Genomic DNA, 115,343 nt, shown 5'->3' on the forward strand with positions numbered 1-115,343 from the left:
TAACGCATTAATCATACCAGGTATTGAATGCTGTGGTGTACATTCCACTAAGAGATGAATGTGATCGGAGTCGCTTTTAATTTCAGATATTGTGAAGTTGTTATCGGATGCAATCTGAACAACAATTTCTTTTAGTCTTACGTCGATTTCTTCCACAAGTATCTTGTGTCGGTACTTTACGCACCATACGATGTGGTACTGAATGGCATAGACGTAACCACGACCACGCTTTATTTCTGACACATAATCACCTCTGATTACAGGATAACATATGTCAGTGTTGTTCACCTATAGAAACCTTGACATTAAAGGGATTGTTGTAAAAGTCACCCAAACATGTATCGGATAGTTAACGTGGCATAAGCCACGCCCTATCCGATGTTTTCAAAAAAACTGTCATCACGCGGCCGTTTCAACACACGAAAAGCACCGCCCGGGCGTCACAGGGGAACGCCTTAGTGGACGGTGCCGGTTCAGCCTCATTCTCGCTGGCGCATCGGTGAGACAGCTACTCGGATTCGGTCCCGGAGGCGGGTTCGGCCGCTGACCGGAGGACTTGAACTTTGCTGATCCGCTTCTCGTCGACTTCCTCGACCTTAAAGATCAATCCCTCGTATTCCACGACCGGTCTCTCGTCCTCAAGCGGAATTCGACCCAGCTGGCCGACTACGAAGCCGCTGACCGTGTCGTAGTCTTCGACCGGCAAATGAACGTTCAGCACGTCCTTCAGCGTCCGCAGACTGAGACTTCCGTTGATGACGTACGTACTGTCGTCCATCTGCTCGAATTCTTTCTCTTCCTCGTCGTGCTCGTCGAAAATGTTGCCGACGATCTCCTCGAGCAGATCCTCGATCGTGACAATACCGGCCGTGCCGCCGTACTCGTCGATGACGACCGCCATATGCACCTTGTTTTTCTGCAGCTCCTTAAACAGCTCATCGATCCGTTTGGAGGTCGGAATGAAGTAAGGCGTACGAATAATGTCACGAATGACGAACGTCTCTTCGCTGCCTTCTTCGATATATTTCATGATGTCCTTCACGTGCAGAATGCCTACAATATTATCGATATTGTCTTCGAATATCGGATATCTCGAATATTTCTCGATATTAACCATCCCGGCCACTTCTTTCAGTGACAAATTCAGCGGAAGGCCGGTTACCGAGCTGCGGTGGGTCATAATATCCGAGACCGCCTTGTTGTCGAATTCGAAGATGTTGTTAATCATCATTTTCTCGGTTTCCTGAATCGTCCCGTTCTCGTTGCCGACATCGACCATCATCCGGATTTCTTCTTCCGTCACCTGTTCCTTGTTCTCATGAGGGTCGACCCCCATGAGACGGACGAGCAGATTCGTCGAGTGAGTCAGCAATTTGACGAACGGCGCCGATATTTTCAGCAAAAACGTAAGCGGTGTGACCGCAAACATGGAGATTGATTCCGACTTCTGCATCGCCAGCCGCTTCGGGACGAGCTCGCCCAGGACAAGCGTAAAATAAGACAGAAGCAGTGTAATCAGGATAACCGATATCGTCTCCAGCATGCTTTGCGGCAAAGGGACTCCCGCCGAGTACAAGTACTGCGCCATTCTGCCGGCAAAACTTTCGGCCGCGAAAGCGCTCGCCAAAAATCCGGCTAGCGTAATCCCGATTTGGATAGTGGCCAAGAAACGGCTCGGTTCGCTCAGAAGGCTCTGCAACAGTTTCGCTTTTTTGTGCCCCGCGTCGGCCATCGATCGAATCTTGTTATCGTTCAACGAGATCAAGGCGATCTCCGAGGCTGCAAAAAACGCATTCAGCACAATGAGTACAATAAGAACCAAAATTTCTGTAAACAAGCTGCTCCTCCTCCATCCCGGTAATCAGGTCATTGTCTTTCCTACAGCTCCATGAATAGACGGACGGAAAGTCAATCCCGAGGATAGTAACTTGTTTTCCCGTAAATTTTGATTTTATTATGCAACCTTGCCGACTGAATCCTATCGCCCGCTTCCTCTGGCTCATCGTCCATAATCTCAGTCACCTCCTTAAACCGTCGAAGTATACACCTATTCCTCATTATATGGAATTATTCCTTCGCAGGCAAAAGGCGGTTGATCGGCTTCCGGCAAAAAAAGGCGGCAGACCCGCCGTCTAGCGGAACCATTCAATCATCCACGGGGCGGCGCCCAGCGTAACGAATGCCGTCAGCAGCATAGCGACTCCCGCGATCGATCCGGCTGCCGTACCATACTCCGCCGCCCTGCTGATCCCGGCCGAATGAGCGCTTGTCCCGAACAAAATCCCTTGGGCGATCGAGCTCCGGATTCCGCACCATTTTACGATGAGCGGTCCGATCACTAAACCAAGCAGCCCGGTGATAAGTGTTGCTACAGCGGCAATAGTCGGGATGCCGCCGATCAGCCCGGTTATCGACACCGCTATAGGCGTCGTCGCAGAACGGGGAGCGAGGCTGCCGATCAGCTCCGAGGTCAGGCCGAACAGACGGGCCAGTCCCGCCGAGGTGACGATTCCGGTCAACGCCCCGCAGCCGACGCTGACTGCGATGACGAAGGCGTGCTTTTTCAGCAGATCGATATGCTTATACATCGTGACCGCCAAAGCGATGGTCGCCGGTTCTACCATGTTCGAGAGCCAGACGCCTCCCTCGTTGTACGTTTGGAACGAAGCTCCGCTAATCGCCAGCAGGCCGATCAGGACGACCGGCGTAAGAAGCAACGGCGACATATAGATTTTCGGATATTTTTTGTACAGCCGTTTGGCCGCCCAGTAAACCGCGATCGTGCAGCCCAGCCATAATACCGCGTCCATCATGACGCCTCCCCTTCCTTGCGCGCGGCGATCCGTTCGCCGATATAACCCGAACATATCATGACAGCCGCCGTACTGATCGCGATCGTGCCTATAATCCGAAGTCCGCTGGTCATAAACATGCTTTTATAGTTCATAATGCCGACCGTAGCCGGTATAAAAAACAGCAGCATCTGGGCAATCAGCCAGTTGGAGCCCTGCTCGATCCACCCGAGACGGACGATCTTCAGCTTCAGCAGAACAAATAAAAGAACGATCCCCACAATACTTCCCGGTACCGGGATAGGAAGGATCGAAGCGAGAACGTCCGCGATTTGGGCTATGCCGACAAAAAATAAAATTTGAAGCGCGATCCCCGCCATTTTTCTCATGCTGTCCAGCTCCTTTGTAAAAAGTATACAAGATCGCCTTTCATGCGTAAAATCAATATATAGAATGGTTTTCATTCCTTTTATCTATGGAAGGGAGCGACCGATTTGGACATCCGCCACTTGCAATACATTACCGAAATCGTCAGGCATAACAGCTTTACGAAAGCAGCGGAGGCGCTGCACCTGACCCAGCCGACGATCAGCAAAATCGTTAAAAATCTGGAAAATGAGCTCGGAGTCGAAGTATTCGTCCGGGAGGGCAGGCATATCAAGCTGACGGCCGCCGGAGAAACGATCGTGAGCCACGCCGGGCCGATTCTCCAGTTGTTCGACGGGCTGGAGGCGGCTCTGCATGATCTGACGTACCTGAATACGGGCAGCATCCGGCTCGGCATTCCGCCGATGGCGGGCTCGAGCTTTTTCCCGCAGGTGATCAAGAAGTTCCGGGAGCAATACCCGAACATAGCAATCAAGATGATGGAGAACGGGGCCAAGCGAATCGAGGAAAGCTTGTCCGAAGGCCTTCTCGATGTCGGGGTCGCGCTATGGCCGATCGACGAGGTCCTGTTCGATTCCTTCACCCTGGTCGAAGACCGGTTAAAGGTCATCCTGCCCCCTGCCCACCCGCTGGCGGATCGCGAGCAGATCCGGCTGGCAGAGCTTGCGGGGGAGCGGTTTATTTTGTTCAACAGCGACTTCGCTTTGCACGACCGGATCATCTCCGAATGCCGTACGGTCGGCTTCGATCCTCATATCGTCTATGAAAGCTCCCAGTGGGATTTTATCGGAGAGATGGTGGGAGCCGATCTGGGGATCGCTATGCTGCCCGAGACGATGTGCCGGCAGTTGAATCCGGGCAAGGTGAGAGCGGCCGTCCTGACGGACCCGGTCATCCCTTGGCGGCTCGATATGGCCTGGAGGCGGGAAGGGTATATGTCCCATGCGGCCAGGGAATGGATCAAGTTTACGAAGGAGCTGTTCACACGCGCCGCCAGGCGATGACAGTCGCAGGACCTGACCGGTGCGGGACAACGCCTGAATACGATGGGCAGCCGGGGCTTGCGGGAGAGCTTCGCGTCCATGGACTTGTGGGACCGGAATTAAGCCGAAGCGCCCGGCAGGAACCGTTTACAGCATGAATAATCTACGGTAATCTATGGGTACTGGAAGGCGGCGATTTGAGTTGAGTTTAATCAAGATCCTCTTGCACCAGCTTAAGCGCTATAAGCTGCTGAGCGGCATTTTCATATTCAGTATTTTTGTCGAGGTCGCCTATTCGGTTGCAGCCCCCCTGAGCCTCAAATATTTAGTGGACGAAGCGTTTACGCCCAAAGATTTTCAGGTTTTCCTTCTCATCATGAGCATCTTGATCGGCGGCGGGCTGTTCAACATCGCGGCGGGCCAATTCGGGGATTACTCGCTCGGGAAACTGAGCGGCGGAGTGATCCGTCAGCTCAGAACCGACTTGTTCGCGCATCTGCAGAAGCAGTCCCTCCCCTTCTATCAGCGCTATAAAGTCGGCGATCTGGTCACCCGCTTCTCGTCGGATATGTCGTCCATCGAAAACGCCATTCGGTTCACCAGTCCTTTCTTCCTGAAGGAATTGTTAAATATTATGCTCGGCCTGGGCATGTTGTTCTCGATCGAATGGAAGCTGACGCTGGCCGTGCTGGCCGGCTCTGCACTGATGTTTGTCGGCCCCCGGCTGCTTCAAGGACGTGCCGAAGCTGCCAACCGGAACTACAAGGAAGCTCAGGAGCGCTTCTCCAATACGATCGACGAGATGGCCAAGGGGCATCGGACCATTAAAGGACTGCATCAGCAGCAGCGGTTCCGGGAGCGCGCGCGCGGGCAAATTCTCGAGCTGTTTTCGTTCGGCCTGCGCTTGCACGTAACCAACTCTCTGATGGAACGTATGCCTTTGACCGCTTTGCTGATTTTGAACGGGATTATGATGGGCCTCGGCGGTTATTTCATTTTCCAAGACGAGATGACGATCGGCGGCTTTATGGCTTTTTTCACGCTGTTTATGAGCGTCGGGCAGGCCGGCTCCAACTTATCGTTTCTGATTCCGAATCTGATTGATTCGAGCACCAGCTTCCGCCGGGTCGGAGAATTGCTCGACCATCAGCCGGACATCCCTGAAGCGGCCGGAGCCGTAGAACTGCCCGCCTCCGTCTCTTCGGTCCGGATGGATCAGGTCACCTTCGGCTATACCGAAGAGTCCGATCAGCTCCGTAACGTCAGCCTGCACATCCCGGCCGGCAGCTACGTGGCCTTCGTCGGGCCGAGCGGCTCCGGCAAAAGCACCGCTTTGCAGCTGCTGTCCCGTTTCTACGATCCCGGTCAAGGGACGGTGACGATTAACGGTCACGACCTGCGCACGGTCAGCGAAGCTTCCTTAAGAAAGCTGGCAACGCTCGTTACTCAGGAAACGTTTCTGTTTAACGCGACGGTTCGCGACAACTTGCTGCTGGATAACCTGGATGGAGGCGAAGAAGCGATGATCGAAGCCGCCAAACAGGCGAAGATTCATGATGTCATTACCCGCTGGCCATCGGGGTATGAGACATGGATTCATCAGGAAGGCGGCACGTTGTCCGGCGGCGAACGCCAGCGGATCGCGCTTGCCCGGGCGCTGCTGAGAAAACCGAAGCTGCTGCTGCTCGACGAGGTGACGTCGGCGCTCGATCCTGCGACCGAAGCCGATATTAATGAGCTGATCCAGCAGATCCGCCAAGAGATGACGATTATCTCCGTCACCCACCGGCTGGCCTCCGTCGTTCATGCGGACCGGATCTACGTGTTCCACGAGGGCCGGATCGCGGAGTCCGGCACCCACGAGGAGCTTGTGCAGCACAGCGGATTGTACCACAGCCTATGGGAGAAGCAGCACGGCTTCCATCTGTCCAGCGACGGGCTTCATGCTACCGTGGAAGTTCAGCGGCTGGCGAAGCTGCCCTTCTTCGACGGCATCGACCGGCGGCTGCTCCAGAATATCGCCGGCTTGTTCTCGACCGAGCTTTGTCAGGAAGGGGAGGACGTCGTCCGCGAGGGCGAGGAAGCCAATAAGTTTTACATTATCGTCCGCGGCAAATTTGAGGTCCGGAAGCAGTTCCCCGGTGAAGGAGAGAAACAAGTTGCCGTTCTGCAGGACGGCGACCATTTCGGGGAAATTGCGCTGCTCAAAAACATTCCGCGCACCGCTACAGTAAGAGCGTTGGCGCCTTCCGTGCTGATTGCGGTGAGACGGGAGTCGTTCGATCGGCTGACGGCCGAATATCCTCAAATTCTCCAGGCGCTGGAACAAACGCTGAAAAAGCGATTATGACGGCTCGGCCGGAAAGGAAAGCACGATGTCTGCACACTTCCAACATTGCGTCGCTGATGACGATTATGCCAAAATCGGGTTGTTTTTACTGCAAAACAAACAAGACGTACCCCCTTCCTTTACAACGCTGGATGCAATCTCCCTGCTTTATTCCTATCTGACGGACGGGCATCTGTATCTGGCTCTCGATAGGGCAATCCCGAGGTCGAGCAGGTTCAGTTCTGGACTGCCGCGCACCGACGGATCCGGATAAGCTTTTCGCCAAATTCAGCGCGCTGCCTGGCTCGACCCGGTCGGTCGTGAACGAGCTGGCGTTTTATACGATTTCCTTCCGCGAGCTGGAGGCGTACTGTCGTCGATTCGAGAGACGCACGAAACTCGTGTGAGCGCATCAGGCGACGAATGAAACAGGAAAGACACCCGGGGGGCGGGTGTCTTTTTCGTTGAGATTGTCATTCCGACATCCCGGCATGCAAAAAGCACACTTGCGGGTGCTTTTTGGCGCTTCCGGCCGTTCCGATGAACGGTTGTGTGCGGGATGATCTTAATAATGATGGGATGCGGGCGGTTTGCTTTTCTGAGCGGCGGTAACCATAAGGAAAATCCCGGAGAGCAGGTGGAGAATCCAGCCTACAAGCGGAATCCAGGCTACCAGCGAGGTGATGATTCCCAGCACCGAACCGTATATGGGCTCGTTATTTTGCTTGGACAGGACCAGGGTCACAATATGGAGAACGAGCATGGCACCGAGTACCGTATAATAACTTCCCATCACCACCAGCGCTCCTAAAATGGGGATGGCCAGAAAAAGCTCCAGCGAACCCGAGACCCATTTCAACACTTTAGAATTTGTCAAAATTCTATTCCTCCTTAATCAGGTCGAACACTTGCTCATTGTAACAAATTCGACATATTTAGAATAGTACAATTTGCTTATATAAGAAATATTTATCATTCCTTCTACCGTTGAATACCCGCTCGGCCTCCCATGAGCCCTCAGCCTCTACTTTTTCGAACAGATCGTGATCAGCCTCGCCGAAAGCAGAATGCGTCCCTAAACAAAGAAGATGTCCATGCCGCAGGGCGGCACGGTAACAAAATGAAAATAAACGGGTGTCGAAGTAAGTCCATGCGGCTGGGGCTGGTGAAGGAAGGCCGTGACTCTTTGGAGCTTTCATCCTTCGTGAGGTGAATCCCGCAATAAGAGTCTCTGGCACCAGCTATTTTCGGCATATGGGGACGATAGAGACGAATAGAGGCGGTTTGCACCCCTTATTTCAACCCACTCGACGCGTCTGCACCCTTTTCGCCGATTTTAGCAGCTTCAAATCGCTCTTATTTCCTCGTCCAAGCGGGCTTTGGACAAAATAACGGCTGCAAACCGCTCTTATCCGGTTCCTCCCTTCCTGGAAGCAAGACAACAAGCCGAACAGCCGCGATGAGTGACTTGCGACCCATGCCGATTCGACAAAGAAGATGACGCTGCTCCGCTTTAGCTCGGCGGAGAACTTAACCATACTGATCTTAACAGGAAAAACCGCCAGGGAATCCCTGACGGTCCTTCGACGTGTGATGCTGTCCCGATCGCACTAGCGTAGCGATTAAATCAAAACCTTGATTACGATTTTTTTGACGGCTTGAGCCGCCTCCAGCTGGATGGCAGGCATATGCACGTCATGCGGAGCGAACACGGCAAAGTGTCCTTCCCGTAGCGTGAAGAAGTCGCCGGATGCCGAGAATAAAGCGTAATCCCCATCGCGATCATAGGGGCGGGTCACTTCCGTCCGGTCGATCGGGACGTACCCCAGCGCTTCGCAACCTTCCGCCATGTACTGGACGTCCAGATATTGCCGGTGCGCTTCCCACAGCCCCTTCTCCCTCGGCTTCGTCTCGTAGTGCTGGACGAGCGCGTATACATGGTCGCCGTCGATTTCGTATTTGCCCGGCTCAAGCGCCTTGCAGTCATGGGTTTCCAGAAACAACGCCGCCCGCTCCAATCTGGGGCTCACGCTCGAATATTGTCTGATATGCTGCAACGAATCTGTAATCATGCAAGTTCTCTCCCTCTATATAACTTGATGTTCGCGTAGTCGGCACTTTCCCCGGGACCGAGTTATTGCCCGTCCAGTTGGCTTGGCGACAATTCGTTCAGCAACGGTTCACCCTGCACCAACCTTCGAACATTTTCAAGAAAAATCGACCAAATTCGTTCCATAAAGTGCGTGCTCTGCGACGACCCGGATATATGCGGCGTCATAATCACATTCGGAAAATCCCACAGCGGGTGGTCCGGCGGCATCGGGTAATGATAGTGCGTATCCAGGGCCGCCCCGGCGATCCATCCCTCGCGCAAGGCGCGCAGCAAAGCGTCTTCGCGGATAATCGGCCCCCGTGACGGATTCAGGACAAAAGCCGTTTGCGGCAGCGCGCGAAGCTCCTCTTCCCCGATCATCCCCTCCGTATGCTTCGTCAAAGGGACAGCCACAACCAAAACATCCAAATCCCGCAAAAACGCCGCCTCTTGCCCGCTGGTGAACACCTGGTCCGGGAGCGTGCCGAGAGGATCACCGGTCCCGGGAACGCAGTACGTATGGCCGCGCTCCTTCACATGATCCCGTACGAGCACTCGAACGTTCATGCCCATCGTCTTGGCGAGACGAGCCGTCTCCCGGCCGATTCCTCCGTACCCCCAGATCCCGACCTTGAAGCCGCGTATTTCCGTCTGATACCGGGCCGAGCGGTCCCATATTTTCTGTTCCTGGTTGCGGAGCATCCCGCGCATGTCGCGCGCCAGTTGAAACATCATCGCCAGATTCCATTCCGCGATCGGAACGTCAAACACGCCTTGCGCGTTGCAGACCCGCACGCCTCTTTCCGCCAAACCTATGTTTACGACCTGGTTATAACCGACCGTACTGATCTGAATCATACGAAGCGCTTCGCAGTCTTCCATATTCGTCGGCGGAAACGTACAAAACAAAACGTTCGTGTCTTTCGCAAGCTCCTTTGGAATCGGCTCCGGCTTCTCGCGGGGAGGGACCGTTTGTACCCGGACGCCGGGTACGTCCTGCAGCTGCTTCAGCTTCTCGCGGTCTACCGGCATATCGACCAATATGTTAAGCATAAGTTCCTCCAACGGGTTCCCGAAAAGGTGGGGGGGCGTCGTCGATCCCGGCCTTGTTCGGGAGCCCTTCTTCATCTTCAAAACGATTTAAAACCGATTGCCGTGAACGGTAATGCGTCCCCGTTGAGGATTGTACAGGGATGGCGTTCCGGCCACGTTGCGCCACACCTGAAACGTTTCTCCGGAAGCGGTACTTCCGTTATGGCTGACCTTGATCCAATCCCCATTATTCAGATTTGTTGTCAGGTGAAGCGCACGCTCTCCCACGGGAAGATTACGCTTATACAGCAGTGTGAATGTTCCGTCGCTTACCTTAACCACTCTCTGCACATTATCCGATGCGGCCAGCATCGTTGCATCCGCGCCGTTGGCCGTAGTGTTTGCATCGAATACGGCCCAGGCCAGTGCGCCGTTCAGCGCCTCAATAGCGGTACCGCGGCCATTGGCACCGTGGATGGCTACGCGATTCGGCAACAGGATTTTGCGGGATAGTCCTATTTTGCCGCGAGGCAAATGAACCCTCATGCCGGAGGCCATATTCGCCGCTGCCGCCGCATACTGGATAGCAGCCTGCAACCCATCCGCATAATCGGCACTGTCATTGTCGACACCGAACCAGCCGGCATCCACCTCATAGTCGCTGTATTGTCGAATCCATTTTCCAACAGTCACGCCGTCGTCATCCGGTGCGGTACTCGAACCGACATACATGAAATTTCCCGCGCCGAGCGAACTTCCGCCCTGTCTCCCATTCAGATATACGACTTCTCCATCGAAGTCCGGGAGGAGCGTTCGTAATTCGGCGATGGAAGGAACCGTCCTCTTCACAGAAGCTGACATCATTTTCTTTTCCTCGCTTTCGGCACCCGAGGCGACCACGGATATTCCCGTTCCGATCGTAGCCGCCGTGACGCCGGCCGCACCCAGAGCGAATAACGCCTGACGCCGGCTCACTTTCCTTTTCGCATCGTTCTCCATAGGTGATCCAACCTTTCGTATAACGATATACTAGCGGGTTTGTGATCAGGTTATTGGTTCTGAAGTTCCTGGATTTTCTTCAACGCGTCCTCTTCAGCCTTGCGCAAAGCCGTATTCACATCCAGCTTGCCCTGCATGACCTGGGTGCCGTAACTGCCGTATATGGCCGCGATCTGCACATCATAAGGGCCTTTATAAGGAACCGGGGCCATTTGGTTGTAGAATACCGCTCCCCAATTTTTATTTTTAAATACCGTCTCCTGCCCGAGCTCTTTTCGCGTCGCTTCGCTCTTAATTACCGGGATGTTTCCCGTTCTGGCCAATCCCTTCTGGATCTCGTCCGAGAGCATGTAATTCAGAACTTTCATGGCGGCGTCCTTGTTTCTGGCCATCTTGGTTATACCGTAATAGACCGAATACGGCTGCGCACCGACCCCGGGCGTTTCCTTGAACGTGGGCAGCGATACGATGTCCCAATCCAGCGAACCCAGCAATTCCGTCCACGCCGGAATCAAACCGGATACATAGGGAAGCATGGCTACGTCCTTCTGGTACAAAAACTGGTTGACGATATGATCTTTCGCCTGCAGCAAGTAGTCCCTCACACCCGGTATTTCGGCAGGCGTTACAAAAAACGATTGGAAAAACTTTTTCCAGCCTTCATTTTGATTAATGGTCGGCAACGTGGTTTGCTTGTCGATATTCGGAATCGATAACGGATTCATATAGATCATATAATTCGGGAAAGGCGCGTATCCGATATATTGGACATCACCCTCCTTGCGGGTCATCTTGCGGGACAATTCGTTGATCTCGTCCCAAGTCATGCCGTCCTTCGGATACGGGACCCCGAATCTGTCGAAAATCGTTTTATTGTAATACAACACCATCGCATTCGTCATAACGGGCAAAGCGTAAATCCCGTGGGAAGATGCTTCGACGCCGCTAATCATCGACGGGTCGAGCCGATTCAAGTCGACTTTGTGCTTCTTGATCAATTCGGTCATATCGTACTGGAAATCGAATGGAAAAACGTCAAATTCATAGTGTCCGACCGATGCGAAGTAGATGTCGAAATGCGTTTTGGCCGCCATCAAGTCCGCCAAATACGTTCCCGTTCCGGTACGTTCAATGAATTTGAACGTATAGTCAGGAAATTTCTTCCTCAAACTGTCGCCGAAAAGTTCATTAAAACTTTTTTCCGTAGCCCCATTTTGCGAGTAAAATACAATCTCCGCCGCTTCCGTCTCAGCCGCATGAGTGAGAGCGATTTTTTCGGTGTCATTGCCGACCTTTTCTTTGCTGCCGCTGCTGCATGCGGAGAGAAGCGAAGCTGCAATGCAGATTACTCCGATTGCTTTTCCCATTTTCACCATGTACTTAGCCCCCTATCCAATTACTAAGCCCTCTCGATCGCAAACCGCATCCCCATAAGCAAATTAATTCGTACAAACTCCGTACACCGCGTATAAGCGGGGATTGATCCGTTCCGTCTTTTCAAGATGAACCCGAACCCGGACCTGCCGGCCGGACAACTGCGTCAGCTCTCCCCCCGGCCATTCGACCACGGAATCGAAACCGTCCTGCCGTACGATCCCGCTGTTGCTGCCGGAAAACTCCGGGATCAATTGAAAACGCTCGTCGGACAGCTCGATCCGGATTCCCGCCGCATCCTCAGCGTTGAGCCTCCACTCGAATTTCCCTTCCGGCAGCACCATCGGCACTGACCATACGGAGCCTTCCGTCTGATCCGGGTACACGTTCAGGGACCCCCATCGGTCGCGCGGGAGTATGGCCAGCGCTACTTCACCATAATAATCTTCCGTCAAGTCCCCCTCCGGACGCCAAGCGTTCCTCCATCGTCCATGGTAAATCCATGTCTCATCTCCGATATTCAAAATACCGTTCGACTGACACAGCACCGTTTGCAGCTGTTTGCCGGGCACCGGCGTCGCCGGCGACTCCCCTGCATGCAAATAAACATGCCCCTTGACTGGCTCGCGGTAGCGAATGCCATCGTCGCTTAGCACCAGGCCGAAGTCTCCGGAAATGTCCGCGAACGGTTCCCGATGGTGCCAAATGCAGTACAGCCCGACCGCCACATTGCCGTACACAAGAGGGGCCGTTCCGAGATGCACCTGGTCGTAGATTTTGGTCATTCCGCGCTGACGGGGATCTTGCGGTTCCGGAAGTGCGAACGACTCCGCGCTTTCCTGCAGCCAATGCTCGAAATCCGGCGATATATGAACGAAGCCCTGCCTGCCCCGGGGGGCCCCGCCTTCTCCTCTGCGGTATGGCTCTATAGACTGACCGTTTACGATGTAGTAGCCGTTGTAGGCATAGAAGGAGCAATGCTCGACGAATTCCCGGACAAGCCCTCTGGGGCCGGCGGTCCAGCGGATGCCGTCCGGACTTGTCGCCGTGCGCATCGTAGGCGCATTGCGGCTTGACTCGGTATGAATGTAATACTGATACACCATTTTGTATCGCCGATTCGGGTCCGGGTCCTGTTCATCTTTAATAATCGTCGGGCAATGAATGAGCGTATCGGGAAGATCGATCGCATTATGATGGACGCTGCCTCTAAATTTCAATTGGCCGAGATTCGGCTTCACCCAATGAAGGCCGTCATCGCTTTCCGCATAGCAGATCGGCCCCATCATCAACCGTTGCAGGGCGGGCCTTTTCTTCAACCACTCCCGGTCTTCGGAGGGCATGTCGGGATTCATCCCGAGGCTCATCCCCACGTACCACATTCGAAACTTCCCGCCATCGTGCAGCACGGTCCCGTAAAATTGCGCGGCAATCGAGTCCGGCGCATTGGGATCGCTCGAAGGAGCCAGCACCGGCTCTTTTCTTACTTGCGGCTTATTGAAATGGAGGGACACATTTTTGCGAAATGGAAAATAACTGTCATCCATTCCGAACAAGACGGCACGATCAGTTTTTATGCCCGTAGAAGGAAAAGTAAACATAGAATCGCTCCTTTTTTTGTTGCTCTATAAAGTTGAACTCATGCAAATGGAAGTCCCTTTTCTTTTCTCACGCTACATGGAGAGTTACCATCGAAGATATTTAGTTCAACTCACATAGGTGTAATTACCAGTTCAACTGCTGGAAGCTCCCGGTTTGCGCAGACTCCCTCGCCTTCAGACACATGTACGCGCTGAGCATTCCGTCATTCAAGGACGAAATCGATCGTCCCTCGCCGCGGATGACTTGAATAAAGTTGCGTGCCAATGCGGCGTCGCCGCCGGAGTGTCCGTTTTCGGCTTCCAGCTCATAAGTATCCACTCTTGGCTTATGATGCAGAAACACTCGAATTTTGCCGGAAAAATCAAATTCCAGCGTACCCTTGTACCCGATCAGCCGTGCTCCCCGCAATCCCGCTTTGCGGCGGACGAAGAAGTTCTGAGAGTAGGAAACGTGCATCCCGCTCTCATACCGGATCAAAGCGCTGCCCGAATCCTCGTTGCCCGTATCCTCGGCATAACAACACGACTCCCATTGCCAGGCCTGCCCTTCTTCGCAAGTATCGTTTTCGTCGCAATCCGCGCACTTGAGCCCCGCAGGCTTATTCCCTTTAAATACTTGCTTGGAGGTCATCGCGCAAATTTGGGTAGGCTTTGCCTGTAAAATGAAATTAAGATAGTCGAAATCATGCGTCGCTTTTTGCAAAAAAAGTCCGCCCGTCTCTCCTTCGTCCCGATACCAGCCTTTGAAACAAACGAAATGAGAAAGCGTTTTCATCATGTGATTAGCCAACCCGCTTTCATTCGCGACTGTTTCAACAAAAAAACGGAATGACCCCCTCGGTTTACCGAGCCATGGAACCAAAAACAGCATTGCCTCGCTCAACAGCAACTGGTATGACGATCTGCGAAGCCGTACCACCTCCTTGTATGCCGCACTCGCTTCGGCGACTCTCCTCGAATACGTGTAACACAAGTGTAGCGGACGTAACCGTCAGCCAACAACAAGATGAGCGGACATCTTTTCGCGGAAAGTGTCCCGATACAGGAACGAACGAAAATAAGAAAAGCTTCTAAACGACTAAACGAAGCTTTCCCACGTCGAATGACCCAGCGTAAGAGGTTGCTTTTCTAGAGAAATGATACCTTCTTTACTCTTAAGAATAACCGGAGCATCCGGACGTCCTTTGTCGCGCAGACCCACACGTTGATACGCGGGAGGGGATGGGTACCTTCGCTCCAGCCGCTCGTAGATGAGATTTTGCAGGAACAACTCGACTCCAAATGAAGCCTGTTCCCCTCCATTTTGTGAGCAGGTTGTGTTCCCCTTCGCCAAACCGTATGCACCGAGCTCTGAACAAAATAAGAGTCTTTGGCACCTCCTATTTTCGGCCTTTTCGACAAACCAAAGGGAATAGAGGCGGTTTGCACCCCTTATTTCAACCAACTGCTGGGGAGTAGACCCTTTTCGCGGATTTTAGCGGCTTCAAACCACTCTTATTTCTTGTCCAATCGAGGTTTCGGACGAAATAAAGGGTACAAACCGCTCTTACTGCGTTCGTTCGCTCCAGCCCAAAAAGCCAAAAGACACCTACCAGGGATAGGTGTCTTTCCAGATTCTCTCCCATAGGTTGGCGCCGTCACTTCCGCACCGCGCTCCGGTACATAAGCATAAGCAAATACGGCGTACCGAGCAGAGCTACGATTATGCCCGAGGGGATTTCTTTCGGCGCGATGACTGTTTTGCCGATCAGGTCGGCTGCGACGAGAAGCAGGGCGCCGATCAACGCGGAAAGCACGACGGCTCTGCGATGGTGGTGGCCGACCAGCAGACGGACCGCATGCGGCGCTAGCAGCCCGATAAATCCGATCGAGCCGACGGCGGAGGCCGCCGCTGCCGCCAGCAGCACGGCGATTGCGGTCGCAATCAGACGCGTGCTCTGAAGCTTCAGCCCTAGTCCCAGCGACACTTGATCCCCGAAGGCAAGCAGGTCCATTCTCTTCCCGAGCCGCCATGCGAACGGTCCGAGCAAGCCGACCGCGATAACGAGACGCAGCAATTCGTCGTAACCGCGCGCATAAGTGCTGCCAGCCAGCCACGCCAGCCCCGGCGCCGCGGCGATTCCGGATTTGATTACGAAAAACTGGATGCCCGCCGTCCCGATCGCGGAGACGGCAATCCCGACCAGAATAAGGACGATCGGATTAAATCCTTTCCGCCAGGAAAACGCGTATACGAGGACCGCCGCCATCACCGCGCCGGCGATGGCCCCTACAGGCAGCATCGCGGCCGAAGCCTGCGGCCATAACACGATGACGGCAAGCGCCCCGAAGCCTGCTCCCGAGGTGACCCCGATAACCGACGGATCGGCGAGCGGGTTGCGCACGGCGCCCTGCATCATCGAGCCGGCAATCGCCAGCGCCGCGCCTGCGAACGCCGCGACCAATATGCGGGGAAGACGCAGGTCCATCACGACGCTGCGCACAAACTCCTGGCCTCCGCCCGTCATCGCAAGCCATACCTCGCTTATGGACAGCCGCAAAGTGCCCACCATTAACCCGCCGGTAATCAAGACCGCCAGCAGGAGCAAAGCCCCAGCGACGAGTACCGGATACGGAATGCGCGCACCGGTTGCACCGATACTCATGGACGAGCCGTTTTCCTGAGTCTGCCGGTCCTTCATCACGCGTACGGTAAGCCAGATGAGCCACGGCGCGCCGATCAGGGCCGTAACCGCCCCCGCCGGCAGCTCGCCGATCGAGCTGCGGAACATCCGGGCGATCGTATCGGCGCCGACCAGAATTACCGCCCCCCATAAGGCGCTGGCCGGCAGCAGGTACAGATGGCGGCGCAGGCCCATCAGCCGGATCAGATGCGGCGCGATCAAGCCGACGAAGCCGATCGGTCCGACGACGCTTACCGTCACGCCGGCAAGCAGGACAGCGGCAGCGATGCCGGTGAAGCGCGCCGTGTCCACCTTCTGGCCGAGGGAACGGGCCGTCTCCTCCCCAAGCTCCAGCATGTCGAAAGCGCGTGCGCGAAACATCACAAAAACGATTCCGACGATAATCCAAGGCGCGGCATATTGTACGCCGCTCCAGTCGTTCTGTACGAGCGAGCCGGCTCCCCAGGCAAGCAGCTGGGACGCTTCGGTCTCGAACAGCAGCTGCAGCGCGCTCGTGAAAGAAGAGAGCACCAGGCCGACAATCATGCCGGCCACCGCCATTCGTACCGGCGTGCCCCGCTTGCCTCCCGCGATCAAATAGGTCATCGCCGCAGCGCCGAGCGCTCCCGCAAGGCCAAGCAGCAGCGGAGCGCCGGCCTTTAAGGCGGGCAGAAATATAGCCGCCGCCATAATCACAAAGTAAGCGCCGGCGTTTAAGCCGAACGTCGACGCCGATGCGAGCGGATTGCGCGTTACGGTTTGCAGCAGCGCACCGCACACAGCGAGCGCGGCGCCAGCGAGAAGTCCCATGACCGCTCTCGGCAGGCGTACGCCCCGCACCATATGATGCGCGGGATTGTCCTGCGGATTGGCGATCGCCTCCACCACTTGGCGCAGTGTAATGTCTGCTTCGCCGTACGTCAGACTGACGAAAAGAAGGGCGGCGAGTATAACGAAGCCGCCCCCGAATACGAATGCCGTCGTCCATCCCGCTGGCCGGGCGGCATCCATCATGATCGAATGGGTTCTCATGCTGGTCATTTGGTAAGGGAGTCGGTTACGAGATCAGCGATCGATTTGGCAGACAGAGGTCCGCCGAACGTCCACGTATTGCCCGGCAGCTTGTACGTGCGTTTCTCCTTGACGAACGTCAGTCCGTTCCAGACCGCATTATCTTTCAGCTGCTTGTCGAATATGTTGTCGTTGTCTTGAACGATATAGATGAAATTGGCGTTCTGGACCGCTGGCAGCGCTTCGACGCTGGTTGTCGAGAATCCGTTGGATTCGAACTTCGACGATTTGAACGCATTTTTCAGTCCGATCCGGTGCATAATCTGCGACAGCATCGAATTGTCGGTAAACATCCGCAGGACGGCGGCGTTTTGCTGCGAATACGCCTGGGTGACGGCAACCTCCGCCCCTTCCTTGCCTTTCGCTTTCAGCTTCGCCTTGGATTCGTCGAACGACTTCTGCAGATCGCTCAGCACTTTGTCGGCTTCCGCTTTTTTGCCGATCAGCTCGGCCACCGTCTTGAACGTTTTCTCCATCTCGTCGTACTGGTTGCCTGCTCCTTCCGCCGGATACGGATTGAAAGCAAGTGTCGGAGCAATTTTACTCAGAGCTTCATAACTCGACTTGATCCGGAAGTCCGGAGCGATGATCAGATCCGGCTTCAAGGCCGCGATCGCTTCCAGGCTCGGCTCCGTACGCGAACCCACATCAGCTACGCTTGCATCGAGCTGCGGGGGAATGTTTACCCACGTTTTGTATCCTTTAATATCGGCGATCCCGGCAGGCTGAACGCCTACCGCCAGCAAATGCTCCACAAGGGACCATTCCAGCGCAACTACGCGTTTCGGCGTTCCTTTGATCACCGTCGTGCCAAGAGCATGCTGGATCTCTCTGCTTCCCGACGAAGCTTCCGGAGCCGGACTTGGCGCGGGCGTCCCGGATTCCTTGGAAGCGCTGCTTCCCGCTCCGCAAGCGGCTGTCAGGAATACAAGCAGGACACAGGCAAAGACAAGTAGCGGCCTATTCAACCGGTTCATAAAATAAATCCCCCTAAGCGATATGAATAAATTCACTAACTTTACCGATCAATCTACTTACATTAAAATGATTTCTATTCAGTTGAAAATGATAATCGTTATCATATTTGATGTCAATACTTAAAATATTGGAATTTCATCCATCTCCAGGGCACTCCAGCCCACCCCCTGTTCCTGGCAAATCCGCATCCCAACCGCACCGCCGCACTTCTGACCCCAGCACGGTGAAAAACGTATGCGTTCTTCGGTTTTAGCCCTTTAAACCAAAAGACACCCTCGCGGGTGTCTTTTGGTTGTACATGAGATATGGCTATTCCGACGCTTTCGAACCTTTATACTCCAGCCCCCATGCAAAAATTTTGACTTCCGTATCGCTTTCCTTGCGCATCGACCAGTCCGAATCCATCGGTCCGCCCAGCAACGTGATCACGCTGCCGCTTCCGGCCCATTTCCCCTGGTACGTTTTGCCCAGATCCAGCCAGGAGTAAGTGCCGTCCTCGCGTATTTCGATCCAGTCTCCGGCGGCTCCCGGGGTGTACGAATGGGTGACCGTCCGGGACCCGTCCCCATGGGTAACCGAACTTGTCGGGGCGTATCCTCCGGGAATCCATAAGTTCCATGTGCCGTAGAAAAAGGATGCATCCTCCGTACCCGCGGCCGAAGAAGATTCGGGTTCTGCCGATGAAGGGGGCTTGAGATCCGCCCCGATTTCAAAATAGGGGTTCTCGGTGTCGGTAATCAAAAGATCGCCTTGATTAAAATAGACGAACATGTTCAAGTGCTCGCTCACAAAACGCAAAGGAATAACCGCAGACTCCTCGTGAATGACAGGCGCCACATCCAGCTCGTAGGTGTTGCCGTTGACGACGGCCTGCTTGTTGTTAATCCACAGCTGGATCGTTATGCCGGGATTGTTCAGCAGCGTGATCGATTGATCTTCCGCTCCCCAGACCACTTTGGCGCCAAGCGCCTCTCCGATGAAGCGAAGCGGAACCATCGTCCGGCCGTCCAGCAGAAACGGCGCGGTATGAAGACGGTAGTCCGTATTCCGGTTGCGCTTGTCGTGAACCGATGCTTCCTTGCTGTCCAAGGTCAAATAAATTTTGAGCGGATACGGGAGCTGCTCCGGCACCGGTACTTCGTAGCTGTCGGACCATCGCGTCCCTTCGCCCAGATCGGGGGCCGTTGTCTGTTTCGGTGCGCCGGCCCCCGAAGATTCGGGTGTTGTGCCGGGTCCGGACTGGCTTTTGCCGCCTTCCGTAGAAGGTGCTGGCGACGACTGCGATGCTTTTGCCTCGGTTACATAAGAGAAAGACGCTTTGCTTGCCGACAACGAGTCGATGCGGATTTTGGCAAGTTGGCCGTCGTGCAGCTTAATCAGATACAGCGCCTGTTCTTCGAGCGTGACCGAGTTCGTGAAGCCGGAGCGCGGACGGTCCGTCGCCTCCTCCAGCTTCTCTCCGGCAAGCTTTAAGATCCCTGCCGCTCCCATCGCGCCGTATTGGTTAATCACGATGTCCGCGTCCTTACTCGACGTAGTGGTTTTAAGCGTAGCTAGCGATAATCCCCCGCGGTCCAGCACATCCCCGCTCCAGTTCAACGTATACGGGTGCAGCCCCTCGTAGATGAACGTTTTCGCGGTGGACCAATGAACCCGATCTCCGGCTTGATCCGCGCTGACTGCACCGCACCACAACATGCTGATTAGACATAGGGCGCATATCGCTCCTACTAACCGTTTCCGTTTCAAGATACGTCCTTCCTCCTTCACTTATTTCTGCTTATTCGGTCGGCTTCTCTACAATTTTCAGGAAAAACTCATCATCCAAAAGCAGTACCCGATTGTTCGCGTCAAGCGTCATCCGGTAGTTCAGAAAATCCATAGGTTCTTTGGCCGCGATGTACCAGATTCCGTCGATGAACTGCGGTTTGGCCGACAGCGGCTTGACCGTGCCGGGGTAATTGATGAAAAACGTCGAATTGTCCACATGAATGGACAGTGCCTCCGTGCCTCTGGTAATTCTCATCGAGCTGGGGTTGCCGCTGAAGGACGCTTTCAGCGAACGGAGCGCGCCAGCGTTAATAAACAGTTGACCGTTCTCGATAAAGGCAGGCGTTTTCAAAGCGATTTCTTTCATGCCTGCGGGCGGAACAAATGGGGATTCGTTCGGCGTAAACCGTTTGAACCCGATAAACGTCATCGCATACCCGTAAACTTTCAACGTTCCATCCTCGATAAAGTCCAGGTTCCATCCGTAGTTATTAAATCCGTTCGTCGTCCTGGCCAATCCTTTCGTATCGGAGCTCATCATCCACCGGCCCCGGTTCACCTGGACGCGGTCATCCCATACCATCGTACCGTCCTCCCGGATCTCCAGCGTTCCCCAGCTCTCCTGCACCGTATCGGCCAATCCGTGACGGAACACATCCCACGTCCCGATATATTGGCCCCGCCATAACTGCTCCTGCCGGTTCCAGTGATCGTCGTATACTTTAAAATAGTACTTGGAGCCCAGCGTAACGACCCGGTCTTCCGGCCTCCATTCGGCCTTGTAGCCGAAATATTCGGTTATCCGGCTATCCAGGGGAACGTACCAGCACGAATAATGACCGCTGCACCCTTCGTTCTCGAATACCGGCTCAGTCAAGTCGAAACTCGTTCGGGTATAGTCGTAGGTCCAGCTGGAACGGTACACCTTGGGATCTCCATGCTTCAGGTAGAGGAAGTCCCTCATGTCCGTGCCTTTGTAATACCTTACGGCACTCTTCATGTCGTCTTCCTTTTGGTCGGATATCGCCCGGATGACGTAGGTTAACGGAATGTACACGGTGTCGTCCTTCTGATAAGCATGCCGGTACAGTTCAATTTCCGTCATGCCCGGCGGGGGAGTAAACGCGGCCCGGTCTCCCTGCTGGTTATTGTTCTGTTGGTTATTGTTCTGTTGGTTATTGTTCTGCTGGCCGCCTTGAGGAGCCGTACCTGATTGGGTGCCAATTCTCCACTCTACACCGAGACCGTTGCCGCCTCCGGTACCTGACGTACCGCCGTTCGCTGGCGTCGTTCCCGGATTGCCCGTCTGCCATTCTATTCCCAGTCCGTTCCCGTCTCCGGTGCTTGTCGTTCCCCCGTTCGCCGGCGTGGTTCCCGGGTTGCCCGTCTGCCACTCTATTCCCAGCCCATTGCCGCTTCCGGTACTTGTCGTTCCGTCGTTCGCCGGCGTTGTCCCCGGATTGCCCGTCTGCCATTCCAGATCCGACCAGATCCCGCTGCCAGTCGTGCCGCTCCCATAGTCCGACTCCGACCACAATCCGGCGCCATGAACCGGCAATGGCATCAGCAGCAGAGCGGCCAGCAATCCTTTCACGACCCGCTTCCTCGTAGCAGTCATTCCATCCTCCCCCAAACTCCATTTAGGAAATGCAAACTTTCTCCCATCTTACAACACCCGCTCTTACAAAAAGCTTACACGACACACCTTACGTCCAATGAAAAAGCAGCCCTCGCAGAACGGATCTGCAAAGACTGCTTCTTGATTAAGGACACTTACTACAAGCGGGTTTCAGTTCAACTTCTCTCCAGTTACATTATCGAATCCGCACCAAATTCCGCTGCAACATACGTGGCTCGTCTCGCTCTCACCTTCATTCCACCTTCCTACCGTCTACTAGTAGTAGATGCCGGACAAAGGAAGAAGTGAGAGCGGCTATCCCGCCCGAAAAGCCCTATTTCGGCGCCTCTGCTACGCCGTTCGTACACGTTCCATCAAGAGCGACACATAATGGCGCGTATCCGCTACGCTGGATAGGAAGGTGTCCATCAGAGCCGGGTCCTTCAGCTTTATTCGGTTATACTTTTCCAGCGCCTCGCTTTTTAACGCCGTGAGTCTGTACGCTAATTGCATAAGCTGCTCCGCCTCGAGACCGCCTTGTTGTTCAAGCGCTCCGATTTCTTTCTCGATAGCGGATACCAGGGCGATGTACTCCTTAAACTCCAGATCGTCGTCCAGCCTGCCGCCCTTCAGCCATTTCAGCACGATTAAGGAGGAGGAACCAAGCGTGAACAGCAGACCAAGGAGATTTTTCAACTGCTCCATCGTTTCCTGAGAGAAAAAGGATTCGTTTCTTTTTAAATACGCCACGGTTCCCTTGGAGATCGGATAACTGGCCGCCGTTGTTATGTTCGACTCGTCCACCTTCTGATTGATCCGGTTCACCACGGTTGGGCTGTACAGCACTTCCAGAAGCTTGGAGACCGCCTCGGGCTGTACATTCGAATTCGCGATCATCTGCAGATTGACGCCTACCGCAGCTATATCCGTTGCAGGCACCGGCGGGATCGTGTTGTACGTATAGGCCAAAATCTTCGCCCCGTCCCCCACCCAGCCGTAACGGAGAGCCAGAGACGGAGGGAACGGCAGCTCGAGCACCGTATACCCTCTTTCCTTCACCAAATAATCCGCCACAAAAGAGGGCGAGTAAGAAATGTTCACGATCGCGTCCGGAAGCTTGTCCGCCTTCATCTTCACCAGCTGCTCGAAGCTGTAGTTGGTCTCGATATAATCGACGCCGGCCTCCAGATTGGAGAAGTCGAGCACCTGCTTGGTCGTTAGCCGGGTGCCGTCCGATTTTGAGCCCGTATTAATCACTTTCCCCTTCAAATCCTCAATCTCCCGGATATCCGGCTTCACCAGAAAATGAGTAACCTCCGCAGGCAGTGTGGCCACATGCTCGACATTCGGCAGCTTATCCTCCAGCCCGCTCTGCACAAGGGCGATATCCAGCTTCCCTTCGCTTACGTTCCGGGTTGCCTCCACAGAACCTTCCGTCGGCTGAATGATCAAGTTCACTCCATACGAGGCCGCCTCATCTTTAAGCACCTTAGCGATCAGATGCCGGTTGCCGAGAATATCTCCCCCTGTAATGGTTAACGTGTACTGCTTCGGAATCAGGCCGTATACGAAATAACCCGTTAAGCCGAGAATCAGCACAATCAGAACGACGGCGACCGTTTTACGAAACCAGGCTTTCCGCTGAAATTTGGACATCGCTTCGCTGCTTAAAAGTTGTTCGGCTTCCATGGCTTTCCCTCATTATTCGGTCTATTTTCTAATCTAATGGAGAGGCAGCGCCCCTCCTTTCTGCAGCAACGCCTGTCCGTCCTTGCCCAGAACAAAGTCCACAAACTTGCGGGTCAGCTCCGACGGCTCCGATCTGACTACGAAGTAGATCGAGCGGGTCAACGGGTATCTCCCCGAATAGATCGTAGTCCGGTTCGCTTCGACGTTATTTACGGTCAGAGCCTTGATCTTAACGTCCAGATCCTTCGTTGCGACAATCCCGACAGCCTGCTTGTCCGCTGCAACGGCGTCCACGACTTCCTTGCCCGTAGCCTGGGTCGCCGCTTTGACGGCCATCTCCTCGCCATCCATCACCAGATCGCTGAGTCCCCCGTACGTATCCGATGCCGTCCCCGTAAAGACTAATGCAATCGGCATATCGGGTCCCCCGAGCTGCTTCCAGTTATCGGCCTTGCCGGTGAGTATACTTTTCAATTGGGCAATCGTCAGATCCGCGACCGGGTTGCCCGGATGAACGATCAGATGAATCGCATCTTTGGCGGCCAGATGGCTTTGCGTCCATTTATCGTCTTCATTCTCGTTCAGATCCCGGGAAGCGATCGCCACATCGATCGCGCCGTTACGGAGAGCGAGGATGCCGGGGGTCGTATCTCCTTCCTGAATGACAACCATCGTATGCTTGTGCGATTTGGTAAATTCCGTTTGGAACAAGCTCGAATAACCGGAGAACTGTTTCGTTCCGGCAACCAGCAGGCTGTTGTCTTCTTTGGCCGTATTCAGCAGTCCGCATCCCGCAGTGAACAGGGATATGCATAAGAGCATGGCGGCGCCCAGGCCCACTTTCCGTCCGATTGGTCCCATCTCGATCCGATCATCCTTTGGCCTTATAGTTTACGGTTTCGATTGATTAGCCTGTGTCTGCACGTATTTGACGAAATCTTGGACTTCCTGGGGAGCCCCCTCCAGCGTATACAAAGCCAACGAGCGCTTGATCTGAAAAGTCGAATCCCGAATCGTCCGCTCGTTCGCCTCGATTCCGTCGACAACAACCTTTTTGACCGATTGATTGCCGGTGATGTTCGTAAAACCCGAATACGCGATCGTCCCTTCGTTCGTCTCCGCAGATTTAACGGCGCTGACCGTATCCAGAAATGCGGCATTCTTTGTAACCATCGCCGTTCCTTCGAGCACAATTTTGCTCCACGTTTCGTACGCTCCCGTATTCCCCAACTGGGAGACGACATGGATCGGCATGTCCTTCCCTCCGACCTCGCTCCAATTGCGGATTTCTCCGGTATAGATCTGCTTGAGCTGCTTCAGCGTCAAGCCCGTAACCGGGTTACCGGCATGGATGATCGGGACGACCGCGTCATTCTGGACGATATCGCCAACGACCTTCACGCCTTTTTTCTCCATCAACTGAATATGGACTTCATCCGGCTCCGACGAAGAACCGCCGATGTCCGAAGTCCCCTCGATAATCGACTTGATCCCCCGGTACGACCCGCTCTGCGAGCCGGTTACGGAGATGGCGATATCCGGATGCCGCTCCATGTAGCTCTCCGCTGACGTCCGGAGCAGGGCAAGCATCGAGGATGCCGCTCTGACTTGGATGTATCGTGTAGCTTCCGCGCCTTCCGATTGAGCAAGAGCAGGAGTCATACTCAGGACGAGCGCGATTACCGCCAGCATCCGAAAAACTTTCATCCCGGGCAACCTCCCTTAGAAATTCCTCTGATCCGTAACACAGCCGGACGCTCTGATTAAGACGTCTTCTGACTGTTTAGGGCATAACGCCCATAGGCCCGATTCCGGTTTTGTGGCGTTTCCGACTTGGCGCCTCCCGGGTCCGGCTACACCGCTCGATCATGCCGATATTGCCGTTCTTCCAGCAGCAGCTGCTTCAATTCCTTCACTTCTTCCCGTAGCAGCGCGATCTCGGAGGAGTCCGCTTTGATCTCGTGAACTTCCTTCTCAATCTCTTGAACTTCGTTCTGGATATTGGCCGCGTTGTTGACAATCTCCCCGACGACCAGGTTGAGCATGACGAATACCGCGATGAAAATAAACGTCACGAAATAAAGGAGAGAGAGCGGCGTAGTCTCTGCGATCGGCCGGTAAATGTTGGCCCAGTCGTCAAAGGTCGCGATTTGAAACAACGTGATCAGCGACTTGCTCAAATTACCGAAATAATTCGGAGAAATCTCCGCAAAAAACGTAGCCCCGATCACACCGTATATATAAAACACGATGATCATAAGCAGCGCGATACTCCCGATCGTCGGAATGGCCATGAAGAGCGAGATAATAATACGGCGCAGCGAGCGGATCGAAGAGATCGTCTTCAAAATCCGCAGCACCCTCAAGATTCGAAGCACGCTTACAAATGGGGAACTGATGAAGAGTAAGCTTGCCGCAACAACGATAAAATCGAACACATTCCAGCCGTCCTTGAAATAGTTCGTCCGGTCTACGAATACTTTCAATATGACTTCCACCGTAAAAATCATCAAAAACACGAGATCCAAGCTTTGTAGCAGCGATCCATACGCCGCGTTCACTTGCGGGTAGCTTTGAAGTCCGATTACGATCGCGTTCAGGAAAACAACCGTCAATATGATGCTGGTGAATGCCTTGCCGTGAATGAAGGCCCCGAAACTAGATGGTTGATTGGTGCTCATACGATACAAACGACCTTTCCTTATTGGTTATGTACGAAAACTATCGTCAACCTGTCTTCTCAAAACCTTCGCCTGGTTTGGTCAAACTTCCAATCTCCCCTAACATGCTTTTAATCAATTCTTTCGATTAGCTGACATTGATTATAGAGAATAACCTGGTTCCAAAGTAGTGATCGGTGTCATGAGTTTGTCACATGACAAATTGCCGGAGCCTCATTTATGTATCCGGCTTATTGTTAATCGCCTGTACGGTTTATGCCATTAAGCAATCCGCTATTTGACAATTTATTAATTAGTACTGTATAGTTCTAGTATGATCAAAAAAGCGAAACGTTCCAACCGCGATATCGTCCTGCAAACGGCAACCGTCCTTTTTCTGGAGAAAGGCTACCAAGTGACCAGCATGGATGAAATCGTCACGGCCAGCAAAGTATCCAAAACGAACATTTATTACCATTTCAAAAGCAAGGAGGAGCTGCTGGCCGCCATCGTCCGCCAGATGACCGGGACTTACAACCAGATCATCGAAGACATCGCAGGCCAGACCGAGCTGACTGTGACGGAACGAATCGGCCGGTTCGCCGAGGTGCTTTCCGAGCAGCAGCCCCATAGCCTGGGCGGCTGTCCCTTCCTTACGATTTATGTCCAGACGTCGCATGAATCGGATTTCGTCAGAGAGGAGATCGCCCGTTTTTTCCAAAACCAAATCTTCACGCTGGAGAAGCTGCTGCAGGAAGGCATCCATAGACAAGAATTCAAGCCCGGGCTGCCTGTCTCGCGGATCGCAGAGCTGATCGTCTCCACGATCGAGGGCGGGTTATTTCTGCAGCATACCCATAGAGACTCCGCCTTCCTGCCCAACCTTTTACAAACTTTGGCCTATATGCTGAAGTAATTTTTTTACCCACAACTAGTACTAAACAGTACTATAAAAGGAGTGCATAATGATGAGTTCGATATTCATAACAGGGGGCAGCGGGTTTATCGGGCGGCGCGTGGTCGCGGCCTTGGCGAAAGCGAAACATCGCCTCTACGTGCTGGTCCGTTCTGAAGCAAGGCTGGCCGAAGCGATGAAGGAGGTCGGCTGCAGCGACATGTCTTCGATTACGGCGGTGCGCGGCGATCTGACGAAGCCTTCGCTCGGCCTCAGTCCGGAGGATCGGCAGTTGCTCCGCAACGTAGACACCATCATACACGCCGGCGGGCCGATGGATATTCTTCTGCAGGAGGAGGAAGCCCGTCAGCTGTTTGTCCACGCTGCTCAAGAAATCGCCGGTCTCGCCAAAACCGTTCACGATTCGAGCGGGCTCCGGCATTTTATCCACGTCGTCGGCTTCAAGTCGCCTTACTCGGATCGCGACAACGACAGCCATGCTCCCACATACGACGATCGCTCAGATCCTCCCTACGAGAAAATGAAGTTCGAGGCCGATCTGCTGATCCGCCAAAAGCTGCATGCTTGGGGAATCCCGCTATCCGTAGTGAACCCGAGCGTAGTGATCGGCGACTCCTATACGGGAATAACCGAACAGACCGGCGGGCTCGGCATCCTGGTGAATGCGGTGCGCCGAAATCTGATGGCTCTGGCTCCGGGCGGCCCGGACTACTGGCTTCCGCTCGTGCACGCCGACCATGTCGCGGCGTTTATTTCCGCCTTGGTGGAGGAAGCGAATCCGGTGAGCGACACCTATTATTTATTGGATGACAAGCGGAACAGCCCCGGCATCACCGAGCTGGTCCGGCTCATTGCCAGAGAGGTCCGGGCCGCCGCTCCAATCGGCTCGATTCCGCCCCGGCTCATCAAGAAGCTGCTGAACGCCGGCGCCGACAAACTAGTACAGCTTCCCGGACAGTCCGTGGATTTCATCGTGCAATCCGAGTTCCCGACGGCCTCCAAGCGGGCGATAGAGACGAAATACGACCTGAATCTGTCCGTAAACGAATCGGCCTTGCCCTTTGTCATCACCGACTTGGATTACCGGCTGTCCCATGGAGCTGTCCGTCTGCCCGAGCCGTTCCGATTCCATAGAAGGGCCGGTCTGGCCACGATCGAAAGCGAAGGAAGCGGAATCCCGATCGTGATCGTTCACGGCACGTTCAGCTCCTCGCTGGCTTTGCTGCCGATGGCGCAGTCCCTGGCCAAGCTGGGGCATCCGATCTATCTCGCCGATCTTCCCGGATTCGGCCGTTCTCCCTATCACCACCATAAGGGTTCCGGCCTGCAAGGCTTCGAGCGCGCTGTGGAGGAGCTGATACGCAGCCTTGATTCGAAAGTGATCATCGCGGGGCATTCGTTCGGGGGATATTTGGCCGCGAAGATGCTGGAGACCGTACCGGACCGCATCGAAAAAGCCGTGCTGCTTCAGCCTGTGCTGGAGTCCATAAGCTCCCGGTATCGTTCTTCATTCCGGACTCAAACCGGCTTGCAGTTCCTGTCCAAATCTTCATTAATGAGAAAAATGCTTCAAACCAAAAGCTTCGATAACGCCGAAGAAATTCCCGAAAGCTATCTTTCTTATGTGCATAATGAATGTAAGTCTACACGAGTAAGGAAAACGACCGCCGAAGTGATGAGCCGCCTGTCCAGACCTGAACATATAACCGTCCATCCGGCACGCTGGAATCCGAAGCAGGTTGCGATTTTGTGGGGAACAACCGATACGGAGCACGCGCTTCCCCGCTCCATGGATGCATTCCGGGTAACACCGCTGCCTTATGCCCACCAGTTCCCGATATCGCATCCGGAAGCAGCCGCACGTTCTATACAAATGGCCCTGAAGCAATAAGAAGAGAGACGGCACCGGATGAATCCGCGCTAAAAAACGCCAAACAGCGCTTCAGCATCAACTTCCTTCCATCCGGAAGTGCAGTTGATGCCGAAGTGCTGCTCCACTTAATCCATGCCTATGGACGGCCTGGTATCAAGGGAAAGGCGCCGCCGCGTAAGTTTGCGCCGTAAGCGGGATGCGGAACGCGCTGCCGGCGGCTATATCATACACGAAGCCTTGACTGAAATCCGCCGCGTTGACGTAGGAACGGACAAACGTCGCATCGCCCACGGACAGCCTGTACAAGCCGCCGCCAAGCGGCGTCACATCCTTGATTTCATACGCCGCGTTTCGGACGCCGTCGTTGTCGACGAATATCCATTTTCCGATTACATCCGGCACGCCGCCTCCGTATACCGCCATCTGAATGTCCATATGGTTGCTGACGGACAGTACGCGCGTGAAATCGATCACGGTCCCTTCCAGCCGGGCCGCGGCAGCCGGAACAGCCGGCGCGCTCACCGGGATCATATAGGCGCTGTCGTGGATGTATCCGTACACTTGCTCGCCATCCAACTCGGAATACACGCCGAGGAATCCTTTGAAGCGAATTTTGCCGTCAATCGTATATTCCGTATCCGGATTCAACGAATAGACGATATAGTCGGTTCTCCCGTCCGTAAGCTCCACCTTGACCGCCTTCACGTCAGGCGAATCGACGATCGCTCCCCCTTCGCGCACAACCGCGCTGCCGATCGAGTGAATGAATCGCTCGTTTTTGTACGGCTCCATGACGGAGGCGAACAGACTGTCCAGATTCGTCCCGCTTCGGCGGGCGATCAAGTAACGAAGCGTCTCGGGGTTGCCCGGTTTGTTTTGCGGCGGCACTCCGTCCGCCAGCGCTACTTCGTCCAGATCACCAAGCATCGTTAGACGCAGATGAATGTCTTCCGGCTCGGACAGCACGTTCCAGGTGTCCTCCACGGCCCAGTCCGCACTGAACGAACTTGCCGGATTTGCATCACGGGACACGTTTTTCAAATAGTGGAATCCGCTGCCCATATAGCCGCGCCCGTCGACGTCGTCCACCCGCTCGCCATAGCCGACATTCGGTCCCGCATACGTTCCGGTCGGCTGTCCGACCATCGCAAGCCCTTCCGTAGCGACCGTCCCTTCAGCCCCATGGAAGCTGAAATGGTGGTCGTTGCCGCCGCTCACCCGGAAAAAGTCGACGGCATATGAAGCTGTATCGTACACCTGAATCATGACCGTCGTCCGTTTGTACAGATCCGTCTGAGGGTACGCGTCGGGCGCTTCCACATCAATCAGCTTGACGCGCTCCGTGTCGTCGAAATGTTTCGGATCGGCTACCCACTGCGCTTCCTGCTTCCTTTGGTCGACAACTACGGTGTTGTGGCTGATCGTATTGTTCACCCATTGGTGCCGATGCTTATCGAGGTTGTCGGCGAATTCGGGATAGCCCAGATCCGGAGCCAGGTCGAGACCGAAGGCATGAACGCCCACATTCAGCGCGTCCCGGTGTCCGTGTCCGCTCGTCCGTCCGTAGTACATCCAGAAATCGCGCAGCGTATTGCCTTGCGCATTCGCCTGATCCCGCAAGGCGCGGGCTTGCTCGTCAAGCAAACTGAGCGTGCGGACGCCCATCTTGTAGTTGCCGGCTGCCGGGTTTTTGCCGATGCTTTCAAAGGTAATATGGTGCGTTCCCGCCGTCAGCGTCATCCTGACGATGGTCTCGAAATCATCCGTGCGGCCTCCGTAGAAGTCCAGTTCCTTCACCGGTTGCCCGTCGATCGAGATGCGGTAGATGCCGTACGTTGCCGCCTTGAACGGAAGCAGATCGATATCGTATTCGTCCGTCGCGGGCACCTGGAAGCCGAATGTGATCGTCGCTCCCGGAGCGGACGCTTCCAACTGGACCGTGCCCGATTCTGCAAACAGCTTGTGCGGCGTATTGCCCGCCGTCACGGGCATAAACGGAAACTCGTACGGTATGCCGAACCGCTGACTATGGCTTTGTCCGTCGCGCAAAGCGGCAAACCCGTAGCCGCTTAAATGGCTGCTCTTCAAATCAAGCGGCCCGTGCTCGGCGATGACGCTGCGGATCTGATCGCTTACCTGCTCCGGATTATTCGAGAACACATCCTTATGAATCCCGTCGGCTCGATTGTAATTGAGAAAATAAGCCATCTGGGCAAACACCGGGTCTCCGAACCGATCGAACGCTTTGACCATATCGGACAGCTTGACGCTAATTCCCGGGTTGCCGGTATAACCCGAGTCGCCGATATTGGCCGTGTACGCTTCGCTCAACGTAAGCGGATACAGCGCGGAAAACATTTTGCGGAACTTGACGTTTTGATACAAATCTCCGGCCTGGTACAGATCGTATCCGTCCAACAGGTCTGCCGTAAGCTGATGCCGGGACAACCACAGCGCATTGTAACCCGGAGCCGCCTCATTCCCGCTGCCGTCCCGGTCCACGTTCGAGACAAGTGAGTTCCAGATGTTCCCGCCGGTTACCCGATACGGATTCGTCAGCAGACCGCCCGAACGGAACGTAAAATCGAGCCATTCTTTCGTGTGCGGCAAAGTGTCGTAAACGACGGCAGCCATCGCCAGAGCGCTTTGATGCATCCCGTCGTTGCCGTGAATATGCGCCGACTTGACGGAAGGATACACTTGCTTAACAATACCGTCTTCGATATTGCGCCGGATATCGCCGCCGCCGCTCTTCGGATTCGTCAGCCGGTACTGCTGCGATTTCGCGCCCAGGAAGGCGACGATTTGCGGATCGCCAACTGCGGGATAGAAGGCATCATAGGCGCCGATAAACTCTTTGACCAGCTCCGTTTCCCAGATGGAGCCAACCGCCTTGCCGCGGCCCGTCCCGCCGTGCGAATTCAGATACAGCGTCCGATTATAAGCCGATACATCCAGCTCGGGGTATACGTCCGCAACCCGATCCAGCATAATCGTCCCGGCCCGGGCATACTTCATATCGCCGGTATACAGGTAAGCATCCTTGAATGCGATCAACGCATCCTGAATCATTCCCGTTTTGTACCACAGAAACCAATGCACGTAATAAGCGATAAACGTGTAGCGAATGCCTTGATCATCCACCCAGCCGAAGCCGTCATCGACGCCCCAGCCCGCCCCTTTCTCCGGATACAGCGTATTGACCAGCAGGCCGCGATCGGCCAGTTCAGGCCGAAACACCCCGTGCTCATCAAGCCCGCTGGTATAATAAGCTCCGAAGTCGTTCGTCGGGAACGTGTAGCCGCTGCTCGGGTCGACGATTTTCCACGGCTGCTGGACCGGGTCGGCCGTATAAGGATAATTGCCGTACTGGTCGATCGCTCTGCCGGTAATCGGACTGCCGAGCTGCTGATTCACTCCGTAGCTGCGCGGCAGCGTCTGGGCCGGCACGGAGTTCCACAGAAATTCAAGCCCGCCCGACAAGTAACGATCGGCTTTCGTCACGGCGTCGTCGCGTAGAGTGGTCGCCCATGCGTATTGCTGAACGTTGCTCCGTGCTGCGGCAATCTTATCCGGCGTATAGTAGGTAGCTCTTGTCTTGCTGCCTGCGACCGGGCTGTTCCTCCTGAGCGAAGCATCGTCGAAGGAAGCGACTCCCGCCTGATCCCGACCGATGCCGAGCTGCAAGCTGGCGTAAGCCGCGCTCTCCGGCGCCGTTCCTTCGGCAGTCAGTTCCTCCCATAGATGAAGAGCGGCGCTTTCCGACGGAAAGCTAAGGAGAGCATTCATGTTCGCGTCCCAAAATTCGAGCCTCAGCTCGGCTGTCCCCGAAGCAGCGTTTACGAAAACACCCGCCTTATAGTCCGCTCCCGCTTCGACCGGAACAAGATGACTGCGCAGCGCAGCTTGACCGGAAGAACCGGTGTCCGTAAGTTGTACGCTGTTCACGCCACCATGCACGACGCTGTTCGAGACCGCGACACCGCCCCCTGTCTCGTTCCAATGATCGGGCTTGCCGCCCGTCACAAGCTCGAATGCTCCGTTCATCAAGTCCCGATGCAGGTCGTTCGGAACGGCGCGGAACGCCGCATCGTCGAAATAAGCGGTGCCTACGTTGCCCACATGCAAATAAAGCCGCAAGCTCGCGTAAACCGCCCCGTTCGGCGCCGCCCCGCTAGCCTGGATTTCGCTCCACTGGCTCAGTGTCGTGTTCGAGGCCGGGAACGTAGCGAGCAGCGTGCTCCCCGCGTCCCAAAACTCGATATACAGCTGAGAAGTGCCCTGCACATTGAACGATTGAACACTCGCTTCGTATCTCTGTCCGGGGACGATCTTCATCCGGTTGCTGCGCAAACTGACGGACGAAGTGTTGCTGGAATCGACGAGCTTTACGCTATTTGTGCCGCTATATGCTTTCTCGCTGGTCGAATACCCTTCTCCCGCCGCCAATCTCCAATGGACCGGCAAACCGCCCGATACCAGTTCCAAGTCTCCGTTTTGCAGCGGATCGAGCACGTTCATGATGCGGAAGGCGGCATCGTCAAAATACGCGGAACCGACATTCGTTTGATGAAGATAAAACCGCAAGCTAACTTCCGCGGCCATGTCCGGAACTTGCCCATATACCTTGATCTCCTTCCAGCGATTCAACGTCGTATTGCTTTCGTAGGGGACTGTCAGCAAATTGCCGCCGGCATCCCAAAACTCCACGAACAAAGCGGACGTCCCTTGCACATTGTAAGAATATACTAACGCTTCATACGGCTGCCCGGCTTGCACCGGCAGCTTCGCACTGCGCAATCGGGCCGACGTGACGTTGCTCGGATCGGTCAGCTTGACGCTCCGCAAGCCGGTGTGCACCTGCTCCGTCGAGGACTCCGCAATACCCGTAGCCGTCCAGTGCTGCGGCTTGCCCGCAGTCGTGTCTTCGAACCCGGCATTGGGCAAGTCCGCCCATGATGCCGAAGCCGTCCCTGCAACGCAGAAATCCGGCATGACGGGAAGTCCCGATACAAAAAGCAGAAGGATGAGGCCGATTGCCACCCGTTTTCTCATTACCCGCCCTATTATTCCACGCACGCTTGTTCACCTGTCCTATAAACAAACTGGTACGATTTCACCGGGTTGCCCGCTCCACTTCTCTGTCTAATGTATCGTTCTCCTTCGTTTGTCGGCCGTGCTTACTTCGTCTTCTCCCGAATTTTTTTGTCCAGCTGCTCCGCCGCATCGCGAAGCGCCGTGTTCAAATCTTTCTCTCCCAGCATGTGGCTGAGGAAGGCATTCTGAAACTCAACCTGAGCGTCATTGGCGAAAGGCGTGTAGTTCATCGGAGCGGATGACTTCTTCGGAAACATCGCCGACACGTTTTTCCCCTGGAACTTGGGCATATCTTGTCCGTACTGCTTCTTGATTTCCGGGTCCTTCAACACCGTCGCATACCCGGCCTTGTTATGCGGAATCTGAAACTGCTCCGAGGTGAGGAACGCGATGATATCGAAAGCCGTCTCCTTCTGCTTGCTGATGGACGCGACATACCAATAGTTCGGGTACGGCTGCGGGCCGACCCCCGGCGCATTCGGCAAGGAAGGCACTTGCACGACATCCCAGTTCATCGTCTCAAGAGGAGTGCCGCCCGTGAAATTCGTATACATCGCCGCCCGCGATTCTTTCTCGAAGAAATTGCGGCTCTTCGCAATGTCCAGTTCATCCTTCGTATAGGTCAAGCCCGCCGCCTTATACACATCGACGATATTCTGCATAAATTGCTTCCAGGGCTCGGCGGTCAAGTTCGCTTTCATCGTCTTCGGATCGACCGGATCAAGCCCCAACTGGTTCGTCGACATCTGGGCGCCAGGCGAGGTGACGTAACCGTAATACTGGATTCCGCCCTCGACACGGGTCATCGCCTTGGACAAGCTCGCCAACTCTTCCCACGTCATCCCGTCCTTCGGATACGGCTGGCCGAACTTGTCGAACAGATCTTTGTTGTAGAACAGCCCGGATGTCGCCGTCCATACCGGCAAGCCGTACAATTTCCCGCCGCCCAGCTTCCGCTGAAGATCGACCATAGTCGGTTCCAGCTTATCGAACGAGTAGCCGCGCGACTTCGCCAATTCGCTCAAATCGTACTGCAGCTCGAAATCATAGAGGTGGGTAAAAAAGGTTCCGATCGAGCCGAACATAATGTCAATCGGCACTTTGGCGGCGATCGTATCCTTCAGAACATCGGACGTAAAGGTCAGTTTGACGTTCGGGAACTTGCTGCGGATGGCGTCGCCGTATTGCTTGTTAAACGCTTCCTCCGTCATTTTGTTGTTGCTGTACACCGTAATCGGTACCGGTTCGCTTGGTACTTTCAGCTGCGTCCCCTCTTGCGGGGCGCTGCCTTGCGGAGCGCTTCCCTCCGGCGCCGCCGCTTGTTGTCCGCCCCCGCACGCCGATAACACAAGCGCCAGCATCAACGGAGCGACGATGCTCCCTCTGCGTATCCCTTTCTTTTTCATAGATGAACCCCTCCCTATGGAATTGGCTTGCCTGATGCGGTCATATTAGGTTGCCGCGGCTTCGCCGCCTGCCTTATAATGACCGTATACCTAATTATAAGAGCCCCCAAAAATTGGCTGTATGTCCCCATTTGTCCGATTTATAACGATTTTTGTTCAGCGAGGGCGTGCGACGATCATGTACGATGAGCCGATCTACTATCAGGACAACATGCTGCGGATCAAAACTTTACAGCATATGAAAATCAGGGAGCCGTTGCAAAGGAAGTGGCACTACCACCGGGAGCTCGAATTTTTGTACATTCAGGAGGGCGTGCTTCAGATTCGCGTGCAGGAGCGCGTATTCACCCTGGAGCCTGGAGACGTCTTGCTGATCGGCGCCTCCCAGCCGCATGTCACCTGGTCGGTGCTGTCGGAGAAAGTCGTGTACCTCATTTTGCATTTCGATATGCACGCTTATTCCGATCCCTCCGTCATGCTGTATTACCGGACATTTTATGAAATCGACGGTCCGCTCAGCCGATACAATGATTGGTTTCAGACCGATCCCCAGTTGAAGTCGGATATTGGCGATGCCATTACGTGCATTCACCGGGAAATGGAGAGCAGACGCAGAGGATACGAAATCGCAATCGACCTTCATGTGAAGCGGCTGCTGCTGACCATTGTCCGAAGCGAGCAAAATAACATGGAAAATTGGAACGAGCCCCCGTCCGCCTACAATCTGCACCCGGTCTTTGATTATGTCGACAAGCACTTGTCCGGCAAAATCGAGATGGAGACGATCAGCAAAATGACGAACATGAGTTATCATTATTTCTCCAAATATTTCAAGAAGATCATCGGCGTATCGTTTGTCGAATACGTCAACATGCAAAGAGTCAGAAAAGCGGAAAGACTGCTATTGACCGAAAGCGTGAATATAACGGAAATCGCCGAGAAAGTCGGCATCAGCAACATGACGCATTTCTACGAGCTGTTCAAACGTTATAACCGCTGCTCTCCGAAAGAGTATATACAACGGCTTACGCCGTGACCGAAAGCCGATCAAGCGGCGATTTTTTGTAACCGGTTTCAAAAATAAGCGGTATGAAGAACAGCAAAAGGCATTCCGCTACGAAAAGCGGAATGCCCAGGGTACGTTCGTTCCCTACTATATCGGATCGAGGAAATACCGTTTTGCGCAGCAACCTGAATTCCGGACGACCACGATCTCCGACTACCCGTTCGGCAACCTGATTCCTTTCCCCAGCCGCAGCGCCTCCCGCACGTAATAACCGGCGATCCCGATATCGAACACGGCGAGCCCCATCGGGTTAAAAAACACCGGCTCCTCTTCGTCCAGCGAGTCCAGCCCTTCCCGGCAGACAATGTCTGCGAACGTAAGGACGTCCGACTCCTGCAGGCCGTGATGAAGAAACAACTGCTCCACGTCGGTATTCTCCCGGCATACTTCCCGCCAGTCGTCCACTACGATTCCTTTCGCATGGGCTACGCTTTCCGGCTTATAGTCCCGAAGAGAGATGTTCAGCAGCAGCGTCCCTTCCGGCGGCGTCTCGTCGATATACCGTTGGGCGGATACCGTACATGTAGCAAAAACATCGGATCCGCGATACACCGGGCGCCAATCGTCCGCTATGTCGGTTATACCGCGAACCGCCTCGGGTACGGTTGCCCGGTCGATTCCTTTCAGATCGTACAAGGTTACCCGCTCCAGCCGATCCCCTAATAAAGAAGCGCACATGTCCAGGTGAAGACGCCCGATCGGCCCCCATCCGACAATTCCGACCCTCAGCTTAGCCGGATGTCTCGCCGCGATGTACGCTCTAAGCATAAGCCCGCTGACTGCCGCCGTCCTCAACCCATTCAGCAATCCGCAGTGCAGAAAAGCGACGGGCTCGCCGGTTGCCGCATCATTCAAAATAATCGTATTATGCGCTCTGGGCAGTCCGAGACGGTGATTGTCCGGAAAGCTGGCGATCCATTTAATCCCCGCCATAGAGACACTTCCGCCGACGAAAGCCGGCATCGCGATGATCCGATTTTGCGGCTCCCGGAAACGCAAGTATGGCTTCAGCGGATGAACGCAATCCCCGGCGTCCTTTAACCGGATTATCTCTTCCACGATCTCCGTCAGCTTCCCCCAGTCGATCCCGATCTCGCGAATAGGACCGTCATGTAAATAAATCATGCGCTAGCCTCCCTGCGATACACGTACCGGATCGTATGAAAGCTCCCGCCGCACCCATTCGTCATCGTACACGGTGTCCAAGTACCGCTCTCCCCGGTCCGGCAATATAGCCGCACAGACGGCCCTTTCGGGTATGCTAACAGCCATTTGCCGGATCGCCGTAATGACGCCCCCGGACGAAGCTCCCGCCAAAATCGACTCGTACCGGACCAAATCCCGGCAGCCTTGAATACAATCGATATCCGATACATATTGGACATGGTCGGCTACATCCGGCCGGTAAAGATGAGGCGTCACCCCCGCTCCCAGACCCGGCAATATCCGGCTGCCTTTCTCCCCGCCAAAAATTACGCTCCCGGCGGCGTCGACCGCTACAATCTTTGTGGCCCATCCCCGGCTGCGGACATACTCCCGGCATCCCCGTATCGTGCCGCAGGAGCTGACCCCGCAAAATAAATAATCGACCTCGCCGAGCCGTTCCCCGATTTCCCTCATCGTCGTTTCCTGATGGGCCGCATAGTTATCCGGATTCCCGTACTGGTTCGTCCAATAAGCATGAGGCAGCTGCCGAAGCAGCTCGCCGACTCTCCGGATGCGCGCCGGCAAATATTCGCCCGTCTCTTCATCGGGCCTGTCGACCAGATCGATCTCCCCGCCGAAACAACGGATGATCCCCTTATGCTGCTCGGTCGTGCGGGGATCGATCACGCATATAAACCGCAGCCCCAAATAACCGCACAATTGCGCAAGACTGATCGCCAGATTGCCCGAGCTTGATTCTACGACAACCGTATCGCCGGTCACGTCTCCGCGGCGTGCTGCCTCGCGCAGCATATGCAGCGCGGGTCTGTCTTTGGAGCTGCCTCCGGGGTTCATCCACTCCAGCTTTCCGAACACCTGAAACGGCACATCGGCGAAAAGACGTTTGAACCGTATTAACGGAGTGCCGCCAATGGCATCGGCTATTCCACCCTCGAGTTCCACTTGCATCCCTTCTTCACTCGTAAACGATTTTTTTATTTTTGACGGCGCCGCGGTAGGCCTCGTCTTCAAAAGTGCCGCCAAGCACCTGGATCCGATCCAGGAGGCCGGAGCGGATCATCGTCCCGATCTCCGGAATCCGATTATCCAGGTCGTGCCGGATTTGTTCCAATTGCTCCGCCGCCGGTTGCGGCCCGTGAATATATACGATCAGAGCGTTGCCCGCTACCTTCACCTGAACGCTCGCTTGCTCCAAATGCCAGAATACGACGCTTTCTATATCGTAAATGCTAATTTTCTCGCCGTGCTTCAGATCCGGACCGATTCGTTTCACGATACTTTGGAAGCTTTGGCGCGAGCGGCCGTCCGCCCATACAGGGCGCAGATCGCGAACGACATCGTACGTAACGTAACGCACGGCGGGAAAAGCCTCCCTCACCGCGGAAGTCAGCACAAGCACCCTCTCCTCGTCGTCCGCCAGCGGCTCCAGATCCGCTCCGATCTCTTCCGGACGCAGCCCTTCCGCCACAAGTCCCTCCGCCAGCAAATACCGTCCGTGCTCATGGGAGAAGTAAGCGATCGTGCCGATTTCGATAGAGCCGTACGTATCCGTTATACACGTCTTGCCGATCCCCAGCCGGTCGGCCGTCCTCTCGATCCACGCCGGGGAAGCAATCTCGCCGACCAGAATCACATGGCGAATCCCATAAGACGCCGGATTTTCGGAAGCATGAAGGATACGGTCCAGAATCGACGGCATCGTATACAGCACTTCCGGCTTGAAAGCCGATAACCGCTCGATATGCCGCTCGACCGGCTGCCGAAACGACACCGATTCCACTTCCATTCCCAGCCGGCGAAATACGTCTACCGCCGTCGCCTCGGCATGCCCCGTTCCCATATCGGCCATGGCGGTCCGATAAGACGTTCCCAGAATGGTCCGGAACACGTCAAGCTTGATGCGGATATAGTGCTCCTCATCGGGCTCGGAGTAATAGATCGATTTGCGCCGGCCGGAGCTGGTGCCGGATGTCTGATAACCATGTACGCCGTCACGCCCGGCTAGAGGATTACGGTCCGAATAGTAATGGGTCTCCAGCACAGAAGCCGTTATCAAGGGCAGGCTTTCCCAGTCCCGATCCTTCGCCTCATCCACCTGCCGGAGGCCGAGCAAAGGCAAGTACCAGGCAAAACGCAGCGCCATCTTCTCGATCGCCTGACGGCTTGTGAGCCGCTCCATGCGCCTTCCCCTCCTCCTCCGCTGCTTGACCGGGCGGGCATCGCATCCCCTTTCCCTCCCGGTTCCTATAACATATGCGGGCCGCCCATACACGTTCGTTCCGAACCAAAAAAGGAATAGCTCCCGGCCATTTCCGGCTATCACCTATACCGCGCAGTCCCGTATGCTGTAGAGAACCCGGAACCAAGCATTTCCGCCACGAATCCACTTGAAAGGAGGAAACCGCTATGAAACATTCCCAAAGTATCGTTACAAGCAAGCTGCTGAAAACAAAACTGCTGCTTCATCACCCGGAGCTTGCCAAACATATTCCCGCCACCTGCCCGTTCACACGAAGCGGTCTGCTTCGGATGCTGGAGCGTTATCGCATGGTATACGTAAAGCCGGATCGCGGTTCGCTCGGTATCGGGGTCATGCGGGTAGAGAAACGCGGATCTTCGTACCGGTATCAAAGCGGCGTCCGGCTTTTTACGTTTCGGACCTATGAGGAGCTTTTCCGGTCCCTCTCGAAGCGCATCGGGGGCAAGCGTTATTTGATCCAACAAGGGATTCATATGCTGCATTATAAGAAATGCCCGTTCGATTTCCGCGTCATGATTCAAAGGAATCCGTCCCGTAAATGGGAGCCAACCGGAACGGTCGGACGCGTCGCGCATCCCCGGAAGGTGGTTACGAACGGGAGTCAGGGCAGCACCATTTATCCGGCAGCCGACCTCCTTAAGCCGCACGTGAGAGACGGCAAAACCGCGGGACTTCTGCACAGGATGAACCGCATCGCCCGCTTGACCGCCGCTTTATTCAGCCGCACCTATCCGGCTATGAACGAGCTCGGACTCGATATTGCCGTCGATCGCAGCCTCACTCCGTGGATCTTGGAGGTGAATACCCGGCCCGACCCCTGCCCGTTCACCAAACTTAAGCAGCGGCATACCATCAATAAGATCGTAGCCTACGGCAAAGCTTACGGGAGACATTACTGCCTGACCTGCTCCAAGGCGAAAAAGGGGGCCGTGAAATAAGCCGAACTGCTGTGCCCTGTATATGCGTTGGAACGGACAAAGAGCACCTTCCGCAGGTGCTCTTTGAAAAGCGAATTCGATTACGGCTTGCCCAGGTTTAACAACTCTTCCCGAAAAGCCGGTCTATTGGGATAGGTCTCAAGCAGCAGCTTCGTCATGTTTTGAGCGGCTTCGCTGCCGGCTGCTTGTTGAAGCATGCGGATGACCCGGCACACATTTTTATACTCTTTTCTGTTAGTCGATTGCTCCGCCAACGCAACAATGTAACTATGGAATAATTCCGCCACTTCTCCGGGAAACACCTTATGCAAATAAGAATAAAACTGTTCAATTCTTCCGGGCTGCTTCCTGACATAAGCCAAAAGCCGGGAATGTTCCTGCTCTTCCACCAAAATCTTCGTATAAATCGTGCGGGGCCACGCTTCCTTCTCCATCTGGTCCAACATGCGCCGATACACAGGCGGCCACTCGGCGGGCGGGTACGTATCCCGGACCGGGGCATAGTACGAATAATCTCCGTCCAGAATCAGCTCCACTCCAACCTCGCGCTGCAGCTCCAGTTGTCCGGAGAGACGATACGCTTCGTAACGACGCTTTTTCCATGAAGACACCAAACCTGGAAAACCCTTCTCTTTACTTAATCGTTCCCCTTCTTCAGCCAGCTGGATAACCTCATCATACCGGCATCCCCGGAACGCTTCCTGAATGGCGAGCTCCCGGAAGTTTGAGAGGTGCAGCTGGCTTTTCCCATATTCCGCCGCCTGCTCATCCCCTTCATGGCTTTGGATCAGCCGATAACGGATCATGGCTATTCGCTCGGCAACATAGCTCTCCCTCCCGGTTTGCCTCGACACGAGGTCGGATGCGCGTTGCTCCCATTTTTGCCGAAGCTCTGCGTTCACAGCCAAGCGGGAAGCCGCTTCGATTAACTCCAACTGCTCATCCGACCAACCGTCATAACGCCGCTGCCCTGATTCATTCAGCAGCGTATGAAACAGCCGTGTCTTGTCTTCCGGCGAGAGTGGATCGGACTGTGACGTTATCTCGTAAATCCCTTCCAGACTTTGAGCAATGACAGCCCCGATCGTACCAGAGGAATCGTCCGAACGTTCGTTCAGTTCAACCATTCCCTCCACCACACACAGGTGAAGCTCAACCGCCCGAACCCATTCTTCGCGCTCCGCCGCCTCAAACGCCCTTTCGGCTACCTTTTCCGCCCCTTCAACCGCGCCGTCAACACTTCTCCAATCGATGAAGCCATGACGGTCCGCATTGGCATCGATCGTCAAGCGGATCATCTTTCGGCAGTTATCCAATTCCGCAGCCCCTCCCGCTTTGGCCACGTGGAGGTTAATACGTTGCTTCACCACTTTGGAATCGGCTGCAAGAGACAACAGCAATTGAACCAGGCTTTCTTTGCTTTCCGCTTCCAACAGCTGCTCTAAGCTTTCCTTTGCTGTCCGCTGATCGGCTCGCTCCGGCTGCTCGGCCAACTGGTCCCGCAGCTCGATCAGAGCCGCGGCCTGGTGCTTGCAGACAGGTCCGTAATCATAAGGGCAATCGCATTCAGCGGAAACTACATTCCCCGACTCGTCCAGTTCCACATAAACTTCGTAGAGCTCGCTTCCTTCCACCTCCGCATAATAAGTGCCGTCCTCTTGTTCCTCTATCGAGAGTACGGAACCTTCGTCTGCATAAGCTTGCCCTCGGGCCAAAATAACGGGGTCAATCCATTTGTCCAGGTTATTCAGATTCAAGCCGTGGTGCCTCCCTTCCAGTCAGCTCCTCTAAAGTGTCCGGTTGTTTTTTCTTTTCATCCCGCTTCACATAGTGGGTAGAATAGTACCGCTCAACCCGGATGTCACCTGATTTGGAGAACCGGAGCAGACGTTTCGGCCCTTTTCCCCATCTGTAATAGGCTGTGTACGATTCCTTAAGGCTCAGTTCCCCTACCGCTTGCCGAAATTGTTGCATAATGAAGCTGAGCTGCGCCAGATTACCGCGAATCACCCTTTCCAGGTACGGAACATTGCCAAATCTCCATTCCTCTACGAGCTGTGGAGTCACCTTCTCCATCTTCAGAAACAAATCCAACGGGCTCGCATATCCTTTTTCCCAGATCAATTGATGCACGGTATGTCGAACTTTTTTTTGCAGTTCTTGACGATTCAAATCAAATCCCCCACTTATAAGGCCGAATAATTGGAATCATTCGCTTTATACTTTAAATTTAATTCTTCGTAATCCAAGCCTTCTTCTTCTAACCACTCCCGGATGACTTCCTCCGCATGCTTTAGCTCGAATTGATTCCACGGGTCCCACAGATTCAAGTCGTACAACGTATCCTTGAATCCCCGGAAAGGCCTGTTCCTGTCAAGGGCTGCGAGCAGCAGGTTGTCCGGGTCCGATTCCGTAGTCTGCGCAAACTTGGTCATCACCGCATACGCTTCTCTCGAATCGATTTTCGGAATATTCACATATCGTCCTTCGCTTGCTTCATCATCCCAATCAATTCCCGGTACCCCTGTATCCTTTTCGTCCAGGTCCAGGATGACTTCTCCGGTCTGCAAATCCAAATAATACGGATGCTCGAAGCCACTCTCCAAGTAAGCATCGATTAGCTCGTCCATCAGTTGCACTCGCATAATGAATCGCCCTCTCATCGATTTCTTTTTTTCATGGATTTCTTTTTTTCATTTTAACAGATCAGCCTTCAAGCTTACACTTCCCCTTCTACGATTCGCTTGAATCAAAAAAAGCCAAAATTGACATTCTAAATCCATATGGCGTCCAGGAGGGATGAGGATGAAAAAAAAGCTATCGGTTCAGACGCTGGCAATCGGACTAGGGTGTAGCTTGGTACTCTTGTCTGCTTGCTCGGCCAATCGGGAGGTGCGCCCCCGATCCGTTACCGAACCTGCTCCGATCATTCGTTCGGGGAAGCAAGCGGACGATCCCGATTTGTACTTCGGCGATCTGGGGGTCGAGCAGCAGTTCAAAGAGCATCGTAAGCGGAGTCTCGCTATCGCAGAATCGGACCGGAAAACGCTGGTGGACCCGAATGGGTTTCCGCTTATCCGGCAGCACCCAAAACCACCTACGCCCCCGGGCCCCGGGAACCATGTGGAACAACTCATTAAAATCGCCCAGTCTTATATCGGCACTCCTTACGCGTACGGTTCCGACCGGACGGAGCCTTCCACGTTCGATTGTTCCGATTTTACGCGGTGGGTGTTCCTGACTTCGCTTGGGATGGACTTGCCGTGGGATTCGAGAAGTCAAGCGGCTTATGTGAACGCCTTCTCCAAAAAAACGTACACCTCCTTAAAGGAGGCCAAACGCGGCGATCTGATGTTTTTTTCCAGCTACAGAGGGAACAAGGCCGCTGACTACAAAAATTTGAAACCGGCAGATCGGATCATTACTCACGTTGGCATCTATATGGGGAACGGGAAGATCATCCACTCTCCTTCCAAAAACAGCGGAGGCGTCCATATCGGACCGTTGACCTGGAGGCAGCTGAACAACCGGTTTACTTTGGGAGGGAGTATTCTCGACTAGATTTCGTTCGAGTTTATCCTCCCTTAACAATCGGGGGTTATAGTGGAACTAAGCAGCCGAGCTATATACTCTCATCAAAGAAAGGAATTCAAACCTATGGGCATTCATACGTATTTTCAATCGTTAACCGATCTGGAACGGATTATTCGCTGCCCGGGCAAGTTCAAGTTTCAGGAGCATAGCGTATCGGCCCACTCCTGGAAAGTCGTACAGTACGCCAAAACGCTCGCGGATATCGAAGAAAGCAACGGCGTCACGGTGGATTGGAAGAAGCTCTATGAAGTCACGAGCAGCCACGACTACGGGGAAATTTTCATCGGCGACATCAAAACGCCTGTGAAGCACTACTCGCTGGAGCTTCGGGCCATGCTGCAGCAGGTCGAGGAAGGCATGGTCGCCCATTTCATCAACGAGCATATTCCGGAGGAATTCAAGCCGATCTTCCGCAGACAGCTGCGCGAAGGCAAGGACGATTCGGTGGAGGGACAGATTCTGGAAGTCGCGGATAAAATGGATCAGATCTATGAAGCGTTTGCAGAGATGCAGCGGGGCAATACCGAAAAAGAATTTATTGTAATGTATCGCAGTGCGCTGATTAAAATGAAAGGAATCAAGCTCCATTGCGTCGATTATTTTCTGCAGCATATTTTGCCCGATATGGTTAGAGAGGGATCTAGATCGCCAATCGATATCGAGAAAATTACGAATGAAGCTTTGGCGTCGTAGATCTGAATCCCCGGGATTTATCAACCCGCCTTTCCCCGCTTCGCCCTTCATCCTCCATGCCTTATTACGACACCTCTATCCGGAATCAGACCCAGATCGGTTATATCACTCTTGTTGCCGCGGTAGAGATCCATATGACGGGTCGTATCGTTGATTCCGGCTCCCATCTGCCGGGCAAGCTCGATAGGAGATCCGCCAGCAGAACCCCGCTATGGCTGAGGCTAGTCCTCCATACAATTCGGACACAGCTCCGGAAAACGCAACCCTTCCGTCGTATAACACTCCGGATTCAACTCATCCCATACGAACGGACGGCCGCATTGCCGACAGGCCAAAATAACCGGCTCGCGCGAGCGAAGAAGCAGCGATGGTATCCGCTCCTCGATCAGCCGTTCCCAATCGGACGGACTCAGACGCTCTCTTTGCTTCAAAGCGTCGATCACATGCTGAATCTCAACCCGCACTCTCTTGAAATCCACTCGTTCCCATAACTCCAGAAACGGAACGTATTTCCTATCGCCGGAGCATAACATTTTGAACAAGAACAAAAAGATCATGCTCCGGTCCCGTTCCTTCAAATACTCCATGCTGATCGGCGTCACGTCATTCTCGAGCCATCGATCCCATTCCTGTACAAATTCTTCCGCCCGCCGTTCTCTCTCGACCGCCCATCCGCGAGGGGTAAAGGCAATTCTGGGAAGCTTGTTTACTACTTCGGTCTTCAAAAATCCGGTTCGAATCATCTGATCCACTTTATCCGTAATCTGCTCCAAGGAGAGGTCTCTATAAAATCCGTATGAAGGATTCCGATCCAGCCCCAGCTCCAGCAGCTTCCGCTCTTTGGACCCCTTTAAGATTTTGGAGAGCAGCGTTCGGCCGCCTTCGGCAATGATATCGTCGGCCCCCCTCAGAATCGCCCGCAATTCAGGCTCTGGTAACGGTATGTTCTTCGTTTTCAAGGCCAACTCTCCCTTTCATTCTTTTTAAACGCTATTCTTCTCCATTCTGCGCAAAATTCGGATCAAAACCAAGACCGTCCGGCGTCGTATCCGCCATCTCGCAGAAAGCCCCCTCGATCGGAGGCGCTATTCGTGCAGTTTGGCCGATTTCGAATGGTACTTCTACATCCGCATAATATTTCATGCACTCTTCCAGATCGAACGGCACTTCTTCCGCTTCCCGTGCTTGAACGAGCGGCCATTCCGCTTCGTCCGCCGTAGACTGCCGACGATGATTACGATGGCTCCGGGGAGAAACTGTGCGATCCAGACTTACCTGATCGGCAATCCGCTCCATCTCTTCCCAGGTAATTCCATACGGAAATCCCCAATCCGTATACCCGGCAATGTAAGCAAATGTGCCATCCGACCAAGTGTCAACTTCTTGCTGCTCTTTTTGACGCTGCAGCCTTTTTTTCTTCCGGGCTTGTTTGGCGTTTGCCGCCGCACGCTCACCTTGCCTCGCTTTCTGGATCTCCTCGCCGGTTAGCAGTACACCCAGCTGGCTTAGTTCCGCAATAGCCGTACCTGCGTCGACTCCAAAATGTTTGCGGTAACCACGGATGCGTCGCTTCCCGTTATAGGTTTCGAGCCAGCTCGATGCAGCAGAGGCCAGACGTTCCCCCCTGTTCATTTGCTTAACCCCCGGCGTGTTTGTTTTTTTCTTTTTCTTCTTCCCCAACGCCGTACCTCCCCGAAAATGACGAATGGAAATTGCATTACTTGTTCTATATCTCAAGTCCTCATTTTTTGTCAAGACAAACGCGCCGCGTCACTATAAAAGATTCGTAGCAATAAGAAAAAAGGGGCCCGAAAGGGCTCGCATGACAAGGAACGTCCCGATTTCCAAACGAAAGGACCCCAAATTCTATTCTCAAGTCAAGTGGAGGTTGAGGTCCTTTGGCTCAAGGAAATCGGTTCTAAGTGGGCTCTGTACATCCCAAAACGATTTCTGAGGCAGCCCGTCTTTGCGTGCAAACCCACATGTATGTGCGCAGGAGGGAATGAGCACCTCCGCTCCAGTTGCTCGTTGATGAGGTTTTGTGGGATCAACTCGACTCCGAATGAAGCCCGTTGCCCTCATTCTTGGGAGCAGGTCATGAGTGGCTTCACTGAAACGAAACGCGTACGAGCTACCTGACAAAATAGGAGTCTTTGGTAGCTTCTATTTGCAGAATTTTCCACAAAAAAGAAACGTTAGAGGCGATTTGCACCCCTTATTTCAACCATTTAATGGGGGGATACCTTTTCCGCAGGTTTTAGCGGTCCCAAACCGCTCTTATTCCGTGTCCAAACGGGTTTTCGGACAAAATAGCGGGTACAAATCGCTCTTATCCGGTTCCTTCTCCGCTTGAAGCAGGGCAGAAAGCCCAAACGGGGCTACCCGGCGACGAACAACTTGCGCCCTTTGCCGAACCGACAATTAAAGAGCCCCTTCTCTTCTTTAAGACCACAACTCGCCGAGAAAACCTTCGATCCCCTCAATGCCCAAAAAACGCAAGCTGGATAAAAAACAATACGGCGAACAAGTAAAAGATCGGATGAACTTCACGCCATTTCCCTTTTACCGCCTTAAGGATCGGATACGTAATAAAACCTACGCCGATTCCCGTTGCGATACTGTAAGTCAAAGGCATCAACACGATAATCAGAAACGCCGGGAATACAACCTCGAAGTCGCTCCAGTCGATCTTGGACACCACACTGATCATCAGAAAACCGACAATGATCAGCACAGGCGCCGTGATGGCGGGAACAGCGGCAAGCCCCCCGATGACAGGCGAGAAAAATAAAGTCAGCCCCAGCAGCAAGCTGACCGTAACCGCCGTTAATCCCGTCCTTCCGCCTACGGCAACGCCGCTGCTTGATTCGATGTACGCCGAGGTTGGACTCGTTCCCAGCACAGCGCCCGCCGTAGTCCCCACCGCATCCGCAAGGAGCGCTCCGCGCGAGCGGGGAAACTTCCCGTCCTTCACCAATCCCGCCTGCTCGGCAACTCCCCGCCAGCAGCTCCGTGCGGATCGAAGTATTCCGTTCTTTCAACTTAAACCAGGCTTCCATCATTCGCTTCTTCCTCCAAAAAATAAAATCCTAACCAAGGTATAGGGTACGCAGAAATACAAGCACCCTATACTCGTAGTTAGGATTGTTCGGCTCCTAGTAGAGACCCTCAAACCGTATTATTGAGGTTATACGAGATGTTCACTTCCTTGGATAGGATAATGAATGTCCCGCGGCATGTCAACGTGTCTTATGAATTCAATTCCACAGTCGAATCACGAACTATATCGGCAATTCTATTACAAATATCCGTGAATTTACAGAGGAACGACGCTTTCGCTTTTGGCATTTGGCAAACGGTCGATCAACCGCTTCAAGCCGACTTCGTCTGCGGCATGCCGGCGGACATCTTCACCGATCTGCTCTTCGATCTGTCCCCTTGTAAAAGTAATGCTATAAACCGCACCGTCGTACCGGCCGGCCTGATCTGCAATCGAATAGGTGATCCAATCGACATTATCGATCAGACTTAACATCAGGATCGAGTTGCGATAGAAAGTCTCTCCGTTAACGGCTCCTTCTTCCGATATCCCGGTCGGATCATTTCGGACATAATGAACGGTCACCCCATAAGGCTGAGCTTTCGTGTGAAGTTCCAAGCCGTCAGCAATCAATCCTGCAGGCTTGGGCATTCCGCCAATCAGACCGCCTACCTTGCTGGCGCTCCCCACGTACAGCGTTTTGTTAGCCAGCAGCTGCTCCAGGCTATATCCCGAGTAGTGCGGCTGCGCCACACGCTGCAAAGACGAAGACATAGGCGGCTGCTTGGGATTCGCTGTGCATCCTACGACCAGGACGGCGATTACCAGCGTGTAGGCTGCCATCCTCCATGACGAAGGCTTGCGGTACGTAATGATATGTTTAATTCTGGCTTTAACGTCATTCTCTCCAAAGGCAAGCGGACTGCCGGTCAACGCCCCGCTTCTTCCCGTGGACATGTTGAGCAAGGAGGCCGAATAGCTCACTTTAATCCGGTCCCCCATCTTGTTTACGACACGTTCATCGCAAGACATCTCCATATCTTTGCTCATAAGCGAATAAGACAGCCACATCAGCGGATTGAACCAATGGAGGATCACCAGCAGAAAGGCGAAAGGTTTGATCAAGTAGTCCCGTCTCCGGATATGCGTCTGTTCATGCAGTACAATGTAAGACCGTTCATTCTCGCTCATACCGGTCGGAATGTAAATCTTCGGTTTCCAAAAACCGCAAACAAAGGGCGTGTCGATCTGGTCCGTCTCATAGACGTTATCTTGGACGAGGGTGGCCGTCCGGAGCCTGGATACCAGGTGCAAGTACGAAACGATGCTGCGAATCAGGAGACCGGCCACGCCCGTTATCCATATCGCGCTTCCGATCGTCAGGATCAACTGCAGCGGGCTTGTGCTTGTCGCAGGAGCGGCGATTGCGGGAAGGGCCGAGTTTACCAAACGGCTTATTTCTCTAATTCCGGCATCCACCACGGGATTTTTCTGCACCTCCATCAACGTCGCTACTCTCCCTATGTAGCCCCCACCCGCGTCTTGAGTTTGCACCAGCCGTAGTAGGCTAAAGTCCGAACTGAAACTGACGGGGATAAGCAGTCTGACCGCTACCGCCGACCACAGGATATAGGAGAACAGTTTAGGAACGCGCCTCAAACACAATCTCCCGACCATAACCGCTAATGCGACCAAACTTGCCGTAATACTCATAGGAAGGATCATCAGAAACAGGTTCATCCTCTCGACGCCTCCTCAATAATCCGCTTCAGCTCCTCCGCCTCTTTCTCCGAAATTTTCTTGCCGCCCAGAAATGCGGTCAAAAATTGGGGCAAGGACCCGTTAAACGCTTTATTCACAACCGTCTGACTTTCGTATTTCTGCGCATCCGCTTTTTTGATCACGGCCGTGACCGTTGCGCCTTCGTTTCTAAGAATTCCCCGTTCGCACAGCTTTCTTAACACCGTGTAGGTCGTCGATTTCTTCCAGCCGAGCTTCGTCTGGCTCAGCTTCACCAGGTCGGTGGAATTGATCGGCTCATGATCCCAGATCAGACATGCAAATTTATATTCGGCATCGAATAGTTTGTACGGTTCCACTTCTCGATCCTCCCCATCGGTTTACCGTTATAAACCTCATTACTTACGAGTCTATTGCAATAAACCTCTATTGTCAAGTTTACGAGGAAGACAGATCGGCAAACCGTAAGCTTGGCAATCCTCTTCTCCAGTTTATTTTCCATGCGAAAAAAGCACCCTCTCGAGTGCTCTTTATGCTGTGAAGATGATCGTTTATGTGCGGCTTTAGCTTTCTATTGCGCCCCACGTTTTCCAGATCCCGGGGGAACCCGCTTCCACGCACACCCATCCCATATGGCCCGCAGCTGCCGGAGCCGCATGATGAATGACATCGCCCGGATTCCAGAGGCCGGCCGCCGGAGCAGCCGTTCCCCAACCTTCTTTGCTCCACCATATAGACGCTCCCGTTTTGGACGCGATTATACCGCTGCCTACAATGGCGACCCTGGAGCCGATCCCGCCTGTCATTGCTGGCAGGCGGATCGTACCCAGCGGAACGGTTCCTTCCATCCACAGCCTCTGCGCGGAATTAAACATCCCGACATAGTCGGCAATATTCGCCGGGTCCACGCCGTCCCGCAAGGCAAACGTATTATCCAGACACTTGTAAACGTAGTTGCTGCCCGCCCGATCCCGGATATAGATAAAACTGCTGATCGTCGGCGCCGGATCCGTTTGCATCACGATATTGCCCTGTATAAGACAGTCGCTCTCCAGCGAAGGCGACAAGTAAAGCGGGACCTTGTTGCTGAACTGCGCCGTCGGGCTGATCGTCGTGCCGCAATCAATCAGCTCGTTGCCGGAGATAACCAGTCCTTTGACCTTGCCGAGATCGAAAAAGATGCCCGACGCCGGACAATTGACGACCTTGTTGTTCATAATTGAAAAATGGGCGGCGAGATTCGTCTGATTGCCGTTCTCGTAGCTGCTGATGGCGCCGAACGATTTCAAGGCAAACTTGTTTATATACGGCGTGCCGACTTCCCGCTCGTACCGGATCACATTGCCGTGTACGGCCAAATTTTCGTAGGCGACCGACTTGGCCCCACCGTAGATGGATATGCCCCGGCATCCTCCGACCGTCGAGCTGAACGTATACAGGTACGGATTCAAGTCGACCGTATTCCCTTCGACGATCATATTTTTAAAGCCGACTGTCGCATTGGCGGGGCTTAGCGATTGCGACCAGATCAGGATACCGTCCCTGGACGTGTGAACCGTATTGCCGCTGCATACCTGGTTCAGCGTCGTCCCGGATTGTGCGATTCCGGTAAGGTTCATGCCAATCTGGAAACGGGAGATGACATTCCCCGTTACGACGCAATGGGACGCATGCGTCTCGATCGCCGTCCGCGGGGCAAGCGGCCAGTCTGCGCCTTCGAAGGAGCAGCCCGATAGAAGCAATTGGTCGCAGGTCGCATTAATAAACGATTGGTCGAAGTCGCTCCCGTTCGCATTCGCGGCCCCGATCCAACTGCTATTCGTTATGCGAACGAGCTTGCCTTCGTTCACTCCTTTCGGAAAATAAAGACTGACCACCCCGTCAGCGTTCAGGAAGGTGCAGTCGGTAACAACAATATGACCGTATCCGGCCGTCGACGAGTAGTTGCTTATCGAGCTTCGCAGCTGCGCCTGGTAATCCGTAACGGAGGCCAGCACGTTGTTGTGACGATTATGGTCGAATACGAGCGACTCGGCATGAAAATGAGCCAGATCGACGGTCGAATTGGCGAGGCCGATTATCCCTTTGTAATTTCCGGCTCCATCCTTGACCTTGATGACGGAAGAGACGCCCTCGCCGTAAATCGAGAAGGACGACCGATTGACAATGGACAATAGGTAAGCCGAGCTTGCAGAGGGGGATACGATGTAGGTGCCCGCCGGGAAAAAAACCGCGCCGTCCGCTTCTTGGAACGCTTGCTGAATGGCCGCCGTGTCGTCCGTAGTCCCGTCGCCGACCGCGCCGAAGTCTTTGACGCTGACCGATTCGGCCAATTTGTCGGAGACGGTCCGGATCGTTCCGCCGGGATACTGGCAGATAACGTCTGCGGCAGAAGCATTCTTTTTATCCGCATGGGCTTGCGTAAGATTGAATAATCCTCCGGCTACGGCGGCAACGCCTGCTAACCCTGCGGTAGCCAGCAATTTCCGTCGCCCGAGCCGACTGCCGGTTGCCCCGCCTGGAGCAGGGACACTCCCGTTTGGGGACACGACCGCTTTTTCCGGCAGCAGCATGTCCCCGCTTTGATTGTACCTATTCATCATCATTCCTCCCTTTAATCCATTAGTTTGTTTACCCGTCCGATACGGTTCGACTCGGACCGACGAAGCGTATTCGGATGGATTTTGAGTGAAGCGCTTTCAATTAAAAATATAACACGACTCCCGATAGCCGTCTTCATGCCATCGTGTCGACAAACCCGTGCGTTTTATCCGAAATTGCCCTCTTTGCGGAAATACCTGAAAAACGCGCATTTTGTGTACGCGTTGCGGACGAAAGCAGGCTGGACCTCTCCATACCGCGTATCGAGATCCAGCGCGCCTCCACCGTTAGATGCCGACTTCCCTCATCTTCACCGTTACTTTCTCGACCCGTCCGTCCAGATCCGTTCCGTCAAACTTGGGCAGCATCAGCTCGCTCACGATCGTCCCGTCGCGCATAAACAATATCCGCTCCGTCCGCGCCGCAACCTTGGCATCGTGCGTGACCAGCATAATCGCCGTGCCCTCCCTGTTAATTTCGGAGAAGATGTCCATAATCTCCTGCGCCGATTTAGAGTTAAGCGCACCTGTAGGCTCGTCGCCGAATATAATGGCCGGGCTGTTCATCAGTGCTCGGCATATGCCTGCACGTTGCAGCTGACCGCCCGAAACCTGGGTAATGTCGCGTGCTCCAAGCTCCCCGATGCCCATCCTTTTCATAAGCGCTCTTGCTTTCTCCGTTATGGTTGCGACGTTTTTTCGGTTGTCCCGCGTGGAGGGAAGAATGATATTGTCGAGGATATTCAGATACTTCAGCATCGTCGGCTGTTGGAACACGAATCCCATCTTCGTCCGGCGCAGATCGGACAGCTCCTTTTCCCCGATCTCGGATAAATCCTTGCCGTCAACCACGACCTTTCCGCCATTCACACCATCCGTCCCGCTCAGCGCAAACAGCAACGTTGATTTCCCCGAACCCGAAGGCCCCATAACCGCAACGAACTCGCCCTCGCCGATTTCGACCGAAACTCCGTCAAGCACCTTGCACGTTTCATCGCCCGCTCCGAAAGACTTGACGATACGATCGCCGATAATCACCTTCTTCATCTGCCTACCCCTTCATACTTTCCGAAATGTGGATGCGTCCCGCGCCTGAGATGCCGATCCGTGTCGCGAGAAGCACCGTGCCTATCATCAACAGCGGACTAAGCAGATACGCCGAAAGCGGATTGGCCGTAAACTGAAACGCCGACGCTCCAAAGGAGGAAATCATCGCGCCCGCAAGGCTTTCTCCGAGCGTGTTCGCCAGCAGCGTGCCGAGAACCATTCCGACTATCAGGACGAAGACCGCACGCGAAACATACTGCGCCGTCAGATCCGAGTTGGTAAAACCGAACGCCTTCAAAACGGCAATGGAATATTTGTCTTTCGCGACAAGCATTTTCATAAACAGCAACGTGATCAGCCCTGTTATGATCAGCGCGATTGCAATTGCGGAATAGGCAGCTTTTTCAACCGCGCTTATGGTCGGGCCGTATGTCTGTGCCATATACTCATCGATGTCCGAAACTTTCGCATACTCAAACCTGCCCGCATATTCAGAAACTTTGCTGTCGACCAGGGCTTGATCCGTAAGCTCCGCGCTGATTACGTACCACATGACAGCCGCCGACCGATCGGTGAAGACGGCCTTTGCGGTTTTGCCTCCATTCGTGATGTCGGAGTAAATCCCGCTGATCTTGAGCTTTCGTTCCTTCCCCTCAACCAACAGCGTAAGAGAATCGCCAACCTGCTTCCTTAGCTCACTCGCGTTCATCGCAGAAAGCGCCATTTCGTCTTCCGCGGCAGGCGCTCTGCCCTCGGCATATTGCACCGGGAACACGGAATGGTCGCCAAGCTCAACTTTTAACCTCTCCTCCGAGCCGTCCTCCATCCGGGCTTGGAACGATTGCGTGGTAAGCACGGCATACTTGGAGATCGTGCTGTCGCCGCTCATCGTTTTAACGATATCTGCGGCTTTCTCGGACATCCGGTCGGTCTGCTGAATATCGATGCGCATATCGCTGTTGCCGATCCCCATGTATTGGCTGAAGCTTTTGGAGGATATCGTATGATACAGATTCTGCGGAACGATCATGATAAAGGCCGAGATCATCAGCACCGCCAGATTCGTGACATATAGTTTTTTTCTTGCGAGCACATCTTTGACGCCAAGGAACACATTCGTGCTGAGCAGCCTGTTGCCGCTTAAAGTCAATCGTCTGGCTCCCGCTGTTTGTTCCGGAGAAGTGCCTGCGCGGATCGCTTCGGCGGCGGATATTTTCCGGAAACGTCTCAACACTCCGCTTACATAAGCAAGGACGGCAGCGAATACAAGCAGGATGCCGATCATTCCGAACAGCGAAGCGTAAGAACCCTGTTCGCTCTCCCCCATATTCAGCCGGATATTTTCAAGAAGCAGGTCCTGCAGCAGGAACGCAAGCAGCAGACCAGCGATACATCCGGCCGCCGCAATCACTGTATATTTCGCCACGTAAATCTTCTTAATGTCGGAGAGCCGCAGCCCGATCGCCTTCATCACGCCGATCTCTCGGTAATCGTCTTCGATTTTGGCCAGAAGCGTAAAGCGGATGCACATCAAGGCGATGGCCACGACCAGCACGCTGACTAGAAGGATTACCCCGATCATCATACCGTCGGAAAGGGCGTTAATCGTTCTGAACAGCGGGTATGTAATCGTCGGTCCATTCGCTTCAAGCCCCGAGGACGCATAAGCCGTTTCGAATTCGCCGAGCTTCGACATATCCTTTAAGCGAAATTCGATCAGATACTCGATGTTCCCGAGTCCTTTTAATGCCTCGAAATCGCGTTCGCTGAGCAGAAACCGTTTGGAAGAGGCCAGCGTAGAGTTCATCTGCGAATCCCGGAGGAAACCCGCAACCGTTAATTCGTTGCCGGCAATCATCGCTTTATCGCCAATTTTCGCGGTACCATCCTTCATATAGCTGACCGGAACATACAGCTCACCATCGGATACGCGTATGATGTGCCCCTCAAGGTCAAGCAGATAATCAAACTTCCCGCTCTGGGTGATGAAGCCGTTATCCTGTACGCTGCCTGCCAGCGAACGATCGCCGAATCGGATACGCGAGCCGTCCATGTTCAGAAATTCAACCACTTGAAACTTTTCCACATTGCGGTTCTGTTCCGCAAAAGCGGCCAGCCGCGCACGATCCAGACCGCCCGAATGCATCTGCATAAAATGCGGGGTGACCGCCTTCGTCATCAGCGTATCGATCGCACCCGATAGATGGACGACGAGGATCGCCGCCAGCGATACCAGCATAGCGGCCGCAGCAACAAATAGCATCGTTGTGAATGTGACCAGTTTGCTTGCCGATATATCATTGCGGATTATTCTGTAGTACATAGGTCACCTCTGCCGAGTCAAATTCCAATGGGTTACCGCCGAACCCTTAGCCAAACATGTTCATCGTGTCCATCAGACTTCCGCTCTCCGCACCGAGCAGCCTTTCCACATTGCCTATAAAAGCCACCATCCGCGCAACGCGCTCCTCGTCCGTCATAGCCACGATATCATCATCAAAAACGGTAATCGCATAGATCACAACCATCTCCATACACTCATACGGATACGGTGTGCGGAACATCCCCTGCTCGATGCCCTCGCGGATAATTCCCGTCAGGATCGGTGTCACGCCGTTGATGATGACCTTCTGGATTTTCTGATGCATCAGCGCGTTCTGCGGCTTGTGAATGTGATCCATGATTTCACCGCTGCTTCCGCCGCTTATGTTCAGCGCCGCCACAACCCGGACGATACGCTCGACTATGGGGATGCCCTTGTCTTCGGCTATTTCCCGGGCCGCTCCCAAGAGGCGGGCATTATACCGCTCAATCAGCGCATCCATAATCTCTTCCTTCGACTTGAAGTGATGATACAGGGTTCCCCGCGCAATTCCGACCTTATGGAGAATATCGTTTGTACTTGTGCCGTCAAAGCCCTTCTGACCGAACAGCTCATCCGCCGCGTCCAGAATTTCGTTTCTGCGCTCTTCCGCTTCTTTTACTACTCTCATTTGTATCCCCCCTCACACCGACCGACTGCCTGTCGGTTTAATCGTAACATGTTTTTTAGCAATGTTCAAGCTTTCTCTTCTTCTATAACCGGGCAAGTACGTTGGCAGGATTCAACTGTAGCGCGCCGTCCACTTGCAAGTCCGTTGACGAACGCCTCCCGCCCCCCTCTTCTACGCTGAGGTTCTCTCCACAAGCTTATTTTGCACCTCACACGGTTTTGATGCCTCAGCGTGACATGGTGTGCAGGCAAAAGGACGCTCCATCCACTTCTGCCGTGGTGTTGGAAGCGTCCCTGCCAGCCGCGGGGCACCGTCCGATTAATTCAGATGCTCATAGCCGTCCTCGAACCGCAGCATCCATTCAAAGGAAATTTGCTCCGCCAAATCCCGGTTAAGCTTCAATTCCGGGTAATCTTTAGCAAATTCGATCGTATAAAGCAGCGAATACTGCGTATAGGGCGACGGCTCACCCGCCGTAGCGGTCGGAACGTACCGATCGGGATCGAAGCCTTTGTCGCGGGCGAATTGCTCCAGCGTCACGGAATTGTTGATCTGACCGGAAGCGCGCGCTACTTTGTAATGATCCTCAATCTCCCCGTACAGGCCCGAGCGCGGCGTCGCTTGCTCCGTCACATCGATCTCGTCATATACCTCGCCGCCTTTTCGGATTCGAAGCCATGCCTGCTCCAGCCCGGTTCCCGGTATCCCCAAATCTTTTAATAAAAAGGAAAAGTCCGCATTCAGCCGGTCATTGGAAAGGCCGGTCCCCGTACTCGCCTTGGTCACACGGTTGCGATACATATCGTCCATCAGCGGCAGCCGGCGCGTCTGGGCGTTCAGCTGCTTCTGTCCTGTGCCGCTTCGTTCCCACACGGTCAGCTCGTAATTATGCTCCAGAGACAGTTCCAGCTCGGTTCCATACTGCATGCCCCCTTGAGGCTCCAGCACCGCTTCCAGCGGCTTCACCTGGCCGTCGCCGCGCACAGACACCGCAATGACGGCGGAGGGCGACACTTCCTTCAACGCCACCTGCAAACCAACCTTCGCTTTCTTCTGAGCCAGATCCGCTTCGGTTAATTCATAGTCGAGCCGTTCCACCTTGTCGGCCTGGGCGGTCAGCTCACGGCTGATCCCGTTTACAATCTGGCTTTCCAGCATCTGCACCTGCTGCTGCAGGATGTGGAGTTGCGAGTCTGTCTGGCTGCTCTGGCTGCGAATTTCGCCGTTATGCTTGTATCCGATATATAGAACAGCCAACAAGTTCACGACCAGCAGCGTCACTATCGCTTTGGATTGGTCCATAGCGCCTCCTCCTTGTCTCATGTGATGGGTGCGGAGCGAAAAGAACGGTACGCGCTTGCCCCAGGAAAACTCTTGTCCGGGCTATACAACAACACATTCTGTATCCAGAGTGCCTTATTCTAGCGGCATCCGTCAAACCTTTGGAAGCAGATTTTGCATTCGGATGCGCGCCCGGCGGGCCAGAAGGATGCATGTTATCGTATATTACGCGAAAAAGCACCGGGAGTTTCTAGCTGCCCAGTGCTTCCTTGTATCATTGCGATGACTATGTCGCCATTAGCGTCGTCACCACCCTCCGTTTAGTGGATATCGCGCTTACGGAAGTTGCCGCCTTTCACTTCCGCTATATCATATACGATAATGAACGCTTTATCGTCGATCTCATTAATAATCTCCCTCATTTTGCTTTCCTCAAGCCGGTTGATCACGCATGTGATTTCTTTGAACTGCTCGTTGGAATAACCGCCGTGCACGAATGTGTAGGTGGAGCTGCGCCCCAACCGGTCGCGGATCGTCTCAATCATCTCATCCGCCTGGCTGGTTATGATCTTGTACGTTTTGGAGCCGCTTAATCCTTCTTCCACAATATGAATGACCTTGGAAGCGATAAAATAAGCGATACCCGACAAGATCGCGCCTTGAAGCCCAAATACCGTCGAGACCACTATAAATACGAACAAGTTCAGAAACAAAATCAGATCGCTCGTTCCGAACGGCAGCTTGCGAGCCAGCAGCACAGCAAGCATGTCAATCCCGTCCAACGCACCGCCGTTACGCAGCGCCAGCCCCATGCCAAAACCGATAATAATGCCGCCGACCACGGTAACCAGCAACGTATCCCCCTGCACAATCGTCGGGATATGGTGCATCACCGTCGTACCGATCGCAAGCGATGCGATACCCAGCACCGAGAAAATCGCAAAGCTCTTGCCAATCTGCTTGTAACCCAAAAAAATGAAAGGAATGTTAATCACGGCTATCAGCAGAGCAAGCGGCAGACCGCTCCATTGCGAGCCGACGATGCTCAGGCCGGTCACGCCCCCGTCCGATACGTTGTTGGGGATTAGCACGGCCTCCAAACCATATGCTGTAATAAAACCGCCAATGATTACAGAAACTGCCTTTACGATCTTTCTTCGAATGATTGCTTTCCTGGATACTGCTCCCACTTTAGTTCCTCTCTTCTTTATCGTGTCAAACCGAACCCGGGGAAACGCTAGAATCAGTCTGCCATAGAATGAGATGGTGCCGGCAGTAACCTCGACTCGTCTGAATCCCTATTGTAACGACATAACACAGTTCGTTGTCTTTCAATTTTATTCGACAAACCTGTGCAGCCGCAATATTTTTTGAAAAAAATGTATCGGCCTTCGGGAAATTTTCTTCTATTTGAGTCGAACGTGATTGGATTTTTTTAGTGTGCCCCGAAACGGCTCCCTGAACTCCACCACAACGAAAAAGCAACAACCTGATGCCCGCTCCGCTCCGTGCCGTTCTCTCTTTGTGTCTATTTCCGTTTAATTCTGATCTCCCTATTGGGTTAATAAATGACTTTAGGGGAAGGAGTGCCGCCGTCTGCCTTAAGACATCTTTTACTCGCTTGTCCTTATAGTTATAATGAACATAAATACAGTACGTTACGGAAGGGGCATCGCTATGGGCAAAACGACTAAAGGAATTTGTACCAGCTGCGAAAAAGAAGTTGGCAAAAGCGCCATTGGGAAGCATCTGCAAACTTGTCCCAAACGAGTACTGCAGGACGGAAACAACCGATATTTTCTGATTCGTGTGCAAGACCGCTACTTGCCTAAGTACTGGCTGTACCTGGAAGCAAGCGCTGACGCGACGTTAACCGATCTGGACCATTTCCTAAGGGATCTCTGGCTGGAATGCTGCGGACATCTGAGTCTGTTCATCGTGAGGGATCGTACTTATGGCTCTTCACCGGATGAAGAGTTCGGCGACAAAAGCATGCAGATCCGATTGGGGAAGGTGCTGAAAAAAGACCTGTCTTTCCTGCATGAGTACGATATGGGATCAACGACGGAATTGAGCCTGAAGGTGGTGGAGGAACGTTTAGGAACCAAACACGATTCGCCCGGCATCGAGCTCCTCGCCCGCAACGTAGCTCCCGATATCTCCTGCACCGAATGCGGAGACGCCGAGGCGGAATACATCTGCTCCGAATGCCAATACGAGGAGTCCGGCTGGTTGTGCGATACCTGCGCGGAAAACCACCAATGCGGTGAGGACATGCTCCTCCCGGTCGTCAACTCCCCGCGCACAGGCGTATGCGGGTTTATGGGATAAGAAATTCATGAGAGTGATTTATTAATTTCGTTGAATGCTGAATCGGAAATTGTATAATTGTTATAACAGTTGAATACTATGATAAGGAGAAAATCCAATGAATAGGATGATTGAGATGGAACGAAAAGTTACGAAATTTGGTAATAGTCTAGGCATAACTATGACTGATGCCCTTAAACAAATTGGATTAGAACAAGGAGATACAGTTAGTATCGATGTTAATCAAGCCACTGGAGAGATCATAATTAAGAAATCAACGAAAGTCGCTTTGCCCGAGGGAATCAGCGAGGACTTCATGGATACCCTTACAGATGTAATTGAAAAATACGATCAAACATTGCAAGGTCTTAAAGATAGATGATACCGATCCGTTATTTATCCGTCCAAGAAGTCATAGCCATTAATCTCGCCATGATTAAACGATATAGCCCGGGAGAACTTATTGGGGTAAAAGACCCTGGACTACTCGAATCTGCAGTGCTCCGACCACAATCCTCCGCTTTTGGAGAGGATGCTTACCAAACAATTTTCGATAAATCAGTTGCCTTGTTTGAGTCACTCGGTCAAAACCACCCTTTTCACAACGCAAATAAACGAACTGCTTTCACAGCACTTGTCATTTTTCTACGATTTAACGGCCTGCACTTTAAGATGGACACACGAAAAGCAGAAGACTTTACAGTTGATATGGTAAATCACAGATATGAGTTTCAAGAATTAGTTGCGGTCGTTCAATTCCATTGTATCCAATCGACTGACTCCTAATAAATCAATAGCCTCTCGGAATTAGTCTGGGGTTGAGGAGCAGGTTCGCCGAAAATGTTCGTAATGGAACTGGAAACTGTGGTAAATGAAAGCCAGTTTCAAAAATGGGCAGACTTCGCCAATTTCGCAAACGTGGTTTTCAAAAATTCAGACTGCTGAAGGGCACACCGTGGATTTCAGTTTGTCCCATTCGTCCTTCTGGCTGACGTACCAAGCGTCCACGTGTTGGCAGATCATAATGCCGTAAATGCGCATGTACCACACCAGAGTGGAGCGATGCCGACCGGATTCCAGCTTGTAATCTACTTTTTCCCGCTTGTTGGAGCGTTCAATGGATGTGCGGCGCTTGTAAATCAGCTTCAACTTTTCCGAATCGCGCGGCGTTTTTGGAAACAACCGTGGATCATCGCTGGTTTTGGTGTAGTAGGTGCGCCCGAATTTGGCAGTTGAACAGCTACAGTCGGGAGAGCATCTCCACTTCCGACGATGAAGCTTGCGATCCGTGCCGTTCGGTTTCATTTCCTTTCCCTTCGGGCAAATGGGAATCCCCTTAGGGGAAATTTGAATATCGCTCGCGGTTTTGCTCGCGCTGTTCTTCTTGGAACGAATATTTAAATCAATAAAGGGCTCCATGCCTTGGTGTTCCAAGAGAAGATAGATCGATTCCGCATCATGAGCGGCATCGAGCAACATCTTATCCACCGTGCCCAAAGTGAAACGTTGCTTGAATTCAATCGTGCTCATGACCAGGCTGACAGCATCGTGCCGGGAAGCCGGCTGCAGTCTGGGATACAAGGGCAAATCGTACTTGCTGTCCGCCGCTGAGATCATGTACAGGTGGTACCCGTTGAAGTACTTTTCTCTGGCGCTGTCCCAGCCCGAGTTGCAATCGGGTTGGGAGTAAATACGAGGATGGTTGCATTCGGCTATACCGAGGGCACGACAATCGCAAGTGGATTTGCTCCGGGGATAGGCAGCGGTGATGATCGGTGTGCCATCACCGGCCGCACTAAGCGCCGAAAGATCCCCGAGCAAACCTAAATTCGCGGATACGGAAAGAATCTGGGAATTGGAAGAAGTCGAACAGCCGGTCGGCAGGCTGCGCGGTTTTCTTGTCGGCGTGGCGAATCATCCACTTCACCAGACGCTGAACCCTGCCGGGCGTGGTGGTAGGGGCCTTCTCTCCTTTCTTCTTGCCTTTCTTGGCTTTTCTCTTGCGCCGCTGTGACTGGTGGCATGAGGTTCTTGTCCACAGCAGGCCAAAGGCGGCTGAAGAAGTCGTAGAACGTTCCGACGCCGGGAAGATCGTCTAAGCGGAAGCCGCTCAGAATGGCATAAATCGGTGTGCGTTGCATCTCATTGATCCATTCGGTTAGTCCCATACCCGGGTTAGTCATGAGGAGAATCAGGTAGGAACGCAGTAGGGATGCCGGATCCCGGGGTTTAGGTCCTCGATCCGAGTATTCGCCCGCAAGCAAGGTTGTAAGGGCGGAAAGATCCGACATCCACAGTTTAGCCGCGAGTGGCCAATCCTTGTTGATGAGAACAACGCCGGGACCGAAGGAGTCGCGAAGGTGTTGGAGAACAAAAGCTTGGTAGTCCGAATGTGGAACAAGAACAGGTTTCAAAAAGCAACACTCCAATCGCGAGTAGCAAGGGTCATACCCTTCACGCGATTTTGGAGAATTTTAGGATTTGTCAAGTGTTTTTTTTGAGGAATCCGCCACATTTTGAATATATTTTTTTCAGTTCAAGCTGTGGCTGAAATAAAAAAACCTCCTACGAAAGTGGAGGAAGCAAACAGTCAGGGGTATAGGAAAACCCTTGCCCTGTATGGCTCGGCGAATGCCGAGAGGCTATATCATGCAAAAGAGGACCTTACAAAGTCGCTTTTCTAATGGTATTGGTGGAGGAGAGGAGATTATTCGACAAACTCTTGCTACCGAAACCCATTCGACGACGCAGACCGCAGCGGATGTTTTCGATTGCATGCTTCTGCGCTTCGCTCTGGCCTGAGCGCTCCGCCCCCCTCCTCCCAGTGTCCTCCTTCGAACCGGGTTCTGGCTCCTCAGCCGCCTTTTGTATAAATTAAAAGACACCTCTCGGGTGTCCTTTTAGTCTGTATGGAGGCAACGCGTGGACTAGTAATTCCACCATTCGTCGTGCCACCGAACGTGCTATCGAACGAGCCCAGAACCGAGTAGTTTTTTCTAACGGCAACAGGGATTGCTTAATTTCGATCGTATTTCATATTCGGACCCGGATATATGAATCTCATCGCATGAGGGAAATACCGGTTGAAGAAACGATGATCGTGTACCCCCTCGGGGTCCGTCTCTAGTACGAGATGATCGGCTCCGCCGGGAACCTTATCTTTTAAAATAACGTAGACCTTCTTCGTATGGGAAACCATATACTGCTGCAAGTTGGCCCTCCCTACGCCCTCCTGCTCGCCGACATACAGGTATAAGCGTATTTCATCTTGAGCAAAAGAGTTGTTCTCCACAAACTCCACGATGTTCTCAAACCAAAGTGATGCGGACATTAAAGCGAAACGACCGAAATGTTCCGGCTTTCGAAAAGCCGCATAAAGAGAAATCAGCGCCCCCCAAGGAGCCCCCTGTAATGCCCGTCTGGGATGCGTCGTCCGCAATCCGATACCGTTCCCTGACAAAAGGCTTCACTTTCTCCGTCACGAAGCTTAAATAAGCGTCGCCCTCGCCGCCAAAGTGTTCACCCTTCATTAAAGGCGCCGCCTCCCAAGGCGTATATTCACAAGTACGTTCGACAGGTTCGATGCCGACAAAAATAACTTCTTGCGTCACGCCCCGGGCAAAATCCGCCTCCAGCTCTTCCATCGAGTCCGCAAACAAATAGCTGCCGTCTTGGACGAACACGGCCGGAAACAACGCCGAAGCATCATCAGAATAAGTTGGCGGTGTATAGACGTGGATATTCCTATTCTCAAACTGCCAAGTTTCATGGTTCCCCTGCATGCTTTTATCTCCTCTTATGCTTTTTCTTAATAAAGATCACAATTAACGCCGATCGGCAAAAAGTTCAAGATGCTGACCCGTGGCTTTGTCAAAGGCTAATCCAGGAACGCTGCATGCCAACAGAGTCAGTATTTAGGGAACACAGCGTTGCCACGCCCCAGTCAAAAATGCAATTAATATTGATATTCATTATCATTAAATGATGATAGCATAGAGCTTTCTCTCTGTATATATTCAATGAGCATGAGCACAAGATAAGCGGACTCTATGTAGGTAGTATGAGAAGAGCGGGGTAGTCATCCCCTTACTAGAATTCGACCATCACAACATTAATCAACAGCCTTCCTATGTGGGCAAAGCAAATGCGACGTAACAGAAAAAGGAGCCAAAATCCTACTTCAAGGGGATGGCTCCTTCTTTTTCATGTTCGCGGACAGCTTTTAGAGGCGGCAATATATCGCTCTGAGTTTATCACATATTCGGAAAAGCCTTTATGAACTCTAAATCGCGATCAAATGTCCTATGTAATTCAGACCTGTCATACTGATCCAAGTACGAAATCATAGTCTCTAACGCTGCGATCCGCATCATAGTAGAGATATCACCAAAAGATTCGATATCAATCGATAAGCGCCTTTTCTTCTCCAATTCAATCATTCTTACAATAACTTCTCTAAGCCCCCGTAACGATTTCTCATTCCTAAACATAAACGATCTTTCAAGATCGACATGCTTCAACTCATCCTTGTATTCATCAAGAGTTTAATTCCTCATATCTGCCGCAAAGTCCGCTCTTCTTTGATCGGGCCCCAAACGGAATTTGGTCCTCCAAGCTACAAATGTTTCTTTGGGCACTCCTAACTCCGATGAGCCGTTCCACTGGTCCATATGACGTTCTACAATAAGCTCATGCATGATATCTTTTAATGACCGCCCGTACCTTTCCTCAACCTCTTGTTGATATTCCCTATTTGTTTTCATGAATTCCTTCCTCAGCATTTTTCACTCAAATAGCATTTTCAATGTGAATGTTCACATACTTATTTCTTTTCTTCCCTTCCAGAGCCGCCCAAACAAAACGGATCTCGTTCCCGGCCTCATCTGTGGACCATAGGGCGTTTGGGTCGGCCACAATTGCTCTAAGCCCAACTTTATCTGAATAATCATCCAAGATAGCATCTACAGCACACCCTATGCCCGATTATTATTTTATCACCTCGCCATTAGTGGCAAGAAGTACATTGCGAAGCCCTTCAAATAAATTCACGATCTCCTCCCTACTTACAGCACCATTATAGATTAATTCATTACTGGCTGTACTTATCTTAATAGACAAGATTTCATCCCTGTCAGTGCTTTTTCGACGCTAACGGCATATTTGCGTAGAAAAAATAAACAGAGGTATTTTAGACCAGACCGATGATTATATAGGTCTAACACTTTATGTTCTTTGAACAGAAATAGTTAGTAGAACAAATCAAGTATTTCTTCGGTAAACTATTCCAAATTGGTAGCCTTTATGCGAATATATGAGGAGTATAACTACACAAGAAAATGAGGTATCTACTAGTGGTATTAAGCAGTGAAGAGACAAAAAGGCTAAGGACAATCACACTTATTGCTTTATTTTCAGACGATGATCTGTTAGAAACTTTGGTCTTAAAAGGCGGCAATGCTTTAGAAATTGGTTATGGTTTCAACTCACGAGCATCCATGGATCTCGATTTTTCCATGTCTCAGGATTTTGAAGACATAGGCCTAACTGATCTGGAACAAGTTAAAAACAGACTTGAAAAAGTTCTATCAAACACATTCATTGAATACGGATATCAAGTTTTTGAGGTGCGCATCAAAACTAAACCAAAAAGACTAATCCCAGAAACCCAAGAATTTTGGGCTGGTTATGAAGTCAACTTTAAGATTATTGAACCAGAAAAATTTGAGGCCAATAAAGACAACTTGGTTTGGTTATCTGCTAAAGCAATAGCTACAAGCGAAATGAAAAAGAATATAACAATTGACTTGGGCAGATTCGAATATACTGGCAGCAAACAATTTATTGATAACATTGAGGGATTTGAAGGGTACCTTATCCCTATTTATACTCCCACGTTAATTGTATTAGAAAAATTACGCGCTATTTGCCAACAGATGGAGGATTATTTAGTTCGTATAGGTAAAGACCCCAAATTCGGAAAACCAAGACCTAGGGATTTTTATGATATTTATACCATATTGGAAAGCCCAAAAGTCGAGGTGAATTTTAATGACCCAGAGACTCTGGTCCATCTAACAGAATGTTTCAAGGCTAAACGAGTGCCTATTAATTTGCTTTCTAGAGTTTGGGAAACAAGAAGCTTTCATAAACTTGATGAACCTAGATTAAAGGAAACTATTCAGATCGAAGAGAGCTATCAAGGCTTCGATTTCTATTTTGACTATGTATTGGAACTTCTAAAGCAAAATAATCTTCTTTCCATGGAAGAAACAGCATAAAAAAGGGGCTGTCCAATAAGTCCCTAAAATAAAAAAGTTGGAGGGACCCCATAGAGTGTCCGCTCCAACTTTTTTTGTGGAACTGCTTGTGCAGGAAAGTAGCGAGGCGGATGCCTGCTACTTTCAGAAGATTGTGGGCCAAAGCCACAATCCCAAACTCGACGTAAACCTTTTCCAAACCCCGCAAGGAAAAACGTCGGAACGACCGATTGCCCTTGATGTGACCAAACACGCTCCCCACCTCCACTTTACGCCGAGCATAGATCGCGGATTTTTCGTCATCCTCAAGGGCTGTTTTGGCTTTCGCCTTTAAGTCAGCTATTACTGACTTTCTGGACAGCCTTCTTTTAAATGGAAAAATTTTTGGGGTAATATAACCGCCAGCGTTTAGAATACTCGCGATCGGGAATGTTATAGGTCAAATAAAAATCGTTAAACATTGGAAAAGACTCCATAATTTTTAACGCTGTTTCGCTAAAGCCTGCACATTCCATATAGAATCCAATGGCCTGATGATACGGATATACATATTTCAAGTTCTTCAGATACATTCTCAACTTATTCGCTGAGATTTTGCCTTTGGCGCGTTCATAAATACTTAAAACTTCATATACACCGCCACTGTAATCCGGTCGGACAGCAATATCAATTAATGTTCTTTCCAAATCAGTAACAGCTAACCCGTTAATTTTTTTGACACCTAAATTGTCCGTATATCCACCATTTATAACGTAAATACGCTGCCCTTCGTAATCGAAGAAATTGTTTGTTTTACGCATGGGTTTAGAAAAAGCATTATCAATATTTTCTTGGATCAGCCCCGTGCTCAATGAAGTTCTCCTTCCTTTATCAGATTGCTCTTTATTAATATAAATTGATTTAACATTTTCGTTAGTTAAATCGTGAAAATAAACAGCAGAATAATGGCTTAGATAAACTTTAGGATAAAGAGATAACGCAAGCTCTGTAGGGGTTACTTTCTGATTTCTAAAAACATATCGATAGTTATCAGCTATATAAACTTCTTTTAAAATTTTCTTTTGATTTACAAGAAACTCTAGAAACTCAGATGGAGTAGTTGTTTTAGGAAGTCTCCATTCTTTCTCATATGTCATTAGAACGCCATTTATTTCCGCAAAATTCAGAACTTTTTTTCCAGGCTCATTTAATGCGGCAACTATATCTTCTTGATATAATTCCATGATTTGATAACGGTTTAAACGGCCCATAAGAGGACTCCTTTTTCAAAATGAAAGAATACAATATGGTGTATACACCATATTGTACCGGAATGTTTGTCGAAAGTCAACACCTAAAGGGGTTTTAATCAAAAAAACAACCGAATAGATGGGGTGTATACACCCCATCTTACACCATTTATTTTTCAAAGTCAAATCCTCTCCCACTGCGTTGTACATATAAAATCCCCATTAAACTTGCTGCCGCTGTCCCCTTTTTCCCGTCTCCTGATCGAATTCGTGCAGATAGATGTTGGCTAGTAGCGGCGGACACCCTTGCCCTTGGCTAACAGTTCCTACTGCCAAGCCTGTAGCGGACTTTCACCGCCAAGTTAATCGGTCATGCCGAGCGCACAAAAAAAGCACCCTTAAGGGCCCTTAAGGGGTGCTTTCGTTTGGTATGGAGGCGAGATGCGGATTGCTAAATCCACAATTCGCCATAGCATATTGTTGATGAACAAAATTAATTAATATTTAGGTAACTTAACAAATTATCAAAGCTATTTTTTGCCGATGCAGAATTACTATCACAACTATGCCATGTTTCAAACAATAAAAAGACTAACTGCTCATAAGTAATTCCAAGTTTTCTATGAAATTCCACTAACCAATCATGATGATTTAATCCATCTATCTCCGATAAAACCATATGTATCATATCGAGGCTTCTATTTGATATTTCAGCAAGATATTCCGGTTTGGCATATGCCGAATTCCGAAGTTCCTCCTCAGGGGATTTAACCCCTGGTAAAAAAATGTATGGCCAATTGAACGTTTCATTTACACGTTGTGATTGGTCAGCATCAAACACTCCAATTATTTTTAACCATCCTTCAAATGTGGGAAAGTCATTTAATATACCTTTAATCTTGCTCTCGGAATTAATATCTCTAATCTCTAATTGTGAAACAAGTTGAGGGGCATAACGAGATAACCAGACTTTAGTAAACTCCCGCGCCGCCCTATCTTCAACAAATAATATCCCTAACTTTCTGATAGGGATACCTAAGCTATTCAAATAGGATTGATCTTGTGGAACTATAACCCTAACATTATTTCTTAATCTTGAGACCAATCTAACATGCTTTGGAGGAATCCTACTTAGTATATTGGGAGAATGAGTTGATAAAATAAACCATAGTCCCTTTTCCTCACTAAACTTTGCAAATACGTTTAAAAGAGCTTCCTGTGCATGCGGAGAAAGAAAAGTCTCCGGCTCTTCAATTAACAGTACTGAATTATTGTTTACCCTTTGTAGCTGCCAAAGGATAAACAATACTGAAATCTCGCCAGCCCCCATTAGTTCTGAACCATACTCAACTCCATCACAATTTACCTTAAAATATGGAACAACCTTATCGACTTCTAGTTCCAGTTCATATGTCATAATTGAATTATATGTCTTTCCTATTATGTATGAAGTAAGATTAATTTCTTCGTAAGATGATAGTCTAGGCTCATGTTGATCCAATAATTCCTCTATGTTACGCATATCTTGAAATAAACTGACCATTTCATTACCGTATGTTGAACTATCAATCCAAGCAGAGCTAACTTCGGTCCCCTCTTGAGTTACTTCTATTTTATCTCCAATGACATCAATTCCACGGGAGAAAGATTCATTATTTATTTGTAAATCCCCTAAAATCGAGGAATTTTGAATTTTCAGTAAGTGAATATTAGAATTTTCAATAAAGTTTGGCTGCAACATTCCAAGTATCGCGGATAAAAATGTCGTTTTTCCTGCTCCATTTATTCCACATATTGCAGTTATTCCACCGTTAAAGTTTATATTCCCAGAACCAAGACCAGGGATATTTTCATATTTTATTGAATTAATTTTATTGGGATAGTTTCTATTGTATGTCCTTCGCCAATGATCATTAATTTTTGCATTTCTCATATGAATTTACCCCATATGCCAAAGTTAGTCACTTCATCGATAAGATCATTTAGATCTTTTCTTGTAGACCGAGTTTCCACATTCTTGATTAAATCCCTCAAAGTATCCTCTCTGTGGGAATTCAAAACATTTATCGATATCCCTTTTGATACTAAATACTTATAAAAGAAAATCCATAAAATTAGATCCCTTGTTACAATAGAGCTGACATCCGCCACTCTCGAACTAGCTCTATCATTGAATATCTGCAATAAATGCTCCTCATATTGAGCTAATTCCTGATAGTTGCTACTAAATAAGTTAAATAGAGGTTGTTTATTAACTTGTCTAATGTTTTCGAAATAAGAAATATAGTCGCCTAGTATTTCTATATTACTAAATATAGCTTCCATAGATTCCATCTCTGCGATAAAGCACAACCATGAATATAAAGTTGCCTTATTGAATCTTATTGAAGGATCGAAATACAGGCAGGCTTTGCCAAGTGCCTTTATTGATTCCTGCGCACGTAACATAGCACTATCTTCAAACCTATCTTGTGATCTGTATTTATTAGTTATATCGTTGGCTTTTATTTTTTCATATAAAGTACCAATTTCTAGGGTGTAACACAGTTTTGCAATAATATCATCATAAGCCATTCTTGAATTCGAAAACTTTAATACTTCTTCAGTTAGGCCATATTTATCAAAACTATCAACAAGCTCCTTAATTTGTTGCCTTGCAGGACCAAAAAAGGCATTTCTTTGTTCAGCTGAAGTTAGGTTTGTAGGCTGATTTAATCTAAAAAATAATTCTCCAGGCTCCTCTGGTCTATAATCGGTAATCTTAAACAGTCGGATAGTAAATTGGTCAAATCTTCTACGCCAAACCTCTGGTAATTGTAAATACTTGTACCCATGTATCTCTTGGATATTTCTATCTAATGGTTCAATAAAGCCATCTATAGTAAACTTCCCTTCAACAAAGTCTCTAATAGCCACTAACCTTTGTTGACCATCAAGTACCTCCTGCCGTCTTGTTTCAAATACTTCAACTACATGAATAGGAGGAACATGCCAATCACGTAGGATGCTATCAATTAATCTTTTCTTCTTTATATCGCTCCATACCTCACCCCTCTGAAAATCTGGCTGAAGATCGATATCTCCATTTTTTATTCTTTGTACTATAGTATAAATATCCGGGTCAGACGGAATTAACCTCATTAAAGATTCCCCTCCACTAACAGATACACTATCGAGTACTTGCTACAATACATGAAAAATTATACAACAACTGGTACTCATGATCTAGTAGATGATGTAAATTAAAAATATAGCAAAAATCCACAACCATCAGGTTGTGGATTTGGCTAATGGAGGCGAGGGGAGTCGAACCCCTGTCCGAAGATAACGCCACACCAGCTTCTACGGGTGTAGTGACAGATTTGATGTCACCCTAGAGTCGCCCCGTCACCGGCTACTCTTCAGGTCAGCCTGATTGTCTTCTTCAGCTAGCCCCAGGCGGAGACTAGACAGCGTATCCCACTAAGGTTGAGCCCCTATCCCGGCACATGGGCGATGCAGGGTAGAAGCCGCATCACAGGTTATTAAGCTGCGAAAGCGAGTTTTGGTTGTTGTTTGCCAGTTAAATTGGCGTTCGCGTTGTTGAAGTGGACGCAGCCCCACTACCCGCTACTCATGCTCGAACTATCCCCGTCGAATCCAAAAACGCCCCCGTGATCGGAAGTCTCGTCTGGAACGAGGTGCTTCGCAAGTTCGGCTTGCGGAGCCGAAAACCGACAGCGCATCGTATCGCTGTATACACAGTATATCACATTTGGCTGCTTCCGACACCGCTTCTTGATGGAAACGAAGGTTCACTCTGACAACGATCCCATGAAAAAAACCATGGCGATCTTACCGGCGAATCCCAACGCACCTGTCTGCCTAGCGGGCAATCTTCTGCTTCTCACGCAACGCGCGCTGGATATCGCGCTGAGCATCCCGCTTCGCGTCGCTTTCGCGCTTGTCGAACTGCTTCTTCCCTTTGCCGACGCCGATCAACAACTTGGCATAGCCGTTACGCACGTAGATCTTGAGCGGTACGATCGTGTAACCCTGCTGCTTCGCCAAGCCTAGCAGCTTGTGAATCTGTACCTTCTTCAACAACAGCTTCCTCGCTCGGGTGGGATCGGACGGATTGTGGCGGTTCCCTTGCTCAAACGGGCTGATATGCATATTGTTCACGAACGCTTCGCCGTTACGGATCGTACAGAACGCGTCGGATATGTTGGCCCGGCCGCCTCGCAGCGACTTGATCTCGGTACCGGTCAGTACAAGTCCGGCTTCATACGTATCCTCGATAAAGTAATCGTAGGACGCCTTCTTGTTCTGAGCCAGCTGCTTGCCATCGTTTTTCTTGGTCAATTCCATCCCCTCCTTCCGAGTAAGGAACGGACGAACCTTGCGGTCCGTCCGATACCGTTCGTACTACGCTAGGAATTCATTGTATCAACTTCCCTGCGCAAAATCAATGAGGGGCTACCGCTATAATCATTTTTTCCCGCGCTTTTTGCCGCCTGCCAAAGCGCCGCCTTTCACACCGCCGCCCGGCTTGCGCGACGCGCCAAAGCCGCCTCCGCGCTTACCGCCGCTTCCGCTGCCACCGCCGCGCGCGCTGCCTCCGGTGCCGGTGCGCCCGCGTCCGCCCCGGCTGCCTCCGCCTGCTGCTGCGCCGCGCTTGCCTCCCGGCCGCACATTGGTCCACTCGCCGCCGTCGCCGGTCTCGCTCGCCCGGCCGCTTCCGGCCGCTCCCGCGCCTGCGCCACCTGCTCCCGCACCGCCGCCAGCCCGCGCGCCGCGATCGCCACGCTTGCCTCCGCCGCCGCGGCTAAAGCCCCACATGTCGACGCCGCCCCGTCCGCGTTCGCGGTCCTTGCCTTCGTCGCCGCGCTTGCCCCGTTGTCCGCGGTTCCCGTCGACGAAATTCACCTTTTGCCCGCGCGGCTGCGCATCTACCATTTCAAAATCGATGTTGTGCTCCTCCAGGTTGACCCGGGCTACGCGCACCTTCACTTCGTCGCCGATCCGGTAAATCTTCGACGTCCGCTCGCCGATCAGCGCATGCTGCAGCTCATGATAATGATAATAATCGTCGGACAGATCGCTTAGCCGGATCAGCCCTTCGACCGTATTTTGCAGCTCTACGAAAATACCGAAGTTGGTCACGCTGCTGATGATCCCCTCGAACTCTTCGCCGACCTTGTCCAGCATATATTCGGCTTTTTTCAGAGCCTCGGTGTCCCGCTCCGCATCCGCCGCCAGCCGTTCCCGCTCCGACGACTGCTTCGCAATATCGTCCATCCGTCCGCCCAAATACTCATGACGCAGCTCGCTCAGCGAACCGTTCTCCAGCACCTCGCGGATCACCCGGTGGATGATCAAGTCCGGATAACGCCGGATCGGCGACGTAAAGTGCGAGTAATACTCGGCGGCCAAACCGAAGTGGCCGAGGCTGTTCGCATCGTACTTGGCCTGCTTCATCGAGCGCAGCATCACGGTGCTGATAATCGTCTCTTCCTTCGTCCCGCGAATTTCCTCCAGCAGCGTCTGCAGCGCTCTAGGATGAACCGTATTCCCTTTCCCGCGCACGACGTAGCCGAAATTCGTTATGAACTCCATGAAATGCTGCAGCTTGTCGCCGTCCGGATTTTCGTGAATCCGGTACAGGAAAGGCACCTTCAGCCAGTGGAAATGTTCGGCTACCGTCTCATTCGCGGCCAGCATGAACTCTTCGATAATCTGCTCGGCGATCGAACGGTCCCGTTTGACGATATCCGTCGGCTTGCCGTTTTCGTCCACGAGTATTTTCGACTCCTGGAAATCGAAATCGATCGCTCCGCGTTTCATCCGTTTCCGGCGAAGCTTCATCGCCAGCTCTTCCATCAGCTTGAAGAAATCCACGAGATCGGCATACCGATTGGTCACCTCTTCGTCTTCACCGGCCAATATTTTGCGCACATTCGTATAGGTCATGCGCTCCGTCGTCTTAATCACGCTCGTGAACACATCGTGGCGCACCACATTGGCGTCTGCGTCGAACTCCATCTCGCACGACATCGTCAGCCGGTCCACCTTCGGGTTCAAGCTGCAGATTCCGTTCGACAGCCGGTGCGGAAGCATCGGAATGACACGGTCGACCAAATAAACGCTGCAGCCGCGATTGTACGCTTCCCGGTCGAGCGGGGAGTTCTCGCGCACGTAGTAACTGACGTCGGCAATATGAACGCCCAGCAAATAGTTGCCGTTCGGCAGCAGCTCTACGTTGACCGCGTCGTCGAGATCCTTGGCGTCTTCGCCGTCGATCGTCACAATCGTCCGATCCCGCAAATCCCGGCGTCCGCGCAGGTCGTCCTCGCTGATCGAATCCGGCACGCCTTCCGCCTCGGCGGTCACTTCCTCCGGGAATGCTTCCGGCAGCTGGTATTTGCGGATAATGGACAAAATGTCCACGCCCGGATCGTCCTTATGCCCGAGAATTTCCACAACCCGGCCTTCCGCCGCTGCACGCCCTTGCGGGTACGTGACGATATCGACGACGACCTTCTGACCGGTTACCGCGCCTTCGAAATAATCTTTCGGGATAAAAATATCTTTCGTAATCCGTTTGTCGTCCGGAATAACGAACGCATAACTTTCGAAGCTCTGGAACGTCCCGACGATTTGCTTGATCGCGCGTGTAACGATCCGGACAACTTCCCCCTCCAGCCTGCCTCCGGCCGCACTTTTGGAGGTAATGCGGGCCAGCACGATATCCCCGTTCATCGCCCCGTTCATGTCGTTCGCATGAATATAAATATCCGGATGTTCTTTGTCGTCCGGCAGCAAAAACCCGAACCCTTTGGCGTGAGCCTGAAGCTTGCCCTTCAGCAAATTCATCCGCTCGGGAACCCCGTAGCGCTCCGTCCGGGTGCGAATAATCTCTCCGGCTTCCTCCAACTGATTCAGCAGTTTCAGAAACTGCTTAAACGCATCGGCATCTGCAATCTCAAAATGCTTCTCCAGCTCCTGATACGTCATCGGCTTGTACGCTTTCTCGCGCATAAAATCAAGCAATAGCTCGGCTGTCATCATAAAATCACCTGTTTCCTGTCATTAATTACTCTGTATGTTAGTATTGACGTTTTCGACCCGCTCATCCCCCTAATCATGACGTTCTCCGATAAAGAATGTTCTCTTTGCTTTTACACGATAACCAAGCACTTTAAACATTCGATACAGCTACGGCCAGTTTCCGAAGGAGGGACTGCCTGCGCAGCCGCACCATCTTGGTGGTAGAGACAGCCTATTCCCGGCAACCCGTGCCGCCCGCAGCCTTCGTCCGCTTGTAAGGGCAACCACGATTTGCCAACTAAAAAACAGCAGGAGCTTAGCACCCCTGCTGCGTTCGATGTCGACATTTAAGCTTTTACCACGTATGCTACGATAAGGGACAACAGGAAAAACGATACGGCAAATCCGACCGTTACCCGGGACAGAAGCAATTCCAATCCGCGTGCTTTCTGTTTGCCGAAGAGGTGTTCCGCACCGCCCGAGATGGCACCGGATAATCCCGCACTCTTCCCTTTTTGCAAAAGAACGATAGCGATCAGGCCAATCGATGCGATGACGAGCAAAATTTTCAGAAAAATTTCCACTTGATCCACCTCCAGTTCGAAATCCCTATGTATCTGCGTACATGATCTTACGATCAAATGTTTCAAACCCACAGTACAAAGCAATATTTATTGTATCACAAACGGCTTCCCAAGACAAGTTCATCATCCGGCATTTCACCTCGGAACGAAGCGCGAATCCGCATCTCTGCCTATCCGCCTTGTCTGCAGCCGATTATTGTCGCTCGTTATAGGATCCATGTATGCCGTCACACGCGATAAGCCGAGATCCTTTACGATATGAATCGTACGCCTCATTAATAAACAAACGAAGCTAATCCTTCACATCTTTAAATGATAGCCGAACCCATCTGATCAAACCTGGCTTTCCCAACGGGGAGCCGGCGTTTTACGGGCACGGTTGACCGCCATAAAATCGGCGATCGCTTTTCTGGCGCACAGCAGCGCAAAAATCAGGAACACAATCGCCCACAACATCGCGGGCAGTCCCGTCGAACGGCTTAATCCGCTTGCATCTCCGGCCCGGCTCGGATCAAAAACCGACATGTAGATCAAGTTGATCGGCCCCATGACCGATTCCTCAAGACAGATAAACGAAACGAGCAAATAATAAAACTTGCGCAGAAACGGGAACGGTACGAACATCGCGATCCCATTCACCACGATAAACCCGATCAGCCATACAACGCCGAACGTATTGTTGACGAAAAAGGCGAGCGACAGAACGGCCAGCAGCGACATCGCTACAAAACCAAGCCCCAGCTTTCCCTTCCTGTAGCAGTTGAACAAAAAGACGGCGAACAGCGACGCGGTTACATACCCCGCCAGCCCGAGCGGTATCGTCTTCCACCCTTGCTCGATGTACGAATACGTCACGCCCGCATGATTCGAATACAGCTCAATGTACAGCACCTGGCCGGACAATACCAGCGTAGCGACCGCATGACCGAGCTCATGTACCATCGTATCGACATTGCGAAAAAAAGAAGAAAAGGGGATCCACCCCGTCAGTATGGCTGACCCCACCAAAAACAGTATCGTTGTCATCCACCGACTCATCCGGATCCCCTACTTTCCGAGAGTTACCCTGTACATTCGCTGAATTTACAAGTATTCCGCAGTGCGGGAAAGCTTCTTATTTGAAGTTTTTCAGGTTGTAGAACGATTGGCGTCCCAGGTAACGAGCCGTCGTGCCAAGCTGATCTTCGATGCGGAGCAGCTGGTTGTACTTCGCAACGCGGTCCGTACGGGAAGGCGCGCCCGTTTTGATCTGGCCTGCATTCGTTGCAACCGCGATGTCGGCGATCGTGCTGTCTTCGCTTTCACCGGAACGGTGCGAGATAACAGCCGTGTATCCTGCGCGTTTCGCCATTTCGATCGCGTCGAACGTTTCCGTCAGCGTACCGATTTGGTTGACTTTGACAAGGATCGAGTTGCCGATATTTTCTTCGATACCGCGGGACAGACGCTCGGTGTTCGTGACGAACAAATCGTCGCCCACAAGCTGAACTTTGCCGCCCAGCTTCTCGGTCAGCAGCTTCCAGCCGGCCCAGTCGTCTTCAGCGCAGCCGTCTTCGATCGTCACGATCGGATATTTCTCAGCCCAGCCGGCCAGGAAGTTAACGAACTCTTCCGGCGTGTACGATTTGCCTTCGCCTTCGAGGTGGTACTTGCCGTCTTTGAAAAACTCGGTGGAAGCAACGTCCATGCCGAGGAAGACGTCAACGCCCGGCTTGTAGCCTGCGCGCTCGATTGCTGTAATGATCGTTTGGATCGCTTCTTCGTTGGAGCTCAGGTTTGGCGCGAAGCCGCCTTCGTCGCCTACAGCGGTGTTCAAGCCTTTTTCCTTCAGAACGCTTTTCAGGCTATGGAAAATTTCCGTTCCCCAGCGCAATCCTTCTTTGAAGGACGCAGCGCCTACAGGCAGAACCATGAACTCTTGAACGTCTACGTTGTTGTCCGCATGAGCTCCGCCGTTGATGATGTTCATCATCGGAACCGGAAGCTGCTTCGCGTTGAATCCGCCCAGGTACGTGTACAAAGGCACGTTCAAAGCGTCGGCTGCAGCGCGGGCTACCGCCATCGATACGGCCAAAATCGCGTTAGCGCCCAGCTTCGCCTTGTTCGGCGTGCCGTCCAGCGCGATCATTTTATTGTCAATCGCTACTTGGTCCAAAGCGTCCAGACCGATCAGCTCCGGAGCGATGAGCGTGTTCACGTTGTCTACAGCTTTCAGAACGCCTTTGCCCAGGTAACGGCCTTTGTCGCCGTCGCGAAGCTCTACAGCTTCGTAAGCGCCGGTCGAAGCGCCGGACGGAACGATCGCATGTCCTTTTGCACCGGATTCGAGGTATACTTCCACCTCAACGGTCGGATTGCCGCGGGAATCGAGCACTTCGCGTGCGTAAACGTCGGAAATAATAGTCATGGTTCGTAGACACTCCTTCACTTAGATAAAGTATGTAGCCTGCCGGTGAAGCAGAAGCAGACCGTATAAACGCGAGACCGGGACTTCCAAGAGAAGTCCGGACCCGCGAATGTTTACCTGAAACCGCTCTTGCCCGAATTACTTGCTCAGCATCGATCGTCCGGTCATCTGCTCCGGCTTCGCCACCTGCAGCAGCTCAAGTATCGTCGGGGCGATATCCGCCAGGATGCCGTCGTTTCTTAGTGTAACAGATTTGTCGGTCACAATGAAAGGCACCGGATTCGTCGTATGCGCGGTGAACGGACGGCCGTTCTCGTCAAATACCATATCCGCGTTGCCATGGTCGGCTGTAATGATCGCGACTCCGCCTTTGGCAAGCACCGCCTCGACCACCTGGCCGAGACAATCGTCCGTCGCTTCGACCGCCTTGATCGTAGGCTCCAGCATGCCGGAGTGGCCGACCATATCCGGGTTGGCGAAGTTCAGGATGATCGCATCATGGTTCTCGGCTTCGATCTCTTTCACAGCCGCCGCAGCCACTTCATAAGCGCTCATCTCCGGCTTCAGATCGTACGTCGCTACCTTCGGCGAATTGATCAAGATCCGGGTCTCGCCCGGAAGCTCGACGTCGCGGCCGCCGCTGAAGAAAAACGTCACATGCGGGTATTTCTCCGTCTCGGCGATCCGGAGCTGCTTCAAGCCGTTTTGCACGAGCACCTCGCCCAGCGTGTTATCGAGGTCTTTCGGTTTGTACGCAACAAAGCCGCCTACGGTTTCACTGAATAACGTTAAACAAACGAAATACAAGTCCTGAGGGGCCCGGTCGCCCCGGTCGAAGCCGCGGAAGTCGCTGTTCGTGAACACTTGGGACAGCTGGATGGCACGGTCCGGACGGAAGTTGAAGAAAACGACCGCATCGCCCGATTCAACCAGTCCAGCCGGCTTGCCAGCCGCATCCGTAATGACCGTCGGCATGACGAACTCGTCATAAACCGACTTCTCGTACGATTCGGCGACCGCCTGCAAAGGATCGGTATACTGAGGACCTTCTCCATACACCATCGCGCGGTAAGACTTCTCGGTCCGCTCCCAGCGTTTGTCGCGGTCCATGGCGTAATAACGGCCTTGAACCGTGGCAATCGTGCCGATCCCGACTTTGGCGATGTGAGCTTGTACCCGCTCGATGTAGCCTTTCGCGCTGTCCGGAGCCACGTCGCGGCCGTCGAGAAACGCATGGATATAGACGTTGTCGAGCCCTTCCTTCTTCGCCAGGTCAATCAGCGCGAGCAGGTGCTCGATATGGCTGTGTACGCCGCCGTCGGACAGCAGTCCGTACAGATGAAGCTTCTTTCCTTGCTCCTTCGCATGCCGAACCGCACCGATAATCGTCTCGTTTTCGAAAAATTCGCCTTCACGGATCGACTTGGAGATCCGGGTCAAATCCTGATACACGATACGGCCTGCGCCGATGTTCAGATGACCGACCTCGGAGTTGCCCATCTGCCCTTCAGGAAGCCCTACGGCTTCGCCGCAGGCGGTCAGCGTCGTATTCGGATAGGTCGCCATGTAACGGTCGTAATTCGGCTTCTTAGCCTGCGCTACGGCGTTGCCTGCGGTTTGCTCCCGCAAGCCGAAGCCGTCCAGGATGATCAGCGCAACCGGTTTCGGTCTGGCCATCTTAGCGCGCCCCCTCGACGAGCTGGACATAAGAAGCCGGCTCCAGGCTGGCGCCGCCTACGAGTGCGCCGTCGATATCTTCTTTTTGCATAAATTCGCGGATATTGTTCGGTTTGACGCTGCCTCCGTATTGAATCCGCACTTTGCCCGCGACTTCGCCGCCGAACACTGCCGAGATTCTTTCGCGGATGTAGCCGATCACGTCAGCCGCATCTTGAGCCGTCGACGTTTTGCCCGTACCGATCGCCCAGATCGGCTCGTAAGCGACAACGACTTGTGCCGCCTGCTCCGCGCTAAGGCCCTGCAGAGCCGCTTCCGTCTGTACGCGGCAGACATCCTTCGTTTTGCCCGCTTCACGCTCTTCAAGGCTCTCCCCGACGCATACGATCGGCAAAAGTCCGTGCTTGAACGCCGCATGGACTTTTTTATTGACGTTCTCATCCGTCTCGGCGAAGTAAGCCCGGCGCTCGGAGTGGCCGATGATGACGTAGTCGACGCCCAGATCTTTCAGCATGGCGCCGCTGATCTCGCCCGTGAACGCGCCGCTGTCTTCCCAATGAAGGTTTTGCGCTCCGACTTTGAGCGTTGTGCCTTTCACAGCTTGGACCAGAGCCGGCAAGCTCGTATAAGGCGCGCAAATGACGCTTTCCACGCCGTCCACTTCCGCCTTGCCTTTCACTTCCTGAATGAATGCAGTCGCTTCGGCGACCGTTTTGAACATTTTCCAGTTGCCTGCAATAATCGGAGTTCTCATCGGATTTTCGAACGCTCCTCTCGAATGTAAAGTGGGGACGTCCCCTTGGTAAAACTACATGCTATATTCATCGTGATGCGCGAATGTGTATGTGAAATGTGAAAAGCGTAACGCCATTCTTACTTGTCGTTCAGAGCAACAACGCCCGGAAGCGCCTTGCCTTCCATAAATTCGAGCGATGCGCCGCCGCCGGTGGAGATATGATCCATCTTGTCCGCCAGGTGGAACTTCTCGGCTGCCGCTGCGGAGTCGCCGCCGCCGATTACGGTATAGCCTTGCGTAACCGCACAAGCTTCCGCGACCGCTTTGGTTCCGTTCAGGTACGGATTCAGTTCGAATACGCCCATCGGTCCGTTCCAGACGACCAGCTTCGATTTGGCGATGACGTCCGCGTACAGCTCGCGGGTTTTCGGTCCAATATCGAAGCCCTCCCAGTCCGCCGGAATTTCGTTGATCGGCACGACGCGGGTATTGGCGTTATTGCTGAAATCGTCCCCGATCACGATATCGACCGGCAGCATCAGATTGCAGCCTTTTTCCTTCGCTTTTTTCAGGAAGCCCAGCGCCAGGTCGAGCTTCTCGTTGTCGACGAGCGATTTGCCGATTTCGTAGCCTTGAGCTTTCAGGAACGTGTACGATAAACCTCCACCGATGAGCAGGTTATCGGCAATACCGAGCAGATGTTCGATCACGCCGATTTTGTCTTTGACTTTGGAGCCCCCGACGATCGCGGTGAACGGACGATCCGGGTTGTTCAGCGCTTTGCCCAGAACTTCCAGCTCTTTCTCCATCAGCAGTCCCGATACGGCCGGCAAATGATGCGCGATCCCTTCCGTGGATGCATGAGCGCGGTGAGCGGCGCCGAAAGCGTCGTTTACGTACAGCTCGGCCAGCTCGGCGAACGCTTTTGCCAGCTCCGGATCGTTTTTCTCTTCGCCTTCGTAGAAACGTACGTTCTCGAGCAGCAATACATCGCCGTCGTTCAGACTGGCGATTTGCGCCTTGACCGATTCACCGATCGCTTCATCCGATTTGACCACCGGTTTGCCCAGAAGTTCCGACAGACGTGCCGCTACCGGAGTCAGTCTCATCTCCTCGACGACTTGTCCCTTCGGACGTCCCAGATGGCTCGCGAGGATGACCTTCGCGCCTTGCTCCGTCAGAAAGCGAATCGTCGGCAGCGTCTCGCGGATGCGGGTATCGTCGGTAATTTGGCCGTTTTCCAGCGGTACGTTGAAGTCGACGCGGACGAATACTTTCTTGCCGGCCGTCTGAACGTCCCGAACGCTTTTCTTATTCATGGGAACTCCCCCTCTTGTAAAGTGTCTACCGTCAAACAAGGAGGCACACACAGGGAAAGAGGAGAATCGCTTCTCCCCTTCCCTTGCCTTCTTACGCGGGCGGAACGTACGAGAGCGTCCCGCCTGTAGCGCGGTTATTCGATATTACAGTCCTTTGCTGGCGATGAAGTGAGCCAGGTCTACGACGCGGTTGGAGTAGCCCCACTCGTTGTCGTACCAGGATACGACTTTCACGAGGTTGTCGCCTACGACCATCGTCGATAGCGCGTCGATCGTCGAGGAAGCCGGATCGCCGTTGAAGTCGCTCGATACAAGCGGCTCCTCGGTATAAACCATGATCCCTTTAAGCGGTCCGTTAGCCGCTTCTTTCAGAGCTGCGTTTACGTCGTCAACCGATACGTTTACTTTCAGCTCGGCCACGAGATCCGTTACGGATACGTTCGGAGTAGGTACGCGGAACGCCATGCCGTTCAACTTGCCTTTCAGCTCAGGCAATACGAGGGATACGGCTTTCGCTGCGCCTGTCGAAGAAGGAATGATGTTCTCGGCTGCTGCACGCGCACGACGCAAGTCTTTATGCGGCAGGTCAAGTACTTGCTGGTCGTTCGTGTACGAGTGAACGGTCGTCATCATGCCTTTAACGATGCCGAACTTGTCGTTCAGTACTTTGGCGAAAGGCGCCAGGCAGTTCGTCGTACAAGAAGCGTTGGAGATGATCGTATGTTTCGAAGGATCGTATTGGTCGTCGTTAACGCCCATAACGATCGTGATGTCTTCGTTCGATGCAGGTGCGGAGATGATAACCTTCTTCGCGCCGCCTTTCAGGTGAAGCTCGGCTTTTTCTTTCGCCGTGAAGATACCGGTCGATTCAACGACGATTTCAACACCTACGGAAGCCCAAGGCAGGTTGCCGGGATCGCGCTCTGCAAATACTTTGATTTCTTTGCCGTTAACGAACAGCGCGCCTTCGCCCGCTTCAACCGTTGCATTCAGACGGCCATGCGTCGTGTCGTATTTGAGCAGATGCGCCAGCGTGCTGACGTCCGTCAAGTCGTTGATTGCTACGATTTCTACGTTCTCATTGTTAAGCGCTGCGCGAAATACGTTCCGTCCGATACGTCCAAACCCGTTAATTCCTACTTTAACCATTGAAAAGTCCTCCTCGAGAGAAATGGAATCTTGTATGTCAAGACAAGCTTAGTGAGCTTGTCAAGATAACCTAGATAAACTTCAGCAGCTCGGTGGCCGCCGCTTCGTCCGTTACGAGCACATCCTCGTGTCCGAACTTCATAACCGCCGCGATCGCTTCGCCCTTGCTCTTGCCCCCGGCTACCGCGATGACGACTTCCGTCTCCTGGATGTCTTCCAGCCGCAGTCCGACCGTTTGCATCTTGTGCACGACATTGCCTTCGCGATCGAAGTAATAGCCGAACGCTTCCGCAAGCGCACCTTCTGCCATCAGCTCTTGAATCGTCTGGGAGTCTACCTTTCTCCGTCTCGCCATGACCATGGCGTCGCCGATTCCGTGAACGACGATCCGCGCGCTGCGAATAACCTCGACGATTTCCAGTATGTTCGGATCCTGCATGAGAGATACATAGGCTTCCTCGCCCAAATGATCGGGCACGTGCAGCAGCCGGTATTGTCCGCCTGCTTTCTTCGCCATCGTCGATGCGATCGAGTTCGCCTGCAGCTCGACGCTTTCGCCCAAACCGCCTCTTGCGGGTACGAACATGCAACCTTTCATCTGAACCGACGGGGTCAAAAAGTTCGCCACTTCCGCAAGCGTAGATCCGCCCGCCACAGCCACGACATCGTTTTTCGATGCGTATCTCCGCAGCGCGGCCGCTCCGGCCCGGCCCACTTCCTTCTTCGTCAGTTCGGATACATCCGAATCCCCCGGTACGATCACAACCTGGCGCAGCGAAAACCGCGTACGCAGCGTTTCCTCCAGATCGGACAACCCGAGCAGTTCCTTAACGATCGGCTCCATATCCTCCAGCAGCTGTCTGCCCGAGTCGCTGAGCTTCATCCCGGACGATTCCGTCTCGAGCAGTCCTTGCTCGCGCAGAAAATCGACCTCGCCCCGCAGCACCCGTTCGCTTAGCTCCAGATGAGTGGCCAAAGCGCGACGGCCCACAACTCCAGTCGTTGAAATATGATGCAAGATGGTGTAGCGTTTCTTCAAGACGTCCGTCAAATCCGGCAACAGCCTCTTTTGAATATCCAAAATCTGCCTCATGGATCGCGGACACACTCCCGAATCGGATTGCAGCTGGCGGGATTTTCATCGGGACATATTTCGTCCCGCACTTTCATTTTCCGTCCCGCAACTTCCACTTTATTATATGCATCTTTTTCTGAAAATGCAAGGCGACATTTGTTCGCATCTTTTGTCGAAACGGTAGGGCTTAAAAATTACCCGAAAGAAACAGCTTGCTTTTTTTTTATCGATGTCCTATAATAACCTTTGCGTCCGAAAAACAGTTATGACGCAAACAACAATATGCGCTCGTGGTCCAATGGATATGACGTAGGCCTCCGGAGCCTGAGATCAAGGTTCGATTCCTTGCGAGCGCGCCATATATGACACCGACAGACGTCCTTTGGACGTTTTTTTGCATTATAGGGCTTTCTTTCACGATTCGGCCTGCCCGCTTCAATCCAAGGTTTCAAATGTAGCCTCCAGTCCTGTTTATGGAGCGGGCTGCTCCTCCCTGCGATCCTTGGAGTATCCGGTGGGCTTGGCCTTATAAACTGCCAAACCAGTGGCTATACTGGAAAAGCAGCCGGAATAAACATCGTTTTAATTGATTTGACCTTTCTTGACCTTTAGCCCATTTTCCGTTATGATAGAGGTAGTTTCCACCCCGAGTGGACGATCCGTTTCAATTAAGGAGGCTTTAGCTATGAGTTTTATCCCTATGGTAGTCGAACAGGACGCACGCGGTGAACGCGGGTACGATATTTATTCCCGTCTGCTCAAGGACCGGATCATCTTCCTCGGCACGCCCGTAAACGACGCAATCGCCAATGCGATTATCGCCCAGATGCTGTTTCTGGCGGCGCAAGACTCGGATAAAGACATAAGCCTGTACATCAATAGCCCCGGCGGTTCGATTACGGCCGGTATGGCGATATTCGATACGATGCAATTTATTAAACCGGACGTATCCACGATCTGCGTCGGCATGGCCGCTTCGATGGGCGCGTTCCTGCTCGCCGCAGGCGCCAAGGGCAAGCGCTACGCGCTGCCGAACAGCGAAGTGATGATTCACCAACCGCTCGGCGGGGCCGAAGGCCAGGCCAGCGATATCGAGATCCGCGCGAAGCGCATCATCAAGCTGCGTGAGAAGCTGAACGGCATCTTGTCCGAACGTACGGGCCAACCGCTCGAGCGGATCGACAAGGATACCGACCGCGACTATTTCATGAGCGCGGAAGAAGCCGCCCAATACGGCATCATCGATAAAGTCGTCTCCAAAATTTAATCATTTCAAACTTCACTAACCCAGAAAAGAGCTCGCTGAACCGGACCGGTTTGGCGAACTCTTTTTTTATAGACTGGAATGGGCAGGAAGCGCCCATAAGAGCGGTTTACACCCTTTATTTTGTCCGAAACCCGCTCCAACGAAGACATAAGAGCGATTTGTAGCTGCTAATATCCGCGAAAAGAGTGCAGCCCCCACCAGTTGGTTGAAATAAGGGGTACGAACCACCTTTATTCGTCGCTGTTTCCCTCATATGCCGAAAATAGAGGCCGCTAAAGCGCTAAAGACTCTTATATTATTCAGTGCCTGCCTACCAAAAAAAGCCGGGAGCCGTTTAAGCTCCAGGCTATGGTTCGATTAATCGAGCGGATAGAAGATCAGGTTCATCGGGAATGCCGAACCGGCCGGCGGCGTAAATTCGATATCGAGCGATGGCTCTTCGCCTGTCGTTCTGGCGAGAATTTGCACGCTTTCGAACGCCGTAATGACACCGGACGGCGGCGCCAGTACGAATTCGCCATTAATTTTGAGCGGGCCTTTGAACGGACCTCCCCGCGCCTGCAGCAAGATCGCCATCTTCCGCGGCTTGTCCGAATGGATTTTGTAGACGACCCCGTAGTTGCCGTCATCGGTCACTTCCGCATTCAGCGTCGGGTCGATTCCCTTCTGCCACTCGTCGTAGTCGTTATCGCCGAAGATCAGCCGGGTCGGCTTCGTAAAGGCGCTTGCATCGATATCCCAACGTTTCTCGGTTACCGGGAACGTCCCCCGGATGTGCCCGTCTCCCGGCAGCTGCTTGTACAGCAGCGGATACGTGGAGGTCGGAGACTCGATGCTGGAATCGATCGCCATGAAGGAAAATTCGATCAGACCGTCGGTTTCTACATCGTATATGACGTTAACGCCTTGTCCCGGCAGGAATTCCGGCATTTGCACATACACCCGGGATTGCCCCGGCGGCACTTCCAGCTCCCGGCTTGTCGGATCGGCGAGCAGAAACTCGACCGATGCCTCATGGCCGATCAGATTCGCATAAATCGACGGATACACTTCGCCTTTGTTGGTCGTTTTGACTTTGACCGGCTTCGTGCCCGGGTTTGTAGCCATAATAACGAACTGCACTTTCTCATCCGAACCGTTAATATGATCCGCATACAGCCGCGCTTTGCCCTGTACCTTGTCCGCATACAGAATGCCCTTGTCCTCGAACGTCTCCGGGCTGTCGCTGACGAGCAGCTTGCGGGAGCGGTCTTCGGTCACCTTCTTCTCGAAGGCCGGCAAATCGTTGAAGTACGCATACACTTCCGTCCAGTTCGTCGGTACGAGCGTCTGAAGCGGGTAGACGTGAAGCTTGTAGTCCATCGGAGACTTGTACATCACTTCCGAGCTGATCTGAATGTAGCGGGAATATGTCTCGCTGACGAGCCCTTTCCCGTCCTTGACCTTCAGCGTGATCAGATGTTTGCCTGATGAGAAGAAAGCTTCCTCCTTGCCCGCCCACTCGTACACGAGCCCTTCGGCGTCCGGATCGTAGCTCAGGTCGATATACTGGATCGGCTCACCGATTTTGTACACGGGCTTCCCGAATGTAAACCTGGCGACCGGACGGGAGTTCCCGTCTTTGTCGACGATCGACGGCGGCCGTTTGACATACGTGATCTCCAGCCGTTTCTGCTCGGCATTAAACGTGTACTTGGCTCCGAAAAAGTCCATCAGCCAGCTTTCCTTCACCATCAACTTGTCGTTGAACATCCGGGCGACAGAGTCGAACGGCAAGTACACGCCATTAATAAATACCGACTTGTTCACCGAGTCCAGCTCGATGACCGCCCGGGACGTCTTCACTTCCACCCGGTGCGACTTATCGTTCCATTTCACTTCAAACCCCATCTTCTCGCCCAAAAACTTGATCGGCACAAACCGCATGTTGCCGTCTTTCAAGACCCCCGGCGTGTCCAGATCCACCTTGGCCGAATCGACGTAAGCGACCGGCTCATCCAAGTGCAGCCAGATGTTCATCGTGGTCGTAGATACTCCCCCCGCTCCGGATACCGGAACGACAGCCGCCGCCATAAGCACGCACAGCAAAGCAAGCCCCATCCACTTGCGCAAACCTCTCCTGTTCAACTTCTCTCTCCACTCTTTCTATGTATAATGTAGGTTGTCTGTACATTTAGACGCGATGCAGGGAGAAAGGTTGCACGTAATTTTTAAAGGTTTATTTGCCGCCGACACGCCAAAAAAGCCTCCTCGATAAAAGGAAGCTTTCGGATATTTCGGATGAAGCGGCGGGCCGGTTTACGGCCCGGGGAGAACGTCTTATTGGTTCTCCAGTTCTTCTTTGCCGACCAGGGCGACTAAAGCGGTTACAGCCTGTTCTGCGTCCGAACCTTCCGCGCTGATGTGTACTTCCGTGCCGGAGCTGATGGCCAGGCTCATAATGCCCATAATGCTTTTGGCATTTACTTTCTTATCGTCCTTCTCGACGAAAATTTCCGACGAAAACTTGTTCGCTTCTTGGACAAACAATGCCGCCGGTCTTGCGTGCAATCCCGTTCTCAGTCGTACGACTGCTGGACGTCTGGTCATGTAACCGATACCCCCTACATCTTATGATCAACGTTCCGTTGAAATTCGTTATTGACATATTATATCATTTATTACCGAACAGTTAAAGGAAAGTTCCCCATGATTTCAAACTGTTCAGGAATTTCTCATTTTTTCGGCGAGTTCGTCCAGCTTGCGGAGTCTGTGATTCACTCCGGACTTGCTGACACTGCCCTTCAGCAGCTCCCCGACTTCCTTCAGATTCATATCCGGGTGAAGCAGGCGAACCTCCGCCACTTCCCTCAGTTTCTCCGGCAAATTCTCCAGACCCAGCTCTTGCTTCAAATACCGGATATTCTCGATTTGTCTGACGGCCGCCCCAATCGTCTTATTCAAATTGGCCGTCTCGCAGTTGACGATCCGGTTGACCGAGTTGCGCATATCCTTCATGATGCGGACGTCTTCGAATCGCAGCAGCGCCTGATGCGCGCCGATCAGATTCAAAAACTGGATAATCTTCTCGCCTTCCTTCATATAAAACACGTACCCTTTTTTTCGTTCGATGCAGCGCGCGTTCAAGTGAAACTTGTTGGCCAGCTGACACAAGGCGTGGCAGTGCTCCTCGTACATCGAAGCGATCTCGAGGTGATACGAGGAACCCTCGGGATTGTTGACCGAACCTCCGGCCATGAAGGCCCCCCGCAAATACGCTCGCTTGCAGCAGTTGCCGCGCACGATCCGCCGGTCGATGCCCGGGGTAAACTGAAACCCTTCGGATACGATGCGGAGGCTGCCAAGCACTTCCTGAACCTGATTCGGCACTCGGACGATATATACGTTGTTTTTTTTGAGTCTCATCTTTTTGCGGACGAGCAGCTCGGTATGAAGGTTGAAATTTTTCTTGATCAGCATATAAATACGCCGGGCGATGGCCGCATTTTCAGTGGAGATGTCAAGCACGATGCGCTGGTTCGTCAGCTGGACGGTCCCGTTCATCCGGATGAGCGCTGCCATTTCCGCTTTCTCACAGCACTCCTCGGCCTCAACCATGGTCAGCTCTTTTTTCGTTTGCGCCGCAAAAGACATCCCTTGTCACCTCTTTCGCACCATCCAGCTTTCCACCAGTTGAAAAATATGGTGGCTCAGCCTCGCCGCGTCATGGCGCAAGTAAGTCCGGAACAGAACAAGCCGGTCGGCGATCACCTTGTAACCCCGTCGGGTCACTTCCTCCATATCGAGGTGTACCGCTTTCGCGCCTTTCTCCGCATACTTGCTCTGAACTTGCGGCGGAATTTCTCCATTATTCACGATGACATAGTCGAACAGATGGTGTCCCACATGATCGTATACGGCCTGCAAATGGTCGCTGACCGTAAAATCGTCGGTTTCACCGGGCTGTGTCATCACGTTGCAGACAAAGATTTTGACCGCCTCGGAACGCATAATCTCTTCCGCCAGCTTAGGGACGAGCAGATTCGGCAAAATGCTCGTATACAAGCTTCCCGGGCCGACCAGAATCGCGTCCGCCTCACGGATCGCCTCCACCGCTTCTTCGAGCGGTGAAACGTCCGCCGGTTCGATGAATACCCGATTAATTTTTCCTCCGGCGTTCGGAATATTCGACTCGCCTTCAATAATCGTCCCGTCCTTCATCTCGGCCTTCAGGATAATCTGGTGATCGCTTGCCGGCAGCACGCGGCCCCGGACAGCAAGCACCCGGCTGAGCTCCTTGACTCCGGTTACGAAATCGCCGGTAATATCCTTCATCGCGGCCAGCATCAGATTGCCCAGACTGTGCCCGGCGAGGCCCGCTCCGCTCGAGAACCGGTGCTGAAGCAGCTTCGACAGCAGCGGCTCTACGTCAGCCAAGGCGATCAGCACGTTGCGAATATCGCCCGGAGGCGGGATTTGCAGCTCGTTGCGAAGCACACCGGAGCTTCCTCCGTCGTCCGCCACCGTGACGATCGCCGTAATATCGAGAGGCTTCTCCTTCAGTCCCCGGAGCATGACGGACAGACCGGTACCACCACCAATGACGACAATTCGGGGAAGGCTGCCCTCCTGCACATTTTCGCTCATCGGCTCACCTCGGGACGGCGATCCCGATCCGCGTCCCGATGACTGATCCGCGTCACTTCGGTTTCGCTGCTGCCGAGCATTTTGCCCAAGTATTCGGCGATTGCCACTGAACGGTGCTTGCCTCCCGTACAGCCGATCCCGACGACAACCTGGCTTTTGCCTTCCTTCGCATACTGCGGGATGAGAAATTGGAGCAAATCGATCAGTTTCGTCAGAAACTCCTGCGTCTCGCTCCATTTCATCACATAATCGTAGACGTCCGGATCAAGACCGGTGTTCGGTCTCAGGTGTTCCACATAATGCGGATTCGGCAAAAAACGGACGTCGAAAATAAGGTCGGCGTCAATCGGGATTCCGTACTTAAATCCGAAGGAAATCACGTTAACCGAGATGCTTCCTTTACCCATGCTCGTAAATCGGGAAATAATCCGTTCCTTCAACTCGGCCGGCTTCAGACTGCTCGTATCGATCACTTGATTGGCCATGCCTTTGAGCTCTTCAAGCAGCTTGCGCTCGAGATGGATGCCGTCCAGCGGAAGTCCGTCCGGAGCGAGCGGATGACGGCGGCGGCTTTCCTTGTAACGCTGAACGAGCGTCGAATCGGTAGCGTCCAGGAACAGGATTTCGTACGTAATCGTATAGTTTTCCTTGATCGTGCGCAGCGATTCGGACAACGAAGTAAAAAATTCGCGTCCCCGCAGGTCGATGACGAGGGCCACTTTGCCGATCCGTCCCTTGGACTGGTCGATCAACTCCGCGAACTTCGGGATGAGTACGGGAGGCAAATTGTCCACGCAGAAAAAGCCGAGGTCTTCCAGACTTTGCACCGCGATCGTTTTCCCCGCTCCCGACATGCCCGTAATGATGACTAGTCTTGCAACGTTCGCCATGTCCTCCATACGTTTCCCCTCCCATCGCTTGAGAGAACCGCCGGGCGCTGCGGACGCTCTATTCTCTCTATTAGAGGTTGTTCATAAAGCCCATTTCCTAGCTTCATCCGATCTTCTCGGTGCTGAAAACCGGACTTATTGAACTCGCTCTACTACTGTATGAGGCTTACTTCAAATTTAATCCGGCCGCTCCCACAACACCCGCGTCGTTTCCAAGCGTAGCCGGAACGATATCAACACCTTGAGCGAACACTTCAGGAACGTTCTGAACGTACACTTTGCGGATCTCATCGAACAAAATATCGCCGGCTTTGGATACGCCGCCGCCAATGACAAACCTTTGCGGATTCAATACAACCGCCACAGCCGCCATCGCTTTGCCCAAATAATACGCTGCCCGCTTCACGATGCGGATCGCCACTTCATCCCCGTCTTTGGCCGCATCGAATACGTCCTTCGCCGAGATTGTTTCATTCAGCGATAGCGAAGTCGCTTCGCCGCGGCCAACTGCATCCTTGGCCATCCGGACGATGCCTGTAGCAGACGAAACCGTTTCCACACAGCCCAGCTGGCCGCATCCGCACTGGATCGCTTCCAGGTCGGGAACGACCTTAATGTGACCCAGCTCCCCGGCCATTCCCCGGAAGCCTTGATAGATCCGGCCGTCGATAATAATGCCGCCGCCTACCCCCGTTCCAAGCGTGAAAGCAACGATATGTTTGAGGCCTGCGCCCGCTCCGCTCCAAGCTTCTCCGAGCGCCGCCACGTTTGCGTCATTGTCCAGCGCTACCGGAAGCCCAAGTCGCGATTCCAGCTCGCTCTTCACGGCAACGTCTTTCCATTTCAAGTTCGGTGCGAACAGGACGACTCCGTTTGCCAAATCGATAAATCCGGCAATTCCAGCTCCAACGCCGGCCACCTGTTCCCACTGGTAGGTCGAGTCGGACACGATCTTCTTTACATATTGCGCAATACGGTCAAGCACCGCTTCGGGACCGTCTTCTGCTCCAGTAGGCCCTTCATAAGTGTGAAGCAGCTTACCTTGCTCGTCGCAAATGCCCACCTTAATATTGGTGCCGCCCAAATCCACTCCGACATAAATCTTCTCCGACATTCCCAATGTCACCTCAACCGAAATTGTATTCTACTGTTCCAACTATAAGCCAACCCACCTATTAGGTCAAGTAAAGCGGGAGGCTCCAAAAGGGCGGAAAAGTCCGTCTCCGCACCCGTGCAACTATTGGAAAAGGAAAAGGGAGAACCCGGGTTCTCCCTACGATTCGTTGTCCAATTACAGCGACTTGCTCCAGTCGTGAACCGCGTTTCCTTCCAGAAACTTCTCGCAATCGAGCGCCGCCATACAGCCGCTGCCCGCTGCCGTAATCGCTTGGCGGTACTTGTGATCCTGCACGTCTCCGCAAGCGAACACGCCGGGCACGTTGGTCTCGGACGTTCCTGGAGTAACGAGCAGATAGCCGATCTCGTCGGTTTTCAGCTGGCCGTTAAGGAATCGCGTATTCGGCGTATGCCCGATCGCTACGAAGATACCGTCCGTCTCGATGATCTCTTCCACTCCGGTCGTGCTGTCTTTCACTTTCAGGCCCGTAACTCCCTTGTCGCCCGACACGACTTCGACCGGAGCCTTGTTCAAGCTCCAAGTAATCTTCGAGTTTTCGCGGGCGCGGTCCTGCATGATTTTGGAAGCGCGAAGCTCGTCGCGGCGATGCACGATGCGTACTTCGGTAGCGAAGCGGGTCAGGAAGTTCGCTTCTTCCATCGCGGAGTCTCCGCCGCCGACCACGATAATCTTTTTGCCGCGGAAGAAAAATCCGTCGCAGGTGGCGCAGGTGCTGACGCCGCGTCCCATGCTTTCCTTCTCGTTAGGAATGCCGAGCAGCTTGGCTGATGCTCCGGTGGATATAATAAGCGTCTCGGCAACAAGCTCCTCGCCGCCTTCGATCTTCAGCTTGAACGGACGGTTCGACATGTCGACCTCGTTCACCCAGCCGGTGCGGAATTGCGCGCCGAACCGTTCGGCCTGCTTGCGCATATTATCCATCAGCTCAGGACCCATGATGCCTTCCGGAAAGCCCGGGAAATTTTCTACTTCCGTCGTCGTGGTCAGCTGTCCGCCCGGCTCCGGTCCTTCGATAACGAGCGGATTCAGGTTGGCCCGAGCCAAATAGATAGCGGCTGTAAGTCCCGCAGGACCTGTGCCGATTACAATCGTTTTGTACATGCTTATTCTCCTCCTTCGCTTCCTGCTTGTGATTGGCTGTATATCCCCTTCAAACGCATGGGGTTGGATCAGAACGGCTCCGAGCTGGTCAGCTTCGGAAAGATCGCGTCCATTTTTTCTTTAAGGCCGCAGGCGACGTCGATTACTTTGACGTTTTTGCTTACGGTGGTGACGGATACGCCGTAACGGATTGCGACTTCATGGTAAGAGATCGCTCTGCGGTGCATTTTGGCCGTCAAATATTCCAGCGCGGCGGCCCAGCCTTCCACTTTGCCGATTCGGGGAGCGTCCGGGTACACCCGGGTTAGAAACTCTACCCATAGCGTCTCCAAGTCGTGCTGTTGAATCATGTCGTACCGTTTATCCATTTTTCGGAGGGCGGCTTCCATGACATCCTGCCACTTGTCCTTCCACACCGGCAGATGCGGCGACCATGGCGAAGACTGCAATGGCGTCTCCCGGCCGTCCAGATTGACGTAGATCGGCTCCTTCGCGCGCATGCTGCGCAGCACGAAGATAGCGACCTTCTTTAAATATTCGTCTTCCTCCGGATCGAGCAAAAATTCGCGAAGCGCGTCCTCCACCTCGCTGTCGGCAATAATGCCGAACGCCTGAATGACTTGAAGCTTCGTCTCTACGTCGCCATGCCGCAGTGCCCAGAAAAACGAAGAACGCACGAGCGGGTCCCGCTTCAGATGATCGGGAATGCCGTCCGTCGCTGTCTCCAGCACGCGAAACTGCTCTTCGAACGGTAGATGGTAATGATAACCGACCGATTTCTTATTCCCTGCTTCCGCATCCCTCAACTGAGTCAAGTAATACCGGGGAATATCCGTGCCCGGATCGAGCTTCTCGACGGTCCGCCACAGCTTCTCCGCTTCGGCGTATTTGCCGATATTATAAGCCGCCACCGCGGTGTAGTGATAAAGACAAGGATCAAGACCGGACTCGCCGGATTTGAGCAGTCGCCGGAACAACCGGTGGGCGGTTTCGTGCTCGGATAGTATGCCCATTGTCGTCGCCAGCTTGAAGATGTGATCATGGTGCATCGGATACGTTTTCCGCAAGCTTACGAGCAGTTCGCCGAGTTCCTCCCGGTTCCCGCTATGCTGGTGGAAGATGGCGAGGTTGCACAAGGCGTGCAAATTCCCCGGGTCCAGCTCCAGCACTTGATGGATCGACGTCATCGCTTTGTCGAACAAGCCCATATAATAATAGGCAAGCGCGAGATTGTTGCGGGCGGCCATAAAGTCCGGCGACTTTTTCACCAGCTTCTCGAGAATGCGCACCGCCTCGGAAAATTTGCCTTCTTCCAGCAGCGTACGCGCCCGGTCATGCTCAAACAGCCCTTCCCTGCTTTTGATCGAGGTGAGCTTCGTCGGCCGTTCCAGCTCATATCCGAGCAGGTCCATCATTTCTTCCGCTTCGTCCAGATACTGGCCGTTCGGATCGTGTTCCAAATAATAAACGAGCGCCTCTTCGGCCGCTTCGTAGTTTTCCATGTTGGCGTAATTGTTTGCCATATAAAAATAACATTCCGTCATGGACGGATCGATTTGTTCGACAATATGCTGCAGAATCCGGTTCGATTCCTCATAATCGCCCGTTTCCGACAATACGCCGGCCAGGTTGCAATGGTTGACCGGATTATCCGGTTCGAACTCGACGGCCCGCCGGAAGTATTTCAACGCCTTATCGTAACGGTGACGGTCCAAAGACTGGACGGCTCTTTCGAAAAAGAACGTGGCATCCATTTCGACCGTGATGACGTTGCGCTTTTTCGTCTTGGCCACATGCTTTTTCTTTGCCATACTTCAGACACCTCCGGCAACTCTACTTATTACCTCAAAGTATAACACACATCCGGCGAGTTTACCTACTGCTTTGCTGGCATTTCGCGGCGGCGTCCGGCCGGAGGTCGGCCTGATTGCAATAGGCGAGCCTTACACGCCGCCGTATTTGAACAGCGTGCTGATCGATCCGCCCTCGCGGATGATCCGTATGGCGTCGGAGAACAAGTGGGCGAGCGACAGCACTTTGAACCGCTCCGGATGTCCGTCCGGAAGCGCGATCGAATCGGTAATGACCACTTCCCGGATATTCGGGTGATCCAGCCGCTGAAGCGCCGGTCCCGAGAAGATCGGATGCGTCGCACAGACGAAGCAGTCCTCCGCTCCCCGTTCCTTGAGACCTTCCACGACTTTAATAATCGAATTGCCGGTGTCGATCATGTCTTCAATAATGATCGGAGTGCGGCCTTCCACGTCGCCGATGACGTGCGTAATCGTCGCTTCGTTGTGGGCATGGCGCTTCTTGATCATGATCGCGAACGGAGCGTTGAGAATGTTCGCCAAATTTTCGGCGGTAGACGCACGTCCGACGTCCGGAGAGACGACGACCGGGTTCGGAATCTTTTTGTTGCGGATATAATCGCTGATCAGATCCAGCGAGGTCATGTGGTTAACCGGTATATTAAAGAAGCCCTGAATGGCCGGCGCATGCAGATCGACCGTCACGATGCTGCTGGCGCCCGCGGTCGTCAACAGATCGGCTACCAGCTTGGCCGATATCGGTTCGCGAGGAGCGGCTTTGCGTTCCTGTCTGGAATAACCATAGTACGGGATGACAAGGTTGATCGTTCTGGCGGATGCCCTCTTAGCCGCATCGATCATAACAAGCAGCTCTACGAAATGATCGTTGATCGGATGCGAGAACGTCTGTACCAGGAAGACGTCGCAATTTCGGACCGACTCCTCGTACAGGCAGTACACTTCGCCGCTCTTGAAGCGGGAAAGCTTGATTTGACCGAGCGGAATACCCAGTTCGGCGCAGATGCTTGCGGCGAGCTTCGGATTGGACGATCCGGAAAAAATTTTACAATTGTCCTTGTACATGGTTACCTCCTAGAAATGGTTGAAGCCTTCCAGCACGTTTCATCAATTATTAACTTGTTTCGACAATACCCAGGCGTGCCTGTCCAAGCACTATTATACTCCCTCGACAAGTTTTTTCAAAAGCTTTCAGTTCCGCATTTCATCAATTCGTCACAAATAGCCCTGTTTTACTTCCAAATCCGACCGAAAAAAAGTCAAGTTTAAGCATCTTCTGGAAATAAAGGCGAATCCACCGGCTGGACTGCGCATCTTCCTTAGTCGGTTAGCATCTCCATCCCGGCCCGGATTACGTATCGGATATAAGAAAAGCTTCTAAACGAAGCCTTTTCCACGACGCAGCCCCCTGCGTAAGAGGTCGCTTTCCTAGGTTCAAAATGTCTCGATTCGCTTTAACACTTTAGCGAACTCAAACTTTCTGGCGTAAATCGTAAAAAAACACCCACCCTTACTCCATAATGACAAGTCTCGGGTGGGATCGTCCTATTCGATACGTTTCAGGCTCAACTGATCGCGTAATCGCTTTTTTGTTTCATATACCGGCGCTCGAGCTCTCCGAGCAGGTCGTCGAGCGGCAGCTTCTGCTCGCGCAGCAGCACCATCAGATGGAAGATCAGGTCGCTCGCTTCATAGCGTAGCTCTTCGTGGCTGCGGTTTTTGGCTGCGATGATCACTTCGCCCGCTTCTTCGCCGACTTTCTTCAATATTTTATCGACGCCTTTCTCGAACAAATACGTCGTGTACGCCCCTTCCGGACGTTCCGCGTCGCGCTGGGCGATCGTCGCCTCCAGCTTCTCGAGAATCTCGAACCGGTTCTTCGGCTCGGAAGTTGCCTCGCTTCCTTCCGCTCCGCTCACACCCGCGACATTATAGAAGCAGCTGTACTTGCCGGTATGGCAAGCCGGCCCCGTCTGCTCCACCGTCACGAGCAGCGTATCGCCGTCACAGTCGTAGCGCAGCGAGCGAACCTTCTGGATATGTCCGGATGTCGCCCCTTTATGCCACAGCTCCGAACGGGAACGGCTCCAAAACCAGGTTTCCCCGGACTCGGCCGTAAGCTTCAGCGATTCCCGGTTCATGTAGGCGAGCATGAGCACTTCCTTGCTGACCGCATCCTGCACGATAGCCGGAACTAGCCCCGCCTCATCCCATTTGATCGCATCCGCCAGCTGTTCAGATGTTTGACCGCTCATCGGACCTCCACTCCTTTGCCTCTCAGATCGTCCTTAACCTCTTGAATCGTCATCTCTTTATAGTGAAAAATCGTCGCGGCAAGTCCGGCGTCGGCTTTGCCTTGCGTGAAAACGTCGTAGAAATGCTCCTTGCTTCCCGCTCCGCCTGAGGCGATAACCGGAATGCCGAGGCTTTCCGATACCGCCTTCGTCAGCGCCAGGTCGAAGCCGTCCTTCGTACCGTCCGCATCCATGCTCGTCAGCAGAATCTCCCCCGCTCCAAGCGCTTCCGCCTGCTGCGCCCATTCGAGCGCCTTGATGCCCGTCGCATTGCGTCCGCCGTGCGTGTACACTTCCCATTCGCCCCAAGACTCGTTGTACTTGGCGTCAATCGCGACGACGATACATTGCGATCCGAATTTGGACGCGCCCTCTTCGATCAGACGCGGATTTTTGATCGCGGCCGTGTTGATCCCGATCTTGTCCGCGCCTGCGCGCAGAAGCCGCTTCATATCGTCCGTGCTGGAGATGCCGCCGCCGACCGTGAACGGAATCGTAATCTCCCCTGCCGTTTTCTTCACAACCTCGATCATCGTCGCGCGTCCCTCCACCGAGGCGGAGATATCGAGAAATACGAGTTCGTCCGCGCCTTCCCGGTCATACACGGCCGCAAGCTCGACCGGATCGCCGGCATCCCGCAGGTTGACAAAATTGACGCCTTTTACGACCCGTCCGTCCTTCACGTCCAGACAAGGTATAATCCGTTTCGCCAGCATAGTCTCTTCCCCCCGCTTTTCTTCCATAGTGAACTGACAACACTTCTCTCCCCGTCAAGGCAATCTGCCCTCACCGGATAAAACGGATAAACAGCCGACGTCGTCAGCGGCAAAGCTTCAGGAACCGCTCCAGCAGCTTCATGCCGAGATCACTGCTCTTCTCCGGATGAAACTGCATCCCGTACACGTTACCCCGTCCGACAATCGCCGTGACCGCCTGGTAATAATCCGTCGTAGCGAGCAGATCGTTCGTTTCCTCCGGAATGACATGGTACGAGTGGACAAAGTAAACGTGTCCTTCCTCCAGCCCTTCCAGCAATGGCGAGGAGCGGCGGAACGACAACCGGTTCCAGCCCATATGCGGCACTTTGTAAGGCCCGCGGAAGCGGACGACTTTGCCTGGCAGCAAATTCAGCCCGTTATGCTGCCCGTGCTCCTCGCTTTCGGTGAACAGCAGCTGCATCCCGAGGCAAATGCCCAGCAGCGGCTTGCCGCTAGCGGCGTACTCCAGCACCGTTTCCTTCAACCCGGTCTCGCGAAGATTGCTCATCGCGTCGCCGAATGCACCGACACCCGGGAGCACCGCCCCGCTTGCAGACAGGATAACCTCAGGATCGGACGTTACGACCGCTTCAAACCCTAACCGCTCGACCGCTTTGCTTACGCTGTGCAAATTCCCCATGCCGTAATCGATAATGGCGATCACGCGTTAGAGCACTCCCTTCGTAGACGGAACGCCCTGAACGCGCGGATCGATCGTGGTCGCCTCGTCAAGCGCACGGCCCAGCGCCTTGAAGATCGCCTCCACCATATGGTGCGTATTGCTACCGTAATGGACGATAACGTGCAGCGTCACTCGGGCTTCGAGCGCGAATTTCCACAAAAATTCGTGTACGAGCTCCGTCGTAAAGCTGCCTACCTGAGCGGAAGGGAACTCCGCCCGGTATTCAAGGTGAGGACGGTTGCTGATGTCGACCGCCACCTGGGCCAGCGCTTCGTCCATCGGCACGAATACGTTCGCATAACGCTTAATCCCCCGCTTGTCGCCGAGCGCTTCGCGGAACGCCTGGCCGAGGCAGATGCCCATATCCTCCGTCGTATGGTGATCGTCGATCTCGATGTCGCCGTCGGCTTCGATCCGCAGATCGAACAGTCCGTGCTTCGTAAACAGGTCCAGCATATGGTTCATGAAATGGACATCGCTCTGAATCTCCGAAACCCCGGTACCGTCCACATTGAAAGCCAGCTTAATATTCGTTTCGTTTGTCTTCCGTTCGATGGCCGCCGTACGCGTTGGCCGATTCGCCGTATCGCTCATGTGCGCTTCCCTTCCTTTTCCAATCGAATTTGAACCGCCCTCGCGTGGGCTTCCAAGCCTTCGTGCTTCGCCAGCGTGATGATGTCCTCGCCGCTGCGCAGCAGCGCTTCCTTGCTGTAATGAATGACGCTCGACTTCTTCAGGAAGTCGTCGACGTTCAGCGGCGATGAGAACCGTGCCGTGCCGTTCGTCGGCAAAATATGGTTCGGTCCTGCATAATAGTCGCCTACAGGCTCCGTGCTGTACGGTCCGAGGAATATCGCGCCGGCATTTTCGATTCGCCCGAGCATGCCGAACGGCTCGCGGACGAGAATCTCCAGATGCTCCGGCGCCAGCCGGTTCGAGGTGGCGACCGCTTCCTCCTCGCTGTCCGCCATCAGGATCGCGCCCCGCTCGCGGATGGAGCGCTCGGCAATTTCTTTGCGCGGGAGCGACTCGAGCTGGCGGGCTACCTCTGCCTGAACCGACTCGGCGAGCGATTGCGAAGTGGTGACGAGGATGGATGACGCCATCTCGTCATGCTCCGCCTGCGACAGCAGGTCGGCGGCGATATAAGCCGGGTCGGCGCTATCGTCGGCAAGCACCAGGATCTCGCTCGGGCCGGCGATACTGTCGATATCGACTACGCCGTACACGTACCGCTTCGCGAGAGCGACGTAGATGTTGCCCGGCCCGACGATCTTATCGACAGGCGGGATCGTAGCGGTGCCGTAGGCCAGTGCCCCGACCGCCTGAGCGCCTCCGACCCGGTACATTTCGCGAATGCCGGCTTCCGCCGCCGCGACCAGAATATACGGATCGATCCCTTCCTTGCCTCCCGTCGATGCCGGGGTCACCATCACGATCTCGGGCACTCCGGCCACTTGCGCCGGGATCGCGTTCATCAGCACGGACGACGGGTACGCCGCTTTGCCGCCCGGCACGTACAGTCCGACGCGCCGCAGCGGCCGGATGATCTGGCCGAGCGTCGTTCCGTCCGGCTGCACATCCATCCACGACGTACGCTTCTGCTTCTCGTGGAAGCTGCGGATATTGGCCGCCGCCCGTCTGAGCGCCTCGATAAACCGCGGCTCCACACGGTCATAAGCGGCCAGGATCTCCTGCTCCGTGACACGGAGCTGACCGGCCTCCAGCTTTACCCGGTCGAACCGCTCCGTATACCGCAGCACCGCGGCGTCTCCCTCCGTACGAACGGCATTCAAAATCTCGTTAACCGCTGCATTCTGCTCCGGCGAGCCGTATTCCACTTCCCTCGCCAGCTTGAATTCGTTAGCCTTCATGATGCGCACGTTGCCAGCCTCCTTTCGTTCATCGTACAGCCGCAGCGTTAATCGCCGACTGCAGCCGGTCGCACAGCTGCTGCACCGCTCCGTTTTTCATCCGGTAGCTGACCCGGTTGGCGACGAGACGGCTCGTGATATCCGCTATTTTCTCCAGCTCCACCAGTCCGTTTTCCCGGATCGTATTGCCGGTCTCGACAAGATCGACGATCCGGTCCGCGAGGCCGATCAACGGCGCCAGCTCGACGTTCCCGTTCAGCTTGATCACTTCGACCTGCTGGCCCTTCTCGCGGAAATATTGCGATGCGACATTCGGAAACTTGCTCGCCACCCGCGGATTGAGCACCGGCTTCCAATCCGGCAGCCCGATGACCGAAAACCGGCAGCGCGCGATGCCCAGATCCAGCAGCTCGTACACGTTACGGTTCTCTTCCATCATGACGTCTTTCCCGGCGATTCCGATATCGGCGACCCCGTACTCTACGTACGTCGGCACATCGGCAGGTTTTGCCACTATAAATTCCATGCCCATCTCGTGAGCGGGAATAATAAATTTCCGGGAGTCGTCCAGATCTTCCGGCAGCGGCATGCCCGCTTCCTGAAACAGCCGGTGAATATGCTTGACGATTCTCCCTTTCGGAATCGCTACCTTCAACAGGTCCTGCATCTCAACCATCCTTTCGTCAACCAAACTCGATGACTTCGCTGTACGCTTCGAGATTTACCGGACTGGCCGCACGCTCTGTCAAGCTAGGACGGGAACCGTCCTTCTTGTCCGCATCCACGCGCAGCGTCTCCACCATCACATTCGGTCTGCTCCGCAGCTCCTGGGCATGCGCGAGCGCCTCTCCAACCTTCCGGGGGGTATACACCACGAGCACCCGGTACAGCTCCTCGGCCGGATCGCACACGGCGACCTCCAGCATCCGGTTCGTCTTCAGGGCAAATCCGGTCGCAGCCGCCGGACGGTCGAACTGCTTCAGCAGATTGTCGTACCGGCCCCCGCTGCAGACGGGGAAGCCGAGATCCGCCGCATATCCTTCGAACGTCATCCCCGTGTAATAAGTAAAATCGCCGATCATCGTCAGATCGATCAGCACATGCTCGCTGACTCCGTACGCTTTCAGCACATCCCAAACCTCGCACAGATGCTGAATCGCATCCTGCGCCATCCGGTCGAGCGACAACCCTCTCGCCTGTTCGCATATTTCCTGACCGCCGCGCAAGCGCAAGATGCCCTCCAGCTCGGAGCGAATGCCGTCTTCAAGTCCGTATCCGGCAAGCAAGTTCCGGTAGCCGACGTGATCCCGCTGCAGCAGCCGTTCCTTAAGCGCGCTTTGCTCCTCGTCGCGTCCGGACAGCGCCTCCTGGAACAAGCCGTTCAAAAATCCGACGTGCCCGATCGCGATTTTGAAATCGCGTACGCCCGCCGCCTTCAGGCAAGCGATCGCCAGCGCGACCACTTCCGCATCCGCATCGGCGGAGCCGTCTCCGACCAGCTCGACTCCGGTTTGGAAAAACTCCGCTTCCCGCCCCGCTTCCTCCTCGAAAGCCCGAAAAACGTTCGAATGGTAGGAAAGCCGCAGCGGGAACGGATGATCCTTCAGCAGCGATCCGACAACGCGTGCGATCGGTCCGGTCATTTCCGAGCGGAGCACGACCGTCGTCCCTTTTTTGTCCAGCAGCTTGAACAGTCTCCGGTCGGTCGTAGAGCTTGCCACTCCTACCGTGTCGTAATATTCCAATGTGGGCGTTATGATTTGGCGGTACCCCCACTTGTGCATGCATTCCAGCACATTCGTCTCGATGCGGCGCAGCTTGGCGACCGTATCCGGCAAATAATCTTTTACGCCAGTCGGCTTTTCAAATACTTTTGGCTTTGACATGGGCCACTCCCCTTTTCCCCGACAGTTGTATCGTTTTCCCCCGCGCAATGTCGCTTTATCGCGTTAATGTATTACCAATCTACCATGCTAACAAAATAAAGTAATTTATCTGATAGTGTACCACGGACGCTCTACAGCGTCAATTGCAGGTTACTTGACCGCTGTCTTTTTAAAGCCCATCATTCGGAGCTGTTTTCTTTCTGTTTGGCCCTCTCTTGATCTCGTTTAAGCGCCTCTTGGATGTAGTCTCTGCCCGGCAGCTTGCTGTTTATATGCAGCAGCAGGAGTATAATGATAATTAATAAGATTACAATCAGGATCGTCATCCATATGTCCCCCTTGTTTGCTGTAACCAACCGTCTTTTGGACCGTTTTAATAAGGGATAGAACGATTCGGCCTCTTTAACGTATTACCAATAAGGATATACTACATCCAAGGAGTGACTGCATATATGGAACCTGATCTGACTCAGCGGCTTCACCCGGATTCGATCAAAGCTTCCCGCATTAGCGCAATGATCTTGAACGGTCTGCTGTTCCTCCTGTCGGCCGCTTATCTGGTCGCGGCAAGCCGGTGGGACTGGATACTGCTACCCGGCTGGATCGCCCTCGGTCTGTTCGCCCTGACGTTTGTCGTCTTTGTTTGGATCGTTCCGACTGTGGAATTCCGCCGTTTCGCCTATGAAGTGTTCGAGGAGGAGCTGGAGATCCGCTCCGGACTTCTCTTTATCAGCAACGTACTTGTTCCGATGGTACGGGTGCAGCACGTCGAGATCGAGAGCGGGCCGCTGATGCGGAATTACGGGCTGGCTGAAGTGAAAGTCGTCACCGCGGCGACCACTCACCGGATCAGCGGTCTGAAGCAGGACGATGCGGAACGGTTGAAACGGCGCATAGGTGTGCTGGCGAAAGTGGTGGACGACGATGAATGAGACGCGCCGGCTGCACCCCGTGTTTATTTTATTTACAACCGTTCAATGGATTAAAGCGATGCTCCCGCTAATTATTCTCATTCTCTTCAAAGACATTGACTGGAGCAATCCTCACTGGGCCGTGTACACCGTTGCTCCAGTACTTCTGATCGTGCTGATCGTTTTCGGCGTGTTGCAATGGAAAAAATTCGTTTATGTGCTTGAAGACGACAAAATCGCAATTCGCAAAGGGGTCTTATTCCGCGAGGAAAAGTCCATCTATTTCGGCCGCATTCATTCCGTCAACACCGAACAGCCTCTGCTCCAGCGGCTGCTGGGCGTCGTTCAATTGAAGATCGAGACGCCCGGCGGCAAAGCCGATTCGGACGGAGTATTACCTGCGGTGGCTGTCGCGGACGCTGAGCGGTTGCAGCTCTGGCTCCGCGAAGCGAAAGCTGCCGCGGATCGTCATCCTGACCACGTCTCCGCCGAGAAGCCGGAGCTTGGCGACGCTTCTGCCGATGCTGCTGACAGCAGCCTGAGAGAGCCGAGCGATACGGATTCGGCTGCCGCCCCGATCGTCCGTCTATCGGCCGGTCAACTGGCAAAAGCCGCTTTTACCTCCATGAACATCGGACTCGTTTTCGTGTTTATTGCCGGCGTCATGTCATTTGCCGACGACTTGCTACCGCAGCGGTTTTCCGATCGGATCTTCGAAGAAGCGACCGCCCTGATGCCTTCCGGCTGGGCGATCGTAATCGCCGTCCTGATCGGTTTGTTGCTCGCTTGGCTCTTATCCGTCGTCCTTTATGTCGTTAAATATGCCGGCTTTACCGTCACCCGCCAAGGCGAACAAATCGCGGTCACTTACGGTCTGCTGGAGAAAAAGAAACATCTCTTCTCGCCCGAACGCGTCCAGGCGGTTATGGTCAAGGAAGGCTGGCTGCGACAAGCGCTCGGATACGGTCAGATGGAGCTCCGGGTCGTCGCTTCCGCCAAAGAAGACAAACTGATGTTCCATCCGCTTTTTCGAATGAGCGAGCTGCCCCGTATAATAGAAGCGTTTCTGCCTCAATTTGCCGCAACGCCGATCGAAGCACGGCCGCCGAAGCGGGCTTTCTTGTATTACATCCGGATCGAACTGCTCCTGGCTGCCCTACTGAGCGCAGGACTCATCGCCTACTTTCGCATTCCCGGCATGTGGTCGCTTCTGCTGCTTCCGCTTGTTACAGCTTGGGCCACGAGACGATTCCTCGATTCCGGCATGACGTTGACGGACAAGCAGCTTACGATCCAGAACCGGTTGATCACCAAGACAACCTGTTACGTGCGCAGACCTCAGATCATGTCGCTGCAAGTGAAAGGGTCCGTCACCCAACGCAAGAAGCGGGTGATGACGCTCAAAGTGAATCTGATGGGTCATACCGGAGACAATACGTGGAGTGTCGAACATATCGACAAGCAGGATATTGACCGGGTATGGAGCTGGTACAGCAGAAGGGTCTGACGCCTCGCGCCAGACCCTTCCTGTATGTACTATTCTCGGATGACCTGAAGCGGATTGCCTGCTACAAAGCTTCCAGGCGCTACGTCCCGGTGAACGACGGCACCCGCTCCGACAATCGCGTTATCGCCGATCGTCACACCGGGCAATATCGTCGTATTGGCGCCGATCATCACGTTAGAGCCGATCTTCACATCCCCGAGCCGGTATTCTCCGATTAGATATTCATGAGCGAGTATCGTCGTATTATAACCAATAATCGAGTTGGACCCGACCTCGATCTTCTCCGGGAAGAAGACATCCACCATCACCATCAGCGCAAATGCGGTATGTTCTCCTACCTTCATGCCGAGCACCCTTCGATAAATCCAGTTTTTTACCGGAAGCGAAGGACAGTACCGGGAGATTTGGATAAATACGAAGTTGCGCACCACTTTCCACTTGTTTACCGTTTTATACACTTGCCAGAGCGCGTTCGGCCCTTCTACCGGATACCGTTTGGTTTGTCTCAATAGGGAATCCCTCTTTACCTTACGATTTCAAGCAGATCCTTCATATCGTGAATGATGTAATCCGGATCGAACGAACGAAGATGCTCCTCGCCCTTAAGCGACCAGGACACCCCGACGGTTTTCACTCCCGCATCGCGGCCGGCGATAATATCATACTTGCTGTCCCCGACCATCAGCGCTTCTTCCGGAGCGACTCCGAGCTGCTCCAGCGCCTTCAGTACTGCCTCAGGATCAGGCTTGCCCCTGGCGACATCGTCTGCCGTCACGATCGTCTCCATGTACGATTCGATTCCGCATAACCGGAGCCCCATCAGCGTCGTCTGCCGGATCTTGTTCGTTACGACGCCCATCCGGATGCCCCTCCGTGCAAGCTCGGCCAATACTTCCGGGACATGGGGGAATTCCGTGACCAGTTCGTCATGTTTGCTTTGATTAAAGGTCCGGTATTTGACGGCAAGCTCGTCTACCTGCTCTTGGCCGGTGAAGAAACGAAGCTGTTCCATAAGCGCAAATCCCATATGCGGAATAATATCTTCCCGGGTGAACGCTCTCTCCGTCTCTCCCTCCAGCGTATGTAAAAACGAACGGACGATCAGTTCATTCGTATCGACGATCGTACCGTCAAGATCGAACAGAACAGTTGTAATCGGCATCCTAGGTCCAATCCCCCCGTTGTGTTGGTGTGCTGCAGTCGGTTAGTTCGCTTCCGTTGAGGCCGGAGGCGCAGATTTGGTCGAAATGATCGGGTCCGAATACTTCTCGGCGGACCAGCCCTTTTTACGGCGCAGTACGATCAGAATCACCGCCGCAATGATAATGAGAATACCGATGAGCTGCGAGATCCGCACGTTGCCGTAATCCATCGAGCCCGGCTCGAATAAGACGAGCATCGGAGACCACAATCCGTTAATGATTGAGGCGAACCATTCGGGAGCCGTAAAGGCCAAACTGTCGGTACGCAGTCCTTCGATGAAGAACCTTCCGATCGAATACCAGATAAAATAGCTGAAAAACAGCTCGCCCGCACGCAAGAAGCTTTGGCGCCGCAGGAAGAACAGCAGGAGCAGCCCTAGCAGGTTCCACATCGATTCGTACAAAAACGTCGGATGATAAAACTGCCCGTCGATATACATCTGATCCGTAATCCAGGCGGGCAGATGGAGCGAGTCGCGCAGAAACGATTCCGTTACCGGTCCGCCGTGCGCTTCCTGGTTGACGTAGTTGCCCCAGCGGCCGATCATCTGGCCGGCGATTAACGATGGCGCGCATATGTCGGCGATTCGCCAGAAATCGTAACCTTTGCGCCGCATATAGATATAACCGGCGATAATGGCGCCGATCAGCGCCCCATAGATGGCGATGCCGCCGTTCCATATTTTAAAGATTTCAAGCAAATCGTTTTTGTAGGCATCCCATTTGAACGCTACATAATAGATCCGCGCTCCGATAATGGCCGAAGGAACTCCGATCAGCAGCAGATCCATGAAGAAATCAGGCGGGATTCGGAACCGTTTGCCTTCCATCACAGCGAGCCATAACCCGATAAGAGCCGCTGAGCCTAAAATGATGCCGTACCAGCGCACGGTAATCGGACCGAGCGAGAATGCGATGGGATCGAGTAAATAAGCCATGCTCCAACTCCTCTACACCAACATTATTCCGAATCGTCCAAATCGCCGGATATCGACTCGGTCAGCTTGTTTGTAAACTGCAGGGCCGCATTGTAGCCCATTCGCTTCAACCGGTAATTCATCCCGGCCACCTCGATAATAACGGCCAGATTGCGTCCAGGCCTGACCGGGATCGTAACGAGCGGAATGTCGGTTTCGATAATTCTCGTCAATTCCTCGTCGATGCCCAGACGGTCGTATTCCTTGTCCTGCTGCCACGTCTCGAGACGGATCACCAGCGATATTTTTTTATTGTTCCGGATAGCGCCCGCTCCGAACAGCGTCATAACGTTAATAATGCCGACTCCCCGTATCTCCAGCAGATGCTTGATCAGTTCCGGGGCGTTGCCGATCAGGACGTTGTCCGGCGTCTGCCGGATCTCTACGGCGTCGTCCGCAATTAGCCGGTGTCCCCGCTTGACGAGCTCCAGCGCCGTCTCGCTTTTGCCGATGCCGCTGGTGCCGGTGATGAGCATCCCGATACCGTACACTTCGACCAGTACCCCATGAATCGTCGTCGTAGGCGCCAGCTTGTTCTCCAGAAATCCGGTAATCCGGCTGACTAGCGTCGTTGTCGCCAGCGGGCTCCGGAGTACCGGCAGCCGGTGTTCCCCCGCCAGGCCGATCAACTCCTCCGGCACATTTAGCCCGCGCGTTACGATGATGCAGGGCGTCTCTTCATTGCAGAGCTTGGACATGCGCTCGTGCCGTTGTTCAGCCGACAACGTCTCGAAAAACGTCAGCTCTGTTCTTCCCAATATTTGAACCCGTTCCCGGGGGTGGTAGGCGAAGTATCCCGCCATTTCCAAGCCGGGCCGATAAATATCCGCCACCTTGATCAATCGTCCGAGCCCTTCCTCCCCGGCTACGACCTCCAGATTAAAATGGTGGACAAGTTCGGATACTTTCGTCTTTTTCCCCATGCCTGACGTCTCCTTTTTGTTCCAATGTCATTATCGTAATGGAAATGCGGTTCGAAAGCAACCTTGTAACGCCTTGTAAGTTCAGTTAAACACCGATCGTCAGGCACCGCTACTAGAGGTTGTTCAAAAAGTCCACTTTTGATTAAGAAGCCGATCCGAAGGCCTGCTCGACATCGAATATGGAATTCAGCAGGGTCTTAGCCTCAAAAAGACTCCGTTACTTGATACTTCCAGGCAAAACAAAAAACCGGCGTTTCCACCGGTTTTTTGTCCTGAACTATATAATTACAGCAAATTACAGCAATACGTTAATTTCAGTCTCTTTGTCGAAGATATGGATTTTGTTCATATCCATCGCCAATTTAATCGTCATGCCATCCTTGAAGCCGGTACGTCCATCGACACGAGCGACGATCGTTTGTGTTCCGAGTCCGCTCAGGTGAAGCTGAACTTCGTGACCAAGGTTTTCCGATACTTCAATCGTTGCGGTCACGTGGCTGTCCGGGGAGCCTTCCAAGAAGATCGGCTCGTCGTGAAGATCTTCCGGACGGATACCGAACACGACTTCTTTGTTGATGTAGCCTTTATCGCGCAAGATTTGCGCTTTGCCTTCCGGCAGTACAACGTCGACACCTTGAGATTTGAAGCGGACTTTGCCGCCGGACTCTGACAAAGAACCGTGAATGAAGTTCATCGAAGGCGATCCGATAAAGCCGGCCACGTACATATTGGTCGGGAAGTTGTAGATCTCTTCCGGAGAAGCCGCTTGCTGGATAATGCCTTGGTGCATAACGACGATGCGGTCGCCCATGGTCATTGCTTCCGTCTGGTCATGCGTTACGTAGATAACGGTTGTTTCCAGACGTTTTGCCAATTTGCTGATCTCGGCGCGCATCTGTACGCGGAGTTTGGCGTCCAAGTTGGAAAGAGGTTCGTCCATCAGGAACACTTGCGGGTCCCGTACGATTGCGCGGCCCAAGGCGACACGCTGACGCTGACCGCCGGAGAGAGCCTTCGGCTTACGGTCGAGCAGGACTTCGATATCGAGAATTTTAGCCGCTTCGCGCACGCGTGCGTCGATTTCGGCTTTTTTGAATTTACGGAGTTTCAGACCGAACGCCATGTTCTGATAAACGTTCATATGCGGGTACAAAGCATAGGATTGGAATACCATCGCGATGTCGCGATCTTTAGGAGCTACGTCGTTCACCAGACGGTCGCCGATGTACAGCTCGCCGGACGAAATTTCCTCAAGACCAGCGATCATACGGAGCGTCGTCGATTTACCGCATCCGGATGCGCCTACAAGCACCAAAAACTCTTTGTCTTTAATTTCAAGGTTAAAGTCTTTAACGGTATCTTCTGCGGCCCCTGGATATTTCTTAACGATATGATTCAAACGTACGCCTGCCATGGATCATTCCTCCTATAATCATCTATCACATACCTATATATTAACCTACGTCCACTTTCATGGCTATGCACATTGCTTACAAAAAAATTAGGTTCTTTTCGTTACTTTGTACAATAAGAGCGCCATGTGCACCAATAACGCGTGATGGAACGTACGGACATCGAGCCCCGTCTCCTGCTTGAACTTGTCCAGCCGGTACAGCAACGTATTGCGGTGAATGAACAGCTTTTTGGCCGTTTCGCTGACACTGCAGTCCAGCGCAATAAACTGCTCCAGCGTCGTGACCGTCTCCGTATCCTTAAACAGATCGACCCGTTTCAGCACTCTCTCCAGAAATAACTGCCGCGCCTCGTCGCCGATCGGATGAAGCAGCTTCTCAAGCTGCAGCTTCCACGGCATATGAATATTATCCGACACATGATAAGTGCGGCCAAGCGTCATCGCCTCACGCAGCTTCACAACAGAGCCGAGCAGCGACTTCGAAGGCAGCAGCGGGTAGTCGACGGCAATATGGCATTCGCCCATCCATTCGGTCGCGAGCATCTCGTGCAGCGCAAGTCCAAGCGAAGCGAGCGTATCCTCCGCCGTCTCCTCTTCCCCTTCTCCGCCTTCCTGCAACAGCGATTCGGGGCCCAAGATCAGCCACTCCTTATCCAGCAGCGGAATCAGGACGATCTCGCAATCGAAAAACGACTCGAGCAGCTTTTTCAAATCCTGAAATACGGCTTTGCGCTGATCGGAATAATCGCCGTATACGAGGAGCGGAATTTTCTGTGCGTACAAAGCGAATGTGGACGCAAGCGACTCCGGCAGCTCCGCATCGGTAATTCCTTGCTCCAATTGTTGGCTGATCCAGCTTCGGATAAGTTGGGACTTCCGCTCGTCCTCCGAGTGAGCCGTTGCGGCGCCCCGTTTCTCCTGTACGCGATAAGCTTCCACGGTCAGTTCCACCAGCTGCTTCTCAGACGGTGTTAATACGGATTTCTCCACTGCTATCGTCTGGACTTGTCCGCTTTCTTTCATCAGAAAAAAATGAACCCGGCTGCCGATATAGCGGCTCTTGCCCGACTTGCCCTCTTCCGCCGCCTCATTCCACTCGGTAACGGGAATTCGGCCCAGTTTGAATTCGGCGCCCAGTATTTGTCCCAGTTGCTGCGTTAACCGCTCCCATTGCACCATATTGTAAACCCCTCCAAACTATAGTTTCATGATACACGTTTTGAAGGGGGATGAAAACCTTGCTGCGGGCGGGAATGAATCCTGGCTCCGGTCGCTGGAGGGATGCCGCGTTTTATTTAAGGAGCCTCCTTGCCGTTACGTACCGCTCCTCCCAGTAGCCGGAATCGATGCGGCTGTATTTGACTCCTCCGTCTCCGTACGTATGGATCATTCTCCCGCTGCCGGTATAGATGCCGACATGCCCGATCACCCCGTGCGTTTCATCCGTAGCGAAAAACACCAGATCCCCTACACTCAAATCGTCCCGTTCCACCGGTTCCCCCAGCTTCGCCTGATCGCGGGATACCCGGGGCAGTTCCATTCCATGTTCGGCGAATACAGTCTTGGCAAACGAGGAGCAGTCAAACGTATCCGTCTGTCCGTACTTGGCGCCGTAAACATAAGGAGTTCCTAAATACTTTCGGGCTGTCAGCACGATGCGCAGCCGGTCCGAGTCCAGTGCGGCTCGCTTCTGGTTCATGGCTATGATGCCTGCTTCGGCCGACTCCGTCCTGAAGCGGTCTTGGGCGACCGCAATAGCCGGTTCCGCCGGCTCCTGACGTTGCAAAGCGTGAACATGATGACATAGATGGGCGGCTGCAGCTGTCAGTCCAATCAGAACAACAGTCACTCGCACCGGCAGCAACTTCTTCCTTCGAATCAAAACGATAGTCCCTCCACAGCTATTTCCATACGTTTTATCAATAACAAGATTACCATTATCCATCCATTCTGATCGGTGTCATTCAACCGATAACAAGCAGCAAAATAATCGACAACATGGAAAACAACATCCCGATCAAATACAGGAAAGAAACAGTTTGCGTCTGGGTCAGCCCCCAGCTCATCAGCGTATGATGGGTATGCAGCTTGTCGGCGCGATGCAGCCCTTTGCCGCTCCACAATCGCCTTGTCATCACAATTACCGAATCCATGATCGGCACCCCGATGGCAAATACGGGGACCAGCGTGGAGATCACCGTTGCGCTTTTGAACGAACCGTCTATCGCAAGCACCGCTAGCGTATAGCCGAGAAATACAGCGCCGGCATCCCCCATGAATATTCGTGCCGGATAAAAATTGAACGCCAGAAAAGCAAGACAAGCTCCGGCCAGCGCTGCGGCCAAAATCGCGGTTCCGTGCTGCTCCTTGAAGATGGCTGCAATCAATAAAGTAAACGAGGAGATGGTGACGATTCCGGAAGCAAGCCCGTCCACCCCGTCGATAAAATTGATCATGTTCGTGATGCCGAACACCCAGGCCATCGTTGCGATCCACGAAAGCCACACGGGGAACAGCAGCATGCCTTGGCCGGCGACATTGGTAACCCCGATAATCTGAATCCCGAACCAGGCCGGAACGGCGGAGACGACTATGTATACGACTAACCTCGGCCATACGGGAAATTCTTTGCCCTTTACCTTATACCAATCGTCCAGCAAGCCCGTAGCGACAAGTAATGTTCCTCCGGTACAAACGGCAGCGAACCGTGCCGAAGCTCCGTCAAAAGCGTAGATGGCGATCATACAGCCGAGATATAAAGCGATTCCGCCCATAAGCGGTATCGGGCTGGAATGAATTTTCCGTTTCGTAGGGGCATCCACAAAACCGATCCGCAGTGCAGTCCTCCGAATGAGCGGCACCAGTGCGTATACGATGCCGAAGCTGATAATCGCGGGAAATAAGTAAGCGATACGGTTTCCCTCCCTTGCAAGCAGTCATTTCCGTTAGGATATCCGATCGTCTCCGTTTCCATCCGGTTTATTAATGGTGCGCGATGGACATAATTTTCCCATTCGAACTTTTCTTTTCGCAGAAAGGAGGCCGGACCGATTTTACTTCCTTACGGGAAAGGCCGAATCGAGCTGGACGTTGATTTCATGTCGACTCCGGCCGTGCTGGATTACCGGTCAGAAGCCGATTTACCGGCAGACCGCATCATTCGAAGTGCGCTGGAACAACCGGTCGCGGGAAAATCGTTGCGGGAAGCGGCTGCAGGAAGCAAGCGCGCCGTAATCCTAATCAGCGACAATACCCGGCTTTGTCCAAGCCGGCTCTTTTTACCCGCTCTTCTCGAACAATTAAACGAAGCTGGCCTATCCGACGAACAGATCCGGATTGTCGTGGCCTTGGGCATGCACCGGAAACAGACGGAGGCGGAGTTGATTGAATTGGCCGGTGAAGAAGTGTTTCGTCGGGTAGCGGTTGTGAATCATTCCGCCCTATCGGAAGATTGCGTCTATGTGGGGACAACCAGCAGCGGCACCCCGATCGAGATCAATCGGATCGTCGTGGAGGCCGACCTGCGTATCGCTACCGGCAATATCGAGCCGCACCGGCTCGTGGGCGTGTCCGGCGGGGTGAAAGCTCTGGTGCCAGGCACCGCTTCCAAGCGATGCATCGAAGCCAATCACGCACTCTCGCAAAAGTATAAAGCGAGACTTGGCGATCCGGACAACCCGGTTCACCGGGATTTGGAAGAGGTGATGCGAGTCGTTCCGGTTCACTTTTTGTTTAACGTCATCGCGAACCATCGGCGTGAGATGCTGGAGGCGTTTGCCGGGGAGCTGATTCCGACGCACCGCCGGGGGCTGGAAGCGGCGCGAAGCCGTTTTTTTGTAAATGCCGATACGAAGTACGACCTAGTTATAGCTTCCACCGGCGGCTACCCGAAGGATATGCAGCTTTATCAGGCACTCAAGACGCTGCAAAACGCCGCGGCTTTCACCAAGCCCGGAGGTACGATTATTCTTGCCGCACGCTGCGAGGAGCTGTTCGGCAACGGGATCTTTCAATACTGGATCGAGACCGTTCAGGACCGGAATACGATTATGTCCAGGCTGAACGAGCAGTTCGTGCTGGGTGCTCACAAGATCGCGCATATTCAAGAGATTGTCGGTCCGTATACGGTATACCTTCATACCGATATGCCTGACCCGCTTGTGGAACTTGCCGGATTCATCCCCGCACCTGATCTGAACGCGACCATCCGGTCGCTCCGGTTCGGCGACGGTTGCGAGGTAGCCGTTATGCCTCACGGATCGCTTACGTTTCCACAGCCACAATCGCCCTGACTCCTTTAAAGGACAAGGCCCATACTTTTCGAAGGGGGAGTTTCTATGTACTGGGATGCATGGTCGCTCGATCGTCTGCTTATTTTGTTCGTCAGCGCCGCTTTCGCCATGATCGGCATTCAGGTAACGATGTTTCATTACCGGCAAAATTTCCATCATAAATCAATGTGGGTTCCCGTCGTATCGGCCCCCGTCTTTTTTGCGACAGGGCTTGCCCTTACGTTTTATAATGCAAACTGGCTGCGACTCTTATTCGTCGTGTTTATGGTGCTTGGGGCGATTGACGGCCTGGTCGGCGTTTATTTTCATGCCAAAGGAGTCGGCGTCCGTGTCGGAGGTTATGCGATGCGCAATTTCCTGATCGGTCCTCCGGTTGTGCTCCCGTTTCTGTTTACAGCGATAAGCGCCCTGGGACTACTGGCCGTATATTGGAGGTGAGCTGCCTTGAAAAAAACCAAATATCCGAATTATGACGTGCTTGGCGAACAGGCGGCTTGGGACGATACGACGCGCTCCATCGTTTTGTCCCGGACCGAGGCCGATTTCACCTATGAATATTTGACGCTCGTCGAAGCCGAGATGCTGCGTGCGCTGTGCTCCATGCTGGCCGGGGATACCCGGGCCGATGTGATCCAGTTCGTCCTGCAGCACATCGATCAGACGGTAAACGGGCCAACGCCGGAAAGCGAACGCGGCACAACAGTTCCCCGGGCTGCCGAGCTCATCCGTACCGGCTTGAAGCTGATCGACCAGTGGTGCCTGACTACATTCAGCCGGCCGCTAATCGATCTGACGGAAAGTGAGCAGTACTCGATTGTTTCCGACCTTAGCGAGGACAAGCTTCCTTTGGCCGATCCCGCCTTTCCGCAAAAGGCTTTATTCCGTCGCCTGCTGAGCTGGACGGTCGAATCGTACTACTCGCATCCGACCGTATGGTCCGAAATCGGTTACGGCGGACCCGCTTATCCGAGAGGTTATGTGCGGACTCAGATCGGACAACTCGATCCTTGGGAGGCGAAGCCCGAACCATGACACTTCAGCGTAAATACGGAAACGATCAGGTCGATGCGGTGATCGTAGGAGCCGGCGCGGCGGGAGGCGTGCTCGCCCAGCAATTAAGCGAGGCGGGGATGCGGGTCGTCGTCCTGGAGGCTGGACCGTTCCGGGACCCACAGCGGGATTTCGCCAGCGACGAACTCGCGATGCGATCGCTCGGCTGGGAGGAAACCCGTCTGGTAGACGGTGCCGATCCGCTTAAGATGGGACACAACAACTCAGGTCGGGGGGTGGGCGGGGGAACTACTCACTTTACCGGCGTATTTTTGCGTTTTCACGAATCCGATTTTCGCACCCGGTCTCTGGATGGAGTCGGAGAAGACTGGCCGATTAGCTACTCGGACCTGGAGCCTTATTATTCTCGGGTCGAGAAAGCGATAGCGGTGTCGGGACCGAAGTTTTTCCCTTGGGGAAACTATCATGGACCTTATCCTTACCCCGAGAGGGAGCCGCTTAGTCCCAATGCTTATTTGTTTATGAACGGCTGCGAGAAGCTTGGCATCCGCGCTTCAGTGCCACCTCTCGCGATTTTATCGGCTCCGTTCGAGGGGCGTCCTCCCTGCATCAACCGCGGGTTTTGCAACGAAGGCTGCATGCCTAACGCCAAATTCAGCACGTTGATTGTCCATATTCCGAAAGCAATCCGAGCAGGCGCAGAGGTGCTGGCCGACTGTACGGTAACCCGGGTATCGATGGGGAAAGACGGTAAAGCCCGCGGAGTCGAATTTATTCATGACGGGCAGCTGTACGAGCAACAAGCTCGTATCGTCATCTTGTCCGCTTTCGCGGTGGAAACTCCCCGACTGCTGCTCAACTCGGCAAACTCCCAGTTTCCCGACGGATTGGCCAACAGCAGCGGTTGGGTCGGCAAAGCGATTATGCCCCACAGCAGTCATGACGTGTATGCCAAGTTCGATCAGGAGGTTCGCCTGTACAAAGGGACGCCCGTGCTGGCTACGACTCAGGATTTCTATGAAACCGACCCGGCCAATCCCTTCGTTAGAGGATATACGCTCCATGCCCATGGCGCGCGGCCCGTCGGTTTTGCAGGCGGAATTTCCTTATCGGAGCAAGGGCCTGTGTGGGGACAGCGGCTGAAGGAGACGCTCCTGGATTACAATCACTACGGTCGGATTACGATGGTTGGGGAAGTGCTGCCTTCCGAGCACAACCGGGTCACCCTATCCGATGAGAC

99 protein-coding genes, 1 tRNA gene, 1 other RNA gene, 1 pseudogene and 1 riboswitch (1 of these 103 running past the window's edge) are annotated in these 115,343 nt (G+C 53.2%); of the genes and pseudogenes, 20 read left to right on the plus strand and 82 right to left on the minus strand.

The window, feature by feature from the left end:
- From tnpA to IDH45_RS21620, 4 genes are all read right to left on the minus strand, one after another.
- The coding region (gene tnpA, locus IDH45_RS21605; RefSeq protein ID WP_190930219.1) for an IS200/IS605 family transposase at nucleotides 1-243 on the minus strand (243 nt) is incomplete at its 3' end.
- A gap of 265 nt (nucleotides 244-508) precedes the next feature.
- A complete protein-coding gene (locus IDH45_RS21610) occupies nucleotides 509-1,837 on the minus strand; it encodes a hemolysin family protein (RefSeq protein WP_190930220.1) in 1,329 nt (442 codons plus the stop codon).
- 295 nt (nucleotides 1,838-2,132) lie between these two features.
- A complete protein-coding gene (locus tag IDH45_RS21615; RefSeq protein ID WP_223836860.1) occupies nucleotides 2,133-2,810 on the minus strand; it encodes an LrgB family protein in 678 nt (225 codons plus the stop codon).
- Nucleotides 2,810-3,181 carry a CidA/LrgA family protein gene (locus tag IDH45_RS21620; RefSeq protein ID WP_190930222.1) on the minus strand — a complete coding sequence of 124 codons (372 nt, stop codon included), beginning with the start codon at nucleotides 3,179-3,181 and terminating at the stop codon, nucleotides 2,810-2,812. Before IDH45_RS21620 ends, IDH45_RS21615 begins: the two co-directional genes overlap by 1 nt.
- A 105-nt stretch (nucleotides 3,182-3,286) precedes the next feature.
- On the opposite strand from IDH45_RS21620, the gene IDH45_RS21625 reads away from it, so the two are divergent.
- The gene (locus tag IDH45_RS21625) at nucleotides 3,287-4,183 is read left to right on the plus strand and encodes a LysR family transcriptional regulator (protein ID WP_190930223.1); all 897 of its coding nucleotides are present in this window, start codon (nucleotides 3,287-3,289) and stop codon (nucleotides 4,181-4,183) included.
- Nucleotides 4,184-4,364: 181 nt separating this feature from the next.
- The gene (locus IDH45_RS21630; RefSeq protein ID WP_190930224.1) at nucleotides 4,365-6,512 is read left to right on the plus strand and encodes an ABC transporter transmembrane domain-containing protein; all 2,148 of its coding nucleotides are present in this window, start codon (nucleotides 4,365-4,367) and stop codon (nucleotides 6,510-6,512) included.
- 544 nt (nucleotides 6,513-7,056) lie between these two features.
- Here the strand turns inward: IDH45_RS21630 and IDH45_RS21635 are convergent.
- From IDH45_RS21635 to IDH45_RS21705, 15 genes are all read right to left on the minus strand, one after another.
- Nucleotides 7,057-7,368: a hypothetical protein gene (locus IDH45_RS21635; protein WP_190930225.1), complete on the minus strand. Its 312-nt coding sequence runs from the start codon at nucleotides 7,366-7,368 to the stop codon at nucleotides 7,057-7,059.
- 745 nt (nucleotides 7,369-8,113) lie between these two features.
- Nucleotides 8,114-8,563, minus strand: a complete 450-nt coding sequence (locus IDH45_RS21640) for a YhcH/YjgK/YiaL family protein (protein ID WP_190930226.1) — start codon at nucleotides 8,561-8,563, stop codon at nucleotides 8,114-8,116.
- Nucleotides 8,564-8,625: 62 nt separating this feature from the next.
- Entirely contained in the window at nucleotides 8,626-9,636 is a 1,011-nt protein-coding gene (locus IDH45_RS21645) for a D-2-hydroxyacid dehydrogenase (RefSeq protein WP_190930227.1), read from the minus strand.
- A gap of 87 nt (nucleotides 9,637-9,723) precedes the next feature.
- The gene (locus tag IDH45_RS21650) at nucleotides 9,724-10,614 is read right to left on the minus strand and encodes a hypothetical protein (protein ID WP_190930228.1); all 891 of its coding nucleotides are present in this window, start codon (nucleotides 10,612-10,614) and stop codon (nucleotides 9,724-9,726) included.
- A gap of 50 nt (nucleotides 10,615-10,664) precedes the next feature.
- Complete coding sequence (locus tag IDH45_RS21655) at nucleotides 10,665-11,990, minus strand: ABC transporter substrate-binding protein (protein ID WP_190930229.1); 1,326 nt, start codon at nucleotides 11,988-11,990, stop codon at nucleotides 10,665-10,667.
- 63 nt (nucleotides 11,991-12,053) lie between these two features.
- Nucleotides 12,054-13,589 carry a hypothetical protein gene (locus IDH45_RS21660; RefSeq protein ID WP_190930230.1) on the minus strand — a complete coding sequence of 512 codons (1,536 nt, stop codon included), beginning with the start codon at nucleotides 13,587-13,589 and terminating at the stop codon, nucleotides 12,054-12,056.
- Between the two features lie 124 nt (nucleotides 13,590-13,713).
- A complete protein-coding gene (locus IDH45_RS21665) occupies nucleotides 13,714-14,367 on the minus strand; it encodes a Gfo/Idh/MocA family protein (RefSeq protein WP_190930231.1) in 654 nt (217 codons plus the stop codon).
- A gap of 859 nt (nucleotides 14,368-15,226) precedes the next feature.
- Nucleotides 15,227-17,284, minus strand: coding sequence for an iron ABC transporter permease (locus tag IDH45_RS21670; protein WP_223836861.1), 2,058 nt, complete (start codon nucleotides 17,282-17,284; stop codon nucleotides 15,227-15,229).
- A 5-nt stretch (nucleotides 17,285-17,289) separates the two neighbouring features.
- A complete protein-coding gene (locus IDH45_RS21675) occupies nucleotides 17,290-18,300 on the minus strand; it encodes an ABC transporter substrate-binding protein (protein WP_190930232.1) in 1,011 nt (336 codons plus the stop codon).
- A gap of 310 nt (nucleotides 18,301-18,610) precedes the next feature.
- On the minus strand, nucleotides 18,611-20,050 hold the full coding sequence (locus IDH45_RS21680; protein WP_190930233.1) for a copper amine oxidase N-terminal domain-containing protein: 1,440 nt from the start codon (nucleotides 20,048-20,050) through the stop codon (nucleotides 18,611-18,613).
- A 31-nt stretch (nucleotides 20,051-20,081) separates the two neighbouring features.
- Nucleotides 20,082-21,689, minus strand: a complete 1,608-nt coding sequence (locus tag IDH45_RS21685) for a hypothetical protein (RefSeq protein ID WP_190930234.1) — start codon at nucleotides 21,687-21,689, stop codon at nucleotides 20,082-20,084.
- A 351-nt stretch (nucleotides 21,690-22,040) separates the two neighbouring features.
- On the minus strand, nucleotides 22,041-23,378 hold the full coding sequence (locus IDH45_RS21690; protein WP_190930235.1) for a TAXI family TRAP transporter solute-binding subunit: 1,338 nt from the start codon (nucleotides 23,376-23,378) through the stop codon (nucleotides 22,041-22,043).
- 33 nt (nucleotides 23,379-23,411) lie between these two features.
- Nucleotides 23,412-24,239, minus strand: a complete 828-nt coding sequence (locus IDH45_RS21695) for a phosphate ABC transporter substrate-binding protein (RefSeq protein WP_190930236.1) — start codon at nucleotides 24,237-24,239, stop codon at nucleotides 23,412-23,414.
- A gap of 30 nt (nucleotides 24,240-24,269) precedes the next feature.
- The gene (locus tag IDH45_RS21700; protein ID WP_190930237.1) at nucleotides 24,270-25,085 is read right to left on the minus strand and encodes a substrate-binding domain-containing protein; all 816 of its coding nucleotides are present in this window, start codon (nucleotides 25,083-25,085) and stop codon (nucleotides 24,270-24,272) included.
- Nucleotides 25,086-25,231: 146 nt separating this feature from the next.
- On the minus strand, nucleotides 25,232-26,059 hold the full coding sequence (locus tag IDH45_RS21705; RefSeq protein WP_190930238.1) for an ion transporter: 828 nt from the start codon (nucleotides 26,057-26,059) through the stop codon (nucleotides 25,232-25,234).
- A gap of 313 nt (nucleotides 26,060-26,372) precedes the next feature.
- Here IDH45_RS21705 and IDH45_RS21710 point away from each other — a divergent pair, with 313 nt between their 5' ends.
- Nucleotides 26,373-26,954 carry a TetR/AcrR family transcriptional regulator gene (locus tag IDH45_RS21710; protein WP_223836862.1) on the plus strand — a complete coding sequence of 194 codons (582 nt, stop codon included), beginning with the start codon at nucleotides 26,373-26,375 and terminating at the stop codon, nucleotides 26,952-26,954.
- Nucleotides 26,955-27,006: 52 nt separating this feature from the next.
- The gene (locus IDH45_RS21715; RefSeq protein WP_190930239.1) at nucleotides 27,007-28,845 is read left to right on the plus strand and encodes an alpha/beta fold hydrolase; all 1,839 of its coding nucleotides are present in this window, start codon (nucleotides 27,007-27,009) and stop codon (nucleotides 28,843-28,845) included.
- A gap of 135 nt (nucleotides 28,846-28,980) precedes the next feature.
- On the opposite strand, the gene IDH45_RS21720 is transcribed toward IDH45_RS21715, so the two are convergent.
- Nucleotides 28,981-33,882 carry a heparinase II/III domain-containing protein gene (locus IDH45_RS21720; protein ID WP_190930240.1) on the minus strand — a complete coding sequence of 1,634 codons (4,902 nt, stop codon included), beginning with the start codon at nucleotides 33,880-33,882 and terminating at the stop codon, nucleotides 28,981-28,983.
- Nucleotides 33,883-34,007: 125 nt separating this feature from the next.
- A complete protein-coding gene (locus IDH45_RS21725) occupies nucleotides 34,008-35,330 on the minus strand; it encodes an ABC transporter substrate-binding protein (protein ID WP_190930241.1) in 1,323 nt (440 codons plus the stop codon).
- Between the two features lie 178 nt (nucleotides 35,331-35,508).
- On the opposite strand from IDH45_RS21725, the gene IDH45_RS21730 reads away from it, so the two are divergent.
- Nucleotides 35,509-36,366: a helix-turn-helix transcriptional regulator gene (locus IDH45_RS21730; protein WP_190930242.1), complete on the plus strand. Its 858-nt coding sequence runs from the start codon at nucleotides 35,509-35,511 to the stop codon at nucleotides 36,364-36,366.
- Nucleotides 36,367-36,549: 183 nt separating this feature from the next.
- Here IDH45_RS21730 and IDH45_RS21735 read toward each other — a convergent pair whose 3' ends face one another.
- Genes IDH45_RS21735 through IDH45_RS21745 form a run of 3 tightly spaced genes read right to left on the minus strand, consistent with a single transcriptional unit; the run spans nucleotide 36,550 to nucleotide 39,742 of the window.
- Nucleotides 36,550-37,521, minus strand: a complete 972-nt coding sequence (locus IDH45_RS21735) for a 2,3-diaminopropionate biosynthesis protein SbnB (RefSeq protein WP_190930243.1) — start codon at nucleotides 37,519-37,521, stop codon at nucleotides 36,550-36,552.
- A gap of 3 nt (nucleotides 37,522-37,524) precedes the next feature.
- Nucleotides 37,525-38,511, minus strand: a complete 987-nt coding sequence (gene sbnA, locus IDH45_RS21740; protein WP_190930244.1) for a 2,3-diaminopropionate biosynthesis protein SbnA — start codon at nucleotides 38,509-38,511, stop codon at nucleotides 37,525-37,527.
- Between the two features lie 7 nt (nucleotides 38,512-38,518).
- Nucleotides 38,519-39,742 (minus strand): phenylacetate--CoA ligase family protein, encoded by a 1,224-nt coding sequence (locus IDH45_RS21745; protein WP_223836863.1) that lies wholly within the window; start codon nucleotides 39,740-39,742, stop codon nucleotides 38,519-38,521.
- Nucleotides 39,743-39,969: 227 nt separating this feature from the next.
- Between IDH45_RS21745 and IDH45_RS21750 the strand changes: the two genes are divergently transcribed.
- Nucleotides 39,970-40,761 carry a YheC/YheD family protein gene (locus IDH45_RS21750; RefSeq protein WP_190930245.1) on the plus strand — a complete coding sequence of 264 codons (792 nt, stop codon included), beginning with the start codon at nucleotides 39,970-39,972 and terminating at the stop codon, nucleotides 40,759-40,761.
- An 80-nt stretch (nucleotides 40,762-40,841) separates the two neighbouring features.
- Here IDH45_RS21750 and IDH45_RS21755 read toward each other — a convergent pair whose 3' ends face one another.
- The 3 genes from IDH45_RS21755 to IDH45_RS21765 are packed head-to-tail and all read right to left on the minus strand — an operon-like array spanning nucleotide 40,842 to nucleotide 43,406.
- A complete protein-coding gene (locus IDH45_RS21755) occupies nucleotides 40,842-42,518 on the minus strand; it encodes an SWIM zinc finger family protein (protein WP_190930246.1) in 1,677 nt (558 codons plus the stop codon).
- Nucleotides 42,505-42,933 carry a hypothetical protein gene (locus IDH45_RS21760; RefSeq protein WP_190930247.1) on the minus strand — a complete coding sequence of 143 codons (429 nt, stop codon included), beginning with the start codon at nucleotides 42,931-42,933 and terminating at the stop codon, nucleotides 42,505-42,507. The genes IDH45_RS21755 and IDH45_RS21760 overlap by 14 nt, the downstream gene beginning before the upstream one ends.
- 14 nt (nucleotides 42,934-42,947) lie before the next feature.
- Nucleotides 42,948-43,406: a UPF0158 family protein gene (locus tag IDH45_RS21765; RefSeq protein WP_190930248.1), complete on the minus strand. Its 459-nt coding sequence runs from the start codon at nucleotides 43,404-43,406 to the stop codon at nucleotides 42,948-42,950.
- Nucleotides 43,407-43,566: 160 nt separating this feature from the next.
- Between IDH45_RS21765 and IDH45_RS21770 the strand changes: the two genes are divergently transcribed.
- Both IDH45_RS21770 and IDH45_RS21775 read left to right on the plus strand, forming a co-directional pair.
- Nucleotides 43,567-44,322, plus strand: a complete 756-nt coding sequence (locus tag IDH45_RS21770; protein WP_190930249.1) for a C40 family peptidase — start codon at nucleotides 43,567-43,569, stop codon at nucleotides 44,320-44,322.
- A gap of 96 nt (nucleotides 44,323-44,418) precedes the next feature.
- On the plus strand, nucleotides 44,419-45,048 hold the full coding sequence (locus IDH45_RS21775; protein WP_190930250.1) for a YfbR-like 5'-deoxynucleotidase: 630 nt from the start codon (nucleotides 44,419-44,421) through the stop codon (nucleotides 45,046-45,048).
- Between the two features lie 221 nt (nucleotides 45,049-45,269).
- Here IDH45_RS21775 and IDH45_RS21780 read toward each other — a convergent pair whose 3' ends face one another.
- The 11 genes and pseudogenes from IDH45_RS21780 to IDH45_RS21830 form a co-directional block, all read right to left on the minus strand.
- A complete protein-coding gene (locus IDH45_RS21780; RefSeq protein WP_190930251.1) occupies nucleotides 45,270-46,007 on the minus strand; it encodes an RQC domain-containing protein in 738 nt (245 codons plus the stop codon).
- Between the two features lie 31 nt (nucleotides 46,008-46,038).
- Nucleotides 46,039-46,728, minus strand: coding sequence for a hypothetical protein (locus IDH45_RS21785; protein ID WP_190930252.1), 690 nt, complete (start codon nucleotides 46,726-46,728; stop codon nucleotides 46,039-46,041).
- Between the two features lie 799 nt (nucleotides 46,729-47,527).
- Nucleotides 47,528-48,046 (minus strand): annotated as a pseudogene (locus tag IDH45_RS21790) (solute carrier family 23 protein); the annotation flags it as partial.
- Nucleotides 48,047-48,163: 117 nt separating this feature from the next.
- A riboswitch (purine riboswitch) is annotated at nucleotides 48,164-48,263 on the minus strand.
- Nucleotides 48,264-48,364: 101 nt separating this feature from the next.
- Complete coding sequence (locus IDH45_RS21795; RefSeq protein WP_190930253.1) at nucleotides 48,365-49,828, minus strand: M56 family metallopeptidase; 1,464 nt, start codon at nucleotides 49,826-49,828, stop codon at nucleotides 48,365-48,367.
- The gene (locus IDH45_RS21800) at nucleotides 49,825-50,187 is read right to left on the minus strand and encodes a BlaI/MecI/CopY family transcriptional regulator (protein WP_190930254.1); all 363 of its coding nucleotides are present in this window, start codon (nucleotides 50,185-50,187) and stop codon (nucleotides 49,825-49,827) included. The genes IDH45_RS21795 and IDH45_RS21800 overlap by 4 nt, the downstream gene beginning before the upstream one ends.
- 204 nt (nucleotides 50,188-50,391) lie before the next feature.
- Nucleotides 50,392-52,428 (minus strand): glycosyl hydrolase family 28-related protein, encoded by a 2,037-nt coding sequence (locus IDH45_RS21805; protein WP_190930255.1) that lies wholly within the window; start codon nucleotides 52,426-52,428, stop codon nucleotides 50,392-50,394.
- A 288-nt stretch (nucleotides 52,429-52,716) separates the two neighbouring features.
- Nucleotides 52,717-53,475, minus strand: coding sequence for an ABC transporter ATP-binding protein (locus tag IDH45_RS21810; protein ID WP_190930256.1), 759 nt, complete (start codon nucleotides 53,473-53,475; stop codon nucleotides 52,717-52,719).
- Nucleotides 53,476-53,479: 4 nt separating this feature from the next.
- Entirely contained in the window at nucleotides 53,480-55,798 is a 2,319-nt protein-coding gene (locus IDH45_RS21815; protein WP_190930257.1) for an ABC transporter permease, read from the minus strand.
- A gap of 46 nt (nucleotides 55,799-55,844) precedes the next feature.
- Nucleotides 55,845-56,468, minus strand: a complete 624-nt coding sequence (locus tag IDH45_RS21820) for a TetR/AcrR family transcriptional regulator (protein ID WP_190930258.1) — start codon at nucleotides 56,466-56,468, stop codon at nucleotides 55,845-55,847.
- Nucleotides 56,469-56,786: 318 nt separating this feature from the next.
- On the minus strand, nucleotides 56,787-57,770 hold the full coding sequence (locus IDH45_RS21825; RefSeq protein ID WP_190930259.1) for a hypothetical protein: 984 nt from the start codon (nucleotides 57,768-57,770) through the stop codon (nucleotides 56,787-56,789).
- A gap of 299 nt (nucleotides 57,771-58,069) precedes the next feature.
- Complete coding sequence (locus tag IDH45_RS21830; protein ID WP_190930260.1) at nucleotides 58,070-58,939, minus strand: YitT family protein; 870 nt, start codon at nucleotides 58,937-58,939, stop codon at nucleotides 58,070-58,072.
- A gap of 487 nt (nucleotides 58,940-59,426) precedes the next feature.
- On the opposite strand from IDH45_RS21830, the gene IDH45_RS21835 reads away from it, so the two are divergent.
- From IDH45_RS21835 to IDH45_RS21845, 3 genes are all read left to right on the plus strand, one after another.
- Nucleotides 59,427-60,080 (plus strand): B-box zinc finger protein, encoded by a 654-nt coding sequence (locus IDH45_RS21835; RefSeq protein ID WP_190930261.1) that lies wholly within the window; start codon nucleotides 59,427-59,429, stop codon nucleotides 60,078-60,080.
- Between the two features lie 97 nt (nucleotides 60,081-60,177).
- Nucleotides 60,178-60,441 (plus strand): AbrB/MazE/SpoVT family DNA-binding domain-containing protein, encoded by a 264-nt coding sequence (locus IDH45_RS21840; RefSeq protein ID WP_190930262.1) that lies wholly within the window; start codon nucleotides 60,178-60,180, stop codon nucleotides 60,439-60,441.
- Nucleotides 60,438-60,845, plus strand: coding sequence for a type II toxin-antitoxin system death-on-curing family toxin (locus IDH45_RS21845; RefSeq protein ID WP_190930263.1), 408 nt, complete (start codon nucleotides 60,438-60,440; stop codon nucleotides 60,843-60,845). The genes IDH45_RS21840 and IDH45_RS21845 overlap by 4 nt, the downstream gene beginning before the upstream one ends.
- A 147-nt stretch (nucleotides 60,846-60,992) precedes the next feature.
- Here IDH45_RS21845 and IDH45_RS34210 read toward each other — a convergent pair whose 3' ends face one another.
- The 4 genes from IDH45_RS34210 to IDH45_RS34740 all read right to left on the minus strand — a co-directional run bounded on the left by IDH45_RS34210 (nucleotide 60,993) and on the right by IDH45_RS34740 (nucleotide 63,841).
- Entirely contained in the window at nucleotides 60,993-61,676 is a 684-nt protein-coding gene (locus IDH45_RS34210) for a transposase (RefSeq protein WP_263364852.1), read from the minus strand.
- A 206-nt stretch (nucleotides 61,677-61,882) separates the two neighbouring features.
- Complete coding sequence (locus IDH45_RS34215) at nucleotides 61,883-62,473, minus strand: hypothetical protein (protein WP_223836866.1); 591 nt, start codon at nucleotides 62,471-62,473, stop codon at nucleotides 61,883-61,885.
- Between the two features lie 602 nt (nucleotides 62,474-63,075).
- Nucleotides 63,076-63,390, minus strand: coding sequence for a hypothetical protein (locus IDH45_RS34735; protein WP_397327100.1), 315 nt, complete (start codon nucleotides 63,388-63,390; stop codon nucleotides 63,076-63,078).
- The gene (locus IDH45_RS34740; RefSeq protein ID WP_190930264.1) at nucleotides 63,368-63,841 is read right to left on the minus strand and encodes an alpha/beta hydrolase; all 474 of its coding nucleotides are present in this window, start codon (nucleotides 63,839-63,841) and stop codon (nucleotides 63,368-63,370) included. Before IDH45_RS34740 ends, IDH45_RS34735 begins: the two co-directional genes overlap by 23 nt.
- Nucleotides 63,842-65,410: 1,569 nt before the next feature.
- Between IDH45_RS34740 and IDH45_RS21865 the strand changes: the two genes are divergently transcribed.
- On the plus strand, nucleotides 65,411-66,337 hold the full coding sequence (locus IDH45_RS21865; protein ID WP_190930265.1) for a nucleotidyl transferase AbiEii/AbiGii toxin family protein: 927 nt from the start codon (nucleotides 65,411-65,413) through the stop codon (nucleotides 66,335-66,337).
- On the opposite strand, the gene IDH45_RS35310 is transcribed toward IDH45_RS21865, so the two are convergent.
- From IDH45_RS35310 to IDH45_RS21940, 15 genes are all read right to left on the minus strand, one after another.
- Nucleotides 66,234-66,752 carry a transposase gene (locus IDH45_RS35310; protein WP_190930310.1) on the minus strand — a complete coding sequence of 173 codons (519 nt, stop codon included), beginning with the start codon at nucleotides 66,750-66,752 and terminating at the stop codon, nucleotides 66,234-66,236. The genes IDH45_RS21865 and IDH45_RS35310 overlap by 104 nt on opposite strands.
- A complete protein-coding gene (locus tag IDH45_RS21875; RefSeq protein ID WP_190930266.1) occupies nucleotides 66,685-67,566 on the minus strand; it encodes a type IV toxin-antitoxin system AbiEi family antitoxin domain-containing protein in 882 nt (293 codons plus the stop codon). The genes IDH45_RS35310 and IDH45_RS21875 overlap by 68 nt, the downstream gene beginning before the upstream one ends.
- A 472-nt stretch (nucleotides 67,567-68,038) precedes the next feature.
- Nucleotides 68,039-69,478, minus strand: coding sequence for an ATP-dependent nuclease (locus tag IDH45_RS21880; protein ID WP_190930267.1), 1,440 nt, complete (start codon nucleotides 69,476-69,478; stop codon nucleotides 68,039-68,041).
- Nucleotides 69,475-70,686 (minus strand): DUF262 domain-containing protein, encoded by a 1,212-nt coding sequence (locus tag IDH45_RS21885; RefSeq protein WP_190930268.1) that lies wholly within the window; start codon nucleotides 70,684-70,686, stop codon nucleotides 69,475-69,477. Before IDH45_RS21885 ends, IDH45_RS21880 begins: the two co-directional genes overlap by 4 nt.
- A gap of 147 nt (nucleotides 70,687-70,833) precedes the next feature.
- Nucleotides 70,834-71,198, minus strand: a transfer-messenger RNA (tmRNA) gene (gene ssrA / locus IDH45_RS21890).
- A 211-nt stretch (nucleotides 71,199-71,409) separates the two neighbouring features.
- On the minus strand, nucleotides 71,410-71,889 hold the full coding sequence (gene smpB, locus IDH45_RS21895; RefSeq protein ID WP_317891258.1) for an SsrA-binding protein SmpB: 480 nt from the start codon (nucleotides 71,887-71,889) through the stop codon (nucleotides 71,410-71,412).
- Between the two features lie 126 nt (nucleotides 71,890-72,015).
- Nucleotides 72,016-74,595 (minus strand): ribonuclease R, encoded by a 2,580-nt coding sequence (rnr, locus tag IDH45_RS21900; protein WP_190930270.1) that lies wholly within the window; start codon nucleotides 74,593-74,595, stop codon nucleotides 72,016-72,018.
- 326 nt (nucleotides 74,596-74,921) lie between these two features.
- Nucleotides 74,922-75,158: a preprotein translocase subunit SecG gene (secG, locus tag IDH45_RS21905; RefSeq protein WP_190930271.1), complete on the minus strand. Its 237-nt coding sequence runs from the start codon at nucleotides 75,156-75,158 to the stop codon at nucleotides 74,922-74,924.
- Between the two features lie 333 nt (nucleotides 75,159-75,491).
- Nucleotides 75,492-76,184: a M50 family metallopeptidase gene (locus IDH45_RS21910; protein ID WP_223836868.1), complete on the minus strand. Its 693-nt coding sequence runs from the start codon at nucleotides 76,182-76,184 to the stop codon at nucleotides 75,492-75,494.
- 88 nt (nucleotides 76,185-76,272) lie between these two features.
- On the minus strand, nucleotides 76,273-77,565 hold the full coding sequence (eno, locus tag IDH45_RS21915; protein WP_190930273.1) for a phosphopyruvate hydratase: 1,293 nt from the start codon (nucleotides 77,563-77,565) through the stop codon (nucleotides 76,273-76,275).
- A 138-nt stretch (nucleotides 77,566-77,703) separates the two neighbouring features.
- Nucleotides 77,704-79,242, minus strand: a complete 1,539-nt coding sequence (gene gpmI / locus IDH45_RS21920) for a 2,3-bisphosphoglycerate-independent phosphoglycerate mutase (RefSeq protein WP_190930274.1) — start codon at nucleotides 79,240-79,242, stop codon at nucleotides 77,704-77,706.
- Nucleotide 79,243: 1 nt separating this feature from the next.
- Complete coding sequence (tpiA, locus tag IDH45_RS21925) at nucleotides 79,244-79,996, minus strand: triose-phosphate isomerase (RefSeq protein WP_190930275.1); 753 nt, start codon at nucleotides 79,994-79,996, stop codon at nucleotides 79,244-79,246.
- 119 nt (nucleotides 79,997-80,115) lie between these two features.
- A complete protein-coding gene (locus IDH45_RS21930) occupies nucleotides 80,116-81,297 on the minus strand; it encodes a phosphoglycerate kinase (RefSeq protein ID WP_190930276.1) in 1,182 nt (393 codons plus the stop codon).
- Nucleotides 81,298-81,441: 144 nt separating this feature from the next.
- Entirely contained in the window at nucleotides 81,442-82,446 is a 1,005-nt protein-coding gene (gene gap / locus IDH45_RS21935; protein WP_190930277.1) for a type I glyceraldehyde-3-phosphate dehydrogenase, read from the minus strand.
- A gap of 70 nt (nucleotides 82,447-82,516) precedes the next feature.
- Nucleotides 82,517-83,539, minus strand: coding sequence for a sugar-binding transcriptional regulator (locus IDH45_RS21940; protein ID WP_190930278.1), 1,023 nt, complete (start codon nucleotides 83,537-83,539; stop codon nucleotides 82,517-82,519).
- A 266-nt stretch (nucleotides 83,540-83,805) separates the two neighbouring features.
- Here IDH45_RS21940 and IDH45_RS21945 point away from each other — a divergent pair.
- Both IDH45_RS21945 and clpP read left to right on the plus strand, forming a co-directional pair.
- Nucleotides 83,806-83,880, plus strand: a tRNA-Arg gene (locus IDH45_RS21945).
- A 326-nt stretch (nucleotides 83,881-84,206) separates the two neighbouring features.
- The gene (clpP, locus tag IDH45_RS21950; RefSeq protein ID WP_190930279.1) at nucleotides 84,207-84,788 is read left to right on the plus strand and encodes an ATP-dependent Clp endopeptidase proteolytic subunit ClpP; all 582 of its coding nucleotides are present in this window, start codon (nucleotides 84,207-84,209) and stop codon (nucleotides 84,786-84,788) included.
- A 357-nt stretch (nucleotides 84,789-85,145) separates the two neighbouring features.
- Here the strand turns inward: clpP and IDH45_RS21955 are convergent, their stop codons facing one another.
- The 17 genes from IDH45_RS21955 to IDH45_RS22035 form a co-directional block, all read right to left on the minus strand.
- On the minus strand, nucleotides 85,146-86,915 hold the full coding sequence (locus tag IDH45_RS21955; RefSeq protein WP_223836869.1) for a stalk domain-containing protein: 1,770 nt from the start codon (nucleotides 86,913-86,915) through the stop codon (nucleotides 85,146-85,148).
- A 192-nt stretch (nucleotides 86,916-87,107) separates the two neighbouring features.
- Nucleotides 87,108-87,377 carry an HPr family phosphocarrier protein gene (locus IDH45_RS21960; protein WP_110842828.1) on the minus strand — a complete coding sequence of 90 codons (270 nt, stop codon included), beginning with the start codon at nucleotides 87,375-87,377 and terminating at the stop codon, nucleotides 87,108-87,110.
- 114 nt (nucleotides 87,378-87,491) lie between these two features.
- Nucleotides 87,492-88,421, minus strand: a complete 930-nt coding sequence (gene whiA, locus IDH45_RS21965; protein ID WP_190930280.1) for a DNA-binding protein WhiA — start codon at nucleotides 88,419-88,421, stop codon at nucleotides 87,492-87,494.
- A 6-nt stretch (nucleotides 88,422-88,427) separates the two neighbouring features.
- Entirely contained in the window at nucleotides 88,428-89,414 is a 987-nt protein-coding gene (locus IDH45_RS21970) for a gluconeogenesis factor YvcK family protein (RefSeq protein WP_190930281.1), read from the minus strand.
- A complete protein-coding gene (rapZ, locus tag IDH45_RS21975; RefSeq protein WP_190930282.1) occupies nucleotides 89,411-90,313 on the minus strand; it encodes an RNase adapter RapZ in 903 nt (300 codons plus the stop codon). Before rapZ ends, IDH45_RS21970 begins: the two co-directional genes overlap by 4 nt.
- A gap of 157 nt (nucleotides 90,314-90,470) precedes the next feature.
- Nucleotides 90,471-91,418 carry an ROK family glucokinase gene (locus IDH45_RS21980; protein WP_190930283.1) on the minus strand — a complete coding sequence of 316 codons (948 nt, stop codon included), beginning with the start codon at nucleotides 91,416-91,418 and terminating at the stop codon, nucleotides 90,471-90,473.
- Nucleotides 91,419-91,595: 177 nt separating this feature from the next.
- Nucleotides 91,596-92,543, minus strand: a complete 948-nt coding sequence (gene trxB / locus IDH45_RS21985; protein ID WP_190930284.1) for a thioredoxin-disulfide reductase — start codon at nucleotides 92,541-92,543, stop codon at nucleotides 91,596-91,598.
- A gap of 68 nt (nucleotides 92,544-92,611) precedes the next feature.
- Nucleotides 92,612-94,354, minus strand: coding sequence for a tetratricopeptide repeat protein (locus IDH45_RS21990; protein WP_190930285.1), 1,743 nt, complete (start codon nucleotides 94,352-94,354; stop codon nucleotides 92,612-92,614).
- 132 nt (nucleotides 94,355-94,486) lie between these two features.
- The gene (locus IDH45_RS21995) at nucleotides 94,487-95,437 is read right to left on the minus strand and encodes a ribose-phosphate diphosphokinase (RefSeq protein ID WP_190930286.1); all 951 of its coding nucleotides are present in this window, start codon (nucleotides 95,435-95,437) and stop codon (nucleotides 94,487-94,489) included.
- 500 nt (nucleotides 95,438-95,937) lie between these two features.
- Complete coding sequence (gene hisIE, locus IDH45_RS22000) at nucleotides 95,938-96,627, minus strand: bifunctional phosphoribosyl-AMP cyclohydrolase/phosphoribosyl-ATP diphosphatase HisIE (RefSeq protein WP_190930287.1); 690 nt, start codon at nucleotides 96,625-96,627, stop codon at nucleotides 95,938-95,940.
- Nucleotides 96,624-97,382 carry an imidazole glycerol phosphate synthase subunit HisF gene (gene hisF, locus IDH45_RS22005; RefSeq protein ID WP_190930288.1) on the minus strand — a complete coding sequence of 253 codons (759 nt, stop codon included), beginning with the start codon at nucleotides 97,380-97,382 and terminating at the stop codon, nucleotides 96,624-96,626. Before hisF ends, hisIE begins: the two co-directional genes overlap by 4 nt.
- Before the next feature lie 103 nt (nucleotides 97,383-97,485).
- Nucleotides 97,486-98,088, minus strand: a complete 603-nt coding sequence (hisH, locus tag IDH45_RS22010; RefSeq protein WP_190930289.1) for an imidazole glycerol phosphate synthase subunit HisH — start codon at nucleotides 98,086-98,088, stop codon at nucleotides 97,486-97,488.
- 3 nt (nucleotides 98,089-98,091) lie between these two features.
- Entirely contained in the window at nucleotides 98,092-98,700 is a 609-nt protein-coding gene (hisB, locus tag IDH45_RS22015; protein ID WP_190930290.1) for an imidazoleglycerol-phosphate dehydratase HisB, read from the minus strand.
- On the minus strand, nucleotides 98,697-99,980 hold the full coding sequence (hisD, locus tag IDH45_RS22020) for a histidinol dehydrogenase (RefSeq protein WP_223836875.1): 1,284 nt from the start codon (nucleotides 99,978-99,980) through the stop codon (nucleotides 98,697-98,699). The genes hisB and hisD overlap by 4 nt, the downstream gene beginning before the upstream one ends.
- Before the next feature lie 28 nt (nucleotides 99,981-100,008).
- The gene (gene hisG, locus IDH45_RS22025) at nucleotides 100,009-100,647 is read right to left on the minus strand and encodes an ATP phosphoribosyltransferase (RefSeq protein ID WP_190930292.1); all 639 of its coding nucleotides are present in this window, start codon (nucleotides 100,645-100,647) and stop codon (nucleotides 100,009-100,011) included.
- A 16-nt stretch (nucleotides 100,648-100,663) separates the two neighbouring features.
- Complete coding sequence (locus IDH45_RS22030) at nucleotides 100,664-101,866, minus strand: ATP phosphoribosyltransferase regulatory subunit (protein ID WP_190930293.1); 1,203 nt, start codon at nucleotides 101,864-101,866, stop codon at nucleotides 100,664-100,666.
- Between the two features lie 179 nt (nucleotides 101,867-102,045).
- Entirely contained in the window at nucleotides 102,046-102,192 is a 147-nt protein-coding gene (locus IDH45_RS22035; protein WP_190930294.1) for a hypothetical protein, read from the minus strand.
- 126 nt (nucleotides 102,193-102,318) lie between these two features.
- Here IDH45_RS22035 and IDH45_RS22040 point away from each other — a divergent pair, with 126 nt between their 5' ends.
- Together IDH45_RS22040 and IDH45_RS22045 are read left to right on the plus strand one after the other, a co-directional pair.
- A complete protein-coding gene (locus tag IDH45_RS22040) occupies nucleotides 102,319-102,798 on the plus strand; it encodes a PH domain-containing protein (RefSeq protein WP_190930295.1) in 480 nt (159 codons plus the stop codon).
- Nucleotides 102,791-104,284 (plus strand): PH domain-containing protein, encoded by a 1,494-nt coding sequence (locus IDH45_RS22045; RefSeq protein WP_190930296.1) that lies wholly within the window; start codon nucleotides 102,791-102,793, stop codon nucleotides 104,282-104,284. Before IDH45_RS22040 ends, IDH45_RS22045 begins: the two co-directional genes overlap by 8 nt.
- 29 nt (nucleotides 104,285-104,313) lie before the next feature.
- On the opposite strand, the gene IDH45_RS22050 is transcribed toward IDH45_RS22045, so the two are convergent.
- The 8 genes from IDH45_RS22050 to IDH45_RS22085 all read right to left on the minus strand — a co-directional run bounded on the left by IDH45_RS22050 (nucleotide 104,314) and on the right by IDH45_RS22085 (nucleotide 111,622).
- Nucleotides 104,314-104,793, minus strand: a complete 480-nt coding sequence (locus IDH45_RS22050; RefSeq protein ID WP_190930297.1) for an acyltransferase — start codon at nucleotides 104,791-104,793, stop codon at nucleotides 104,314-104,316.
- 14 nt (nucleotides 104,794-104,807) lie between these two features.
- The gene (gene ppaX, locus IDH45_RS22055; RefSeq protein ID WP_190930298.1) at nucleotides 104,808-105,446 is read right to left on the minus strand and encodes a pyrophosphatase PpaX; all 639 of its coding nucleotides are present in this window, start codon (nucleotides 105,444-105,446) and stop codon (nucleotides 104,808-104,810) included.
- A 42-nt stretch (nucleotides 105,447-105,488) separates the two neighbouring features.
- Nucleotides 105,489-106,424, minus strand: coding sequence for a prolipoprotein diacylglyceryl transferase (gene lgt, locus IDH45_RS22060; RefSeq protein ID WP_190930299.1), 936 nt, complete (start codon nucleotides 106,422-106,424; stop codon nucleotides 105,489-105,491).
- 23 nt (nucleotides 106,425-106,447) lie between these two features.
- Entirely contained in the window at nucleotides 106,448-107,386 is a 939-nt protein-coding gene (hprK, locus tag IDH45_RS22065; protein WP_190930300.1) for an HPr(Ser) kinase/phosphatase, read from the minus strand.
- Nucleotides 107,387-107,681: 295 nt separating this feature from the next.
- A complete protein-coding gene (locus IDH45_RS22070) occupies nucleotides 107,682-108,800 on the minus strand; it encodes an ABC transporter ATP-binding protein (protein ID WP_190930301.1) in 1,119 nt (372 codons plus the stop codon).
- A gap of 87 nt (nucleotides 108,801-108,887) precedes the next feature.
- Nucleotides 108,888-109,979: a PucR family transcriptional regulator gene (locus tag IDH45_RS22075; RefSeq protein WP_223836870.1), complete on the minus strand. Its 1,092-nt coding sequence runs from the start codon at nucleotides 109,977-109,979 to the stop codon at nucleotides 108,888-108,890.
- A gap of 112 nt (nucleotides 109,980-110,091) precedes the next feature.
- The gene (locus IDH45_RS22080) at nucleotides 110,092-110,682 is read right to left on the minus strand and encodes a C40 family peptidase (RefSeq protein WP_190930302.1); all 591 of its coding nucleotides are present in this window, start codon (nucleotides 110,680-110,682) and stop codon (nucleotides 110,092-110,094) included.
- A gap of 82 nt (nucleotides 110,683-110,764) precedes the next feature.
- A complete protein-coding gene (locus IDH45_RS22085; RefSeq protein ID WP_317891259.1) occupies nucleotides 110,765-111,622 on the minus strand; it encodes an MraY family glycosyltransferase in 858 nt (285 codons plus the stop codon).
- Between the two features lie 228 nt (nucleotides 111,623-111,850).
- On the opposite strand from IDH45_RS22085, the gene larA reads away from it, so the two are divergent.
- The 4 genes in view from larA to IDH45_RS22105 are tightly spaced (at most 45 nt apart) and all read left to right on the plus strand, a layout consistent with a single transcriptional unit that may run on beyond the window.
- Nucleotides 111,851-113,092: a nickel-dependent lactate racemase gene (gene larA / locus IDH45_RS22090; protein WP_317891260.1), complete on the plus strand. Its 1,242-nt coding sequence runs from the start codon at nucleotides 111,851-111,853 to the stop codon at nucleotides 113,090-113,092.
- Nucleotides 113,093-113,137: 45 nt separating this feature from the next.
- Nucleotides 113,138-113,530: a hypothetical protein gene (locus IDH45_RS22095; protein WP_190930303.1), complete on the plus strand. Its 393-nt coding sequence runs from the start codon at nucleotides 113,138-113,140 to the stop codon at nucleotides 113,528-113,530.
- Nucleotides 113,531-113,536: 6 nt separating this feature from the next.
- A complete protein-coding gene (locus IDH45_RS22100) occupies nucleotides 113,537-114,124 on the plus strand; it encodes a gluconate 2-dehydrogenase subunit 3 family protein (protein ID WP_190930304.1) in 588 nt (195 codons plus the stop codon).
- Nucleotides 114,121-115,343, plus strand: partial view of a GMC family oxidoreductase gene (locus tag IDH45_RS22105; RefSeq protein ID WP_190930305.1) — the 5' portion only. It continues 355 nt past the right edge of the window; 1,223 of the gene's 1,578 nt are visible here — the first part of the coding sequence; the start codon lies at nucleotides 114,121-114,123; the stop codon falls past the right edge of the window. The genes IDH45_RS22100 and IDH45_RS22105 overlap by 4 nt, the downstream gene beginning before the upstream one ends.

Origin of the sequence: Paenibacillus oceani, from assembly GCF_014705615.1 — a bacterium.
Classification (GTDB): Bacteria; Bacillota; Bacilli; order Paenibacillales; family NBRC-103111; genus Paenibacillus_AB; species Paenibacillus_AB oceani.

What these genes read in the sequence shown, in the direction of transcription:
- IDH45_RS21615 (WP_223836860.1), bottom strand. Translation starts at nt 2,810, where the DNA reads ATGGACGCGGTATTATGGCTGGGCTGCACGATCGCGGTTTACTGGGCG.
- IDH45_RS21620 (WP_190930222.1), bottom strand. Translation starts at nt 3,181, where the DNA reads ATGAGAAAAATGGCGGGGATCGCGCTTCAAATTTTATTTTTTGTCGGC.
- IDH45_RS21640 (WP_190930226.1), bottom strand. Translation starts at nt 8,563, where the DNA reads ATGATTACAGATTCGTTGCAGCATATCAGACAATATTCGAGCGTGAGC.
- IDH45_RS21645 (WP_190930227.1), bottom strand. Translation starts at nt 9,636, where the DNA reads ATGCTTAACATATTGGTCGATATGCCGGTAGACCGCGAGAAGCTGAAG.
- IDH45_RS21650 (WP_190930228.1), bottom strand. Translation starts at nt 10,614, where the DNA reads ATGGAGAACGATGCGAAAAGGAAAGTGAGCCGGCGTCAGGCGTTATTC.
- IDH45_RS21655 (WP_190930229.1), bottom strand. Translation starts at nt 11,990, where the DNA reads ATGGTGAAAATGGGAAAAGCAATCGGAGTAATCTGCATTGCAGCTTCG.
- IDH45_RS21660 (WP_190930230.1), bottom strand. Translation starts at nt 13,589, where the DNA reads ATGTTTACTTTTCCTTCTACGGGCATAAAAACTGATCGTGCCGTCTTG.
- IDH45_RS21665 (WP_190930231.1), bottom strand. Translation starts at nt 14,367, where the DNA reads ATGATGAAAACGCTTTCTCATTTCGTTTGTTTCAAAGGCTGGTATCGG.
- IDH45_RS21670 (WP_223836861.1), bottom strand. Translation starts at nt 17,284, where the DNA reads ATGAGAACCCATTCGATCATGATGGATGCCGCCCGGCCAGCGGGATGG.
- IDH45_RS21675 (WP_190930232.1), bottom strand. Translation starts at nt 18,300, where the DNA reads ATGAACCGGTTGAATAGGCCGCTACTTGTCTTTGCCTGTGTCCTGCTT.
- IDH45_RS21685 (WP_190930234.1), bottom strand. Translation starts at nt 21,689, where the DNA reads ATGACTGCTACGAGGAAGCGGGTCGTGAAAGGATTGCTGGCCGCTCTG.
- IDH45_RS21690 (WP_190930235.1), bottom strand. Translation starts at nt 23,378, where the DNA reads ATGGAAGCCGAACAACTTTTAAGCAGCGAAGCGATGTCCAAATTTCAG.
- IDH45_RS21695 (WP_190930236.1), bottom strand. Translation starts at nt 24,239, where the DNA reads ATGGGACCAATCGGACGGAAAGTGGGCCTGGGCGCCGCCATGCTCTTA.
- IDH45_RS21700 (WP_190930237.1), bottom strand. Translation starts at nt 25,085, where the DNA reads ATGAAAGTTTTTCGGATGCTGGCGGTAATCGCGCTCGTCCTGAGTATG.
- IDH45_RS21705 (WP_190930238.1), bottom strand. Translation starts at nt 26,059, where the DNA reads ATGAGCACCAATCAACCATCTAGTTTCGGGGCCTTCATTCACGGCAAG.
- IDH45_RS21710 (WP_223836862.1), top strand. Translation starts at nt 26,373, where the DNA reads ATGATCAAAAAAGCGAAACGTTCCAACCGCGATATCGTCCTGCAAACG.
- IDH45_RS21715 (WP_190930239.1), top strand. Translation starts at nt 27,007, where the DNA reads ATGAGTTCGATATTCATAACAGGGGGCAGCGGGTTTATCGGGCGGCGC.
- IDH45_RS21720 (WP_190930240.1), bottom strand. Translation starts at nt 33,882, where the DNA reads ATGAGAAAACGGGTGGCAATCGGCCTCATCCTTCTGCTTTTTGTATCG.
- IDH45_RS21725 (WP_190930241.1), bottom strand. Translation starts at nt 35,330, where the DNA reads ATGAAAAAGAAAGGGATACGCAGAGGGAGCATCGTCGCTCCGTTGATG.
- IDH45_RS21730 (WP_190930242.1), top strand. Translation starts at nt 35,509, where the DNA reads ATGTACGATGAGCCGATCTACTATCAGGACAACATGCTGCGGATCAAA.
- IDH45_RS21735 (WP_190930243.1), bottom strand. Translation starts at nt 37,521, where the DNA reads ATGATTTATTTACATGACGGTCCTATTCGCGAGATCGGGATCGACTGG.
- sbnA (WP_190930244.1), bottom strand. Translation starts at nt 38,511, where the DNA reads ATGCAAGTGGAACTCGAGGGTGGAATAGCCGATGCCATTGGCGGCACT.
- IDH45_RS21745 (WP_223836863.1), bottom strand. Translation starts at nt 39,742, where the DNA reads ATGGAGCGGCTCACAAGCCGTCAGGCGATCGAGAAGATGGCGCTGCGT.
- IDH45_RS21750 (WP_190930245.1), top strand. Translation starts at nt 39,970, where the DNA reads ATGAAACATTCCCAAAGTATCGTTACAAGCAAGCTGCTGAAAACAAAA.
- IDH45_RS21765 (WP_190930248.1), bottom strand. Translation starts at nt 43,406, where the DNA reads ATGCGAGTGCAACTGATGGACGAGCTAATCGATGCTTACTTGGAGAGT.
- IDH45_RS21770 (WP_190930249.1), top strand. Translation starts at nt 43,567, where the DNA reads ATGAAAAAAAAGCTATCGGTTCAGACGCTGGCAATCGGACTAGGGTGT.
- IDH45_RS21775 (WP_190930250.1), top strand. Translation starts at nt 44,419, where the DNA reads ATGGGCATTCATACGTATTTTCAATCGTTAACCGATCTGGAACGGATT.
- IDH45_RS21795 (WP_190930253.1), bottom strand. Translation starts at nt 49,828, where the DNA reads ATGAACCTGTTTCTGATGATCCTTCCTATGAGTATTACGGCAAGTTTG.
- IDH45_RS21805 (WP_190930255.1), bottom strand. Translation starts at nt 52,428, where the DNA reads ATGAATAGGTACAATCAAAGCGGGGACATGCTGCTGCCGGAAAAAGCG.
- IDH45_RS21810 (WP_190930256.1), bottom strand. Translation starts at nt 53,475, where the DNA reads ATGAAGAAGGTGATTATCGGCGATCGTATCGTCAAGTCTTTCGGAGCG.
- IDH45_RS21815 (WP_190930257.1), bottom strand. Translation starts at nt 55,798, where the DNA reads ATGTACTACAGAATAATCCGCAATGATATATCGGCAAGCAAACTGGTC.
- IDH45_RS21820 (WP_190930258.1), bottom strand. Translation starts at nt 56,468, where the DNA reads ATGAGAGTAGTAAAAGAAGCGGAAGAGCGCAGAAACGAAATTCTGGAC.
- IDH45_RS21825 (WP_190930259.1), bottom strand. Translation starts at nt 57,770, where the DNA reads ATGGACCAATCCAAAGCGATAGTGACGCTGCTGGTCGTGAACTTGTTG.
- IDH45_RS21835 (WP_190930261.1), top strand. Translation starts at nt 59,427, where the DNA reads ATGGGCAAAACGACTAAAGGAATTTGTACCAGCTGCGAAAAAGAAGTT.
- IDH45_RS21840 (WP_190930262.1), top strand. Translation starts at nt 60,178, where the DNA reads ATGAATAGGATGATTGAGATGGAACGAAAAGTTACGAAATTTGGTAAT.
- IDH45_RS21845 (WP_190930263.1), top strand. Translation starts at nt 60,438, where the DNA reads ATGATACCGATCCGTTATTTATCCGTCCAAGAAGTCATAGCCATTAAT.
- IDH45_RS34210 (WP_263364852.1), bottom strand. Translation starts at nt 61,676, where the DNA reads ATGATCTCAGCGGCGGACAGCAAGTACGATTTGCCCTTGTATCCCAGA.
- IDH45_RS34735 (WP_397327100.1), bottom strand. Translation starts at nt 63,390, where the DNA reads ATGTCCGCATCACTTTGGTTTGAGAACATCGTGGAGTTTGTGGAGAAC.
- IDH45_RS34740 (WP_190930264.1), bottom strand. Translation starts at nt 63,841, where the DNA reads ATGCAGGGGAACCATGAAACTTGGCAGTTTGAGAATAGGAATATCCAC.
- IDH45_RS21875 (WP_190930266.1), bottom strand. Translation starts at nt 67,566, where the DNA reads ATGGGCCGTTTAAACCGTTATCAAATCATGGAATTATATCAAGAAGAT.
- IDH45_RS21880 (WP_190930267.1), bottom strand. Translation starts at nt 69,478, where the DNA reads ATGAGAAATGCAAAAATTAATGATCATTGGCGAAGGACATACAATAGA.
- IDH45_RS21885 (WP_190930268.1), bottom strand. Translation starts at nt 70,686, where the DNA reads ATGAGGTTAATTCCGTCTGACCCGGATATTTATACTATAGTACAAAGA.
- rnr (WP_190930270.1), bottom strand. Translation starts at nt 74,595, where the DNA reads ATGATGACAGCCGAGCTATTGCTTGATTTTATGCGCGAGAAAGCGTAC.
- IDH45_RS21910 (WP_223836868.1), bottom strand. Translation starts at nt 76,184, where the DNA reads ATGACAACGATACTGTTTTTGGTGGGGTCAGCCATACTGACGGGGTGG.
- eno (WP_190930273.1), bottom strand. Translation starts at nt 77,565, where the DNA reads ATGACTATTATTTCCGACGTTTACGCACGCGAAGTGCTCGATTCCCGC.
- gpmI (WP_190930274.1), bottom strand. Translation starts at nt 79,242, where the DNA reads ATGGCCAGACCGAAACCGGTTGCGCTGATCATCCTGGACGGCTTCGGC.
- tpiA (WP_190930275.1), bottom strand. Translation starts at nt 79,996, where the DNA reads ATGAGAACTCCGATTATTGCAGGCAACTGGAAAATGTTCAAAACGGTC.
- IDH45_RS21930 (WP_190930276.1), bottom strand. Translation starts at nt 81,297, where the DNA reads ATGAATAAGAAAAGCGTTCGGGACGTTCAGACGGCCGGCAAGAAAGTA.
- gap (WP_190930277.1), bottom strand. Translation starts at nt 82,446, where the DNA reads ATGGTTAAAGTAGGAATTAACGGGTTTGGACGTATCGGACGGAACGTA.
- IDH45_RS21940 (WP_190930278.1), bottom strand. Translation starts at nt 83,539, where the DNA reads ATGAGGCAGATTTTGGATATTCAAAAGAGGCTGTTGCCGGATTTGACG.
- clpP (WP_190930279.1), top strand. Translation starts at nt 84,207, where the DNA reads ATGAGTTTTATCCCTATGGTAGTCGAACAGGACGCACGCGGTGAACGC.
- IDH45_RS21960 (WP_110842828.1), bottom strand. Translation starts at nt 87,377, where the DNA reads ATGACCAGACGTCCAGCAGTCGTACGACTGAGAACGGGATTGCACGCA.
- whiA (WP_190930280.1), bottom strand. Translation starts at nt 88,421, where the DNA reads ATGTCTTTTGCGGCGCAAACGAAAAAAGAGCTGACCATGGTTGAGGCC.
- IDH45_RS21970 (WP_190930281.1), bottom strand. Translation starts at nt 89,414, where the DNA reads ATGAGCGAAAATGTGCAGGAGGGCAGCCTTCCCCGAATTGTCGTCATT.
- rapZ (WP_190930282.1), bottom strand. Translation starts at nt 90,313, where the DNA reads ATGGAGGACATGGCGAACGTTGCAAGACTAGTCATCATTACGGGCATG.
- IDH45_RS21980 (WP_190930283.1), bottom strand. Translation starts at nt 91,418, where the DNA reads ATGTCGGAGAAGATTTATGTCGGAGTGGATTTGGGCGGCACCAATATT.
- trxB (WP_190930284.1), bottom strand. Translation starts at nt 92,543, where the DNA reads ATGTACAAAACGATTGTAATCGGCACAGGTCCTGCGGGACTTACAGCC.
- IDH45_RS21990 (WP_190930285.1), bottom strand. Translation starts at nt 94,354, where the DNA reads ATGGCAAAGAAAAAGCATGTGGCCAAGACGAAAAAGCGCAACGTCATC.
- IDH45_RS21995 (WP_190930286.1), bottom strand. Translation starts at nt 95,437, where the DNA reads ATGTACAAGGACAATTGTAAAATTTTTTCCGGATCGTCCAATCCGAAG.
- hisIE (WP_190930287.1), bottom strand. Translation starts at nt 96,627, where the DNA reads ATGAGCGGTCAAACATCTGAACAGCTGGCGGATGCGATCAAATGGGAT.
- hisF (WP_190930288.1), bottom strand. Translation starts at nt 97,382, where the DNA reads ATGCTGGCGAAACGGATTATACCTTGTCTGGACGTGAAGGACGGACGG.
- hisB (WP_190930290.1), bottom strand. Translation starts at nt 98,700, where the DNA reads ATGAGCGATACGGCGAATCGGCCAACGCGTACGGCGGCCATCGAACGG.
- hisD (WP_223836875.1), bottom strand. Translation starts at nt 99,980, where the DNA reads ATGAAGGCTAACGAATTCAAGCTGGCGAGGGAAGTGGAATACGGCTCG.
- hisG (WP_190930292.1), bottom strand. Translation starts at nt 100,647, where the DNA reads ATGCAGGACCTGTTGAAGGTAGCGATTCCGAAAGGGAGAATCGTCAAG.
- IDH45_RS22030 (WP_190930293.1), bottom strand. Translation starts at nt 101,866, where the DNA reads ATGTCAAAGCCAAAAGTATTTGAAAAGCCGACTGGCGTAAAAGATTAT.
- IDH45_RS22035 (WP_190930294.1), bottom strand. Translation starts at nt 102,192, where the DNA reads ATGACGATCCTGATTGTAATCTTATTAATTATCATTATACTCCTGCTG.
- IDH45_RS22040 (WP_190930295.1), top strand. Translation starts at nt 102,319, where the DNA reads ATGGAACCTGATCTGACTCAGCGGCTTCACCCGGATTCGATCAAAGCT.
- IDH45_RS22045 (WP_190930296.1), top strand. Translation starts at nt 102,791, where the DNA reads ATGAATGAGACGCGCCGGCTGCACCCCGTGTTTATTTTATTTACAACC.
- ppaX (WP_190930298.1), bottom strand. Translation starts at nt 105,446, where the DNA reads ATGCCGATTACAACTGTTCTGTTCGATCTTGACGGTACGATCGTCGAT.
- lgt (WP_190930299.1), bottom strand. Translation starts at nt 106,424, where the DNA reads ATGGCTTATTTACTCGATCCCATCGCATTCTCGCTCGGTCCGATTACC.
- hprK (WP_190930300.1), bottom strand. Translation starts at nt 107,386, where the DNA reads ATGGGGAAAAAGACGAAAGTATCCGAACTTGTCCACCATTTTAATCTG.
- IDH45_RS22070 (WP_190930301.1), bottom strand. Translation starts at nt 108,800, where the DNA reads ATGGCAGGCGTACGTTTGAATCATATCGTTAAGAAATATCCAGGGGCC.
- IDH45_RS22075 (WP_223836870.1), bottom strand. Translation starts at nt 109,979, where the DNA reads ATGGTGCAATGGGAGCGGTTAACGCAGCAACTGGGACAAATACTGGGC.
- IDH45_RS22095 (WP_190930303.1), top strand. Translation starts at nt 113,138, where the DNA reads ATGTACTGGGATGCATGGTCGCTCGATCGTCTGCTTATTTTGTTCGTC.